Genomic DNA, 115,343 nt, shown 5'->3' with positions numbered 1-115,343 from the left:
CTGGGAGCTTGTTGGACTTGGTTCGTTCTTGCTAATCGGTTTCTATTTCTACAAAGAAAGCGCAAAGGCAGCAGCGAAGAAAGCTTTCGTGATGACTCGTATTGGGGATGTTGGTTTATTTATCGGCTTAATTCTATTGTTCTGGCAGGTTGGCAGCTTTGAATATGATGCCATCTTCCAAGCGGTAGCTGCCGGTCATATTTCACCTACAATGATTACGCTAACAGCAATTTTAATTTTCGTTGGTGCAGTTGGGAAATCAGGTCAGTTCCCACTTCATACATGGCTTCCAGATGCGATGGAAGGTCCGACTCCAGTATCGGCTCTCATCCATGCCGCAACAATGGTAGCTGCCGGTGTTTACTTAGTTGCAACGATGTTCCCGCTTTTTGAAGCGAGCAATGTTGCCATGACAACAGTTGCGGTAGTCGGCGGATTCACGGCGATTTTCGCAGCATCCATCGGTTTAGTACAAACGGATATTAAACGTGTACTTGCGTATTCCACAGTCAGTCAGCTCGGTTATATGATGCTTGCACTTGGCTCTGCTGGATATGTGGCAGGGGTATTCCACCTTACCACACACGCATTTTTCAAAGCACTGCTCTTCCTTGCTGCAGGTAGTGTTATTCACGGCGTAGGTACGCAGAACATTGAAAAAATGGGCGGTTTGTTCAAGAAAATGAAGACAACCGCAGTTCTTTTCTTAATCGGTACTTTATCAATTAGTGGATTTCCATTATTGTCTGGGTTCTTCAGTAAGGATGAAATTCTATCCGCTACTTGGGAGCACGGCAATTACTTCTTATTCTGGCTTGCGGTAATCGCAGCGTTCTTCACAGCATTTTATATGTTCCGCTTATTCTTCCTTGTCTTTACTGGGGAATCACGCGGCGAAGGACATGCACATGAATCACCAAAGGTTATGACCGTTCCAATGATGGTACTTGGCGTATTGGCCGTTGTAGCGGGTTACATTAACACACCTTGGTTCGGTTCATTCTTAGGCGAATGGCTAACAAAGGACGTTTCGTTCAAAGTAGCAGAAGGTCATGGCCCAGTTTGGATTATGATTGTGGCTACACTCGTATCATTAGCTGGTATTGGTCTTGCTTACTTAATTTACGGAAAAAAATCGCTATCAAGAGATTGGCTTGGCGGCAGCAAAACTCCATTGTATGCCCTTGTTAAAAACAAATATTATATCGATGAAATCTACGGCGTAACTATTATTCCGCTCGTAAAGGGAATTGCTTATGTCCTTACATTTATTGAAAAATATATTGTGGAAGGCATTGCCATCCTGTTAGCAAAGATTACGAAAGGAACGGGATCGCTTCTTTCGAAATTACAAAGTGGACAGGTTCAAACATACGGTGCGGTTGCGTTCGTTGGTCTCGCAATTCTACTTGCTATTCTTGTTGCAGTAGGGGGGTATTTACAATGAGTTTCCTTTTATCCATTCTTATTTTCTCCCCGCTTCTCGGTATTTTGGCGCTAAGCGTATCCGATGAAACACGTGCGAAATGGATTGGAATCACAACGACGTTGATTCCGCTCGTTTGCTCGTTCATCCTATACGGTGCTTATGTATCGGGCCAAGGGTTTGAAGGGTTCGCACAAAAAGTGAACTGGATTCAATTCGGAAATTTTCAAGGACAGGGCGATCTGTTCAGAATTAATTATGAACTTGGTGTGGACGGACTTTCCTTCGCACTGTTAATGCTAACATCTGTTCTTGGCGTACTTGCTGCCATCACAGCAGTTAAAATTAAGAACAATGTGAAAAGCTTCTACATCCTCTTCCTCATGTTAGAAATGGGGATGCTTGGTGTGTTTGCTGCTCAAAATCTCTTGCTGTTCTTCTTCTTCTTCGAGCTAACATTGCCAGCAATGTTCTTCCTCGTTGGAAAATGGGGAAAATTTGCAAGCGAACGAGCTGCTTACAGCTATTTGCTTTATAACGGAATCGGCTCAGCGATTATGCTTCTCGTTTTCGTTATCATCTTTGCCCAAACCGGAACATCAAATTTCCAAGAAGCAGCCGCAGCGCTGCAAGCAGGACAAGGTCCGCTTGGAACGATTTCGGAACCACTTAAGATGGGATTGTTCCTTGCATTATTTATCGCACTTGGAATTAAGCTACCGATCTTCCCACTTCATCGCTGGATGGTGAACGTCCATGTTCAAGCACCGCCTGCAGTCGTTATGCTACATGCCGGCGTATTGCTTAAAATTGGGGCGTACGGGATGATTCGTTTCGGACTTGGATTGTTCCCGGCCGAATTTAATAGCATTGCACCCATCATTGCAATTCTTGGTGTAATCAACTTATTATACGGAGCACTTATCGCTCTTGTTCAAAAGGATTTACGAAGCATTCTTGCTTACAGTAGTATTTCCCATATGGGTATCGTACTCATTGGTCTTGCTTCTATGAATATTGCTGGGGTTAAGGGAGCAGTATTCCAAGTCGTATCACATGGTTTAATCGCAGCCTTGCTCTTCTTCTTCGTGGGCTTCCTTGAGGAACGCTACAATACGTCAGACATTACGCATCTTGGCGGACTAGCGAAGCAGGTTCCGCTCTTTAGTGGCTTCTTTCTTGCAATCGGGATGGCATCGCTCGGCTTACCAGGTATGTCTGGTTTCGTCGGTGAATTCCTAGCATTCCTTGGCTTGTTCCAAGCAATGCCAGTCATCGCAGCAGTCGGTACGCTCGGCATTATTTTAACAGCCGTATATATGTTACGTGCGGTTTTATCTATTACATTCGGACAACGTGAGTTAGCACCTGCTAGCGATCTAAAGGGCTATGAGTTCATACCAGTTCTTGTCCTCATGTTCTTTATTATTGCAATCGGTGTTGCTCCACAAATACTCGGCGGACCAGTTGATTCCGCACTACAAATGATTGGGAGGTAGGATAGAGTGGATATGCAAACACTTATGAGCTTAAAGTGGGGCCTTATGATGCCGGAATATATTATTGTTTTGGCCGCCATCCTTCTATCGCTCCTAGATTTATTCGCAAAAGATACGTTTAACCGAAAGAACCTAGCATACGTCGCACTTGGTGCTATTCTTCTTTCTCTCGTTTCTTTAGTTTCTCTGTACGGACAACCAGCTGGCGACATTATAAGCGGTTCGTTCGTACTCGATGGTTTTTCGAAAGCATTTAAAACATTACTTCTTGTCGGATCTGCGCTTATTGTCCTTCTTTCCATGAGCGATACGAAGGAAAAGAGCATTACAGATGAAAGTGAATATTACTACTTATTTTTAACTGCTCTTCTTGGAACGATGTTTATGGCATCAAGTAATGACCTTGTCACATTGTTTGTCGGACTTGAGCTACTTACGCTTTCTTCCTTCATCTTGGTTGCCATTCGCAAAAAGCGTCTTGCTTCCAGTGAAGCTGCTTTAAAATATGTGGTAAACGGCGGAATTTCCACAGCCATCACATTATTCGGTTTCAGTTACTTATATGGTCTTACAGGCACGACGAACATTATGGAAATGCGTTCGGCTCTTTCTCAAGGAATTGGCGGAGATGTGCAATTGCTATTGTCCATTGCCTTCATCCTTACTTTTGTCGGCTTGTCCTTCAAGCTTGCAACTGCACCGTTCCATATGTGGGCGCCGGATGTATATGAAGGGGCAGCAACGCCTGTTACCGCATTTTTAGGAACGATTTCGAAAATCGCTGGATTCATTCTTGTCCTTCGTATTTTCATCTTAATTTTCACAGGAATCCCAGTGAAGGACGGTTCTGTATCGCTATTCATGAGCTTACAGCTTGTCATCATTGTCCTTGCCGCGCTTACGATGGTAATCGGGAATACGGTCGCATTAAAGCAACGTAATGTGAAGCGCTTGTTCGCTTACTCAGGAATTGCGCATGCAGGTTATTTGCTTGTTCCGTTCTTATCCTTATCACCATTTACGTTTGATAGTATGTGGTTCTACATGGTTGCTTACTTGCTTATGAACATTGGTGCATTTGCAATCATTCATGCTTTCATTCGAAATGATGGGCATGAAGATATTAGCATGTTCGCAGGTCTTTACCAACGGTCACCAGCAATTGCTATTAGTATGACGGTCTTCATTCTGTCACTTGCAGGAATTCCAGGAACAGCCGGATTTATCGGGAAGTTAAACATCTTTATTGGCGCATTTACTTCGCAACCAGTTAACTATGTGCTGCCAGCAATCATGATGTTAACGACCGTTATCTCGTATGTATACTATTTCCGCATTTTACAGCTTATGTTCTTCCGTAAGCCTGAACGTGAAACGAAAGTGGAAATTCCATTTAACATTGGATTTGTCATTGTTCTCTGTGTAGTGGGAACCGTACTTCTCGGTGTATTCCCATCGATTGGTTACGACTTTTTCCATGGTATGTTCCCGCTCTCGAAAGATTTCTTTTTCACTGGAGCCAAATAAGAAAAAACGTGGTACAATAAAATACGAATTTAAAAAGTGTAGAGCATGTCACTCTACACTTTTTTGATTGCTTTGAAAGGAGGGAAACAAAACCAGTGGCACAGTTTGGACAACAAGCTCTGATCTCGATCATCTCCCATTTGCTCTTTATTACAATTACATGGTGGGCGCTGCAAGGCATTCATTTTGAGCGGTTGATGAAAAAGGGAAAGGTGCTGCAAACAAAAGTGTTGCTCGTGTTACTGACCATTGCTATCGGAACGAACGTAAGCAACTTTTTCTTGGATTATTTAGGGTACTCAAAAAGTTTGACGTATCTTTTTAAGTAGTTTTGCCTGAGTATATTTCCCCTCACTCCCGTTAAAAATGGAAGTAGAGAGGGGATGAACGAATGCGTAATGTCGCAATGATTTTAGTTATGGTAGGGGTAAGTTTCGTATTGGTTTTTGGCGGCTATACACATACACAAGCCGTTACACCTGTGGAGAAAGTATCTCAGCTACGTGCTGCTATAGAGGCGAACGGTGCAGTTATGCAAAACTGGACGTTGACAGCAAAGAGAGAAGATCATTCTGTTCATGATATACATACATTTCATGTGCTTTTGCAAACACAAGAACATGACCTAGGTGTGACAGATTGGACGTTCGAAAACTCGGCAGAAGGATATAAAGCGACTGCAATAAAAAATTCACCCCAGTACAAAGAAAGAGTGGTTGTAACGTGGGTAAAAGAGAATACTACAAATACAACTTTCATCATTCATGAAATGACTGGAACAACTTGGGACGAATCACTTGCAACGAGTATTACTAAAAATTTTAGTCAAAATTCAACAATTTATACTTGTATTAGAGCCGTTCCGAGTGATAACATGGAAAGTGTTTTGTTAACTAGAGCGAATAACATACTTCAAAGTTTAGATGCAAAGCCGGTAGAGGCTACGCAAGAAAGAGCATTTGTATCAATCTCCGCATATACTGGGAAGTGGAATGACGCTCTTGCAATAGACAAAGAGAAAATTAATGTGCAAGTCGCACTGCGAAATGTAGACAACAAGACGACGATTGTGATTGGCACACCAGTGATTACGTCTGAATATTGAATAGATGTTAAATTTTTTAGGACACGGAGGGGAATACCTTGGAAAAGATCATCGTCCGTGGCGGGAAACAGCTAAACGGTTCCGTGCGCGTAGAAGGCGCAAAGAATGCAGTTCTGCCCATACTCGCTGCAGCCTTATTAGCGAGTGACGGAAAAAATGTTATATTCGATGTACCAGCTCTATCCGATGTATACACCATTAACGAAGTGTTGCGTCATTTAAACGTAGAGGTAGATTTTAAAGATGGCCATGTCGTAATTGATGCATCGAAGGAGCTTCTTATCGAAGCACCATTTGAGTATGTTCGAAAAATGCGTGCATCCGTACAAGTTATGGGACCACTCTTAGCTCGTAACGGTCATGCTAGAATAGCCTTGCCTGGTGGATGTGCGATTGGTTCACGTCCAATTGACCAACATTTAAAAGGCTTCGAAGCCATGGGAGCCAATGTAAAAGTAGGAAACGGATTCGTAGAAGCCCAGGTAGACGGCAAACTACAAGGAGCAAAAATTTACTTAGACTTCCCAAGTGTAGGAGCGACAGAAAACATTATGTCAGCTGCCGTCCTTGCAGAGGGAACGACTATCATAGAAAATGCAGCAAAAGAACCTGAAATTGTAGACCTTGCCAACTTCTTAAACGCAATGGGAGCAAAGGTTCGCGGAGCCGGCACAGGTTCCATTCGAATCGAAGGAGTTACTACATTATATGGAGCGGAGCACCACGTTATTCCTGACCGCATCGAAGCAGGAACATTTATGGTCGCTGCCGCAATCACAGGCGGCAATGTCCTAATCGAAAACGCGCTGCCCGAACATTTGCGCCCGCTTATTGCAAAAATGGAAGAAATGGGAGTAACCATTACTGAAGAAGGCGAAGGCCTTCGCGTAATCGGACCGAAAACCTTAAAAGCAGTAGACGTGAAAACCATGCCGCACCCAGGATTTCCAACAGACATGCAAGCTCAAATGATGGCACTCCTTCTACGATCAGAAGGAACTAGCATGATCACCGAAACGGTATTTGAAAACCGCTTCATGCACGTCGAAGAATTCCGCCGCATGAACGCTAACATCAAAATCGAAGGCCGCGCTGTTATCCTAAACGGACCATGTGACCTACAAGGAGCCGAAGTAGCCGCAACCGACCTACGCGCCGCAGCTGCCCTAACACTAGCCGGCCTAGTAGCAGACGGCCACACCCGTATAACCGAACTCAAACACCTAGACCGTGGGTATGTGAATTTCCACGGGAAGCTCGCAGCACTAGGTGCAGACATCGAACGTGTAAATGAACAAGAAGTAAAACAGGTAACAGACGTTCATGCATAAATAAGAATGGAGAAGCCCCCCGCACAGAAGATGTGTGGGGGGCTTTTTTGTGTTGGGGCGGGGACTTGACTGTCATTGAAGACGGATATGGGATCGGGTAACGGCGGAACCCGCGGATTTAACGGCGGTTTGAGGTAAAATAACGGCGGGAAGCAGAGGTGCAACGGCGACCCCGAGGAAAGAAAGAAGAAAAACAGAACGAGTAATCAAATAAAGGCGGCCCCCACAGATTTAACGGCGGTTTGGAGTAAAATAACGGCGGAAAGCAGAAGAATAACGGCGACCCCCAAGGAAAGAAAGAAGAGAAACAGAACGAGTAATTAAATAAAGGCGGGAATCACGGATTTAACGGCGGTTTGAGGTAAAATAACGGCGGAAAGCGGAAGTTTAACGGCGACCCCCGAGGAAAGAAAGAAGAAAAACAGAACGAGTAAACAAATAAAGGCGGTCCCCACAGATTTAACGGCGGTTTGAGGTAAAATAACGGCGGAAAGCAGAAGGTTAACGGCGACCCCCAAGGAAAGAAAGAAGAAAAACAGAATGAGTAAACAAATAAAGGCGGTCCCCACAAATTTAACGGCGGTTCGGAGTAAAATAACGGCGGAAAGCAGAAGGTTAACGGCGACCCCAAGGAAAGAAAGAAGAAAAACGGAAATAGTAATCGGGTAAAGGCGGAACTCACAGATTTAACGGCGGTTCGAAGTAAAATAACGGCGGAAAGCAGAAGAATAACGGCGACACCCCAAGGAAAGAAGAAAATTAAAATGAGTAATACATGAAAGCGGAGCAGCCTACTAAAAGGCTCCCCCGCATAAGTTAATAGTAGATAGTTAGATAGTTTATTCTAATGGAGTTAATTGGTAGACTCTGTCTTTTTTGTACCCGGTGTATGTTAGCTTCATAGAAGCTAGTAGTCGCTTGGTAACGTAGCTCGATTCCAATCGCAAAAACTCTCTCATTTTCCGATTCGTTATGGTTGTGTCGATAAGAAGTGCGTAGTCTTGAAGAGCTTGGATGTGTGCGTGTTTAGATATGTGTCCACATGAAGGACAGCGCCATGTGCCGTTTTCCCTATTCACAGGTATCACCTGGCATTTCCCACACTGCACTCCTGTTACAATACTAGATTTCGGTATTTTGTAGTATCCGAGGATGTCTACTTTAAGTGGTTCGTGGTTTTGCAATAGGTGATGAGAGAGTTTGGTTAGTTGTTTGGTGGTTAGGATTTCGGTTTGGTATGTTTTTTCAAAGGTTTGGATGTGCATGGGTAGTTTGGCGTTGTGGATGACTTTGCTGTAGATGCGTTTGTTGTTTGGTGTGGTTTCGAGCATGGTTCGTGGGGTGCTGATGACGATTACGGATTCGATTGGGATGGTTGTGTATTTGTTGTGTGTGAGCCATCTTTTGAGGTTTTCACATTGTAAGGTGACTTGTAGGATGGGGTCAGGGAAGGATTCTTGTTTGGTTTCTGTTTTTCGTATGAGTTGGTTGAAGTTTGTATCGAAGAAAAGGGTGCCTGTTATGTTTTTTACTTCAATAATGAGAATAAAATATTTGGAGAGAATGAGAGTGTCGAGTTGGAAGTATCGTTCTCCGTTGTTTAGTCTAAGGTCGTGGAAGATGTGGTATTCTTGGTCGCTTAAGTAGCTGATAAAATAATCGATATCACATTCCCCTTTGTATCCAGCGATTCGTTTTGCTAAATTGTCGGAGATTGCGAGTCTATCGGTGTGGTCCGGTGGGAGTCTTCGGAGTAGGGCTTGGAGTTTCTGTATATGCAGGGGAAGTGTTCGGGGCTTTTTAATCATGATCATCCTCCTTATTTGGTTAGCAACATCTTTCGACATGAAAAGATAGATTTCCTTCTATTTGGAAAAAATTCTTCGTTCTACTTGCTCGTCCATTTCCATAAGTATAAGCATGAAATCTTTTCTTGGAGGATACTGATGAAGGTAACAAAACCTATTTTCGTCATGCTTGCAGGTTTACTTGTTGTAGTAGTTGGGGTGCCGAGTTTGTTGGTGACGCCGTTCCCTGGGAAATTGAAGGAGCCGCAAACGACAGCTCCGGTCACTGCTTCTGCTCAGCCGGCGGAGCCGAGCGCTGTCGAAGTTGCAGTGTTTCGGAGTGAGCAAAATAAGGTGGATCATGTGCCGATTGAGAGTTATGTGGCGGGGGTTGTTGCGGCTGAGATGCCTGCCGATTTTGAAATGGAGGCGTTGAAGTCACAGGCATTAGCGGCACGCACGTTTGTTGTGAAGCGAATGCTTGGCGGACAGCTGCTACCAAACAATGCGAATGTAACGGATACGGTCGATAATCAAGTGTACAAAAATGAAGAGGAATGGAAAAAAGTATGGGGTAAGGATTATGATTGGAAAATGAAGCGGATTAAGGATGCAGTCCAGGCAACGACCGGACAAGTGTTAACGTATAATGGGGATCCGATTACGGCTTCCTTCTTCTCGATGAGTAATGGCTTCACGGAAAATGCCGAAGATTATTGGGGCGGGGCGGCGCCGTATCTTCGGAGCGTTGCTAGCCCGTGGGATCAGAATGCCCCGAAGTTTGTAAGCGAGCAGCGCATCAGTGTTACGGATTTTCAGAGGAAGCTTGGTCTGACTAGCGGTACACTCGGGACCATTGCTGAGCGTACGGCAGGGAATCGCGTGAAGAAGGTTGACTTTCCAGGTAAATCGCTTACAGGGAAAGACATCCGGGAAAAATTAGGTCTGCGTTCCTCTGATTTCACATGGAAGCAGGAGGGCGGGATGATTGTGATTACAACGAAGGGCTTTGGGCATGGCGTCGGCATGAGCCAGTACGGTGCAAATGGCATGGCCAAAGCCGGGAAGACCTACAAGGACATCGTTCAGTATTACTATCAGGGAGTTGCCATTTCAAGTTTGAATGACTTTGAAGGTAAATTGGTTGCGAAGAAATGATACATCCATCCCCCTTTTTTTTTAAAATTGACGTCATTTTAGCCATATGGTAGTATAATTTAGTTAGATGCTACAGTTCTCGTTAGGCGAGGCGTCTGTGTGAACATAGGCCACTGCCCGGAAATGTCGAAAGACGCCAATGGGTAGACCAGGTATTGCCGGATTAAGGCTTTACTTAAGGTGGCTGAGTAAAACTCTACGTTGCACAGTGCTGAAGCTCAACCAGGGGGGATCTGAAGTGAAGTTTTATTTGATTTGTTAAAATATTTTTAATAATACCCCCCTGCATGGTGAGCAGAGGGGTTTTTTGCGCATATACTGATGTGGAACCCCTGAGTAGCATGTACTAAAAAAAGGAGATGAGGAACGAATGCCGGACAGCGGAAGCCAGCCAGGCGATAGTAGTCAGAGGAGGAGCAATTTGTGTTGCGCCTAGCAGATATGCCAATATTATAGTTAGATTGACTTATGTGCTAGGCGCAATACGTCTGGTTCCTCCTAAAAAAGGAGGAGAGCAGAATGAATCGAGTAAAGAATAATGCGGTTTTAGATGATGCACATGTTGGGGATATTCATGGTGCATTTGGTTCTATTTCACAACATGATAAGGAAGCTCGTACAAGCTTTGGTTCTCGTATGAAAACATTGCTTGCTGTAATGGGTCCAGGTTTGATTGTGATGGTTGGAGATAATGATGCCGGTGGTGTTGCTACCTATGCAGAGGCTGGGCAAAACTACGGTACGAGTTTGTTATGGGTATTGCTTCTATTAATACCGGTTTTAATTGTGTGTCAGGAAATGGTTGTGCGGCTAGGACTTGTTACGGGCGTTGGCCATGCACAATTGATTTTTAACCGCTTTGGTAAGTTTTGGGGCTGGTTTTCTGTTGGGGACTTATTTTTAGTTAATTTTTTGACGATTGTGACGGAGTTTATTGGGATTAGTTTGGCAATGGCGCATTTTGGTATCAGTCCAGTGATTAGCGTTCCAGTAGCAGGTGTTTTGCTTGTGATGTTTACGATTTCTGGTAGCTTCCGGAGCTGGGAACGGTTTATGTATTTGTTTATTATTACGAATTTTATTGCGATTCCGCTTGCGTTTATGGCGCATCCAACGATTACACCTATTATGACGGGCTTTTTCCTTCCTCATATTCAAGGTGGTCTAAACGGTGATGTGATGCTTCTCATGATCGGGATTGTGGGTACGACGGTTGCGCCTTGGCAGCTCTTTTTTCAACAGTCCAATGTAATTGATAAACGACTTACGCCGCGCTGGATGAAATATGAACGGACGGATACGATTATCGGGGCATTTGTTGTTGTGATTGGGGCAGCGGCGCTTATTATTACGACGGCGTTTGCGTTCCAGGGAACGAGTTTTGCCGGTTCCTTTACGAATAGCGGTGCTGTGGCAACGGGACTTGCGCATACACTTGGACCAGTTGCTGGCAATATTTTTGCGATTGTGCTTTTGAATGCTTCGATTATTGGGGCTGCAGCTCTTACGTTGTCTACTTCTTATGCGGTTGGCGATGTATTTATGGTAAAGCATTCGCTTCATCGTTCTTGGAAGGATGCAAAGGTGTTTTATTCTATGTATGTGTTCATTATTGCGGCGGCTGCCGGTATTGTTCTTATTCCGAATGCTCCGCTTGGTCTGATTACGATTTTGGTGCAAGCATTAGCGGGTGTGCTTCTTCCAAGTGCGACGGTGTTCCTTGTTATTCTTTGCAATGATAAACATGTGCTTGGTCCTTGGGTGAACAAACGTTGGCAAAATGTAGCGAGTATCATCATTGTCGGTGCGCTCGTTATGCTGTCATTAATTCTAGCAACGACGACGATTTTTCCGAATGTGGATGTACCAATGCTTGTTGAAGTATTAGCAGCAATATTAGTTGGTTCACTCTTGGCTGCGGGTGTCTGGATGTGGAAACAAGATCGTAATCATCCAAAAATAAAAGTGGTTATCGATGAAGAAGAAAAGTTAGAATGGCGGATGGCACCATTAGAAGATTTGCCACCTGTGAAGGCATCTATGGCACGGACAGTTGCTATGGTTATTTTGCGGGCATACTTGATTATTGCAGTTGGGATGTTGGTTGTAAAAGCCTTTCAATTAGCACTTGCTTGAGAGAAGAGGGGATATCCTCTCTTCTTTTTTATTATAGAACATTTGTTCGATTCTTGGCAAACATTATTTTTCTTGCCTTTTTCACTAAATTGCAGTATACCTTCCTATATAGAGATAAACATTATAATCAACTTAAAAAAAGGAGAACAAAGTATGAAGATGTATCAAAAGCTTTTATCGTTCGCGCTTGCATTTACCCTTTTGTTTTTACCGGTTATTGCAGAGGCAAAGGGATTTAGCGGATCAAGTTCTTCAAAGAGTAGTTCATCTGTATCAAGTAGTTCGTCTGTACCAAGCAGTTCGAGCTCTGGAACGTATCATTCTGGCTATAAGGCACCTTCGTCTAGCGTACAATCGAAGTCGCCTTCTAATAATAATTCGGCACCGGCGCCGGCACCGTCGAAAAAATCTAGCTTTTTTAGTCATGCGGCAGCATTTGGTGCAGGTGCTTTTCTAGGAAGTATGTTTCATCCGTTTGGAAATATGGGCATCGGTGGGGCTGCAGGTAGTGGCTTTTCTATACTTGGGTTGGTAGCAGATCTTGCAGTAATTGCTTTGATTGTTTGGCTCGTGCGCCGTATGTTTGCACGACGATAGAAGGGAGAAGAATCTATGAAACTATATTTTGAAGAACAGGATGTAATCGATGCGGTTTGTGTGTATGAGGCATCCCTTCATTCGTATCGTCCCGAGCAAATTGATGTGGATTTGCAGTTTGATCAAGAACGAAAATTTCATGCAAGTGCGCGCCTGCCATACCGTACGGTAGATCTGAATGAGCAGGATTTGATTGATGCGATTGCCGTGTATTTGCGTGACTATCATAATTTTATTCCAGATCGTCTGAGTATTGATTTACAGTTTGAACAAAGTACAGGGGTTTCAGCAAATATTATTGCACAGTAACGAATAGCCTTCCAAATGAATGTTTGGAGGGCTTTGTTTTGGTTTGAAAAGAACGGAGTGAGATAGATGAATTGGATGTTGTATATATTAGCTCTGCTAAGTGGTGTGGTGCTTGCGGTTCAGGCAGCGATCAACGGAGGCCTTGGCAAACGAATTGGTGCGATGGAAGGGGCGTTTGTTTCGTTTTCTGTCGGAACGCTGGCTTTATTTGTGGCCGTTTTAGTTATAGGAAAAGGTACTTTCCCTTCCATTACGGGTATTCCTAAATTTCAGCTTACTGGCGGGCTTCTCGGAGCATGTTACGTGGCAATCTCTGTGATGATTGTGCCTAAACTTGGGGTAGCATCTGCATTAACGGCAGCAATTGTAGGTCAACTGATGATGGGTTCGGTTATTGATCACTTTGCCTTATTTGGGGGTAAACAGATTGCATTTGATATGAAACGTGCACTGGCGCTTGTTTTAATGGGAGTGGGACTGTATTTATTTTATAAAAAATAATAGTTACAATCAAAAAACGCTATATTCCAATATAATATATGGTAAAATATTGTATAGAAGGAGGCGTAGCTATGACCTTGCAGGTTCATTTTCAAGATGAACAACTATTCAGACGGCAGATAGAGTCCTTATTTAACTTACAAAAGGCTAATTTACGGAGTTTCCTCCCTTATGCAGATATTCGCCACGTGGGTAGTACCGCTATTCCAGGAACGCTAACAAAGGGGGATCTTGACATACAGGTGCGGGTAGAAGAGAAGGAATTTCCGCAAGCCAGGAAAATACTGCTAGCCCTCTATGATCGTAATGATGGTAGTCCTGAAACGGAGCATTTTATATCATTTAAAGATGACCGCAATACTGTGCCGCTCGGGATTCAACTAACTGTTAAGAATACAGAGTTTGATATCTTTTGGAAAATAACAGAAGTATTAAGAGAAAATGAGTTACTTAGACGTACCTATAATGAATTAAAGCAGAAGTTTGAAGGAGAGACGATGGAAGAATATCGCCGGGCAAAAGCAGATTTCTTTGAACGCCTTATGCAAACTTCTTTGTATCAAATAAAATAATTTACATCCTTATAGGAGTATCGGTAAATCCGATGCTCTTTTTTGTCGAAAAAATATATTTCCATTTTTGTATAGATTTTCTGAATATTGTTCACAATGGTTGCTGAGGTGATATTCAAATGAGAGATGGAGAAAATAAGCAATCTCGAAAAGTAGTGCGCTTGTTTCAAAAGCGTTGGGTTTTTCCAGTAGTTTATATCGCAAGTGCAGCTGTCATTTTAACTGGGGCTCTTTGGTACCAAATGGCGAATGATAATCAGGATGTGAAGCCGGTTACACCGCTAAGTCAACATGAATCGCCGTCTGTACCGGTAACGAAGGTAGCAGAAACTGTGAAGCTTCCGGTAGCCGATGCGGCTAGTGTTTCAATTAAGAAGAAATTCTATGAAGACAAAGCGCCAGCAGCTGAGCAGGAGCAAGCACTCGTTTTTTATAACAACACATACTCCCCGAACACTGGGATTGATCTTGTGGCAGGTAACGGTGAAAAAATGTTTGACGTAACCGCTGCCGTAAGTGGTACCGTGACAAAGGCGGAAAAAGATGCGCTTCTTGGCTACGTCGTTACTGTTGACAGCGAAAACGGCGTTTCTACCTTCTATCAAAGCTTAAACGATTCAAAGGTAGAAGTGGGACAAAGCATTACGCAAGGACAGGTCATCGGACAAGCAGGACTTAGCGAAATGAACAAGGAACTTGGCTACCACGTTCACTTCGAGATTCGCAAAGACGGGGTTGCTGTCAATCCGGAAAAGTTTTTGGACAAATCATTAGCTGACGTAAAAGTAGAGCAAGCCTCTGCACCAGCAAAGGATGACAAAACGAAAGACCCAGCAACTGACAAGCCGCAAACGGATAACCAAACACCTGGAGATGACAAGCAACCAGGCGATTCAAATCCGGATCAGGGCACAGATTCGAATAACCAAGCTCCTTCTGGCAATCAGTAAGAACGAACCAGCTCTCCTGTGATGGGGGCTGGTTTTTTTGTGAGGAAAGTTCTGCGACGTTTTCGTTCAGATTCCCTCGCCCTCCTCATATAGTTGTAAAGAGGGGGGATTCTATGTCGACAGGCTGGATTGTTACGATTGTAATAATTGTGTTGTTTGTGATCATTGTTTCCTTTCTAGGGGGCTCGAGGTCAGATGATTCGTCTTCTGATGATACGAGAGATCATGATGTGGATTCAGATCACGATAGTAAAGACTAGGACACTTCATGTTCGAGGTGTCTTTTTTGTTGTGCGCCTTTATAATAGATGTAGAGGAAGAGGAGGGACGCGTGTGCCAATATTTGAGCCGGAGGATACGTTATATTTTGGAGATATTTTAAAAATAAAGCATGCATACTTTGAGTATAAAAGTAAAATATATGTCACGCGTTGTATTTGCGCGGTGGAAAGAACGGATAAGCCTGCGAAACGGCCGTGGAATTTTCTTCTGACAATGGGCGGCGCAGCGTGCGTGTTATTTGGCATTCGCTCCTTGTTCGTCCTGCAAGGCATAGATGGTACGTTTTACGTTATGCTTGCCTGGCTCCTACTGGCCGCCGTCCTCTTCATCTGGGCGCACCGCTATAACCAAACAAACATACCCGAATACAGTCTCATTATACATAGGATTACGAAAGAACCCCTCACCATCTCCTTTGCAGATGACGAATTCGAACGAGACGACGCCTTTTTTAAACTGTTAAAAGCGTTGGAACATACGGAAATGATTACGGAGGAAGAAATCAGTTTAACGGCGGAAGCGGAGGAGTTAACAGCGGAAAGAACCGATTAAACGGCGGAAATCCATCATTTAACGGCGGTTGCGATGAAAAGAAAGAAGAAAATCAGAACAAGTAATCAAATAACGGCGGAACCGACAGAAATAGCGGCGGCTCGGACCAATTTAACGGCGGAAACCTACAGTTTAATGGTCCTCACCCCCCTCATGTACCCCCCATACAAATTTAACCCCAAAAAATAAGTCATTTTCTAGACAAATTTCCCATCTCATTAGCATATATCTGGAATAGGGTCCATACAATGGTATAAACCCATCAATGAGAGTGTTTGAGGTGAGAAATCGTGAATTCGTTCATTATAAATCAAAAATCTATGGCTGGTGGTCAGCGCCCGAGTTTACATCCTAGTGGAACACAGCGAGTCTCATTTCACTCTTCTCACATCCAATTCGGGGAGGCGAGTGGTGTGCACGATTACATCAAAGAGAGAACGATCAAGATTGGTAAATATATCGTGGAGACAAGAAAGACGGTTCGCGTGATTGCAAAGGAATTTGGTGTGTCGAAGAGTACGGTTCATAAGGATTTGACGGAGCGTCTTCCTGAGATTAATCCGGATTTAGCAATAGAGGTGAAGGAAATTCTTGATTATCATAAGTCGATTCGTCACCTTAGAGGCGGCGAGGCGACGAAGCAGAAATACCAGAAAGAGGATACGGTTAAGACGGTGAGGCAATAGAAATGACATGTTATGTTTGGTTCCAATTTTCTTTTGTAAAATTTCCACTAGAAATTCTTCCTTATCATATTACGTTTCCTAATGAGTTATGCTAAAATTGTAAATTAGGTGCATAAGAATTCGTTGCTCATTTGAGCTGAATATCGAGGAGGAAAATCTGGGATGTTTTCGAAAGATATTGGAATCGATCTTGGAACAGCTAATGTGCTGATCCATGTTAAAGGTAAAGGTATTGTGTTGAATGAGCCTTCTGTTGTGGCAATTGATCGTAATACAGGTAGAGTGTTAGCAGTTGGGGAAGAAGCAAGACGTATGGTTGGTCGTACGCCTGGTAATATTGTAGCGATTCGTCCGTTAAAAGACGGGGTTATTGCAGATTTTGAAATTACGGAAGCGATGTTAAAGCATTTCATTAACAAGCTGAATGTGAAAGGTTTCATGTCAAAACCACGTATTTTGATTTGCTGCCCGACAAATATTACATCTGTAGAACAGAAGGCCATTCGTGAGGCTGCTGAGAAATCAGGCGGTAAGGTTGTTTACTTAGAAGAAGAGCCGAAGGTAGCTGCAATTGGGGCAGGTATGGATATTTTCCAACCGTACGGTAATATGGTAGTTGATATTGGCGGAGGTACGACGGATATTGCTGTGCTTTCTATGGGCGATATTGTTACCTCCTCCAGCATCAAAATGGCAGGCGATAAGTTTGACATGGAGATTCTTAACTACATTAAACGTAAGTACAAGCTATTGATCGGGGAACGTACGGCAGAAAATATTAAAATCGAAGTTGGTACGGTATTCCCAGGTTCTCGCGACGAACAAATTGAAATTCGCGGACGGGATATGGTAACAGGCTTACCTCGTACGATTTCAGTTGGATCCGAAGAAATTCAAGAAGCACTGAAGGAAGATGCGTCTGTCATTGTACAAGCTGCTAAAGGCGTGCTTGAACGCACACCACCAGAACTTGCTGCAGACATCATCGACCGCGGTGTTATTCTAACAGGCGGCGGAGCATTACTACACGGCATCGACATGCTTCTTGCAGAAGAGCTAAAGGTTCCTGTCCTAATCGCAGAAGACCCAATGCAATGTGTGGCAATCGGAACAGGTGTTATGCTTGATAACATCGACCGTTTACCAAAACGTAGCCTAGTTTAAAAAGGAACATTTTAAGGTTCTTGATGAAGCACAGTGCATACTGTGCTTTTTTTAATTCCATACGCGTATGTTAACCAATAAATAAAAAAATCTTACATTTCTTATAAGAATGAGAAAAACCGAGCATAAATGAGAGAAACCGACAATTACTAACATCTTTACTGGATTTTTGCTATATTTAGCAGTTTTATTTTTTGGAAAAAACACTTATAATTTTATATGAATACGACACATGAGGCAAAATTGCCTTCACTAGTATGACTATGTGAACATTGCAATTGCCTTTCCCCTAACTTGGACATACACTCTGACTTTACCTCCGTGTCTATAGGTAAAATCATCAGCTTTCCGTTATTTGCTTTCGGGAGTTAGAGTGTATGCTTTTTTATGTCTACAGTTCACAAAACTGGCTTACAATGTGATAATGATAGATAGTAAACACATGAAGGAGGATTCCTATGCTAGACGTTCAACAAATTAAAGAAATCATCCCCCATCGTTACCCATTTTTGCTTGTCGATCAAATTCTTGAGATCGAAGAAGGCAAACGCGCAGTCGGTTTGAAAAATGTAACGGTAAATGAACCGTTCTTTCAAGGTCATTTTCCGGACTATCCGGTTATGCCAGGGGTTCTTATCGTCGAAGCACTCGCACAAGTCGGCGCTGCAGCGATGCTTATTAAGGAAGAGAACAAAGGCAAGATCGGTCTCTTCGCAGGAATTGATAACTGCCGCTTCAAGCGTCAAGTAAAGCCAGGTGATCAGCTGCGCTTAGAAGTCGAAATCATTCGCATAAAGGGACCGATTGGAAAAGGAAAAGCTGTTGCGACTGTAAACGGGGAGCTTGCTTGTGAAGCGGAGATCACGTTTGCAATCCGGTAATAAAAGCATCCTAATAGCAGCATAGCAAGTCCAGATATCGTAAAAAGGTATACTTCCGCACTAGGAAGTATACCTTTTTTTAGCATCTCCACTAAAGGCATCCATTTTTCCAATACATCCCATATAATTATATATTTTAATATTTTAATTTTATTGTATGATAGATATAGAAAAATAAATAGAAAGATAGGTGCATTTATGCGTAGTGATAGATGGAAGAAGAAAAAGAAGAAGTGGTTGTATATCCTTTCTGTGCTTGTCCTTGGCGTGGGTTTATTTTTCGGGTGGTTTTATGGGACGACTTCGGGACATGATTTGCGTAAGATGATTGCGGGTTCGATTCTTTCCTCGCAGCATCCGTGGTATGCGAAATTGTTTTTATCTGATGCGGAGATTGCGAAACTGCAGGCGGCTATTTATGCGCCGCCTAGTACGAATTCGAATGCAGCAGAGGCATTTGCGAGTACAGGTAAGTCACAATCCGTAACGGTTGAAACGGTTGAGACTTCAAACTATACGGCAAAGGTGATGAAAGTCACCGATCCAACGACCATTCATTTGGTTAGCAGCCGTCTGTCCAATCAAGGTCAGCCGCTTTCGGATTTAATTAGTGAAAATAAGGCTGTTGCTGGTATTAATGCAGGCGGATTTGAGGATGCAAACGGCACGGGACGCGGCGGTACGGTTATTGGGATTGTCATCGCAGACGGCGTCGTAAAGAGCGAGCCCGGCTTTAACCGCAATTCTCGTTACCTTGTTGGAGGCTTTAAGAAATCCGGTCAATTTATTACAGGCTCCTACTCTATTAATGAATTGCAAGACATGGGCGTGACGCAGGCCATCTCCTTCGGTCCTCAGCTCCTTGTCGACAGCAAAGACGTCGTGACCGATGAAATTGAAAGTGCCTATGGCTGGGCGCCCCGTACGGGTATAGGTCAAGATGCACAGGGAAATGTCTATATGATTGCAACAGACGGACGCTTCTACTGGAATAAGCAGCACCGCGGTGCATCGATGAACGATATGGTGAAAATGTTTAAACAGCTCGGCTGTGTCAATGCGTTTGCGCTTGATGGCGGCGGCTCAACAACGATGATCAATAATGGTGAACTGCAATTAAAACCAGCTACGGACACGGCGGTTGGAATGCGGTACTTGCCGAATGCGTTTGTGGTGATTCCGCATTAATAATTAGGACGATTACATTTGTAAGAAAGTCATAGGAAAATGAAAGGGCCAGCAATGGTCCTTTTTATTATGCGTTTTATCAGAAATAGTAGTCGTTCTTCTTAACTAGTAAGTTTCCTCCCAAAGACTGTTTGAAAATAACATTAAATAGAATTATTAATTTATGTAACTAAATATGAATATTTTTACAATATTTTATTTTTTTACTCCATATTTTTATAAAGGTGTAGACAAATTATTATATTTATAGAACACTATATCTAGTGGTTATATTTAGTGATTTTGGAGGGTCAGATGTGAAGAAAAAATTTGTCGTTACTTTCGTGGGTCTTACAATCCTTTTAGGTGTCTTTTCTAGTTCAAATATTTTTGCAGAAAGCAAAAAAGCATTAGAAGAAATTGTAATGGAACATGATACTAGAATTAATGCTCTTGAGCAAAAGGTTAATGTAAGTCAAGGTGCACTTTCTCCAGAGGTGAAACAAGATCTCGTAAAAGAAGTAGGAAATGCAATAAAAAATGCACCGACAAAACAATGGGATGGACATCAGACGATACAATTAAGTATCGAAAGTTATGATATTCAAGAAGAAAAAGGGAAAGTTACTCTAAAAATTTTTACTTCAGGAAATTATAATTGGACAGAAACAAAAGACTCTTACGGTAATGAAGGTATTGGACGTACTTTTGCTAGAAACTTCATATGGAACTTTGATCCAATTGCCAAAATGTACGGTGTAAATAATTTATATTATGAATTTTATCAAAATGATGTACAAATTAAATCCTTTTCTGCTAACTAAATAAAAAATAGCCATTGCAGTACTTGCCGAATGCATCTGTAGTGATTCCGCATAGTTATCAATGATTAGGGAAGGCCGTTTTCTAAAAACGGTCTTTTTTTTCGTAGTTTTAGAGGATTACCAAAGTTATTTTTATATGTAAGCGGTTTAACAGAATAAATCGAAAAAAATATCTTGTATCTTACAATAATTAACATTAATATAAAGTTATGTAATTAATTTACATAAACTTATTATTTGCGACAGCTAGTTATGGCATAGTTTTCAATTAAATTTTTGTAATATTCTGTCATTTCAACGATACTAATGTAGTAAGTGGGGGTTAATATGGAGGATAATGGGAGTTTAAAGGAATTGTTTCTGATTTTACGCAGACGTATGGTAGTGATATTTGCCATTACGGGATTCATTGCATTAGTAGTAGGGATTGTAAGTTATACCTTTATTACTCCTGTATATGAATCTTCGACGCAGATTCTGGTGAATCAGAAGAAGAAGGACAATAGTGTAGTACAGTTTAATGAGGTACAAACGAATGTGCAGTTAATTAACACGTATAATGTTGTGATTAAGAGTCCTGCGATTTTAAGTAAAGTCAAGGATAAGCTGAATTTAGATATGTCTGTGAAGGCATTAACGAAGAAAATTAGTGTAGCAAGTGAAAAGGAGTCACAGGTTCTTACAGTAACTGTTCAAGATTCCAGTCCAGCGAGAGCTGCAGCTATTGCGAATACGATTGCTGACACGTTTAAAGAGGAAATTGTAAATCTAATGAGTGTGGATAATGTGAATGTTTTATCAACAGCTGAGATTGTAAAGGGACAAGCACCTGTTAAACCGCAACCGTTGTTGAATATCGGAATTGCGATTGTGGCGGGGTTATTTGCATCTATCGGGATCGTTTTATTACTAGATTACCTAGATAATACGATTAAGAAAGAACAGGATGTAGAAAAGTTGTTAGGATTATCGGTTCTTGGGAGTATCGCGCAAATGGAAGAAAAAAAGGTAGTGGATAAAAAACTTGCTGCAAATATGAAAGTGAGGGAGCATACCATTGGTTCTTAAGAAAAAAAATCAACCTCAAATGGTACGACAGTTAATTGCCCATAATGAGCCGAAATCTGCTATTTCAGAACAATATCGAAATGTTCGAACAAATATTGATTTTGCATCCGTCGATAAAGAAATCCGTTCGGTCATTATCACTTCATCTGGACCGTCGGAAGGGAAAACAACAACGACAGCAAATCTTGCTGTTGTGTTTGCGCAGCAAGGAAAGAAAGTACTATTAATGGATGCAGATATGAGAAAGCCCGCGCTTCACTCGATGTTTGATATAGAAAATAGGCTGGGCATCACGGCTGTATTATCAAAGCAAGCAACGTTAAAGGAGTGCGTATATGCTACTAAAATTGAAAACTTGGATTTTATGCCATGTGGTGCGATTCCCCCAAACCCAGCAGAACTGCTTAGTTCGAAAAAAATGGAAGAATTACTGCAAGAAGCCTATGCCATATATGATTTAGTAATTATTGATACACCACCGGTTCTAGCTGTGACAGATGCACAAGTTCTTGCCAATATTGTGGATGGGATCGTAATGGTAGTCCGAAGTGGTCAGACAGAGCGTGAGGCGGCTATAAGGGCAAAAGGATTACTACAAAGTGCGAAAGGAAAGTTGCTTGGTGTCGTGCTCAATGCGAAAAAGCTGAAGGAACAAGATTATTACTATTATTATGGTTCAAAAAAGTAAACGTTGAAGAGGTGATGTATATTGATAGATTTGCATTGTCATATATTACCTGACATGGATGATGGACCTACGACCATGGAACAAAGCATAGCAATGGCTGAAGAGGCTGTAGCTGAGGGGATTCAAACGATTGTTGCAACTCCTCATCATTTAACAATCAATTATAGGAATGAAAAGCCTGCCATTGCTAGGGCAGTACATGAATTGAATGAAGTGTTGAAGCAAAGGGATCTACCATTGTTAGTTGTACCGGGACAAGAGATTCATATTAATGGAGAAATTGCCGAGCAGTACGAGTTAGGTCTAATTCAAACAATAAACGAGACACAGAAATACATCCTACTAGAATTCCCATCCAACCACGTACCACGATATACACCAGCCTTACTATACGATTTGCTTCTTAAAGGCTTAATCCCTATCATCGTCCATCCGGAACGTAATTCAGAAATTGCCGAACATCCGAATATTCTGTACGATCTCGTCTTAAAAGGCGCGCTCGTTCAAGTTACAGCATCTAGTATGACAGGTGGTTTTGGAAAAACAATAAAAAAACTATCCTTACAGTTAATCGAACATAATCTTGTTCATTTTGTTGCATCTGACGCTCATAACAGTACGAATCGTCCATTTAATTTGCGAGAATGCTATGACACGATTGAACATGAACTAGGGATGGACATTGCTGTATTATTTAAAAAAAATGCATATGCCGTTATTGCAGGACATGTTGTTTCAAAGTTTGAGCCTGAAGAAATACGAAATAAAAAGATTTTTGGAATCTTTTAATCGTTAACGATTAAAGGACTTCTGCACTCTTATGTTGTAAAAATATTACTTTATTTTAAATAAATTACATTTAAAAAGGAGTGCTTGTCTATGTGTAAAGTTAAAAAAGCTATTATTCCAGCAGCTGGTCTTGGGACTCGGTTTCTACCTGCAACAAAGGCAATGCCTAAGGAAATGCTGCCGATTGTAGACAAGCCAACGATTCAATACATCGTAGAAGAAGCAATTGAGTCAGGGATTGAAGATATCATTATTGTTACAGGTAAAGGAAAGCGGGCTATTGAAGATCATTTCGATTATTCCATTGAACTGGAGCAAAATCTGCAACAGAAAGGAAAATTTGATCTTCTTGATAAGGTACAAGTTTCATCAAAAATGAATATCCACTATATTCGTCAGAAAGAACCACAAGGGCTTGGACATGCTGTATGGTGTGCGAGAAAATTCATTGGAGATGAACCATTTGCCGTGTTACTTGGTGACGATATTGTACAAGCAGAGACGCCTTGCCTCCGCCAATTGATGGATCAATATGAGCAAACGAGAGCATCTGTTATTGGGGTACAAACCGTTCCTGATAGCGAGACGCATCGCTACGGTATTATAGATCCTCTAATACAGAGCGGTCGCAGGTATCAGGTGAATCAATTTGTAGAAAAACCAGCACCGGGCACTGCACCGTCAAACTTAGCAATCATGGGCCGCTATGTGTTAACACCAGAAATATTTATGTTTTTGGATGAACAACACATCGGAGCTGGAGGGGAAATTCAATTAACAGATGCCATAGGACGTTTAAATGAAATACAACGGGTGTTTGCCTACGATTTCGAGGGGAAACGATTTGATGTGGGGGAGAAGCTAGGTTTTATTCAGACTTCTATTGAATTTGCACTTTTGCATGATGATCTAAGGGATGAGCTACTAGCATTTATGACGGAGAAAGTGTCCGCAGAGAAAATAAGTGTAACGTAAGGAGGGGTTCATTTGGATGTGAGAACAAGCACTGTGGAAAAACCAGAGATACAAGAATATCCGATCCTGATTGAGGGCATAGAAAATCCCAGTACAGTCTACTTACTTTCAAAACGAATGATCGACTTCATAGGTGCATGCATCGGAATTGTTTTACTTTCTCCGCTTTTTCTAGTTATTGCTTTGTTGATTAAATGGGAAGATCTACAGGGACCTGTTTTTTTTAAACAGAAACGTATTGGAAAAAATGGGGAGTTTTTCTATATTTATAAATTTCGCTCCATGATTACCGATGCAGAGAATACGTTAAAAGCAAATAGGGATCTTTATGAAAAATATATTCAAAATAACTATAAGCTAGAGCCGCATGAGGATCCGAGAATTACAAGGATAGGTAGATTTTTGCGGGCAACAAGCTTAGATGAGTTTCCGCAGCTGATTAATGTATTCATGGGAAATATGAGCTTAGTTGGTCCAAGACCCGTTGTTACAGAAGAATTAAGAGAGTACAAGGATCGAATAGACGAATTTCTTTCAGTAAAGCCAGGGGTTACGGGATACTGGCAGGTAAGCGGTAGAAGTAATGTGGGATATCCTGAGCGGGTAGGGATTGAGCTCTATTACGTATACCATCAATCTCTTAAGTTAGATATTTCGATTCTATGTAAAACAGTGCTCATGGTTATTCTGAGACGAGGAGCCTATTAATGTATACTACTATATCAATAAGGAGATCAGCCACGTGGAATTAAAACTAACTGACAAACGGTTACTCATCATTTCACTACTACTTCTCAATATTGGAATGCTATTTGGTCAAAAGATTGAAGGTAGATTAGCCTATTCCAATGTGTTTCAGATTCTATCTATATTGGTATTGATTCCTATCACCATTAAAGTATTTCAGAAAAGAGATTATGTCTTTGTCACGTTAAATATTTGTATGATGGCGATTGGAGCGTTATGGATATCAAATGTGTATGAAACGGAAATTCAAATGGCGCATATTATATTTTTTCTGGTGATGATTATTTATATTAGTACCTTGTTTTCCCTTATCAATAAATACAAGATTCAACAGGCCATCCTTGCTGTTTATAAATACATCACAATCCCAATTTGCTTGTATTTTTGCCTATTTGCCGTAGAGGAATTATTCATACAAAAAAGTGGCTATATATCGCTAGGTTTTGATGATAAATCCCATGCAGCGATCTTATGTGCATTCTTTGCCTTTATGTCCCTTGTATTGTTTACATCATCTATTCGCTTTGTTTTATCCCTTATGTTTATGGTTCTATCATTATTGACTATTTCTCGTTTTTCCCTTATCTTTTTAGCCCTTTACATTCCCGTTTTCCTATATAACTTTGTTACGTCTTCAAAAAAGTTATTAGAGGAGAACAGGAAATCGAAATATGTTACCTTGTACATTCAGTTTCTCCTCTTTCTAGGAACGACTGTATTTGCTTCACTTTTTGTCATACAAAATCAAAGTATGTTTGGCGTGTTTACTAGAGCCGAGGCAGGTGGTGATAACGGCTCGACAACTGGGCATATGCTATTAATCCAATATGGACTACAAATTAAATTTCAGAATCTGATGAATTTAATTTTTGGCATTACTCCTGGCGAATATAGCTTGGTAGCCACTCATGCAGGAATTGATTTATCAAAATTTGCCATGCTGGATCCAACAGGTTATCAAGCGATGCTGTTAGGGCTTATGCCGATGCATTCTAGTCATCTTTCATTTTTTGTGGAATTTCCCCTTCTATTTTTTATTACCTATCTTTTCTTACTCGTCACGATTTTTGTCGGGCTGGTTAAGAAAAAAAGGATAATCGAGCTCTTCTTCTTCGTTGGTTTTGTGATTGCAACGAGTTTCTATAGTAGTCATAATGAGTTGTTTTTCTACAGCATTTTCGTTTATCTGTTAACTATTTCCGCCCTGCCAAGTAAGGCAAATGCCATTCTAAATTTTGAAAGTAAGAAGGGGGTAGCGTGATTCATGTATGATTACTTAATTGTGGGTGCTGGATTGTTTGGGGCTACTTTTGCCTATGAAGCTACGAAACGAGGAAAAACGTGTCTGGTGATCGATAAACGAGATCATATTGGCGGAAATGTATACAACGAACATGTGGCGGGAATCAACGTCCATAAGTACGGAGCGCATATCTTTCATACGAATAGCGAAGAGATATGGAAGTATGTGAATCAGTTCGCCCAGTTTAACCGATATACGAACTCACCGATTGCCAATTATAAGGGAGAGTTATACAATCTGCCGTTTAATATGAATACTTTTCATACATTATGGGGTGTGATTACACCCGAACAAGCAAAGCAGAAGATTGAGGAACAAAAGATGCAGCTGGATATAGAAAAGCCAAAAAACTTGGAAGAGCAGGCCATTTCGTTAGTTGGTGTCGATATTTATGAAAAATTAATTAAGGGCTATACCGAAAAACAATGGGGACGACCTGCGACAGAATTGCCAAGCTTTATTATTAAACGATTGCCTGTGCGTTTTACGTACGATAATAACTACTTTAATGATAAGTATCAAGGTATTCCAATCGGGGGATACAATGTCATTGTTGAAAAAATGCTGGCCGGCTGTGATGTTTCGCTTTCTACTGATTTCTTTGAAAATAAGGAAGAGTTAGAGGCAAGAGCAAATAAGGTCGTGTTTACCGGAATGATTGACCAGTACTTTGCTTACAAGTACGGGGTACTGGAGTATAGAAGTCTGCACTTTGAGAATGAAATGATCCACTCTGATAATTATCAAGGGAATGCGGTTGTGAATTATACGGACCGAGAAACGCCGTATACGCGCATCATTGAGCATAAGCATTTCGAATTTGGAACGCAGCCAGATACGGTGATTACGAAAGAATACCCCACTGAGTGGAATCCCGGGGACGAGCCCTATTATCCAATCAATAATACAGACAATAATCGGCTTTATGAGAAGTACAAAGAGCTTGCTGATAACATGCCTCATGTCATCTTCGGCGGCCGGCTTGGTACGTATAAATACTATGATATGCATCAAATTATAGCCTCCGCGTTAAAAGAGGTAGAAAGGGAGTTTGAGGATGAGCCAAATCAAGCTATTTGTCGCAACGCATAAGAAGTATAGCATGCCGGCGGACGAAGGATATGTACCGATTCATGTGGGGAAGGAAGGAAAAGAAGACCTTGGCTTTCTAGGCGATGATACGGGAGAACATATTTCGGGTAAAAATGCGAATTATTGTGAGTTAACGGCCTTGTACTGGATTTGGAAAAATGCTTCTAGTGATGTCGTGGGACTTTGCCATTATCGAAGATACTTCTCCGAGGTAATAGACCGTCCTACTAAGAAAGAGGACCCATTTTCTCACATTTTGCACACCGATGATGTGAACTTTCTGTTAGAAGCCTATGACGTAATCTTACCGAAGAAGCGAGATTATTATATTGAATCTGTATGGTCCCATTATAAACATGCGCATCATATTCAGGATCTCGCTGCAGCAAAAGGAATATTGATGCGGGACTATCCGGAGTATGTAGATTCCTTTAACAAGGTGATGAATGGGCGAAAGCTACATTTATACAATATGTTTATTATGAAAAAAGAATTGTTTAATGAGTATGCCCAGTGGCTGTTTGCTATTTTGAAAAAGTTAGAAGAAGAGATTCATATCGAGCAGTATTCCCCTTATCAAGCAAGGGTATTTGGTTTTATTTCTGAACGTTTGTTTAATGTATGGATCCATCATCACCAGCTACAAATTAAGATGCTAGGTATCGTTAGCATCGAGAAGGAAAATAAGCTAAAGAAATATATCAGCTTCCTTAGCCGGAAGATAAGGGGAAATTCTATTGAAGCCAATTAGTATTATTATTCCCGTTTATAATTCTGAAAGCTACATTGGCAGGTGCCTAGATCGTATTCTTACCAAGGCAAATTCCGATTTGTTTGAAATCATTGCGATAGATGACGGATCTACGGATCAGACGCCCGTCATTTTGCAAAAGTACGCGGAGGAATATGATTTCGTTACCGTACTTACGCAGCCCAATATGAAGCAATCTGCAGCGCGAAATAACGGATTGCGACATGCGACTGGGACCTATGTCATGTTTATGGACAGTGATGACTATGCAGAGGAAGACATGTTAGCAACTATGCACAATCTAATTGAAAGAGAACAATCCGATTTATGCATTTGCGGAATTAGGAAAGTTTTTCTAAATAGAACGGAGTTAGAAACAAGAAGCTGTTTAATGGATAGTCAGGATTATCTTGCCGATTTTCTTACGAAGCATCAGGAGATGGACGTAGGATTATGGAATAAAGTATTTCTGCGTAGCATCATCGAAGAACATCAGCTGGTATTTGAGAATGGAAATTTCTTTGAAGATACGCTGTTTGTCTTTAAATATTTGTGCCATATCCAAAAGGGTATCTCCTTTATCGAAAAGCCATTGTATAACTTAGTAAAACGAGAAGAAAGTACGACGACTACGTATAATCCGGAGATTGAGTTCTACGCAAGCGCCTTGTATCAGAAGATGAAGGAGTATCTTTCTGAGAATCAGTTGGTGCGATATGAAGATGAATTATCAGTGCTGGAAGTTCGAAATATTATTCATATTATCCATCACAATATAAAGTTTAATAAAAATCACATAACAAAAATCAAGAGTCTTCTTTCAGATATAAACTATAATCTTTTGTTTCGATTACCTACTAAATATAGGATAGCGTTACTCTTGCTAAAATTAAATCCAGTCTTTTATGAAAAAATGTACACGTATAAAAAGAGTACGTAAAATGGCCACGAGATAACAAGTGAGGAGAAGGTGGAATTCATAAAAAGGATTGGAAAGGTATTTGAAAATGGAATCTACAATTAGCTGAATGATCTATGTATGAAAAATTCTCTCTTAATGTATGAATAGATAATAGGTTAAGAGGTTTTGGGGTGTGTGATGTTTAATAAAAAGCTAATTGAAAATATCTTTTCGCTTTTTGTTTTACAAGGATCAAATTATGTTCTTCCCTTGCTTACATTTCCTTTTTTAGTAAGAATGTTAGGGACAGCAAACTTCGGTATTACCGTTTTTACCACTGCTTTCATGCAAATGTTTGCAGTGGTAACGGACTACGGTTTCAACGTTACTGCAACCAAAAAAATTACATTAAACAAGCATAGTATTATGAAAGTAAATCAAATTTATAACAAAGTATTAACGATTAAAGTGCTTCTTACGTTCCTGTCCTTTCTATTGTTACTTGTACTTATAAGCTTTGTTCCAAAGCTAAGAGTAGAAAGCGGGATCTATTTAGTTGGATTTCTAGCTGTCATAGGAAATGCCATATTTCCGTTATGGTTTTTTCAAGGTATGGAAAATATGAGATACATTACTTTACTGAATGTCAGTGCGAAATTTCTGAGTACTATTTTAATTTTTGTATTTATACGAACTCCTAGTAACACAGAGTTGGCAGTACTATTTCAATCTTTTAATTTTCTTTTGCCAGGTCTTATCGCGTTATTATTTATTAGACTGAAATTTGGAGTGAAATTTCGTCCTATTTTCTCTGTACAAGTATTAAAAGAGGAGTTAATAGAAGGTGTTCATGTTTTTATGACAAATGTATGGATTAATGTATATGTGCAAGGGGCAGTTATAATTACGGGTTTTGTGGCAGGAGATAAAGCAGCAGGATTGTACGGCATTGGACAAAAGGTAACAGCGATATGTGCAGGTTTCATGCAGCCTGTTGGTCAAGCCATATACCCGCATATGTGTACCTTGTATGAAAATAACATTGAGTCGTTTCGTAAATTCAAAACAAACATAATCAAAGTAGGTGTCATAGCTTCCGTATCTCTTAGTCTCATATTGCTAATTTTCTCAAAGGATTTCCTATTGATTTTCGCTGGTTATTATACGGAGTATACAAATGATCTCATTAAATTGTTTGCCGTTGCAACATTTTTCATCATGCTTAATTCGTTATTAACAACAATCATATTCGTAATGAATAAATATACTAAGCTACAAAAAGTGTATTTAAGTATAGCGGTTGTGTTTTGTATTGCCTCTATCCCACTAACTTTCTATTACGGTGCTTATGGAATGATATCTAGTATCATTTTTGTTGAAGGTTATGTTTTTATAGCTTGTTTATTATTAGCGCAAAGTCCAAAGGCCAAGCGATTTCGGCTTAAACCTTGAGCGATATCGAGTTGCCATTGTACATTTTATAGGAGGGTTGCGGAATTGATAGATATTAGTGTGATTGTCCCTATTTTCAAAGTAGAAAAATATTTAAAAAGATGTATTGATGGAATGCTAGCACAAACACATGAAAGTTTTGAATTAATTCTTGTAGATGATGGATCCCCTGATCAATGCGGGAAAATTTGTGATTACTATGAAACGATAGATTCTCGCATTAAGGTGATTCACCAGAATAATCAGGGAACGGGTGCCGCCAGGAATAGTGGTTTGGCAGTTGCAACAGGAAAATACGTCTATTTTTGTGATCCGGACGATTATGTTGAGCCCACATTACTAGCGGATAATTTTGCATTAGCTGAAAAATACGAAGCAAATATGGTTATTTTTGCTTACTATGATGAATTGTGTACGAAATCTGATCAAAAATCCATTCCTAGAACCGTTCATACCATTTTTTTGGAAAGGCAATCTGATTTTAGAATTGAATTCGAAAAACTATATAGAAAGAAAATTATGTTTACCTTATGGAATAAGCTTTATAAAAAAGACTTTTTAGACCAGAATCACTGTCGTTTTGGCAACCAAAAGGTTGGACAGGATACGATATTTAATTACATTGTGTATGAAAATTTGGACCGAGTGTACGTTCATGATCAGAAATATTATCATCATGTGATAGATAGAAAAGATTCGGCGACCAATCTTTATAGAGAAAATAGATTTCAAATCAGGTATGAGGAAACATCGAAATTTGAAACTTTGATTAGAAAATGGGGATACGAAGAGAAATGTAGGCAATTAATTGTAAATGATTGGATCGAAACATTATCACATGGGATGAACAATTTATTCTACGAGGGTAGTCCCTTGAATGACTATGAAAAGAAAAGACAAGTAATGCTATTTTTAAATACGCCCAAAATGAAGCATGTACTTAGAGACAGTTCTGTAAAGGATGGGTATGGTCTTTTTATGAAGATAGAATTATTTCTTTTAAAAAATAATCACATTCCATTTGCTTTATATCTTGTTAAGCTTCGGATGTCTGTAAAGAAGTATGCTTTAACATTTTTCAGCTTTTCATCCTAGTTTTACTAAGAACGAGAAGATAGCAAGTTATATTGATAAAAGGAACGCAAAAATGAGGAATACAAATGAAAAAACTATTAAAAAGCCGGTTGGTTGGAAATATTCTTTCTTTACTAGTCTTACAGGGAAGTAATTATCTATTTCCTTTACTAACATTTCCTTATTTAGTACGAACGCTTGGAACAGAGAATTATGGGGTATTGGTGTTTTGCGTGGCAATTATGCAATTTCTAAATATATTTGCAGACTATGGGTTTAATATATCGGGTACGAGAGATATTGCTGTTAACAAGCAGGATAAAGATAAAGTAAATGATATTTATAATGTCATTCTTACAATTAAACTAATCTTTACGCTACTTGTGGGCATTGTATATATTATTGTAATAGAAACTTTACCATTTTTTAACGATCATAAAGTGGCCTATTTACTTAGTTTTCTTATTCTTATTGGTAATAGTCTATTCCCGATTTGGTTATATCAAGGGTTAGAAAGAATGAAATATATGACGTATATGAATATTGTTGTGAAAATATTGGTGACGATTTTCATTTTTGTATTTATAAGAAGTACCGTGGATATAGACTTAGCTGTTTTTCTTCAAACGCTATACTTTATCCTACCTGGAATCATCTCTATTTTCTTTGTGAAGCTGAAATTTCATATCGATTATACATTCATTACCGATATCCGAAAGCTAGCGGGTGAACTCGTAAAGGGAAGACATGTGTTTCTGACAAACCTATGGATAAATTTTTATAATCAGGGTCCACTTGTTCTGGTAGGTTTTTTATCGGGGAATATAGCAGCTGGTCATTTTGGAATCGGGCAGAAGATAATGGGCGCCTTTTACGGATTATCGCAGCCTGTTACGCAAGCTGTCTATCCACATATATGTGAATTGTATGATAGCAAAAAGGAAGAATTTCATCGATTTAAAAAGAAATTTATATGGATCAGCTCCATGCTCTCTTTACTCATTTCTATCTTATTATTTGTTTTTTCTTCTCAGTTGGTAGCATTCGTTGTTGGTAAACCAAGCGATACCGTCACTCGGTTGATTCAGTTGTTTTCTCTTATTGTTTTTTTAGCAATTATGAATACCGTAATGGCCCGAATTATGTACGCGATGAACTTGCAGAATGTGCTAAATAAAAGCTATGTAATGGCTGCATTTGCCTTTGCTTTGTTGTCTGTTCCATTCACCATATGGCTGCAAGAATTCGGCATGGCGCTTGTTGTTATCGTAGCAGAAGGTATCGTGTTTCTATTAAACATTCGAAATCTAAAACGACAAAAAGAAGCAATATAGGGAGGAGAACACGATCATGAGAAGTATTACAGTTGCAGGGACCGGTTATGTGGGTTTAGTTACAGGGGTTTGCTTGGCTGAAGTAGGTCATACCGTCACGTGTGTCGATACGGTGCAGGAAAAAATCAATTTATTAAATCAAGGAATTTCCCCTATTTATGAACCTGGTTTAGACGAACTCATTCTAAAAAACAAAAATGAAGGTCGGCTCCAATTTACAACGGACTACCAAAATGCTTATGCTCATTCCGATGTCATTTTTATTGCGGTTGGTACGCCTGAAAATGAAGATGGATCAGCGAATTTAAACTATATATATGCGGTTGCGAAACAAATTGCAAAGGCTGCCACGCAGGATTGTCTCGTTGTCGTCAAATCAACTGTACCGATTGGTACAAATGAACGCGTGGAACAAATCATGAAGGAAAATGTACGAACTGATATACATATTGAAGTAGCCTCGAACCCAGAATTTTTATCGCAAGGAACGGCTGTGAGAGATACACTGCATGCTTCGCGCATAGTCATTGGTGTTGAGTCCGAACGGGCGAAGGCAACATTAACAGAGATGTATACGCCGTTTCACCAACCAATTCTAGCAATGAACCGCAGAAGTGCAGAAATGGTGAAATATGCGTCCAATGACTTTCTAGCTCTGAAAATATCATTTATCAATGACATTGCGAATCTATGTGAAACAGTAGGGGCGAATATCGAAGATGTCACGAATGGCATGAGCTACGACAATCGTATCGGGGATAAATTCCTACAAGCAGGAGTTGGATACGGTGGTTCATGCTTTCCGAAGGATACGAAGGCGCTCCACTGGCTAGCGGAAGAAGCTGGATACGTCCTGCGTACGGTGAAAGCAGCAATTGAAGTGAATGAAAAGCAGAAATTCAAGCTGATTACAAAAGCAAGGCAGGATTTCCTTACCTTTCAAGGGAAAAAAGTCGCGGTATTAGGACTAACCTTTAAACCAGGAACCGATGATCTCAGAGAGGCCCCTTCTATACCGAATATCCGTTTATTACTCAATGAAGGCGCGTGTGTTCATGCCTATGATCCTGTAGGCGTAGCTAACTTTAAGAAGCTATACCCAACAGAAATCACGTATGAAACTTCTATTGAAAATGCGTTAGATAAAGCCGACATTTGTTTTATCTTTACCGAATGGCCGGAAATAAAAAACATGGATTTGACCTTATTTGAGACGAAAATGAAGACACCATTTATTTATGATGGACGGAATTGCTTTGAATTAGTAGACGTTCAGCAGCAGAATATTGTGTATCAATCGATTGGTCGCAAAGCTATTCATCTATACAAGCAGAAAGTGTATTGAAATCCGTTCTTTCAAGAATAGGTACAAAATAGGCAGGTGTCCCTTTTTGGGATGCCTGCCTGTTTTATGCTTATTTTGTAAAGCATTATCGGATTAAATAGATGTTTGAAAATTGATATTTAATTTATTGTAAAAATATTACATATAAGAGCAAAATAATACAATATTATATATAATTTTCAAATTTAATATCAAAAAATGTAAAATATATATTAAAAGACTTGGAACTGTATTGTAAAAGTTCTTGATAGTTTGTATTATTAACAGGTACAAAGATTTGTTTACTATTGGTTTTAAAAATGGTAAAAAATTCATTTTTATATTAATTTTATGCCACCCAAATAGTGTGAAAATTAATTACAGTCATAGAGTGGTTACTGATTATAAGGGATGTGGATAAGTTCGTCCGAAATATTCCATTTTTATACAAGGAAACACTTTACTTTTTCGGATGAAATAACTATAATAGTATAATATATTTATTTTTAAATTACTGTATTTTTGGAGGGAATTATGGAAGAAACGATCAGTCTAAAAGAACTATTCCAAGTATTACGAAAACGAATGTCCATGATTATTAGTATTACCTTTGCAGCTGCGTTAGTAAGTGCGATTGTTAGTTTCTTCTTCATTACACCAATCTATGAATCTTCCACACAAATTCTCGTGAATCAGAAGAAGCAAGTAAACGGCGTACAATCTAGTGATGTACAAACAAATTTACAGCTTATTAGTACGTATGCTGGAATTATTAAGAGTCCTGCAATTTTAGATAAAGTAAAGAGTAATTTATCGTTAAAGATGAGTACAGAGCAGTTAAATGGAAAAGTAACTGTTGCAAGCCAAAAGGATTCACAAATTATAGCTGTCAAGGTGCAGGATCCAAATCCAAAAGTTGCACGTGACATTGCCAATTCAGTTGCAGATGTGTTTAAACAGGAAGTTCCGAATATTATGAGCGTTGATAATGTAACGGTTTTATCAAAGGCAGAAACAGCAGTTGGGCAAGGTCCAGTAAAGCCTAAGCCAACACTTAATGTTATGATCGCACTTGTTGTTGGCTTTATGATATCTGTGGGGCTAGCTTTCCTACTAGAATACTTAGATAACACTATTAAGAAAGAACAAGATATTGAAACATTTTTGGAATTACCAGTACTAGGGGTAATTGCACAAATGGAAGAAAAGAAGTTAATAGAAAACGTCATACATTCACATACGAAAGCGAGGGAACACACTATTGGCTCTTAAACGATCAAATCCATCAAAAACTATTCGTCGGTTAATTGCCCAAGAAGAACCGAAATCGCCAGTATCTGAGCAATACCGGAACGTACGAACAAATATTCAATTTGCTTCCGTAGATAAGGATCTTCGCTCTTTCCTAGTTACTTCATCTGGTCCGGCCGAAGGAAAAACAACGACAACAGCAAATCTTGCGGTTGTGTTTGCACAGCAAGGTAAGAAGGTACTTTTAATTGATGCCGATTTACGAAAACCTGCCATCCATACGATGTTTCATGTAGATAATATATTTGGATTAACGAGCGTACTATCAAAGCAAGCAAGCTTTGAAAAGTGTGTTCAGCCAACACTCGTTGAGAATTTAGACTTCCTTCCATGCGGTGCAATCCCACCAAACCCAGCGGAATTACTTGGATCTACGAAGATGGAAGCAATGTTGCAAGAAGCTTACCGTCAATATGATTTAGTCATTATTGATACACCGCCTGTTCTTGCTGTAACAGATGCGCAGGTCCTTGCCAATATCGTGGATGGTATTATTATGATCGTTCGTAGCGGTCAAACGGAACAAGAAGCAGCCATAAAAGCAAAAAGTTTATTGGCAAATTCCAAGGGTAAACTGCTAGGCGTTGTTTTAAATGCGAAAAAGCAAAAAGAAAGCGAATATTACTACTACTATGGTGCACAGCAATAAATAAAAGGAGAGAGTCTGCGATGATTGATTTACATTGTCATATCTTACCCGGTCTAGACGATGGCCCGAAAAACGAAGAAGAAAGCCTATTGATGGCAAGGGCCGCAGTCCTGCAAGGGATTCACACAATCGTCGCAACTCCTCATCATCAAACAGTCCATTATATGAATGAAAAGAAAGATATTGTATATGCAGTGGGAGAATTGAATGATCTTCTTAAGCAGAAAGATATTCCCCTTACGATTCTTCCTGGACAAGAGGTTCGTATTTATGGGGATCTGCTGCAGGATTATGATACCGATATCGTTGAAACGTTGAACGAAACTAATAAATATATTCTACTTGAATTCCCTTCAAGCCACGTACCACGATACACCAAAACGTTACTTTACGATATGCAGTTAAAGGGATTAATTCCAGTACTTGCACACCCAGAGCGCAATGCAGAAATAGCCGAACATCCAAGCGTCTTGTACGAATTAATTAGCAAAGGAGCACTGGCACAACTAACTGCATCCAGTCTAACAGGTGACTTCGGAAAATCTATTAAAAAACTTTCCTTACAGCTTATTGAACATAATCTTGTTCACGTTGTCGCATCCGATGCGCATAATGTAACAAATCGTCCTTTTAAACTCAAAGAATCCTATGATGTCATTCAAGATGAGTTTGGTATAGACATGCGTTCATTATTCCAAGAACAAGCGTACTCTATTGTGAACGGACATGCCGTGTTTAAACAAGAACCGCAAGAACTACGCAGAAAAAAACTATTTGGAATATTCTAATTGTCAATTGGTGATGTCTCCTTACCGATATCAATGGAGGCACTCGATCATGCTGTGGGTGGTAGCGCGCCTTAGACGTTTGGCGTCAAGAGTGTGGTGTGGAAGGATGGGTTAAAGGCCTATTTACTATATACATACCGATGAAAGTCCTAGATACAATTTCTCAACATATAAGAAATTGTATCTAGGACTTTTAGTAAATATAAAGAAAGGAGACATACTATTGAGCTATCAAAAACGGTTATCCTTTTTAATCCTACTAGACTCAATTATCGTTCTTACTTCAGTCTATTTAAGCTATTGGTTCATTCATCCAACATCTTTAGAAAACATCCCCAAGAGATTAGTTATTAGTTCGATTACCTTACTATGTAGCCATCATATTTTAGCTTATTACTATAAACTGTATAAAAAGGCTTGGGAATACGCGAGTATTCGGGAACTTCTGAATATATTTAAGTCCGTTAGTTTTGCCATTATCATAACGGCAATTGTACAAGAAATTATTTCCGGAGATGTGTATGTACGAATTTTAGCTATTACATGGATGATTCACATGCTCTTAATAGGTGGATCAAGATTTGCATGGAGAATGTTTCGTGATACATATATTTCAAAAGGTAAGGATAAAAAGAATGTGTTAATCATTGGAGCTGGATCAGCAGGAACAATGGTGGCAAGACAACTTCTTCATCATCAAGTTTCAGAACTGTACCCCGTTGCCTTTGTTGATGATGACGTGCGAAAGCAAAAGCTAGAAATTTTTAATATTCCGGTTGTAGGGACGACGAAAGATATTGAGAAAGTAGTAGATCAATATGACATCGATCAGATTATCATAGCAATTCCGTCATTAAATCGTAAACAAATTAATCACATTTTCGAAGCGTGTTCCAAGACGGAAGCGAGAACGCAGATTGTACCCATGTTAGAGAGTATTTTAGAAGGTAAGGTTTCTGTGAACGAATTTCGGGATGTGCAGGTGGAGGATTTACTCGGAAGAGAACCGGTGAAACTGGATGATGCGAAAATTGCCAGTTCGATTCAAGATCATACCATTTTAGTTACAGGTGCAGGTGGTTCCATTGGATCTGAGATTTGTCGTCAGGTGTTGAAATATAATCCCAATAAGATAGTCTTACTCGGTCACGGAGAAAATAGTATTTATGGAATTGAAATGGAATTACGAGAGCGCTATAAGAATTCGATTGAAATTATAACGGAAATAGCAGATGTGCAAGATCGAGATAAAGTGTTCTCTATTATGAACAAGCATCGTCCTTATATTGTCTATCATGCTGCTGCGCATAAGCATGTACCGTTAATGGAGAGAAGTCCGGAAGAAGCCGTGAAAAATAATGTGATGGGAACAAAGAATGTGGCAGAAGCCGCAGATACGTTTAATGTGAATACCTTTGTTATGATTTCCACAGATAAAGCCGTGAACCCTACGAATGTCATGGGTGCAACAAAACGAATGGCAGAAATGATTGTGCAGCATATGGATGCGGTCAGTCAAACTGGTTTCGTAGCGGTTCGATTTGGTAATGTATTAGGAAGTCGCGGAAGTGTGATTCCGTTATTCAAGAAACAAATTAAAAAGGGTGGTCCATTAACGATCACTCATCCAGATATTACTCGCTATTTCATGACAATACCGGAGGCTTCCAGACTCGTTATGCAGGCAGGAGCGTTAGCAAAGGGTGGAGAAATCTTCGTTCTAGACATGGGAGAACCTGTGAAAATTGTCGATTTAGCTAAAAATTTGATTACACTCTCTGGCTATTCCGTTGATGAAATTGGGATTGAGTTTACTGGTCTTAGACCAGGTGAGAAAATGTATGAGGAATTATTAAATGATAATGAAATTGAGAAAGAACAAATCTTTCCGAAGATTTATGTTGGAAAGGCTGTATTAAGGGATTATCAAGAAATTATAAATTTCCTTGAAGAATTTAAACAAATGAATGGGGAAACGATTCGAGATATCTTACTTGAGTTTGCGAATAATAAGGTATTTATTGAAAAATAATGATTACTATTTTATAAAATCATGAGGATATAAACAATGAATACGAATTTATTAATTATAGGTGCAGGTGGACATGGCAGAGCAGTGAAAGAAATTGCAGAAGCGATGAAAATTTTTGAAAGTATTCGATTTCTTGATGATCAGATAAACTCAGAACTGGTGATTGGAGCATGCACCAATGTTGCCCAGTGGAAAGAATCATACCGTTTTTCCATTCCGGCATTTGGAAATGCTCAACTTCGAATAAAATGGGTAAAAATGCTTGAAGAGATTGGATATACCGTGCCAATGCTAGTTCATCCACTTGCATATGTAAGTCCATCGGCATCTATTGAACTTGGGACAGTGGTTATGCCACATGCAACCATTCATACAAATGTTTTTATTCAGAAAGGTTGCATATGCAGCATCGGATCAATTGTCGATCACGACGCTGTGGTAGAAAGCGGCTGCCACATTGATTGCGGTGCGATTGTGAAATCGTACTGCGTGGTTCCGAAAGGCACAAAGGTTGAAGCAGGAACGATTATAAGTAATCAAAAGATAAGAAACAATGTAGAAACTATCAAATAAAGTGAGTGTGAGCTATGTATCTAAAGGTTAAAAGAATCCTTGATTTCATTATTGCATTAGTTGGGTTCATGGTCTTATCTCCATTCTTTCTTCTTATTATTATTGCAATAAGGATAGATTCGAAGGGCCCGATTCTATTTCGACAAAAGCGTGTTGGACTCCACAAACAGCATTTTTATATTTTAAAATTTCGTACGATGCGTATTGATACGCCTAAGGATACACCGACTCATCTTCTTGAAAATCCAGACCAGTGGATTACAAAGGTAGGAAAGTTTCTTAGAAAAACAAGTCTAGATGAATTTCCGCAAATCTTTAATATTATTAAAGGAGAAATGAGTATCATCGGTCCGCGTCCGGCGCTTTGGAATCAATATGATTTAATCGCAGAACGAGATAAGTATGGTGCTAATGATATTCTACCTGGACTTACTGGTTGGGCACAGATTAATGGTAGGGATGAGCTTCCGATTGAAGTGAAAGCGAAACTAGATGGGGAGTATGTTCAAAGAATGAGCTTGATATTTGATGCAAGGTGCTTCTTTGGAACGATTAAGAGTGTACTGAAAAGCGACGGGGTTGTTGAAGGTGGTACAGGAGTATCGAGAGTTAATAAAGGTGATAATTCAAAGGATTCGGTATCAAATTAATTAGTTTTAACTCTTAATGGATGAGCTTGATGGTTTAAATGACAAATTGAAGAGATATAAAAAGAAAAGTAAATAATAATCTACAGCAGATTAAGGAGGAAATTATGGACATAAAGGTAAGTGTAATAATCCCTACTTATAGGCGAGATAGGACATTGGAAAAAGCTGTTCAATCGGTAATAAATCAATCATATTCAAATATAGAGATTATTGTGGTAGATGATAATGATCCATCTTCTGAATTCGGCTATCAAGTTGAAGTAATGATTACAAAAATGCAAACCATATATACTAATATAGTATATTTAAGAAATTCCTCAAACTTAGGTTCTGCCAAAACTCGAAATATTGGGATTTTTAATGCAACTGGGGAGTATATAACTTTTTTAGATGATGACGATATTTATGAACCAGACAAAATTATTAAACAGTTGACTTTTATGGAAAAAAATTCTTTAGATATGTCTTTTACAGACTTAGTTTTAAAAAACGATTATGAAAAGATAGTAGATGTCAGAAGACGAGATAATTTAAAACATTACGATACAAATACTCTACTTAAATATCACTTAATGTATCATATAACAGGTACGGATACATTTATGTATAAAAACGATTTTCTTAAAGGAATTGGTGGATTTGACTCTATAGATATTGGTGATGAATTTTATTTGATGGTTAAAACCATTAAAAGTAGTGCCAAAATAGGATATTTACCAAGTAGTGAAGTTGTTGCCTATATCCACAATAACAAGGGTGGTCTATCTACAGGTGATAATAAAATAACAGGGGAAAATAATTTATATGAATTCAAGAAAAAGTTTTTTTATAAATTAACATTAAGAGAAAAAATGTTTGTTAGATTTAGGCACCATGCAGTATTAGCTGTGACGGGACTCAGATCCAAAGATTTTTTACTATTATTTAAACATAGTTTTTTAGCTGCGGTAGCCTCACCATTGGATACAGTAATTGAACCAATTGGATTTATTAAAAGAATTATGTCTACTAAACATGAAAACATCAAAAACGGATACTTGGATCTTTGAAATCTCATAAGTTAAAAGAGACTTTGAAATGAAGATGTTAGCGAATATGCTTATGAAGCATGGCACAAGAAATTGACAATATTTCAAATGTTGAAGAGGAGTACGAGGCATATGAACCTACAAGTATTGGTTTCAACAATGCATCAAAAAGATCATAATTTACTTGGAAAAATGAATATACAATCAGATGCTATTATTGTCAACCAATGCGACAAGAATGAATTTGAGGAGTTTAAATTTAAAGGGTGCAACATTAAATTTTTATCATTTGCTGAACGAGGCGTTGGATTAAGTAGAAACAGTGCTTTAATGAGGTCTACAGCAGATATTTGTCTATTTGCAGATGACGATGTTAGGTACGAGGAAGGTTATAAAGAGATAATACTTCAAGCATTTATAGATAACCCTAAAGCTGATATCATCTTGTTTAATGTACCAAGTACTAATCCTGAAAGACCATTGTTTTTAATATCAGATCACAGTCGAGTAAGATGGTATGATTGCTTGAGGTACGGAGCAGTACGTATTGCAGTGAGAACAGAAAGACTGAAACAAGCAAACGTATTTTTCTCCTTATTATTTGGAGGTGGTGCAAAATATAGCAGTGGTGAAGATAGTATATTTATAGCAGAATGTATTCGCAAAGGATTGAAATTATATACAAGCCCTCAAATTATTGGTTATGTTGATCAAATGGATTCTACATGGTTTAAAGGATACACAGATAAGTATTTTATTGATAAAGGTGTTTTTTTTAGTTGTTTATCTAAAAAATGGGCCTACTTATTATGTATACAAGATGCAGTCAGACATAGTAAGATGTACAAAAAAGATAAAACTATAATAGAGGCATGCAGATTAATGTTTAAGGGTATAAGGTTGGTGAGATAAAGGTGAAGAAAGACACTAATTTATTTGAAAACAAAGAGGAACAAAATAAAGGCAATTTGTTAATTATCTTTTTTGCATATTATATCGCTATTTTTATTCCACAGATTTTGCATATACCTACAAGTATAAATACACTTTATAAAGGTGCCATATTATTAATATTTTTAGGGTATTTTTTAATTAGATATATGAGGTTCAAAATAAGTCTTAAGCCGATAATGTTAGCATTAATATTATTTTTAATACAAATTATTAGTTTTTGTTATTCATTGAAGTTTATAGAATACAATAAATATATTAATGATAATATTAATATAATAATTTTACCTTTATACATTATTATATTTTATTCAATTTTACATGATAAAGGTGTAAATAAACATGATTTATGTAAATTTATTAAATACTTTATAGTTTTTATGATAATAGCATGTGTAGTTAATATTATTATGAATATACACAACATTACAAATTTTTTTAGTATTACAACTGGGTACGAATATAACATGGCTTCGTTTTTTGATAATAGAAATACATTTGGAATTTATCTATCGTATGCAATTATTGGGGGTGTCTATGTTCGTGGTTTTGAACAAAAAAAATATATTGATTTTGTTTTAGTATTATTACTTATGAATTTATTACTTACCCTCTCTAGAACAGCAATAATATCAACATGCGTTTTTTTACTTTCATACTATTTGATAATATCAAAAAATATTATATCAAAACTAGTTATTATAATTACTTTGTCTTGTATTGTATATATAGGACTATCTATAGATTCTGTTAGTAACTTTTTATATAACGTATTATTTAGAGTGGAGAGTGGAACTGCTGGGAGAGATGAAGTTTGGCTTTCAGCGTTAAACTTTTATACGGAGAATAATATTTTTTTTGGAACTGGTTATGGAGTAGGGAGTACATATATGGATAATATGACTCTGCACAAGAGTTTTCACAATGGTTATATAAGTACCTTGGTAACAGGCGGAATAGCATTGTCTATTTTTTACTTGTTATTAATAGTCTATACGGTGCGAATAAATCTTAAAATTTTAAAAGTAGATCATGTTATGGGAGCTTATTTTATAGGAATTATGATTTGTTACTTAATTTCGGCATTAACAGAAGAAAATGTTTTATTAACATCAAGTGGACTGAGTTTTCTGATAAGCATCTTTGTATTAATCTTACCAAAGCTTTACTATAATTCACTGAAAAAAAATGGTAGGGAACAGATCCTTAGTCGAAAGGAGCTTTAAATGATACAGATTATTTATGAACTGGAGAATAGGGAGTTCGATAATGCTTTGCTTTTGTCTGCGGAATTAAAACGACGTGGATATGAAGTGGAGATTATTCACAAGGCAACATGTCTTAAAAACCGATCTCAAAAGGGTGTGCTAATTGTACCAAATTGTTATAACTCAGAAAATTATAATTTTTTTCGTTATATGCTTAATAGTAAAAACAATCCTATAATAAATTTGCAATATGAACAGGTTCTTTCTAAAAATTGGGAAAAAATAGGGTATCATAATCCGAAAGGTGAAGCTAAAAATGCAATTACTCTTTGTTGGGGTAACAATTCTTATCAAAGGTTATTGTCCAATGGCTTATCAGAAAATAATTTAAAAGTAACTGGTGCCATACATCTTGATTTTTTAAGTAACTCATTTTCAGAATTTTATTTACAAAAAAATGAAATAGCAAAATCTATGAATTTAGATGTTAGGAAAAAATGGATTTTATATATTTCAAGTTTTACTATGGCTGAAGATAAGGGAGTTGTTGCTGAGAAATTAATGAACTCTTTTGAAGGTGAAAAAGAAATGATCCAAGATTTTGTTGATGTTTCTGTAAAATCTAGGGAAATCACATTAAAATGGATTGAAGAAATATTGTTAGAAGATGAAAATATATGCTTTTTATATAGACTTCATCCAAACGAAATAGAAGATGAAACATTATCTCACTTAGAACAAACATATCCCAAAAGATTTATTTGTGTAAACAAGTATAGTGTTAAACAATGGATTCATGTATCTGATATAGTTTTGACATGGTTTAGCACATCCATTATCGAATGTTTTTATGCTAAAAAACATTGTTATATCCTCCGTCCGTTTAAAATACCATTAGACATGGATTCGGTTGTGTTTACAGATGCAAAAGTTATATCTGATTATACGGAGTTTAGAGAGAGATTAATCCAAAACAACACAGTTTTCTCTAAATTGGCCTTTCCTATAAATAAAAATTTGATAGAAGAGTATTATTCTAATGATGAAAAACATTTAGCCTATATTGAAATTGCAAATATTATCGAAGCAAGTTTGGGCAGCGAAGTAAAAAAAGTATCTAAAAAATACTACATACAAAGATTAAGATTTCTTGTATTTCATTCAGAGGCTTGGAAATCCTATATAGAAAAAATGTATAGCAAGTTATACTCAATTTTTCATATTAAACTTAGTAGGATTTCTCCTTGGAAAAAAAGATATTTGGCTGTGATAGAAAAGAGAGTTGGTAATTGGACTGAAATTAATCAAGAAATAAATAGAAAGAATGATCTGTTAAAAAAAATTGTGCGAAATATCCAAAGTAGTCATCAAGAAAACACATAATAATTTGAAAATCCTAATTTTTTATAGGGTAAGTGAAAGGAATTAAAAAAGCTGTGAGCCCTAATTTTAGTAAAAATATTTCAATAAGCCTTATTAATTTTGCGTTTTCAATTTTTATGACATTATGGTTTACACCTTTTATCATACATCAATTAGGTGTAGAAGCCTATGGTTACACTAATTTAATATTAAACTTGATAAATATAGCTACAGTAATTACCTTGGCTATTACTTCAATGAGTAGTAGGTATTTAACAATTGAACTACAAAGGCAAAGAACTAATGAAGCTAACAAATATTTTAATTCTATATTGTTTAGTTTAGTAGTTTTAAGTTTTTTCTTATTATTTATTTTTACGATTGTTTTGTTTAATTTAGAAAAAGTCATAAATATTTCTGATAATTTCGTTGGTGACGTCAAGATTTTATTTTTTTTAGCATGTATTTCATTCTTGGTTACGCTGATTTCTACGCCTTTTTTAGGGGGGGTTTATTTTCAGAATAAACTTAGTATTACTTATTTGTTTAATATTTTAAACTATGGTTTTAGATATGTATTATGTATAGTTGTTTTTTATTGTTTTAAGCCAATCCTCTGGATACCCAATTTGGCAATACTTATAGTAACCATAATGGCTACTATTTACTACTTGATGACATACAAGAAAATGATGCCAGGTATATCAATTAGTATTTCTAAATTTAATTTATCATATGCATTGACGGTCATTCAATCCGGTATCTGGATTTCTATTAGTAAAGCAGGTTCTGTACTGTTAGGGACACTTAATACTTATTTTGCAAATATTTTTATTGGCCCAGGCATTAGTGGGGTATATGCAGCTGTTTTACAATTACAAACGCTTATAATTGTATTAGTAAATGCAATTGTTCCAAGTTTTATACCAGAAATGTATAAGAAATTTGCTGAAAACAAAATGGATTCGTTAATCTCCTATGTAAAGAAGGCAATACTATTTTTAAGTATTCCATTAGGTGTTGTAGTAGGCGGGGTTCTTGCATATGGTAAAGTGTTTATGGTGTTATGGCTGGGAAAAGGGTTTGGACAATATGAATTTATGTTGGTTTTAGTGATTATATATTTACCGTTAATTCTATCGGCAGAGGTACTTAATCAGTTTAATATTACTATTAATAGAATAAAGGTGCCTGCACTAGTTACGCTTCTATTTGGTGGTATTAATGTATTATTAATCTTTATGCTATTCTACCTGACTGATTGGGGCATTTATTCTATTATAATCGGTCAGTTGATAACATCGACAATACGTGGAATACTTTTTTACCCTATTTATAGTGCGAAAGAAGTAGGGGTGAAAATAAGCACATTCTATCCTGAAATAGCAATTGGTGTAGGAGTATCTATTCTGACAACCATAATTGGGTTATGCTTAAGGTTTTTAATTAATCCAAGTTCATGGATGCAGCTTATATTTAGCTCGTTATTAACATTAGTATTAGTGACTTTAATTATTTTTACTTTTTTTATCAACAAGGACATTAAAAAAACTATAAAAAATAAAGTGTTCAAACTTCACACCTAAACTAGGAACCACACTACAGTCTGTTTTTGAAGTGAAAAAAACATACAAAATTATCTATTACTTGTTATGTGGAAAGTACATAACATCAACGTGACGAGTTATATAGAGAGATCCACTTTAAGTTCATTAACCATGTTATGGAATATTACGGTTTTAATATCAAAATATGTGTTTGGAAAAAGTGAGAGCATATGATTTCTTTATTCAACTTCAATTAAATTTGGTATTATTATAATGAAGATTTTTAGAAGCGTATCTCAAACTATACTTTAGTAATCAAAAATAGATTTCGGTGTCTACAACATCTTGATATGGAGAGGCGGTTGTAGTAGTTTTGTTCGCTGTATAAAAGCTGTAGCAGTTGTCTCTAAGGTGAACTACAGCCGTATAGGCTCCATATCAAGCAGCATTTTAAATAGCATATTTATTGTATAAAACTAATAAATATGTTGCCATTGCATGCGTTAAATGCCAAATATAAAATGGAGGTACATGATGAAAAATAGTAAAATTCTAGTAACAGGTGCAGATGGATTTATTGGTTCGCATTTAACTGAATCATTGATACGTCAAGGGTATGATGTTCGAGCATTCGTTTATTATAACTCTTTTAATTCATGGGGCTGGCTAGATTCTTCGCCTTCTGATATTAAAAAGGGTTTAGATGTATTTTCTGGTGATATCCGAGATCCACATGGAGTACGGGAAGCAATGAAAGGATGCGATACAGTTTTGCATTTGGCGTCACTCATCGCGATTCCATATTCATATCATTCGCCTGATACTTATGTTGACACAAACATAAAAGGTACGCTTAATGTGTTGCAAGCGGCACGTGAATTGGGCGTTTCAAAAGTTGTTCATACCTCAACAAGTGAAGTATATGGGACAGCACTGTATGTACCAATTAATGAAAGCCATCCATTGCAAGGGCAGTCGCCATATTCTGCCTCAAAAATTGGCGCTGATCAACTGGCGTTATCCTTTTACCGGTCATTTGAAACGCCAGTTGCTATTATTCGTCCGTTTAATACATATGGCCCACGACAATCAGCACGTGCGGTAATTCCGACAATTATTACGCAACTTGCTTCTGGAAAAGAAAAAATTAAGCTTGGTGCATTAAGTCCTACAAGAGACTTTAACTATGTACAAGATACAGTGAGAGGCTTTATTTCAATCATGAATAGTGAAAAAGCAATCGGTGAAGTGATTAATATCGGTAGCAATTACGAAATTTCAATTGGTGAAACGGCTGAGGTCATTGCTGAAGTAATGGGTAAAAAAGTCGAAATTGAAACAGATGAAATCCGCCTTCGCCCTGGAAAAAGTGAAGTGGAAAGACTATGGGCTGATAATCAAAAAGCGAAACAATTACTTGGATGGCAACCATCGTTCGGAGGTGTGGAAGGATTTAAACGTGGCATGAAAGAAACAGCCGATTGGTTTTCTAATCCTGCTAATTTAGCACAATACAAGACGGATGTGTATAATATATAAATTGAACAATTATATGAAAATGGCATGGACAATAATATGAATGTATGGGTAATAAGGCCTTGTTAGCATATATTATCTAACCTTTGATGAGAAAGAAGTTGGATATGTGCTATCAGGGTCACACAACTTTTTTATTTATTGATAGAAGTGATAGGGAGGCTATCGATTGATAGTCTTCTATTTACAAGCGGGGAACTTAAAATAATATTCACAGATATACCTAGTGTAGTTTTTGTTAATTGTGATATTGGTTTCTAATGTTACTCTTATTGGGGACACTAAGATAACGGACAACATAGTAATATTTATTGGCAATATTAATAAAAATGAGCTTGTTTCTAAAGTTTATTAGTATCAAGAGAGTCACTAAATTTGATGTTACAATGCAAAGATGTGCCGTAAAAAGGAAAACTTAACTCAAATTTATGGTTTAATAGTTAAAACTTTATGATTTTATAACTTATTAGGGGTGGAACTATGAGTAAATTTATTCCTCTTTCAGTGCCTAATTTAAAGGGCAAAGAGTTAGAGTACGTGACACATGCGGTAGAAACTGAATGGGTATCGACAGGTGGTCCGTATGTAAATGATTTTGAAACAAAAGTAGCTGAATACGTTAAGGCAAAAGGAGCTGTATCCTGTCAGAATGGTACAGCAGGTTTACATACTGCATTAATGCTGTGTGGAGTAACAAAAGAAGATGAGGTTATCGTCCCAACATTGACTTTTATAGCTGCGGTTAACCCGGTCAAATATATAGGAGCTGAGCCGGTATTTATGGACTGCGATGATTCACTTACCTTGGATGCGGACAAGTTGTTGGAGTTCTGCCAAACTGAGTGTAACTTCATTGACGGAAGGCTAATTAATAATAAGACGAAGAAGCACATCAAAGTAGTATTAGTAGTCCATGTATTTGGTAATATGGCTGACATGGAAAAAATCATGTTAGTTGCAGAACAGTATAATCTGAAAGTAGTAGAAGATGCAACAGAAGCAATCGGCACTTACTATACGGAAGGAAAGTATAAAGGTAAGTTCGCAGGGACAATCGGTAAGGTAGGAGTTTATTCCTTCAATGGTAATAAAATCATTACAACCGGTGGTGGAGGTATGATTGTTTCGAATGATGAGGATTTATTAAAAGGAGCTAAGCATCTAACAACCCAAGCTAAGAGTGATGAGCTGTACTATACCCATGATGAGATTGGATATAACTATCGCATGACAAATCTTCAAGCTGCTTTGGGCTTGGCGCAGTTAGAGCAACTTGAAGATTTCATTAAGGTAAAAGAAGAGAATTACAACCTTTATAAAGAAAATATACAGGGAATACCGGGCTTATCAATATTGGATTTCAAAGATGATATAAGAACTAACTACTGGTTTTATGCTTTAATATGTAGTGATGAGTATTTGTTGAACAGAGATGAGATAATAAAATATCTGTCATCAAAAAGCATTCAGTCAAGACCAATCTGGGGCCTGATCAGCGAGCAAAAACCATATTTAGGCTGTCAGTCCTATAAGATTGAAAAAGCAAAGTACTATCTAGAGCGTATTGTGAACATTCCATGCAGCACCAACTTGACCAAAGAAGATGTTTTGCTTGTTGTCGAGTTCTTGAAGAGTCCTCGATAGGAATAACTACTGACAGGAGGTTGTTTTCATGAACATCAAAGATATTTTAATTGATGAAGAAAGTACTATGATAGAAGCAATGGAAGTCCTGGATAAAACATCAAAAAAAGTGTTGTTTGTTGAGGACGAAGGTCAACTTGTAGCAGCAATAACAGATGGGGATATCAGAAGATGGATACTGAAGAAAGGTAACCTTGATGCCAAAGTCAAGAATATTGCAAATTATAATCCTAAATTTGTATATGAGAAGGATAAGGCCATGGCTAGAGAGTATATGAAACAGCAGTTAGTAGAAGCTCTACCTATAGTAGATGAAAATAAAAAAATACTATCAATTAAAATGCTAAATGAAGAAGATATAGAGACTAAGAAAGAATTAAAAATTCCTGTTGTTATCATGGCAGGAGGACTTGGTACTAGGCTCTTTCCATATACAAAGATACTTCCCAAGCCATTAATACCGATAGGAGATATTCCGATTGCAGAGCATATCATCAATAGGTTTCATAGCTACGGCTGCAAGGACTTTTTCTTGATAGTAAATCATAAGAAAAACATGATAAAGGCTTATTTTAATGAGATTGAAAAGGAATATGCGGTCACTTATATAGATGAGGACAAGCCTCTTGGAACTGGAGGAGGACTGAGTCTTCTGAAAGGGGAAATTCACACTACTTTCATACTTTCCAATTGTGATATTCTCATAGAAGAAGACTATGAAAAGATGTATAAGTATCACAAGAAAAAGAATAATTTAATTACCATGATTTGCTCTATTAAGAATATAAAGATACCATACGGTGTAATTGAGATAGATGATTACGGTGATATAGAAAGTATGAAAGAAAAACCAGAGCTGTCCTTCTTTACAAATACAGGTGTCTACATAGTAGAACCAAAGGTAATTGAGGAATTGGAAGACAATAAGGATGTAGGCTTTCCGGATATTATTGAAAGATATAAGAAAGCCGGAGAAAAGGTTGGTGTATATCCAATCAGTGAAAACTCATGGATGGACATGGGTCAGGTTGATGAAATGGAAGAAATGATAAAGAAGTTGAGTTGTGATGAATAGAAAGTTACTTCTGATCGGCGGAGGTGGACACTGTAAATCGGTATTAGATAGCATTTTGAAAGAAAATCTTTACGCAGAGATAGGTATAATTGATAAAAAAGAAAATACAGGGAACTCAATATTTGGTGTATCAGTTATTGGCTGCGATGATGATATGAAAAAGCTTCATCAGCAGGGATTTACTCATGCATTTGTAACACTTGGGAGTATAGGTAATCCAAGAATGCGCATAAAGCTATTTGAGGAAATTGAACGTATTGGATTTGAAATACCTAATATTATTGATACAACAGCAATTATAAGTGAACGAGTAGATTTGGCCAATGGCGTATTTGTTGGAAAAAATGCCGTAATTAATGTAGGGTCGACTATTGGTAAAGGTGCGATTATTAATACTTCATGCACTATAGAACATGAGTGTGTTATAGGTAACTTTGCGCATATTGCACCGGGTTCGGTCTTATGCGGAGAAGTACATATTGGAAATTATACGCATGTTGGTGCAAGGAGTGCAATCAAACAACAGGTGACAATCGGATCTAATACGCTCATAGGTATAGGAAGTGTAGTTCTAAAAAATATTGCTGATAATGTAGTTGCATATGGTATCCCTTGCAAGGAGGTAAAAGCATAATGGGTGTATATATAATTGCAGAAGCGGGTGTCAATCATAATGGCGACCTTGAATTTGCAAAAAAATTGATTGAAAAGGCAAAAGAGGCGGGAGCAGATTGCATTAAATTTCAAACTTTTGTGTCAAAAAATATTGTATCAAAAAATGCATGTAAAGCGGATTATCAAAAACAGCAGACAAGTGTAGACGAGAGCCAATTAGCAATGCTTCGTAAACTAGAGTTGTCATTTAATGATTTTATTGAATTGAAAGAATATTGTAAGGTATGTAGGATTGAGTTCTTATCGACACCTTTTGATTTTGATAGTATTGATTTTTTAAAGAACCTTGATATGGCAATTTGGAAAGTACCCTCTGGTGAAATCACTAATCTTCCTTACCTCATTAAGATAGCCAAAACACATAAACCGATTATAATGTCAACTGGTATGAGTACAATGGATGAGATACAAGCAGCAATGAGTGTATTACAAGATAATGGATGTGGGGAAGTAACTCTTCTTCACTGTACAACTGAGTATCCAGCTCCTTATTCAGATGTAAACTTGAATGCAATGCAGACATTAAGAGAGAAGTTTAATGTTCCAGTTGGATATTCTGACCATACAAAAGGTATAGAGATATCTGTAGCAGCTGTAGCAAAAGGGGCAACAGTAATTGAAAAGCATTTCACATTAGACAGAAATATGGAGGGTCCCGACCATAGGGCTAGTTTAGAGCCACAAGAATTAAAGGCCATGGTTACAGCAATACGCAATGTTGAAGTAGCTCTAGGTGATGGTGTGAAACAGCCTTCACAGTCTGAAATCAAAAATATGGAAATTGCAAGGAAGAGTATTGTAGCTGCTAAGAATATTAGATGCGGTGAAGTATTGACAGAAGATAATTTGACAGTTAAAAGACCTGGTAATGGGATTAGCCCGATGCGATGGTTTGAAGTGCTGGGTCAAACTGCTGTGAGGGATTTCGAAGAAGATGAGTTGATTGAAATATGAAAACTAAAATTTGTATATTAACCGCAACACGAGCAGAATATGGACTTCTAAAACCTGTTATTATAAAGTTAATGAAAGTACCGGAGTTTGATGTGCATGTTGTAGTAACAGGGGCACATTTATCACCGGAGTTTGGGCTAACTTATATGGAAATAGAAAGGGACGGCATTCCCATTGATGAAAAGATTGAAATTCTATTGAGTGGTGATACTCCTACGGCAATTTCAAAATCAATGGGGCTTGCAATGATTGGATTTGCAGATTATTTTTCCCGTAAACAGCCGGATATGTTGGTAGTTCTTGGTGATCGTTATGAAACAGTAGCCGTGTGTTGTGTAGCAATCAATCAAAGAATACCGATTGCACATCTTTATGGTGGAGAAACTACAGAAGGTGCTGTTGATGAAAGTATCCGACATGCTATCACTAAATTAAGCTATTTACATTTTACTAGTACAGAAGAATATCGAAAAAGGGTTATTCAATTAGGAGAACAGCCGGATAGGGTTTTTTGTGTAGGAGCAATAGGCATCGAAAATATTATGCAAGAGAAACTGTTGACTAAAGCTGAACTAGAGAGATCTATTGGTTTTAAATTAGACATCCCCTACGCTATGATAACCTTTCATCCGGTAACACTTGAAGACAATAATTCGGCAGAACAGTTTAAAGAGTTGCTAGATGTATGTAGTAAACATCAAGAAATGAAGTTCTTATTTAGCAAAGCTAATGCTGATGCTCATGGACGTGTTATAAATCAGATGCTTGATACCTATGTAAAAGAGCATGATAACGCAATTGTGTTTGCATCGCTTGGAATGGTTCGATACCTGAGTGCTGTTAAACACAGTGCAATGGTTATGGGAAATTCATCAAGTGGTTTAGTTGAAGCACCAAGTTTTGGAGTCCCTACCATTAATATTGGTGATCGCCAAAAAGGAAGATTACAAGCGGATAGTATCATCAATTGTCAGCCAGTATTTGGTGAAATTGAAGAATCAATATCATTAGCGCTTACAGACGAGTTTAAAAATAAAGCAAGAAATACCTTAAATCCATATGGTGATGGTAATACGTCAGGGAAAATAGTAGGGAAGATAAAAGAGTGTTTACTTGGTGATAAAATCAATCTTAAAAAGAAATTTTATGATATTAAGTGAGGTGAGCTTAGTGAAGAATATTGCAATAATTCCAGCAAGAAGTGGCTCAAAAGGTTTGAAGGATAAAAATATCAAACTACTTAACGGGAAACCTCTAATTGCTTATACAATTGAAGCTGCTAAAGAATCCAAATTGTTTGATGAAATATTTGTGTCTACGGATTCAGAAAATTATGCAGAGATTGCTAGAGAATATGGGGCAAGTGTACCATTCTTGAGAAGTAAAGATCTATCATCAGATACAGCTTCTTCTTGGGATGTTGTAACTGAGGTTTTAAACATATATGAGGAAAAAGGGAAACAATTTGATAGTTTTGCATTGCTTCAGCCTACCTCACCTCGTAGAAAGGCTGAGAATATAATCAAAGCTTATGAATTGCTGCAAGTCAAACGTGCCAATGCTATTGTAGGGGTAACAGAAGCAGAACATTCACCTTTATGGTGTGGAATTCTGCCTGAGGATCAAACACTCGTAGGTTTTTTCAAGAATGAGAAGGCTAATCAGCAAAGGCAGAAACTTGAACCATACTACAGAATTAATGGAGCAATATATGTTGTGAAGACAGATTATTTCCAATCTACAAAAGATATATATGAATGTGAATGTTATGCATACGTGATGAGCAGAGAAACTTCTATTGATATAGATAATGCTCTTGACTTTGCCTTAGCCTCTATTATGGATAAAATTGTAGAGGGTGAGTATTAGCCGGTTGAGACTTCACCTTTATCAAAATTAAATAATTAGTAAGATACCTTTTTGTATTATAATTCCAACGGATAAAGTGGTCAATTATACTAATATAATAGATGTAACGTAACGTAGAGATGATTGTGAAGCCATTCTACTATGTAAGAAACCAATTCACAATGACGTACAATTAATCATAATCCACACAGGTATTACAAGTTATTTCATAATAATGTCTGAGGTTGCAAAACTGGTGCCAAAAATCGGGACCTTGGAAAAAGGTGTAGAAATCTTCGCCTTAGCTGTTAGAGAATCGGCTAAAATTAATTGATTTAGCGAAAAATTTGATTACACTCTTTAATTACTTTATTGATGGCATTGGTATAAAATATACTGGATTATGACTTGAATTAATCTTACCAAAGTACTACGAATGGATATTCGTTATTTTAATCTATTCTACTTGCATGTATATTATTCATAATTTAAATTCATCCTTTCGTTACTTGGCTTACTATTATTATCGCTCTTTTTTATTGTTAGCTTTAAGTATAAAGGTAGATTTTAAAGGTCCAGTGTTATTTAAACAACGAAGAATTGGAAGAAATAAAGTTGGATTTTATATTCTTAAATTTAGAACGATGAAAATTGATACACCAAGTGGTACTCCAACTCATCTTCTTCAGAGTCCAGAAAGTTATATTACAAGAGTGGGAAAATTTTTACGAAAAACTAGCCTTGATAAATTTCCTCAAATTATAAATATTCTGAAAGGGGAAATGAGTATAGTCGGTCCTCGTTCACCGCTTTGGAATCAATAGCGAAGAGATGGGAATTATAGAAACAATGTTATACAAGTGGAGAATAGAAGCTTGAGTAAATGGTGGTTCGACGCCAGTAGATGGAAAAGGTTCTGAACACTGGGGTAATGAAGATAAGTTACTAATTATGATGTGAGTGTACACCATTAATCAGGCGGAATTGGCAGAGTATTGCCGAACAAAAAAGCTTGTGTATCTGTCGGTATTAATTTGGTTCTCACGCTATTTTAGTGAAAAGATATAACAACATGTATTGGACTGCCGAGTACTAACCATACAATAATTAAAGCTAGCGCTCTTTTAGCAACATTCAAACACAGCTAATGAAGTAGAAAGGTTACCAATATGAAGAAAAAAATCATTTTGTGGGTAGTAGGAGTTATGGGTATTGTTGCAATTGGAATTGGGGTGTATGCGTACAACATATATTCGAACGTACAAAAAGCGTTGCATGAAGTGAATCAACAGTTAGATCGGAGTCAGTCCCCAAAGCGAACAGATGAAGTAAGTGTAGCACAAAAGAAACCTATTTCTATCTTACTAGCAGGTTATGATCAACGTCCTGAAGATACAGGACGATCCGATTCGCTTATGCTGATGACGTTAAATCCAACAGCACAATCTATGAAAATAGTTAGTATTCCTCGTGATACATATACAGATATCATTGGAAAAGGAACGAAGGATAAGATTAACCACGCCTTTGCATTTGGTGGGATGAATATGAGTGTGAACACGGTTGAAAACTTCCTCAATGTTCCTGTGGATTATTATATTGCAGTGAATATGGAAGGGTTTCAGGCATTTGTGGATGCCGTTGGTGGTGTAGATGTGAATAATGATTTAGATTTTACTGCTGATGGTACACATTTTGCTAAAGGTAATGTACATTTGGATGGCAAGCAGGCTTTGGCCTATACTCGAATGAGACATGAGGATCCGAACGGTGATTTCGGTCGTCAAATGAGACAGCAGAGTGTTCTACAGGCAGTCATCAAAAAAGGAGCAAGCGTTTCTTCACTTGCAAACTATGGGACAATTCTCACTGCTATACAACGAAATGTGAAAACGAATTTAACACAAGATGATCTGTTCAAAATACAAGAAAACTATAAAAATAGTCGAAATAATGTGGAACAGATTCAATTAAACGGTGAAGGCAAGATAATGAACGGCATTTGGTATTATGTCGTAAGCGATCAAACAAAGGCAGATCTTTCGAAAAAGTTGCGGAATCATTTATCATTACCGGCTCAATAGGAAGGGGCAGGCTACCGTAATCTGTCTTTCATGATGGAAAATTATTGGATAACTAATTGAGTAAAGAAAACAAGACATGTATGTGTTGTTATTTTTAAGTACTCCATAGGGTTATAGATTGAAAGAGAAATGGTACATTAAACCGAATCATTCGATAGCTTGTTGTGTAATTAAAAAATGGATTGTTTGGCCGTTAAAGGCATACCAAAATCGTGTACAGATACTGCTTTATTGGGTGTTAAATAATATTCAGTTTTTTGGATTCTTTTAATTGCCGGGTTCTACATTTTTTAGCTGCCCTAAATACGGAACTATACTAACTCCATAGAATTAAAGTATCATTGAGAGTAGGGGAGGAACATATGCAGAATAAAAACCGGTTAGTTGAGTTAGATTCTTTAAGGGGATTAGCATCATTGACTGTCGTCATGGGACACTTCACAGGTGTATATTCTATTCTATTAACTACACAATATCTAGGATTTAAAAATATAATTGAGTGGTTAAAGTTTACCCCTTTGCATATAGTTTATGCTGGTCATGAGGCTGTGTTGCTATTTTTTATTTTAAGTGGTTTTGTATTAACATTACCATTTTTACATCGTAAGCAACAAAAGTTTATACCATTTATGATAAAGAGGATATTTAGAATTTATACTCCAATTATTGTTATGGTATTAATTGCTGTAATTGCTAAAAAATATTTTTATGACAACCTTGGCTTTAAGGGCTTATCTGATTGGATTAACTTAAAATGGAGTGATCCAATCAGTTTTAAAATGATATTCCAACATGTTACTTTAATCTTTCAACCTGATTTTGAATATGGATTAAATCCCGTTTTATGGTCATTATCTCATGAGGTACGTGTTTATTTTATTTTACCGTTCCTTGTACCATTAATTTTAAAGCTAAATTGGAAAACAAATTTTGTAATATGCGGTGTATTGTTAATTATAGGAGCTTTAATAAACAAAGTAACACACATTTATTTGTTCGGATTTGATATAACTGTAATGTACATTCCAGCGTTTATAATCGGGATAATGCTGGCGAAATATAGAGATATCATTAAAGAATTCTATATCAAACGATTAAATATAAGTTTTAAAATAGCCTTAATATTAGTTGCTGTATTGTTATACACGTATACGTGGTTATTTCCAAACTTAAAGATTCTTCATAATACTATTTTTAATGAGGGTTCAATCATGATTGGGGCAAGTTTATTCATAGTAATTGCTTTAAGTTCAAAAAATGTGTCATCTTTTCTTTCTAAACCTATTTTGGTGTTTTTCGGAAAAATTTCGTATAGTTTGTATTTGTATCATTTTGTGGTATTGTTATCATTTTTATATATTCTTTATAATACAATTTCGACTTGGATGATATTAATAATTGCTTTTTGTGTTTCATTAATTGTTTCATACTTATCTTATAAGTATATAGAAACTCCATCGAATCAATTAGCAAGAAGAATAGTATCAAAATTATCAAAAAAGGGAAGCCAAGTAAGCGTAAAAGATTTAGTTATATAATAACAATAAAACAGAGTCACTATTTGTCAAGATAGTTGTCGTATTTTTCCATTTTTTAATTAACTACCGCGCAATACTTGATAGGGGTAAAAGATTCATCGATCGTTAAACCCAATTGTTTCGCTTCGAGGATTAAGTGTAACCAATCTTCATCAACTTTAGTTTCATCATAATTTATGAGTAATTCTCTTGGTTGTTTCAGCAGAACCCACTTCATTCTATCAAAGTATAAATATAAAAAATAATATAATATACGTATTTTAAACTATTAAACTGAATAAAAATCGAACAAATTAGAGTTGGAATTGTATGTTTAGTTTACATATATATGAATAAATACACTGGCAGATTTTCTTTCCGTCTGCCAGTGCAATAAAATGAGAGGCAGGTATCCTGAAGTATAGGTGGCCTGCCTTTTCTCATCCTCTACAACTTGGGCTGTTCTCCGAATGCCCGCTTCGAATAGTAATCCACAATGCCTAACTCTCCAAAGGTGTCAATAAAATCTTGGCTGCGCTTTGTCTTGGAAAATGAGGGTATCGATATGTTCGCTCAGCCGATAGGTAACCCTTGAGTTCGTTCGACCAAGTGGAGCGAGGCAATCATATTGCCATTTTCTTCGTAGGAGTGTATGAAAATTCCTATATCTTTGTTGTCGTATCGTTAGCAAAGAAGTAATCTGCCTTTTCTAAGACTCCCACATCCCAATCATCGGGCTTTTTAAACGGAACACGTTTTTATTTATTTCATTCAATCCCCTTCCTTAAAATGAACTTCGACACAATTGTGACATAATAACTAAATTTACATAAAATTCAACAAAGGTCGTTCTTTTTCACGATTTTCTGTAAGGAAATTTGTTGTTTTATAGTGGGGACTTTCTTATTTTCATAGTTTTTGTCATTTTCTTGTTTTCTTTCAATCTTAATAAATCAGAATATTATATTTTATAAATGTAAAAGAAATAAGCGAGTTATAGCAGTATTTAAAATCTACATACTAAATTTTAAATGATAGACTAGCATATAAATAATAAATGACCGTATCTTAACAAGCGGGTATTTGATGATCATCAATTTAAATTATTTCGGCACAACGTTCGAGTTCTTATTTTCATCTATTTCATTCGTACTATTTTGTAGCTTATATTTTTTGTTCGCAATAGATTGAATTAACATTTTTTCTATGTGTTCTAATTTTTCAAAGGATTGAACATCTTGTGTAATATATCGAACTGTTTTTTTAATTGTTTTTGGAAGATTGTCGAATGATTTCATATTATTCACTCCTTTAGATAAATTATACTATATATGACATATGATCGAATAGATTCTTTAATTATTGTTTTATGTTTGTTTGTGGCAATTAATAAATGGGTCTTACGCACTTCTGGTAATACTTTAGAAATAGAAGCAAGCCGGCTAAGCGTAATTATCTCGTAAATCTAGTACAGAAGAAACCAATTTCCATTTTAATTGCTGGGTATGATCAGTGCCAAGGGGATTTTGGTCGTTGAAGTTGTTTATGCTGATGACATTAAGTCCTAGTATGCATTCGATGAAGCTTCTTATCATACCCGTGATACCTATATGGAAATAGTTGGCGAGGGAACGACAGATCAGATTAACCATGTGTATACTGTTGGTGGGATGGATATGAGTGTGAAGATGGTGGAAAACTTGCTCAATGTTCCAGCGGATTATAAAAGAATAAATGGTGAAAGAAATATGATGAATAGTGTTTGGTACTATATTGTATCTGATCAAACAGGAGAGAATCGAAAAGGTTGCTGGATTATTTAGCGATATCTACGTAATAAATAGGATATGGAGGACAATGTTATTAATAGCAGAAACAGATGAAGTCTCTCCTCTTTTTTATATATCGAACGCTACGATAATGGAATCGTGAGGACCTTCTAATCTTAGAGGTTATTTTTTGAAAGGAGGTTCTGCTTGTTTTTATTTGTATTTTTTCGGAAAAATGTTCGGATTTCATCGATTGTTAAGCCCAATTGTTTAGCTTCGAGGATTAAGTGTAACCACTCTTCATCAACTTTGGTTTCAGCATAATTTATGAGTAATTCTTTCGGTTGTTTCAACAGAGCTCACTCCAATCCGCAAAAGTATAAATATAGAATATTTTAATGTATGTATATTAAACTATTAAACTGAATAAAACCTGAACAAATTAGAGTTAGAAGTGTATGTTTAGTTTACATATATGTGAATACATACACTGGCAGATTTTTTTCTGTCTGCCAGTGTAATAAAATGAGTGGCAGGCATCCTAAAATATAGGCGGCCTGCCTGTTCTTATCCTTTACAACTTGGGCATTTCTCCGAATGCCCACTTCGAATAGTAATCTACAATGCTTAACTCTGCAAAGGTGTCAATAAAATGTTGGCGCTGCTTTTTGTCCGGGAAAATGAGGGTATCGATATGCACGCTCAGCCGATAGGTAACTCTTGCAGTTTGTTCGATCAAGTGGAGCGAGGCAATCATATTGTCATTTTCTTCATAGGAGCGTATGACAATTCCTATGTCTTCATTTTCATTAGCAAAGAAGAAATCTGCCCTTTCTAAGACTCTGACAGCCCAATCATCTGGCTTTTGAAATGGAAGCACTTTTTTATTCATTTCATTCAATCCCCTTTCGTGTTTAAATTTCAACGAAATTGTAACATGGTAACTTTATTTACAAAAAATTCAAAAAAAAAAAAAAATGAACGTACTTTTTCGCGATTTTCTGTGAGGGAATTTGTTGTTTTTCAGATGGGATTTTCTTATTTTCATAGTTTTTGTCATTTTCTAGTTTTCTTTCAATAGGAATGGTGTTATATGTCTGTGCTTTCTACTCTTTTTGTATGAGGAAAACCCTACTTGAGAATACATGATTAGTAGTGTATGGTGAAGATATTGGTATTATTTTTACATAATCTTTTTCATGTTCGGTTGGTATATGCGTTTTAATAATGGAAGGAGACGAGGGTATGATTTTAGTAGTAGGCGGTGCCGGATATATTGGCAGTCATACAGTTAAAGAGTTGTTAGATCAAGGTCATGAAGTAGTCGTATTTGATAATCTCTCCACAGGTCACAGAGAAAGCGTGGATGAAAGAGCGATTTTTGAACAAGGGGATTTAAGCAAGCAAGCGGATTTGGATCGTGTGTTTTCGACATATTCGATAGATGCTGTGATGCATTTTGCTGCGTTTAGTCTTGTCGGAGAGTCTGTAAAGAGTCCATTAAAGTATTACAAGAATAATGTAGCGGCTACGCTCTTGTTGCTTGAGAATATGATGAAGTACAAGGTGATGAACTTTATTTTCTCATCAACTGCTGCGACATATGGCATTCCTGAAACAGATTTGATTACGGAGTCGACGAATACAAATCCAATTAATCCGTACGGCCGCTCGAAGCTGATGATTGAGCAAATGGTGAAGGATTTTCATGATGCGTACGGTCTTCATTATGTTATTCTTCGCTACTTCAATGCGGCGGGTGCACATGTGTCAGCTGAAATCGGCGAAGATCACAGCCCGGAAACGCATTTGATTCCGCTCGTGCTCCAGCATTTGCTTGGCAAACGTGAAACGATTGCGATTTTCGGAACGGATTATGATACGCCGGATGGCACATGCATCCGCGATTATATTCATATTACTGATCTTGCCGAAGCACATATTTTAGCGGTGAAGAGCTTGCTGGACGGAACAAAAGAGGGCGAAACGTATAACCTTGGGAACGGAAAGGGCTTTTCCGTGAAGGAGATTATTGAAACGTGTGAACGCGTGACAGAACGAAAGGCTAAAGTCGTGCTTGCAGATCGACGCGCCGGAGATCCTGCGCAGCTTGTGGCATCGTCGGATAAAATACGCAGGGAACTTGGCTGGGAAGCGAAGTTTTCTCTAGAGGCGATTATTAAGACGGCTTGGAACTGGCATAGCGGGCATTTGGATGGGTATGGGAAGTAACGGATTGGGATAACGATGGAATAAAAAATAGGCTCTTCTTACCTTGATAGAATTCAAGGTGGGAAGATCCTATTTTTTTAGGATGTTAGTTCGATTCTACATTTACACTTTTTCTTTTCCACAATATGCGTGTGTCAAGATAATAGGTGATGGCACCGACTACGACAAGTATGCCAGAGTAAGTAAGGATGACATTCCATATACTACTTCCTCCGCGGCCCTCTCTGCTATGTCCTCTTGGACCATCAAATTGTCCGTTTGCTGGGGCTGGGGGTTGGAAATTCCCCGCTGCATCGCCTCCTGGTGGTGGTCCTTGAAAGGAAACGGGTGGTTTTTCTCCGGTTGGCGCATTGGTACCAACTGCTTGATTGATCGAACTAATTCCAAAGAGTATACCAGCTACGAGTACGATGGTAACGCCCCCTCTTACAATCAGTTTTCTTCCTTTTATTTTCAGCATTTTTTCCCATACATCCGCAATCCATTTGGCGTGAAGGCCAAGGTGAATCCCGACGATTGCAATAGTAAACTTAGCGGCGAGATCGTGTATCTCGCGAACGGCATGTCCATTTGAAACCCCTAGATTCGGAAATAAATATTTGGAAATCAGAATCCCTGTAACAATAATCGTAGCCATTGAAATGAGCAATACTAGATTTAATAAATAGCTAAAGCGCGTTCTAGAAGGGAGCTTCTTGTCCATCATTTTGACCGTTACATTCCGGATCCAGCGGTTATTTAGTAATAGATGTACGAGGAAGGCGGCCCCAATCGCTACGCCTGCGATTTCGTGAAATGCAATTCCCCCAAGTACCCTTGGATTCATGAGTAGGATAAAGGTAAGCGCCATGAGTATATCGAGTGATAGTCTCACATAGTTTAGTTTCTTCAAACAAATCCCTCCGTCTTGTTTCTTGATAGTTGTAGTATGAGGGATTTGTCTTAAGTAATCCTTAAGTTTTAGGAGGAGGTAGGTACTATTTTGTTAGATATATTGGATGATGTATTGGCTTTTATCTAGATAGCTGTATCCCATATTTATTTAATTTTGAATAAAGTGTGGTACGCGAGACTCCTAGCTTCTTTGCTACTTTACTCATATTTCCATTCGTTTCTTTTAAATATAATATAATCAAATCTTTCTCAGAATTTACAACGTCCACAATTGTTTTTTGTTTTGTCGTATCTTCATTTGTTTCAAGAATAGATAGCGGAAGGTATTCGATGTCTATGACGGATTGTAGCTGAGAAATGTAGTACATTCGTTCTACAATATTTTCTAGTTCTCTTATATTGCCGGGCCAGTAATATCGCGTCATTGCTTCTAGTGTAGGGGTAGAAAAGTACTTTCTTGTATTATTCTTTATATTTAGTGCTTCTAAAAAATGCTGCGACAATATTTCAATATCTAGCTTTCTTTCACGTAAAGGTAAGAGATTCATCTGAAATACATTTAATCGGTAATAGAGATCACTCCGGAATTGTCCTGTATACGCGATTTCTTCCATCATATTTTTACTTGTCCCTGCAATAATTCTTACATCAATGGGTAGAGATTGATGATCGCCTACACGCGTTATTTTTCTCTCTTGCATGAACTGAAGGAGTAATGCCTGTGCTTCAATTGGCATGTCTCCAATTTCATTAAAATAGATGGTTCCTCCTTTTGCGGATTCAAATAGACCTGGATATTCTTTGTTTGTATGTACATCGATGTACCCAAATAATTCTGTTCGAATGGTATCCATGGATATTGCTCCGCAGTTAATCGTAACAAAGGGTTTCTCCCTTCTATTGCTTTCATTGTGAATCGCATTCGCAAATAAGTCTTTTCCTGCACCATATTCTCCTATAATCAAGATATTTGAATCTGCTTTCGCAAATGTTTTTGCGAGATTGACTGTCTGTAAAAATCCTTCATCCATTCCAACTATATGATTGAAGGTAATGTTACTTTTTTTCACTTCTTGGTTTTCTTGAAACCCTACTTTTGAATGGTTTATATAAATATGATAATAATCATCTAGACGTTCCGAGCGAATTTCAAATATGCTATCTTGAATTCTTCTCCGTAAGAATGACCCCATTGGTTGATTTACAATATTCGTTAGAGTACTAATAATAGTCTTCATTTCAGGTAACTGTGATTCTAATACATATTTAGCAGAGTCATTTGAAAAGATAACCCTTTTGTTATGAACAATAAGAAAACCTTCTGAATGTTGATTTGTTACTTGTTTTAATAACTCTCGATAAAGCTTGCGTTTCCTTTTCTCCGAATCTAGTAGAATAAACTTCTGTAGTAGTATATTGATCAATTGAACAACATGCTGAAATGCATCCTCTGTATGTTTTTCTTTCTCTATGATGGCAATCATACCTAGGACTCCGATGAGTCTTTTTCCTTGAAAGATTGGGATACCAGCAGTGATGGTCCCTTCCATTAGAGGTAATTCATGACGACCTCCATAAACAATTTGAATTTGTTTTTTTATTAAAGCATTTCCAAACCCATTTTCTCCTTTTTGTTTTGTTGTCCATTGCTGACCGATGGCCAGTATCTGATCTAGTCGTTCCTCATTCATTATTGTATTGGTTGAAAATAATTCAATAATGATCCCATCTGCATCTATAAGAATTAGGGGGTAAGAAGTATGGTGGGAAAATTCACTGAAAAAGCTAATGTATGTATGCCATTTATTTTTTCTGGCATTTAATTCTTTTGTGCAAATAGATGAACCCGTATGGGGAGTATCTTGCTTGGTAGATTTCATTAGAGAGTGATAGTTTTCATCAAAATTAGATAAGAAGGGGATTGGAATGATTGGTTTTGCGGATTCTACTAATATTTCAAAGTTTCCGCTACTAGACACGCGTGCAATACGAGAATATTGCCATAAATGATGATTACTTTTATCAAATCTTACTAAACCTTGTGGAGCTTGGAAACTCGTATTATAGAGTGCTTCCCGAAGGATTGGGGTCTCGAATTGCTCTATTTTACGGAGTGCAGCAGCTAGTAAGTGTATGCTATTATATGAATTTTCCATAACGGAACTAATTACCTCTGATCCGTAAAGGTTGTAATATTCTCTGACAAATGCCTTATTTTCTATCGTGTCAACCGTCTTAAAGTATGGAAAGGAGGAATAGTGATTTTCTGCATATTTACTTCCCATTTCATGTATCTCCGTCTCTGCAGTAATAGGACTACAAATCGGCTGCTTTAATCCCAATTTATAATATTGCCCGTAGAAATGAATCACACTATCCCCAATAAGAGTAGAAAATATAACATTTGGATTTAGTTTTTTTATATCTGCAATATAATGTTGAAAATCCTTTGTACCAATCGGTGCATAAGATTCCCCTACAATGTTTCCTCCATTATTTTTAATTAGTTTATGAACATGTTTGTTCGTTTCACTTGGGAAAATATAATCTGATCCGATTAAGTAGAAAGAAGATCCGAGATTGGAAATAATCCAAGGAACAAAGAATTGTAGTTGCTGATTTGGAAGAGCGCCGGTATAGAAAATATGATCAGATTGTTCGCCGCCCTCGTATAAAGTGGGATAGATAAGAAGAATATTGTGTTTTTCTAATATAGGAATTAGTGCAATTCTACATGCAGATGTATAGGTTCCTACAAGAATGATGACTTGATCTTCCGTAATTAATTTTTCGGCTTTTCTTTTCGCTAGGTAAGGATCGGATTGTATATCCTCGATAATTGGCTCAATCATCATCCCTTTCACTCCGCCCCGTTCGTTGATTTGTTTCATTGCAAGTAGCGCTGCTTGATATTGTCCTATTTCTGTAACCGCAGTACTTCCTGTCAAAGAAAACAAAAGCCCAACTTTAATAGATGATGATGGCATAATCTTTTACCCACCTTCCATTGAGGTTAAATGATGTGTACACATGTGAACACTTTAGAACAATTTGTTGCCTTTATATTAACACATTGTCCACCTATATTTTGTTATTTGTAAGATTTTCTTACATATTGTAGTACATGTAATGACAGTGCCAGTATGCTTTACATGTACCAAGTACATGAACAAGGAGGGTAGGTAAAAGTAGTGCCTGTAGTGGATAAAATTCATGGAGAGGTAAACGAATTCTATGTATTAAATTAAACAAGAAGAATAGGTGGTGTCGGTCAATATGCAACAAGCTACTGTAACGAAAAAAACAAAAAGAACCTTTAATTCTTGGGTTAAGAACCCTGTGTTAGAAGATTATGCACTCCGTTATGCTCCTAAATCCTTTCGGACATGGAGCGAATTCGCTGTAGCGAGTTCAGCGATTGGTGGCCTTGCATTTCTTGCCGATTTTGCTATTGGAGGATCACTTGCCATTTCCTACGGATTTTCTAGTTCGTTCTGGGGGATTCTTGTAGCTGGATTAATCATTTTCCTTACGGGTATTCCAATTGCTTACTACTCATCAAAATATAATATCGATATGGACCTCCTAACACGCGGCGCTGGTTTTGGTTATCTCGGTTCAACGTTAACATCTCTTGTTTATGCCTCGTTTACCTTCATTTATTATTCGTTAGAAGGTGCGATTATGGCACAAGCCATAAAACTTTACTTTGGCATCCCCCTTGGTATTGGCTATCTGATTGGAGCTTTAATTATCATTCCAATGGTTATGTTCGGAATGACATTCCTTTCACGCATGCAAGTATGGACCCAACCGATTTGGTTAATTTTAATGGTTGCTCCCATTATCGGGATTGTTATAAAAGATCCAACATCAATATCGACTTGGACCAACTTTGTTGGTAAATCGACTACGGGAGCAGGATTTAATCCGTTATTCTTCGCAATGTCTACAGGGGTTGTCTTATCTCTCATTACCCAAATTGGTGAACAAGCAGATTATTTACGCTTTATGCCGGATCAAACGAAACAAAATCGTCGTAAATGGTTATGGGCAGTTATGCTGGCTGGTCCAGGCTGGATTATTTTCGGTTCCTTCAAACAATTAAGCGGCGCATTTCTTGTTTCTTATATTGCACCAGCTGTAGGGTTGGACGTTGCAGGTGAACCGATTCAAATGTTTACACAAGCATTTGGGCAGTTTATTCCGGGGACGTTTATTGTTCTCTCTGTCGCTACTTTCTTTGTTTTGTTATCGCAAATTAAAATCAATGTTACAAACGCCTACTCTGGCTCCTTATCTTGGTCTAATTTCTTTTCTAGATTGCTTCATGTTCACCCAGGTCGTGTCGTTTGGCTTTTCTTCCAAGTTGGAATTGCGATTGCGTTAATGGAAGGCGGCGTATTCGGTTTTCTGAATAGCATATTAGGATTCTATTCCAATATTGCGGTGGCATGGATTGGTGCGATTGTATCCGATCTCGTTATCAATAAAAGTCTTCTAAAGATTAGCCCATCGTATATTGAGTTTAAGCGGGCTCATCTTTACAATTTTAATCCAGTTGGTTTTGGATCGATGATCATCGCTTCTATCGTATCGATTGTGGCCTACTTCGGAGCATTTGGGGTATATTTACAAGCTTATTCACCTTTTCTTTCCCTTGCTTTAGCTTTTGTACTTGCACCTATTATTGCGATTGCAACAAAAGGTAAGTATTACATTGCAAGAGAAAATCCAATTGTTGAAACGGAATTCAAAGCACATGTCGCGCAAGGTCAAATTCATGTTCACGCCGGAGACGAATTAACTTGTTCTTCCTGCTCGTACGATTATGAACACGAGGACATGACGTACTGCCCTTATCACGGTGACATGATTTGTTCCTTATGCTGTAGCTTAGAGAAAGATTGTCATGATATGTGTAAACAAGAAAAGGCTTAATATACAACTACCTACAAGGTTTACTTCTTGTAGGTAGATAGTTAAATAGACTTTGGTTATTCCCCGTTTAACGGGATAACATACACATATTTAAATAAGAGGAGGAATTTATAATGGGAAGTATTGGAAGTATGACGAAGCCAGAGGAAGGGTTTTTAACGGCAATGATTCAATATCCAGTGCCTGTTGTAGAATCAAGAGAGGATATTGATCTACAAATTGCCCAAATTGTAAAGACTCTTCATGCAACAAAGGCAGGGTATCCAGGGGTTGAATTAATTGTATTCCCTGAATACAGTACGCAAGGTTTAAATACAAAAAAGTGGACCACTGATGAATTTTTATGTTCCGTTCCTGGTCCTGAAACGGATACCTTCGCAAAAGCCTGTCAAGAAGCGGAAGTATATGGTGTCTTTTCTATTATGGAAAAGGACCCTGAGGGCGGGGCACCTTATAATACAGCGATTATTATGAATCCACAAGGTGAGATTATTTTAAAATATCGGAAACTTAATCCTTGGGTTCCGGTTGAACCATGGCAAGCTGGAAATCTTGGTTTACCAGTATGTGAGGGACCGGGCGGAAGTATTCTTTCGGTTTGTATTTGTCATGATGGGATGTTTCCTGAAATTGCAAGAGAAGCAGCCTATAAAGGCGCCAATGTTTTGATTCGGATTTCTGGTTATAGCACACAGGTGAATGATCAGTGGATTCTTACAAATCGTTCCAACGCTTGGCACAATTTAATGTACACGATGTCTGTTAATCTAGCAGGATATGATGGTGTATTCTACTACTTTGGTGCAGGCCAAGTTTGTAACTTTGATGGTACCACAATTGTACAAGGCCACCGTAATCCATTTGAAATCGTTACGGCTGAGATTTATCCGAAGCTAGCGGATCAAGCACGGAAATCATGGGGGCTTGAAAATAACATTTATAATCTTGGAACACGCGGATATGTCGCAACGCCGGGCGGGGTAAAGGAGAATCCATATACCTTTATTCGAGATTTGGCGGCCAATCAGTATAAGCTTCCGTGGGAAGATGAAATCAAGATTAAAGATGGATCGATTTATGGATATCCGGTTGAGGATAAGGTGAAGGCTTGATGGGGTGAATGGTGAGTGTAGTAGGTGTGGCGAATCGTGTCGATATTTGTAGAATGATAATAAATCAGGGATTTCGATAATAAACTGCGCTGTTTCGATAATAAAGGGGTCCGTTTCGATAATAAAAGGGTCATTTTCGAGAATAAATAGTCTGAAACCTAGGAAAATGACCTACGTTCTGTAAAAGTTACTTCCGAAAAGAGGGGTTCTCCCCTTTTCGGAAGCAAATATTATCACTTAATTTGGAAAGGAGCACCATTTCGATGAGACAAGGAGATATTTCAAGCAGTAATGATACAGTAGGGGTAGCGGTCGTTAATTATAAGATGCCGCGCCTGCATACGAAACAAGAGGTAATCGAAAATGCGAAGCAAATTGCAGACATGATTGTAGGGATGAAACAAGGACTTCCTGGTATGGATTTAGTCGTATTTCCTGAATACAGTACAATGGGAATAATGTATGATTCAGACGAAATGTATGCAACAGCAGCAACTATACCGGGAGAAGAAACAGCTATTTTCGGAGAAGCATGTAGAAAGGCGAACACTTGGGGTGTGTTTTCTATAACGGGTGAACGCCATGAAGAGCATCCAAATAAAGCTCCTTACAATACGATTGTTCTCATGAATAACAAAGGGGAAATTGTTCAAAAATATCGAAAAATCATACCGTGGACACCAATTGAAGGGTGGTATCCGGGAGATACAACCTATTTAACGGAAGGGCCAAAGGGGATTAAAATTAGTTTAATTATTTGTGATGATGGGAACTATCCAGAAATTTGGAGAGATTGCGCAATGAAGGGAGCAGAGTTGATTGTTCGCCCGCAAGGATACATGTATCCAGCGAAAGAGCAGCAAATTATGATGGCGAAAGCCATGGCTTGGGCGAACAATACGTATGTTGCGGTGGCAAATGCAACAGGATTTGACGGCGTATACTCTTACTTTGGTCATTCTGCAATAGTTGGTTTCGATGGACACACATTAGGAGAATGCAGCACAGAAGAGTATGGAATTCAATATGCTGAATTGTCTGTATCCCAAATTCGTGATTTTCGTAAACATGCACAATCACAGAATCATTTATTTAAATTATTGCATCGTGGCTATACAGGGATCATTAATTCTGGAGATGGCGACCGCGGGGTAGCGACATGTCCATTTGATTTCTATCGTACATGGGTAATGGATGCAGAAAAAGCACGAGATAACGTAGAGAAAATTACAAGATCAACGATTGGTACCGCTGAATGTCCTATTGAAGGTATACCGAATGAAGGGAGTCTGAAAGAGATAGGGATATAAGAATCTATTGTAATTGGATATAAGATGGATGGAATTACGATAAATGATGCTGTGGAAGGAAAATGAAACGATTGTTTCAGAAGTTCGTGGAAATCCCAGTAGTAGAAATGAGCCGAATTGATGAAGGGAAAAGGGAGGTATCCTCTAACGGGATACCTCCCTTCTTTTGCGTTGCATTTCGATTATGCAATTTTTTTCTATCTCATTCAGTATCAATTCTACCTTCTGCAATGTAAATAAATTTAATATAGTTATATAATGTTTTGAGGTTGAAATGGCTTGTTTATTCGTTATAAAGTATTTATAATAGGGAATATATTACTTTAAAGTTATTTACTATTTTAGTTTGCATATTTGTATATATTAAACAAAGATGTCCAATATAAGAAAGGCAACAAACTAGATTCTAGTATTGTTCTTAATAAGAAACTTTAATTTCGCAATATTATAATAATATGATAATAAGGGGAGCGGTGAACGTGCCATATGTACAGTTGAAAGAAATTTGGACGCCTTTAACATTTTTCGGTATCCACTTGTATCGAAATCCTGAAGAAAATAATTATTATTATAGAGTTGGAAGTCATAGAATTCGAAAGTTTAAAGGTAAGGAATATTAATTATAAAATAGGGCAGGGATCCTTTGCTACGATACCTGCCATTGTCATGTATATTAATTCAAAAAATACTGCGATACAATTTGCTTTAATGCTGTCTCATCCATGATTAATGAGCTTTTCCAATAGGCTTATTCATTTGTAAATCCACGCTCTTGTTGCTTGAGAATATGATGAAGTATAAAGTAATGAATTTTATCTTCTCATCCACTGCTGCGACATATGGCATTCCGGATACGGATTTGATTACGGAGTCGACGAATACGAATCCAATTAATCCATATGGCCGCTCTAAGCTGATGATTGAACAAATGGTGAAGGATTTCCATGATGCCGATGGATTACACTATGTCATTCTTCGTTACTTTAATGCAGCAGGCGCTCATGTGTCAGTTGAGATTGGCGAAGATCATAGTCCGGAAACGCATTTGATTCCGCTTGTGCTCCAGCATTTGCTTGGCAAGCGCGAGTCGATTGCAATTTTTGGAACGGATTACGATACGCCAGACGGTACATGCATCCGTGATTACATCCACATTACCGATCTTGCCGAGGCACATATTCTTGGAGTGAAGAGTTTATTAGATGGATTCAAAGAGGGCGAAACGTATAATCTTGGGAACGGAAAGGGATTTTCCGTGAAGGAGATTTTTGAAACGTGTGAGCGCGTGACAGAACGAAAGGCCAATGTCGTGCTTGCGGATCGCCGCGCCGGAGATCCTGCGCAGCTTGTCGCATCATCGGATAAAATTCGTGAGGAACTTGGCTGGAAAGCGAAATTTTCGCTTGAAGCAATTATTAAAACGGCTTGGAACTGGCATGTTGCACATCCGAATGGGTATAGCAGTAAATAATAATTTTGAATCAGCAGGCATCCGCTTATGGGACGCCTGTTGTATGTTTCCTTGTATTAGTGGTCAAATCTATTAAATCGCTGTTTCTCACTAAAATTCCACTTTAAAAATAAATCAATAGTACTGATATCTTCAAATGTCAGAATAAAATGGGAACATTCCTTTTTGTTAAAGAAAACAAAGGAGTCAATTGAATCTTCTATCGTGTATGTTGTATCTTCACGCTTTACTAGTGTATTTTTCTAGGAGTGTTTTATAGGTGCAGGCATTGGAATAGTTGTATTTGTAGATATAGGTGTAATTGTACGAGCATGTGCAAGGACAGTGATTATATAAGCTTTGGAATTGGTATTATTGTCTTAAAGGTAGTTGTTTCTTATCTTTCTTTACATTTTCTTGGAAAAATGTTCGAATTTCATGGATTGTTAAACCCATTTGTTTAGCTTCGAGGATTAGGTTTGCCCACTCCTCATCAATCTTGGCTTCCACATGATTTATGAGTGCTTCTTTCTGTTGCTTCAACAGGATCCCCTCCATTCTATCCCACATTTCTCTAAGCCATATGTTTAGGATTTTTAATCATACAAAAATGTAAAAACGGAAAATAATATTAAATAATAAATTTATTGTAAACTGATGTTCTGAACAAAACCTGAACAAATAAGAGGAGGACATGATATTAGTGTTAGTATATATGGGGAAATGAATACACTGACAGATTTTCTTTTTCGTCTGTCAGCGTAAAGAAGGGATTCTTTTATTAACAGTGTATTACTAAAGCTTCCTCCTAAAAATAAATCATTGGTGGTAGTTAAATTGTAATCGCAAATCTCAAAAAAGGTTTAGATAATGGATATCCTCTACTTATGAGACACACTATTTCCATAATTTTCTAGTATACAATCTTTAGTTAAGCTTCTGCGTCTACATTCTTTCTTCTTTTCCACAAAACGCGTGTGTCAAGAAAGTAGGTGATGAAACCGACAATGACGAGTATGCCAGAGTATGTAAGGATGACATTCCATATACTACTTCCCCCGCGACGCTCACTGCCATGTCCTCTTGGACCGTCAAATTGTCCGTTTGCTGGAGGTTGGAAGTTGCCCGCTGCATCGCCTCCTGGCGGCGGACCTTGGAAGGAAACAGGTGCTTTTCCTCCGGTTGATGTATTGGTACCAACTGCTTGATTGATCGAACTAATTCCAAAGAGTATACCAGCTACGAGTACGATGGTAACGACCCCTCTTACAATCAGTTTTCTTCTTTTAATTTTCAGCATTTTTTCCCATACATCCACAATCCATTTGGCGTGAAGGCCAAGGTGAATCCCGACGATTGCAATAGTAAACTTAGAAGCGAGATCGTGTATCTCGCGCACGGCATGTCCATTTGAAACACCTAGATTCGGGAATAAATATTTGGAAATTAGAATGCCGGTTACAATGATTGTAGCCATCGAAATGAGCAATAATAGATTTAATAAATAGCTAAAGCGCGTTCTAGCAGGAAGCTTCTTATCCATTATTTTGACCGTTACATTCCGGATTCAGCGGTTATTCAGTAGCAGATGCACGAGGAAGGCGGTCCCAATCGCTACGCCTGCGATTTCGTGAAATGCAATTCCCCCAAGCACTCTTAGATTCATGAGCAGGATAAAGGTGAGTGCCATGAGTATATCCAATGATAGTCGCACATAGTTTAGTTTCTTCAAGTAAATCCCTCTGTTTTGCTTCTTGATAGTTGTATTATGTTAGATTTTTCTTAAGTAATCCTTAAGTTTTATCGGGATTTGTATGGATGAGTATGTTTCAATACGTCTATGTTTGTAGCTTTTATGATCATACTTGTTGTCTTTTTTGATGTTAGAAAAACTAACGTTTGATATTGGCGATAAATGAAAACAAGGCTGTCGTCCTGGTTTGAGGTTAGAATTATGTGCTATTTATCTGGCTTTTCAGGGACAAGATATTGCAAAAAAATTCTTTGTAATAAAATGTAACATATGATACTCTGTAAACAGGCTAAATATTCTAAATTTAGCAAAAATAACAAAGAGGTGATAACTTTGCTAACACCGAGTGTTGGGTATTTGATCTTATTCATTTTTGGAGTGTTATTTACAGGCGTTACGGTTTTCGTTCATCGGATGGATTTGAAACGGAATGGAACTGAAATGACAGCTGAGAGATTTAATACAGCAGGAAGAAACGTTGGAGTGGGGCTAGCAAGTTCATCCATCGTTGCTGCTTGGACATGGGCTGCTACCATTATGATGTCCTCCTCTACCGGATATCAGTATGGAATTAGTGGGCCTTTTTGGTATGCTGCAGGTGCTTGTATCCAAATCTTATTATTTGCGATTCTTGCTCTTCATTTAAAACAAAAAGCGCCGAAAGCTCATACTTTTTTGGAATTTATTGCACAACGCTTTGATAAGAAAAATCATAAGCTCATGTTAGTATTTGCTCTTATGACTAATGTCATCGTGACATCGATGATTATTCTTGGGGGAGCGATTACGTTACATCAATTAACAGGAATGAACTTATATGTAGCAGCGTTCCTGATCCCTGTTACCTTTACGATTTATACGATGGTTGGTGGATTGAAAGCATCCTTTATAGCGGATTATTTGCACACTGTAATTTTATTTATTGTTCTCGCTATTTTTGGAATTGCTGTGTATTCGAAGTTTGGGATTACAAACATTTATGAGGGGTTAAGCCATTTGCCAGAGAACAAACAAATGTTAACAATGGCATCGATTCCTGGCTTGATGTTTGGAATTATCAATATTGTTGGAAACTTTGGAACTGTTTTTGTCGATCAGGCCTACTGGCAACGGGCGATTGCGAGTACGAATAAGGCTGCTTCGAAAGCTTATATTTTCGGAGGTCTAGCTTGGTTTTCGATTCCTTTTGCAGTCGCTACGATTCTTGGTGTTAGTGCGGCAGGGCTTGGAATTTCTGTACCGTCTCCTGATTCTGTGGCGCCGATTATGGCAAATCATGTACTAGGTGCACCGGGTTCCATTCTATTCTTGACGATGTTATTCATGGCCGTAACGTCTGCGGGTTCGGCTGAACTGACCGCAGTAACAAATATTATTGTAACGGATATCTATCGTCATTCGATTAATGCAAATGCAAGCAGTCGTAAATTATTAAGTGTTTCTCGCTGGATTACGCTCGGTTTTGGGCTTGCGATGGGCGTCTTTTCGATCTTACTATTCTATGTAGGAGTTAGTCTTGGCTTTGTTTACATGGCAATGGGTATTTTCGTAAGTAGTGCTGTTATCCCTGTAGCGCTCGGCCTTACTTGGAAACGCATAACCAATGCAGGCGCATTTTATGGCACACTTTTTGGTATGATTGGTGGTATAGCAGTTTGGGTAGGTTCTGCTTATTTGTTAACCGGTCATGTAACAATTGAGTCTTTAGGTCAACTCAATCCGATGCTATTTGGAAATCTAGCAGTCTTTGCAATTAGCGGCGTGATCTCCATTGGTCACAGTCTTCTTTCTTCGAAGGAATTTGATTTTGAATCGTTGCAAGGTAAATTTAAGAGCTTTGATGATACCGTCGCTCCTGTGAAAAAGGAGGCGCTAAACTAATGAAGGATCCTGAATTAGTAAAAAACGAAAAGTTCTACACACGCTGGGCGATTGGTTTAACGCTCGTACTTATTGTTATATGGCCAGGCATTATGTTTTCAACAGGGTATGTGTACAGTCTATCGTTTTTCAAAGGCTGGATTATGGTGGCATTTGGATGGCTCATACTAGCAGCACTGTTTATTATCATTCAGCCGTTAGTAGAGTTGTATAAGGAATATAAAAAATAAGTGTGTAATGGATTTTTTTCGTATAGGAAAATAGAGAGAAGGCAGGCATCCTTTGACGGGATGCCTGCCTTCTTCTGTGTTGGTTTCATTCTATTGCAAGTATTCTATTCTCATAAATTATTTTTTCTCAATCTCGTAATACGCATTGCTATCCCAAATAAGACGAAAACCACACCGACAGACATCCAATTATAAATACCTGTTGAGGTATCTGGTAATTGATTTTCCCTTGAGACTACTTGTAGTTGATCATTTTGACTCGGTTGAATCGCTGCACGTTCTACTGTGATGGTATACGTTTTCGTGGTGCCATCTTGAGCAGTTACTTCAACGGTAATTGTATTTTTCCCTACTGTTAAGTCAATGACCCCGCTTGCTTCTCCGCTTGCTACAGTGACTCCATTTACAGTCACCTTTGCAGTTGGATCGGCGAGGGCAAGAGTAATTTTCGTAGATGTTACGTCGTTTCCGACTTTCATAGTATAGCTAGTTGTATCTTTATCAAAGGTAAAGGTTCCGTTACTAGGTGTTAAGTTTGTTAAATCCGCATTGGAAGAAGCTGCCCGTTCTACTGTGATGGTATATGTTTTCGTGGTGCCATCTTGAGCAGTAACTACGGTGGTAATGGTGTTTGTGCCTACTTCTAAGTTAATAGCTCCGCTTGCTTCTCCGCTTGCTACAGCGACTCCATTTACGGTCACACTTGCAGTTGGATCGGCGAGGGCAGGAGTAATTTTCGTAGATGTTACGTCATTTCCGACTTTCATAGTATAGCTAGTTGTATCTTTATCAAAGGTAAAGGTTCCGTTACTAGGTGTTAAGTTTGTTAAATCCGCATTGGAGGAAGCTGCCCGTTCCACTGTGATGGTATACGTTTTCGTGGTGCCATCTTGAGCAGTAACTACGGTGGTAATGGTGTTTGTGCCTACTTCTAAGTTAATAGCTCCGCTTGCTTCTCCGCTTGCGACAGCGACTCCATTTACGGTCACACTTGCAGTTGCATCTGCAACGACTGGTGTGACTTTGGTGGTTGTTACGTCGTTCCCAACTGTTACTTCATAGCTTGTTCTATCTTTATTAAAGGCAATGTCTCCTGCAGTCGTTGTGAAGCTAGATAGAAATGCATTGGAGGACGTTGCGCGCTCAATGGTTAGCGTGTACGCTTTTTTCGTACCATCTTGGGCAGTCACTTCAACGGTAATCGTATTCGTCCCTACGTTTAAGTTGATGGGCTTGCTGGCAGCGCCGCTCGCAACCGCGTCACCATTGACGGTAACCGTTGCAGTAGAATCGGCAACGACTGGTGTGACCTGGACCGATGATACATCGTTTCCAACCGATGCCGTGTAGCTTGTTGTATCTTTGTCAAAAGCAGGTGATAATGTACCGCTAGTTATCCCTATATCTGTTAAGTTTGCATTATTACTAGACAAAAGGCCCTGATCGTTAAACACAGAAATCCGACTATTATACCATTCAGAAACATAAATCGTTGAGTTGTGGAAGGCTAATTGTAAAGGTCCTGAGAACTGACCATCTCCATTCCCTGTACTGCCCCACATCGTGATAAAGGTTCCATCTGCATTAAACACTTGAATTCGGTTATTACTATAATCTCCTACATATACATGATCAGCAGTGTCAATGGTTAGACCATAAGGTTCACTGAATTGACCCTCAGCTAATCCTTGCGTTCCCCACGACGTAATAAAGGTTCCATCTGTACTGAATTTTTGAATTCGGTTATTTGCCGTATCACTCACATAGATATTCCCTTTGGAATCTACCACTACCCCAGAAGGAATGTTAAATTCTCCGTTTCCTGAACCAGATACTCCCCATTTTGCTAGAAAGACCCCATCCGAATTAAACTTTTGAATTCTATTATTTGCAGAGTCTCCTACATATATATTATTTTCTGCATCAATGGCAAGTCCCATTGGCCATGATAACTGACCATCTGCACTCCCAGAACCGCCCCATGGTTGTCCAACTATAGTATCTGACGAATCAAGTTTACGAATCGTATCACTAGTAGCTTCAGATACATATATATTATCAGCTTTATCAATTACCAAACCATAAGGTCTATGAAACCCAGTAATTTCTTTTACGAAATTTCCATTTTGATCAAATTTTACGATTCGGTTGTTCCCTGCATCAGATACATATAAATATCCTGCAGAGTTTACCGCTACGCCGTATGGGTAATTCAATTGACCATTTCCAATAAAAGTTTCAAATGTTGGTTGACTACCTGCAGCCTTTACTTCTTTTACTACAGGATTCCAAGGTGTAATGCTAAAAACAAGTAAGCAGATACTGAGTAATACTAAACTTAGCTTCGATCTTATTGCCCTAACTGATGAATTTTCCATAGTATGGTTAATCCCCCCTTGGTAATCTTACTTTTATTACACTAAATTTATTATATATTACGGTTTTTAAAGATATATTGATAAATTGTGCCAAATTTCGGTATATTTCGACAAGTTATGTTGGGAACTTTGGGATCTTAGTATGAATTCATTTTTTTACAATCTAAATTGAATATAGTTTTATAATATTTTGCGTTTGGAAGGACTTGTCTGTTCGTAATAAAGAAATTATAATAGGGAATATATTACTTTTAAGTAATTTCATATTTGGGTTAATTAATTTATAAGCCGAGCACGTACAATATAAGAAAGGCAACAAACCAGTTTCTAGTATGGTGGTGTTCTTAATTAGAAACGTTAAGTTCGTAATATTGTAATAATACGAAAATAAGAGGAGCGGTGAATGTGCCATATGTACAGTTGAAAGAGATTTGGACGCCTTTAAAATTCTTCGGTTTTCGTTTGTATCGAAATCCTGAAGAATATGGTTATTATTATAGACTTGGAAGTCGTAAAGTTCGGAGATTGAAATGAAAGGAAGTTTCATTCTTTCGAAATGATGGGTAGGTATCCGCTGGATGCCTGCCTATTTTTTATGATATAAGGATCTCTTTAAGGGACTTTTTCAGCTAACCCCTTCCAAGCACCTATCCAATATAAAAAGCATGTCATTTCATATTCAAAAAAAGAAGATGCAAGGAAAGGGACAAACCATCGTGCCAGCTCCGCAGAAAAAAATTTGTAAACTTTTTTCCCACTTTTGTTCATTTGCTTTTATCTCCTATATGACGGCGAAAAATAGGGGGATATACATATGGCAGTGTATCGATTGGTGCGGGTGAATTATTGGCAGGATGATTTTGTGCTGAAGTTAAAGTCGGAGGAGCGTTTCTTCTATATTTACTTGCTGACGTGTTCGAAGACGACGCAGTGCGGGATTTTTCCGTTGCCAAAAGGAGTGGCGGAGCTGGAGACGGGGTTTGGAAAACGAAAAATTGAGAAGCTGCTGAAGCGGTTTGTGGAATACGGGAAGGTTCTGTATGACGAGGAGACGCAGGAGGTTTTTCTTGTAAACTGGGTTCGGTATAATCCGATTACGAATACGAATGTCGAGAAGTGTGTGTTGCGGGAGCTAAAGGATGTGAAGAATGCAGCGTTTGTGGCGCTGTTTCTAGAGAAATGCCATGAGCAGGATTTACACATTCCGCTTTTAGAAAAGCAGTACGGGGAGCCTGCTAGTGAGGAAACTCCAGATCAAGTCGGAGAGGAGCATTCAAAGGAAGGCAGAGGAGAAGGGGAGGTGTTCGCTTTCTATGAGCAAAACTTCGCCCCGCTTTCTCCGTATAAGGCGCAGGAATTAGCAAGCTGGATCGATGACTTGTCCGAGGAGCTTGTCCTGAAGGCATTACATATTGCACATGACAAAAATAAATGTACGCTTGCCTACGTAAAGGGGATTTTGCGTGCTTGGCACCGAAAAGGCTATCGGCATCTCGATCAGGTGAGGGAGGAGCAGAGGGCGTTTGAGAAGAAATCAGCTGAGAAAAACGAGACCGATTCTAGTCATGACTTGGAAGAAACCGAAAAGCTGCTTACCCAAATGAAGGAGTAGGAGAACGATGCTGCGACGGAAGAGGAATTGAAGGCATTCTTTAAGGAGCAGCAATGGCCATGATTCAAAATATTGAGGCGGAACAGGCGGTTCTAGGTTCTTTGATTATGGAAGGGGAATTGATGAAGGAATGTCAGCTCAAGGTGAGCCAGTTTTCGGCTACCGTTCATCGCACGCTTTTTGATGCTATGAAATCAATAACGGAGGACGGAGAACAGCTTGATCTGGCGATGCTTGTGCAGCGGCTAAATTCGGGCTTTTTAGAGGAAATCGGCGGCATTTCGTTTCTCGTTTCGCTCGTGGAAAGTGTGCCGACGACGGTGAATTTTTCGCATTATGAGGATATGGTGAAAAGTTCGTGGAAGATGCGTATAGCAGCGAAAATGGGACTTCGTCTGCATGAACAGCTACACGTGCAGAAAAATGAGACGCTTATTTCTTCAGCGATTGAAAAGCTTCTGCAAATAGACGAGGATGAAGCGGAGGAGGAAGAGAATCTTCCGGATCAAATTGCTGCGATGTATCGAAGTCTGCAGGAAAAGGATGGCGAATTAAACGGCGTTGATACGGGATTTTCCGAGCTAAACGGTATAACAGGCGGTCTTTCGCAAGGGGACTTTGTCGTGATCGGGGCACGTCCGTCGATGGGGAAAACCGCCTTTGCCCTCGCGCTTGCTGTCCAGGCGGCAAAGGAGGCGGCCGTTAGCATCTTCTCATTGGAAATGAGTAAGCAGCAATTGCTAAAGCGAATGCTGACTGCCATGGGAGATGTAGCAAGTTCAAAGCTGCGTCATCCGAAAAAGAGGTTTACGATGCAGGATTGGAAAAACGCAACAGACGTCTGTGCGCAGCTTTCCGAGCTGCCGCTTACGATCTATGATCACGGGGTCGTCACACCGCAAATCATCTCTGCACATGCTCGTAAGCTCCGGCGAAAATATCCAGACAAGCCGCTTCTTCTATTCATTGATTATCTGCAACTTTTAACAGGTGATACGAGAAATCCAGCCAATCGCTTTCAGGAAATGAGTGAGGTGTCCCGTAAGCTCAAGCAAATCGCCCGTGATCAAAACGTCTGCATTGTCGCCCTCTCCCAGCTCTCACGCGGCGTTGATGCACGTAACGATAAGCGCCCGATTTTATCCGACTTGCGGGAAACAGGGCAGATTGAACAGGACGCCGATGTCATTCTGCTCATGTACCGTGAGGAGTATTATGACAAGGATACGAATAAGAAAGATGTGACGGAAATCAATGTCGCTAAGCACCGGAACGGACCGATTGGGAAGGTGAATTTGCGGTTTTTGAAGGAGTATGGGCGGTTTGAGGAATACGGCCGTGAAAACGGATAAAATGGTGGATATTGTGATTTTATGTAGGAAAAAGGTCGAATTTGTAGATATTCCTTGCGTAGCAGAGAAAAAATGCATACAATATATGTAAATGTTGGAAGTTTGATAGAGACCATTCACTTCGAAAGGTTGTTTATATGAAGAAAAAAATCATACTATGGATCGTTGCAATCGTAGGGATTATGGTTGTGGGAGTGGGCGTGTATGCATGGAGTCTATACTCGAATGTATCAAAAACTCTCCATTCGATGAATCAGCCACTTGACCGAAAAGGTTCACCGATGCGGCCGGCGGAGGTTTCGGCATCGCAGGTGAAGCCGATTTCCATTTTAATCGCTGGCTATGACCAGCGTCCAGAAGATACAGGACGTTCCGATTCCCTTATGCTTATGACGTTAAATCCGGGCACGCAATCGATGAAGCTGGTAAGTATTCCGCGAGATACGTATACAGATATTGTAGGCAAGGGGATACAGGATAAGATTAATCATGCGTATGCCTTTGGCGGCGTTACGATGATGGTAAATACCGTGGAAAACTTTTTGAATGTTCCGGTAGATTACTATATTGCAGTCAATATGGAAGGATTTAAAGATTTGGTTGATTCGGTAGGCGGCGTAGATGTTGTGAATGATATGGCATTTTCCGTTGGTACATTTCAGTTTAATACAGGGTTGATCCATTTAAACGGTGAAGCGGCCTTAGCCTATACAAGAATGAGAAAGGAAGATCCGCGCGGTGATTTCGGCCGGCAAATGCGCCATCGGCAGGTGATGGAGGCAGTAATTACGAAAGGGGCCACGGCCAAGTCACTGGCTAATTTCGGGACGATTTTGCCTGTCATTCAAAAAGCGGTAAAGACAAATCTTACACAGGACGAAATGATCAAGATTCAGCAAAATTATAGTGCATGCCGCAATCAAGTGGAGGATATTCAAATTAGCGGAGAAGGTAAGATGATGAACTCCATTTGGTACTATATCGTACCGGATACTGTGCGCACGCAGCTGTCACAGAAGCTACGCACTCACTTAGAAATTTGAATGTTTTGGAAATAGAAACATGTTATATAGTGACAAATCTAGATACTGTACTATAATTATTCTATAGAACACAAATGGCATAATACGATAAAGGTGAGGTCTATGATACTAGTAATTGGCGGAGCTGGATATGTGGGAAGTCACACGATTAAAGCATTGCTTATGCAAGGACATCGTGTAGTTGTATTAGATAATCTGTCTACTGGCCATCATGTGAGTCTAGATAAGCGTGTTGTATTTGAACGGGGCGATGTTGGGAACCCGCGTGATTTAGATCGTGTGTTTTCTCGGTATAGCGTGGATGCAGTTGTCCATCTTGGCTTTAGTCATCCGAAGGAAAGCGAGGCGCTGAACTCCAAACGACATTATATGAAGCGTACGAATCATTGTAATATGCTACTGCGGAAGATGCAGGAATATGACATTATGAAGCTTGTCATTTCTTCCACTACAGATGTGTATAGAGCGTACTACAATGAATCCATCACAGAAGCAGCGCAGCTCTCTAACCAACTTCCTCATATGCGAGCACTTCAACTCATCGAAGAACGGCTAGAAGACATGCATCAGCGTATTGGCTTTCAATATGCGGTTCTTCGCTATCATAACGCCGTCGGTTCCTTTGAAAATGGGGAATTAGGCGAAGACCACCACCATGAGGCTCATTTAATACCAAAGCTATTTAAGCATATATTAGAACAAAAGGACGAACGGCTCGTTCTAGGAAGTGAATATGTGTATAGTCATGAATATTTGCATATTATGGACGTCGTACAGGCTCATGTTCTTAGTATAGAACGGATGTTAGATGATCGTCACCACGTGCACGGCGTATACAATCTTGGCACCGGTCAGCCGACTTCCATCCGTGATATCCTTACACTCACGAAACAAATTTCAGGGCAGCAGCTAGATGTTCTCTATTACGTTCAACCAGCAAGACTTACTGTTTCCTATGAAAAAATACAAAACGAACTCGGCTGGCAGCCACTCTATTCCTTAGAAGAAGCAATGAATTCTGCATGGCAATGGCATATGCGAAATCCGCAGGGATATTTGCCAAGGGAAGAACTTGCATTATCGAAGTTATTGAAAATGTAATAGATAAGAAGAGGGTATCCAGGAGGATGCCCTTTTTTTCATTGGGAGAGAGTGTATGCTTTTAGTGTAATGGTCCGTAATATTATATGGTAAAATTAATATTATATAATATTATGGGAGGCTAATATGTCCAAACATTCCATTTTTTCCATATCAGTACTTGTCGTTTGCGTCGTAGTTATTATCTTTGGTAAACAATATTGGGATAATAAAATATATGCAACAGCCGCGCAGTCTGAAAAATCGAACCAAGATGATCAGGTGCAAAAACAAAATGACCAGGTGCAACAAGATAAAGAAAGTTTAGTAGCTAAAACATGGTTGGGGAAAATGAACCCGAAGGTTGCTTTCGTAGGAAGCGGCGGGGCAGCTGGAACAGGGGCAAGCTCGTTTGAACAGTCCTGGGCAGGAAAGCTTGAACAGGCGTTCCGCCAAACCAATCCAGATGTACAGGTGAAGAATGTAGCAAAGAATGGATTTACAACGAGTGATGTGAAGGATAAGGGAGAACTGCAGGAGGTTATTTCCTTTAAGCCAGATGTTATTATTTTTGAACTTAGTTCGATTGATGATTATGCTGCTTCATTTAATGTTACGAAATCTCAGCAAACCATCCAATCTCTTGTCGGTACCTTTAAACAAATGAATCCGGATGTACGGATTGTATTCATGCCGTCCAATGAAGAAATAGCCTTGGATACCAAGAAAAGAAATGGCTTGACGTATAGTGAATATGTATCAGCAATCGGAAATTATATTCAGTCAAACGGCTGGGACTATATGGATTATTGGAGTGCATTCGAGCAAAAACGGAAGGCAGCCAATCTGAAAATAAGCAATACGTTAACCGATGGCATCCATCCGAATGATAAAGGAAACGAGCTGATTTTTGCTTCTATTCAGGATTATTTTGTGAAGAAGTAAACTTTAGGTTGGCCACTGGAACGTAAACTGTTTCAGTGGCTTTATTTATGGGGAGGATTAGTGACCATGGAAGAGGGACATGAGGGATGGCGGTAACATAAGAGTGAGGATTGAGCCCGTGAACGGAGAAAGAATGAGGTGACGGTAAGAAAAGAGGTTGAATTGAGCCCGAGGAAGAGAAAAAGGAGTGTTAACGGTAACAAAAGGGTGAAGATTGTGCCCGCAACCAAGAAAAAAGGAAGCTGGCGGTAACAAAAGCCCCTCCTTCATATTTGCAAAGTCCATTTTCTAAAACCGAACAGAAAAAATCCCCACATATTCCTTAATCGCCCTAAACGCCAAACTATCGGTGCTAGGCGAGAATTGATTCCCATACAAAATAAGCTTCTGATTCACTAGATAGTCGGCCGGATACGGTTCTACAGATACATTAACTTTCTCGAAATTCCGTACAGCCCGCTCCATTTGGAGTGCAGATGCGACTAGAACTGGTTTTTTCAAGCCATGCTGCTCTAATAAAACCTTCGTAAATTCTGCATTTTGCTTCGTATTGACGCTTTTATTCTCCGCTATGATTTTATCCGCTGGTACGCCCAATTCCATGAGCTGTCGTTTTGCAATGTCGGCCTCTACACCGGAATCAGAGAAGACATGCCCACCCGAAATCAGTATAGGAAGACCTGTTTTTTCATATAAACGATAGGAAGTAAGTAACCGATTGGCGCCGCTGCCTGAAAGTTGACCCAATCCATTCGTATCTGGGGTATCTGATGTTGCACCAGCTCCTAGCATGACAATGACGTCTCCATTTATGGTAGTAGGCGGTTGGTACCGACTCTCGAGTGACTGTGCTAGAAGAATTCCGGTCACGGGTATGGTTAGTACATACAAAAGAAGGGCGAGAAGGGCTGTAACCTTGGCAATCATGCGATCTCGTTTATACGTCCAAATGCTAAGCAGAATGAGTAAGGTGATAAATAATCCGGGTGGTAGGAAAAAGCCGTATATAAATTTGATAACGTAGACCAAGCGTGACACCTCGTTTAATAGAATACTTGTGTGGTTCGGGATACTACTACTCTTTTTACTACTTTACTCATATTACCATTTATTTCTTTCAAATATAAAATACTTTTTCGAATATTTAATTACATGAAATCAAAAAAATGTTAAAAAATATTCATTTTTACATATTTACTTCTTTATAGTATTCGTTTTTTCCAATATAATAGTAAATAATGGAATAATATAGAATACATCAAAATACATGGGGAGAGGAATTTATGGAGGAGAATACAGAGCAGATACGGGTAAATCATGAAATGACAAGTTTTGATGAGGAATGGGTAAACCTAGTTTTTGAAGCGAAACAAATGGGTTTGACCATTCGTGAAATATATACATTTCTACAGAGTGCTGCAGAGAAAGGGCAAGCGTGAAAATAATATTTACAATTTTAGTTAATACCAAAGGCAGCTTTTTCTACGGAGAAAAAGCTGCCTTTTTTGTACAAGAATCTATATGTTTCGTGAAACGTTCAATTTATAACGTATAGATAGATTATATAATTTTATCTCTTTTCCTTCCCCCATGAGCCCGAAATACGTCTATAGTATCCTCAACAAAACCTTCTTAGTGGAGTTCATTTGGGGTTACGTTACTGTGGGGTTAATCTCGTACGATGATTCCTAATCAAACGTTTGATTAAAGACAGTGTAGCATGATTTTGCATTGGTATAGGTAGCATTTTAATAGGATTTGTCATATAGTTATACAACTGAAACTAGTATTATTTGCTCCATTCGAATTATAATGGATGATACTGGAGGGGAAACATCTTGAATATTATACCAAAGCGAACTGATACATATAAAAGTCAAAAGAAGAAGAAACAAACGAAGCTTGTCCTAGTTATCATATGGGGCTTGTTTTTAAGTATGAATATATTTGCAGAAAACCTGGAATCGCTACTTAGTTTTACAAGCCTTGATTTTCGTTGGAACTCGCATCCGAATTATGGGTCCTTTTTTAATTTATTTGATATCACGCAAATTCATTCGTATTGGTTTTTGGTGAAAGCGGGCCATTTTATTGGGTTCGGAATTATGAATTTGTTGCTGTACAACTTATTAGGAAGTCATAAAAAGGCGATTACACTGACGATTGGATTTGCAGTTGGATCGGAAGTGCTGCAGTTATATTTTGGTAGGGACGGTCGTTTGTATGATGTGGTGATTGATTCCTTGGGGGTTATGGCGGATTATTATGTGTTGGCAAAGAAATAATGAAGTGCTGTAATGAATGAGAATGGGTAGAATAGACGTATAGAAAATCCCCCACATCTATGTTAGATGTGGGGGATTCATTTATTTTTCTAGTAAAGCTATTTGTAACTGTTCCCGCTCACTCTTTCGTAAGCTTTGGAAAACAAGTGTATACGAATGATCGATATAGCTTTGAATCTCCTCATCTGAAATACTTCCATCTATCGTAACCGTATTCCAATGCTTTTTATTTAAATGATACCCTGGTTTGACTGCTTCGTAAGTGTCGCGCAGCACATCGCTTCGAATGGGGTCACATTTTAGGCTGATCGAAGGAATCTCATTTTTTTCTGATAACAGAGCAAACATTTTATTTGCTACCTTCATGACATGCGTATCCGGACCAAATGGGAAATCCTCGAACGCGCCCTTCTGCTGCAGGCAATAGTGACGGAGTAATTGGAAATTCATCAAACGGCCTCCTTTTTAAACAGTATAGGATTAGTATACAGAAAATAAGCAGGGAGAAGAGGGAAATAACGGCGGGAATCAACAAATTATCGGCGGAGCACCCAAGTTTAACGGCGGAAATTCCGGATTTAACGGCGCGCTCCCGGAAATGAGAGGAGAAGGAGGAAAGAGAGAAGAGAATAACGGCGGGAATCAACAAATTAACGGCGGAATTCCCGGATTTAACGGCGCGCTCCCGGAAATGAGAGGAGAAGGAGGAAAGAGAGAAGAGAATAACGGCGTAAACCAACAAATAATCGGCGGAACACCCAAGTTTAACGGCGAAAATCCAGGATTTAACGGCGCGCCCCCGGAAATGAGAGGAGAAGGAGGAAAGTGAGGAGAGAATAACGGCGGTGCCAATCAAATAATCAGCGGTGAACCCAAGTTTAACGGCGAAAATTCCGGATTTAACGGCGCACCCCCGTCCCGGCCTCTGATAAATCTAACCTATTTTTGCTTAATTCTGTAAATTCACAATCTGTTCGGTTTAAAGTAGTGTATAAATATAGTAAACTAAGATGTACGGATATGTATGTTAGGGATGATATGGATGCAGGGTAGTTTTTTAGAGGTTGTTGTACTTTCGCTTCTGCTTGTAACGTTGGGGTGGATGAGTTTTTGGCGTAATGGACGTTCCATTCATGGGCCGTTACGTTTTTTTTATATAACAATTTTTATACTAATCTCTATGCTTGCTGCGTTGCAGTTTGCTAGGTGGTATACGTTTCGAGAGAGTGTTGATTTTCTCCTATTTGTCTTGATACTGGCTTCGTTGATTGTTCTCTCCTTTAGATGGAGAGAGAACGTCTCTTGGAGCGAGGAGATGAATAAGATAGATGAGCGTTATCAACAGTTAATCGAAAATACCCCGAGTCCCATTTTCATTGAGGTGGATGGAAAGATTACCTTTGTGAATGCTGCGGGAATCAGGCTGCTTGGGGCAAATAACAATTATGATATTATTGGAAAACGTGTAGACTCTTTTCTTAAACGTAGTGATAAACAAGGAGAGTCTTATTCCGATGGAGATAGAACGTGGCGCTTTTCCGAAGAGTTGGTATATAAAAGAAACGGATGTGCGATTGTTGAATTGTTTGTAAGAGATATTGTGTATCAAGGCGTTCCTGGTGTGAAATATGTGATGAACGATATTTCCGAGGAGCGGGAGACGGAGCAGAAGCTGGAGGCTTTTTTCACAAATGCAGCGGATCCAATGTTTATTATGGATTTGAATCAAAATATTGTGCAGATGAATCCTGCTTTTGGAAATTTTCTTGGACATGAGGAGAAGGAATTAAAAGGACAACCTGCTTACATCTGGTTCGATGTAGAGAAGTCTGCTGCTGAGGATATTTTCAATCAGATTGTAACGGGTTCGGTTATGCGCGGGATGGATACGAGTGTGAAGAGAGATGATGGATCGGTTGTGCCGGTAAGCGTCACGCTTTCACCGATCCGGAACCGGGATAATCAAGTTACGATGGTTTCGGTTGTAATACGAGATATGACGGTGCAGAAGAAATATGAGCTGGCTTTACAGGAAAGTGAAAATCGTCACCGAATTATCGCCGAGCATTCTAGCGATTATACGATAATGATTACACCATCTTTGGTTACTACATATGTTTCCCCGTCGATTACAGGCGTATTGGGTTATACGCCGATGGAATCGATGTCCATGTCGTTCTTTTCCTTGATTCATTCGGAGGATCTTTCTTTAGTGCGAGAGAAAATGGATGATGTCTTGCTTAAAAGGGAGTCGGTTCTTCTTGAATATCGAATTCTTAGTAAGCAACAAATATGGGTATGGCTCGAAGTTCGAATCATTCCGGCAGTAGATGAACAGCAAAATTTAGATTACATTATTATATTATCGAAGGATATTCGGGAACGTAAATCGTATGAGGAACATTTGAAAAGTATGGCATTTATTGACGGATTAACCGGGATTGCGAATCGTCGTTCCTTTTCGCATCAGATCCAGCGTTATCTAAAGAGTGAAACAACATTTGCCCTTTTCTATTTGGATTTTGATCATTTTAAATGGATTAATGATACATTTTCCCATGAATATGGCGATCTGTTTTTGAAAGAGGTTGCCCAACGGTTGCAAATGGTCACTCGCAATAATGATTTTGCTGCACGTCTTGGCGGAGATGAATTCGCGTTACTTCTTCCTAATTTGCGGGTGGAAGAAGTAGAAGTGATTGCGAAGCGAATTGTACTTGCCTTTCAAGGTCCGATTATATTTCAAGATAATTCGATTGTTTCTACCGTTTCGCTTGGAATATCTATGTTCCCGTGTGATGGAATGACAGAAGATGAACTTCTGCGCCATGCCGATTCTGCCTTGTATTATGTGAAAGCGAAGTCCGGTAATAATTATCACTTCTATAATCACAGTGATAAGATCAATCGAAGAAAGAAACTGGGTATGGATTTGCCCATGGCTATAGAAAACCGGGAATTTATGCTTGTATATCAGCCACAATTAGATTTATATGATGGCTCGATTTTAGGTATGGAAGCCTATATGCGTTGGCAGCATCCTGAATATGGTCTCATTACTTGGCTTGAACTAACGTCTCTTGCAGAAGAAGAAGGGCTTATAGCAGATACAACGCTTTGGATGTTACAAGAAGCGATGCAAAAAATTCATTCGTGGAATGATACCTTTCACTTAAAAATGAAACTAGCTGTACGGTTGTCCCCTCAGTTACTTAATAGTAGCTTGTTTACCGAGAAAGTAATACAACTGTTGCAGGATATGCAGTTTGCGGCAGGTCAACTTATCGTTGAAGTGACAGAGGAAGCTTTAATTAATAGCCCAGATATGGGAATGGCATTTTTAACTGCCATGAAACGCTGCGGTGTTATGGTAGCTCTTGAAAACTTTGGAACGGATTTTTGCTCTCTTTGTAATATGGTACAATTACCAATTCAGTTACTGAAATATAATAAGAGTTATATTTATAATATTAAACGGAACCTAGCGAATAAGAAGCTTCTCGATTCTGTTGCTGATCTAGGAAATAGCTTAGGAATTTCTGTCTTGGCTGAAGGAGTGGAAGAGCAGGAGCAATGTTCTTTTCTTACGCGAATAAACGGTGAGAATGTGCGAGGATTCTACTATAGTAATCCATTGTCCCCTTGTGAGGTAGAAAAATGGATGAAGCAGCATTTGCATGAAAAAGAATTGGTCTAATAAAAAGGAAGCCCATCAATGTGAAGATGGGCTTCTTTTCTTCTATACTTATGCTAGTTGTGCTATAAATGCTTTTGCCACGCTTATGGTTGATTGCGGATTTTGGCCGGTAATTAGCTTTCCGTCAACTTCGACGTGATCAGACCAGTTTGGCTCGGCGACGAAGGAACCGCCTAGCTCACGGAGCTTGGATTCGAGTAAAAACGGCATATATTTATCAAGAGTTGTGGCAACTTCCTCTTCATTTGTGAAGGCAGTCATTCGTTTGCCTTTGACAAGAGGTTGTCCGTTTGCGAGCACGCCGCCTACTAAGGCTGCTGGGCCGTGACATACAGCTGCGATGATTTTATCTTGATTTGCAAAATCAGTTAGTAGTTTGTGAATATGTTCGTTTTCTGGGAAGTCAAACATTGTACCGTGACCACCTGGAAAGAAAATGCCGATGAATTCATCTGCACCCTTTATATTAGAAAGAGGAAGGGTGTTAGTTAGTAATGTGCCAGCTTTTTGATCTTCTTCGGGAACGTCCCCTTGTAAGCTGCGTGGATCAATTTGGGATTCGCCGCCTTTTGGGCTTGCAACAGTTACGTCATATCCATTTTTCGTAAATTCTAAATATGCTTCGGAAAATTCTGTTAACCATATACCAGCTAGTTCACCGTTCTTCATTGTATAACCATTTGTAACGACCATCAGGATTTTGTTGCTCATAGAATAGTCCTCCTTTGTACTTGTATGTACAACTGTTATTGTAAGGAATATTTTTCTAAATCTCAAATTATGTGTTTGGGCTTGTTGTAATAAAGTAAAATTAGAGCAAAGGTGTATGAACATGAGGCGAGGGAACGGTTATTGTGTTGCTTTCTTTTCTTATTATAGGTGTTGGTGCTTCGTTTCAACAAAAGTTTGTGCGGGCAGAGCGATGTATAAGAGGCCACTGTATCAAGTTGATTGCACACTTTTTCCAGTGTAATCGGCTTAATTCTACAAAAAATGTCTGAACAAATGAGGAAATGAGTGAATTTGATGAGAGGAACATTTGTCTTATTAATGAAATAGCATATTTACGTGTGAGATCTCGGTTCAATCCACAACGACGCATTGATTTAATCTTAAAATCCTGAGTTTAATCACGAAAAGACTCTATTTAATCACGAAATCCTGAATTTAATCTCGAAACTATCACATTTAATCTCGAAAACGTTATATTCGTGAAAAAACGACAAATTTCGCCAGGCTTTCTGCCACGTCCTCCGACTCGCCACCCCCCCAAAGCAAAAACCCCCCGCAATCCCTGCGGGGGGCAAATCGATAAGATGTAGGTTTTATTTTAATTTATCATATACATCATTTTTATTTACCATAGACACGAAGCCTTTTGATTGGCTAAAAGATTGAGATGCTGTGTTAGGAGCAACTGTAAATACTTTTAGCGTACTCTTTTGGCTTTGGAAGTACTTAATCCAGTTTTGGCTCCATGCATCCTTTGCAATTACTTTACTGTTAAAGTCTTCCCATAGTACTGCATCGATGTATGGTAACGATGTAGTTTTTATTGTGTCAAAGCCCCAGTTTTGCATAAGAAGTAAGCTTGGATATTTGGCTTTCATTTCTTTTAATAATGCAACATAGCCGCCGCGAATCTTTGTTTGGTCGATTGGTTTGTCATAGAAATAATCATCAATGTCACCAACTGTGTCTAAGAAGACACCATCTAATCCTTTTTGAGCGACTTGTTCATTTACTTTTGTTAATATAACGCTTCTGTAATGAGCGTTCGTGATATCCATAATATATGTATTCCACTGAGGGATCTGCATTTTACTACCATTATAATAGTAGTAATCAGAATCAGTAACTTTAGCTTTATTTTGAGCTTCTAGTTCCATAACGCTCACATAGCCAAGTACCTTTGTTCCAGATTTTTTTAACTGTGTTATTTGATCCTTTGTAAATGCGTATGGTTCAATGACAACTGTGCTATAGGTGGAGAGCTTTTGAATTGCTTTTGCATTTGCTGCTCCGTAATAGATCGTAAAATTCTTTGTTTTTAATAGAGGGTTGCCGCTGCTAGCGCATGCAGCAACGCTTGGTATGATAAATAATGCGAACAATGCCAGGAATGAAACAAAACGTTTAATAGCCATATTATATTCTCCTCCACTACGATTTTTCTCTTAAATAGAAAATTACGGCAGCACAGCCATCTTAGCTTCTCGCCTTAGATCTGTTGCTTTGCGTCCTTACTTTTCAGTAAGTTTGCTATTAAGAGGTCTTGCACGTTTATGGTTTTATTATACTAGTGCTGGGACAAGATTCAACCAGATATATGTGAAAACTTAGTTAACTTGCAGGGCTTTGTAGCCATTTTTATTATGAGATTGCCAGTTCCATGAGTCTTTGCACATGTCTTCTAATGTGCGTGTAGTTTGCCACCCAAGTACGCGGTTGGCTTTAGAAGGGTCCGCAACGCAGATTGCAATATCCCCGGGACGGCGGTTTGTAATGCGGTATGGAATTGGTTTTCCACAAATTTTTTCGAAGGCTTGTACCATTTCGAGTACGCTGTAGCCAGTTCCCGTTCCAAGATTAAAGGCTTCCGTTCCTGTATGCTCACGAATGTAATCCAATGCCTTCACATGACCGATAGATAGATCGACAACGTGGATGTAGTCGCGTACGCCTGTGCCATCCTTTGTTGGATAGTCATTGCCAAAGACGCTGAGCTCCTTTAATTTACCGACCGCTATTTGCGTAACATACGGCATGAGATTGTTTGGAAGGCCGTTTGGATCTTCGCCGATTCGACCGCTTTCGTGCGCTCCGAACGGGTTGAAATAGCGGAGAAGGGCGATGCTCCAGCTTGGATCGGATACTGCTAAATCCTGAAGAATTTGTTCAATCATTAGCTTCGTTTGTCCGTACGGATTGGTTGCAGATAGCGGAAAGTCCTCTGTAATCGGAGACGTTTCGGGAACGCCATATACCGTTGCAGATGAGCTAAATACGAGTTGTTTTACGTTATATTTGTTCATGACATCACATAGAATGAGAGTGCTTGTTATATTGTTATAGTAGTAAGAGAGAGGCTTGCTTACGGATTCTCCGACCGCTTTGAAGCCGGCAAAGTGAATGACGGCGTCGATTTGATTTTCACGGAAAATGGTGTCCACCGCTTCTCGGTTCAGCAAATCTTCTTCGTAGAAGGGGAAGGATTTTCCTGTAATTTCTTGCACGCGGGTAATAGCTTCTACCGAACTATTGGATAAGTTATCGATGACGACAATCTCATATTGGTTGTTTAGTAGCTCTACACAAGTATGACTTCCTATGTATCCTGCTCCGCCTGTTACTAAGATTGCCATAAAAATCTCCTCCAGTAGTCCTAATTTAGTTTATTTAATCGATTTGCAAGATTCGTAAAGAATACGCGGCGTTTCGTTTGTACATTTGACTGGCAAAATGTGTGGTAATCGATATCCTGAACGTAGTTAAATAGTCTTGCAAAGGCATATAAGAACGCGATACCAGAACCGGCGACAAAGCCAATCCCATATCCATTATAGCCTAATGGAAGCAAAAGGATAGAGAAAATTAAATTTCCAAAGAAAAAAATGGCAGACGTTCGATAGGCTCCTTTGCGATCTTCAAAGTAGAGCATCAAAAGGGTCAAAACGAGAACCATTCCGTTTGAAAAGGCGCCGAGTGTCGTTAGTTGAAAGATCGAGAACGTTCGTAACGAAAGGCTTGCCTGTGACAAATAAATCCACACACTAAATACGACGAGTATGGATACGATGCCTTGGTTTCGCAGCAGGCGGTATACCTCTTGGCGTAGTACGAGATTCATGGAATCCTTTAATGCTAGAATTTGTTTTAGCGTCCCGCCACTATTGACGGCTCCGTAATATTTTTTATACCGTTCATAGAATCTTGTTTCGACCGATACGACGAAGATGACGTACGTCGGAAGAATCGTTAAATAGGCCCAGAATACTGCTGTATCATAAATAGGGTGATACAGAAAGCTCCCCGCTACTACCTCGCGTCCTTCCCCGAACCAAATGGTGAAATTGCATACCCAAATGCCGATATTGTATAGAAGGCCGGACCAAAACAATTCCGGAAAGCGATCGATATACGACAGAAATGTATACGGCGTTTTGACTTTTCCCGTCGGAAACATCCGCAGCATGACAACGCTAAGCCAGAGTAAAGTAACAAACATTCCAATCGCAAAGCTAGTAAGTAGCAAAAAGGCATAGCCATGTAGAAAGGAAACGGTAAGATGGGAAAAGGAAAGCCAAAGGACGCCCGCAATAAATACGAGAGACCCGCTTAGGAATGCATAGGCAATCGATTGATAATCCTTTGCTGCTGTTAAATAAATCGACTGAATCCAAATAATATTTAACGAGAAAAAGAGAAACAAGAGCATGAATTTATAATAGAGCACAAGCGGTGTAGAAAGGGCGAATATGAGCCAGATAATAAAGGCGAGCACGGATACAATGCGAATCATCCCAATGAAGGAGGGATAGATGTCGTCTACTTTTTGTTCATACAGAAGATCGGCTACGTATCTCGTCACGATGAGCTGCAGTCCCCCGTATACGATAAGGGAAAAAATAAAGCAGTATGACAGCGAGATGCTAAAGAGTTTTTGCTCCTCTGTCGGAATAGTGTGAAACAGGCTAAGTAAATACCGCGTTCCGGTGATGGTTAAGATTAAAATGAGCCAAGGACCAGCGGTAACAAAGAGTGAAAATCCATAGGCTTTCACGCGCGAGGAAAAATAGTCCTCTTGAAAGAGCTTTTGCAAGCGAAATCCTATTCCTGCCATGTTTGTCCCCCCCTTTTGTTGTATAGCTTGCGGTAGTTATCGATAACATCGACGAGTTGATATTGCTTTTCGATTCGTCTTCTGCCATTGTCTCCAAACTCTTGAATGCTTTCTGGATGATGATAGTACCATTCCATATAGGATGCGACCTGTTCCGGAGAAACAGGTGGTACGATAAAGCCGCACTGACCTTCCTTATCGCCTTCCATTCCAAATACGAGCTCCTTGCACGAGCCGACATCGGTGGCAATCCACGGAATTCCTGCGGCCATTCCTTCTAGCATTGCAAGAGGCTGACCCTCCGATACGCTCGTTAAAACGAGGATATCTGTTTTTGTTAAATATTCTTTAATATCGACGCGTCCCGTCATAATAACCTTGTCCTCCAATTGAAGTTGCTTGATGAGGTCACGGCATTCCTGCGCATATTCCGGCTCTTCAGCATCTGGACCCATGAGGTAAAAGATAAATGGAATCTTATGGTCGGAAACGAGCTTTGCCGCATAAATCATCGTCTTCAAGTCTTTAATCGGGACGACGCGAATAATCGCGGAAATTACAATTGTATCGGTAAAAACTTTAGGCTTTCTAAGCTCTGCATAGTCTTCGATGTTCACCCCGTTTGGAACGATGTGCAGCTTATGTACCGGAGCACCAAGCTCTTTTTGATAAAGACTGTTTCGTTCAAATAAGGTGATAATATCACTTGCCTGCTCGTATGCCTGCCGAGATAAATGATGGAAGAAATCGATCCAGCGATTTTTGTATTCAATAGGAATCCAGCTCGATTGCAGAATTTCCTCCTCCCGCTCGCGGGTGTAAATGCCGTGCTCGGTTAAGAGGTACGGAATATGAAGCTTATGACTAATCGCCGCTGCAAGCAGTCCGCCATAGCCGGTGGAAACGGCGTGTACGAGATCTAATTCAGGTAGCTTAATTTGTAAGATGCGGATAATCGGTGTAAACATCGAGCGCCACATCCAGAAATAATCGAGGAAGGAGCCGCTGCTTTCTTCATAAAAGTAACTTTCCTTCACAATCTGATAAAATGCTGGGCTTTCAAAGAAGGCATCTAGTGTTCCAATCTTGTTCGGGTTCGCAATAAGTTCAAGCGCCTGTGAATCTGCAGATTGGAACGTAAACCACTTTTGTAAAATGAGCACTTCTTCTTGTGTAAGCGATGGCTTGATCCGCTTTTCAGCCTCCTCGGAGAGTAGCGGGATGACGACGATTTCCGCTACATTATCCGGAATCGTATATTGATAGGTCTGGCCGGAGCTAATAGACGGAACAATCGCGAAAATGGTAAATTCATGTTCGGAAAATTGGGTCATGATCATTTGCACCCAGCTCGCCACGCCGCCGCTCACGTAAGGATAGCTTCCTTCAACAACAAGTCCAATTTTCATAGGTTATGCTCCTTTCACGACAAGCGTAGCTTCAGGCTTTGATAGTTTTACGCTGTACAGCTGATCTTGTAGTTTGGTAACAGAGCCAAAGGGAAAGGTTCCTGTATCTAGCTTCTTACCGTCCTCCAAGCGGATTACGACCGAAGAGGTGGCAGGCATTCCTTTGTATGCAAGATGAATGGCCGCATCCTCGTATGTTACAAGTACATCCCCTTTTTGATAGGCAGTTAGCGCTTCGGTCGCTTCGCTTTGTTTCATTGGCTGTATTTGTGGGTACCAGTTATGAACGTTTTGCACCATTTGGCGATACGAGCTGAATAATTCTGTCCAAGGTAGACCATGTGAGCGGTCGGTATCTAACACATCATCTGGATGGATGAAATGAGATACGATGCCGAAGTTTGCTGCCACATCGGCTAATGTAAAGTAATCCTCAGGCGTTATTTCATATCCACTCGTAATACGCGGGAAATTATAGAGACCGGGATGATCGGCATCCGGTCCAAATTCCTGGATGTAGCCGCCTTTTTTCTCATCTCCAATATACAAGGAAGAAATAGTTTTTAAATTTGGTGCGGCCGCAAATAGGGCATCTACCCCTGTTTTGTTTAAAGTATTGGATGGTGGAACGTACGTTTGTAATGTCTCGTTTGGAAAATAGTTATGCACGAGTTTCTGCAGCTGTGTAATGGAAGTTTGCATATTCTGTTTATTGTCCCATGGTTTATAACCAAGCTCGGGATCCTCAGGCTCGCCAGCGACAACGAGCGGCTGATGATTGTAGCCGTGTAGACCAATTTCCCCGCCTTTAGCAAGTAGTTCTCTCCCAAAGAGGAGATACGTATTTTTATCTGCATCGACGAACGATGTCAGCGGGGGCTTCACATTGTCTTCATACGTTTCAATGGCAACGCCGGTAAACTTAACTCCGAATTCATCGCTTAGACTTTTCATGTTTTTCCACCAGTTGTCTTTGTAGAAGGCTGTCGTCGATATGGATTCCTTTACGATATTCTTTGGCAGCTCGCCATCAGGAATAGGGGCCGGAAAATCATCGATGTACATCATCTGTGCGCCGAGCTGGGCAGAGGTGAATGCCGGAAATACGGTTCCGAGCGATTGGACAAATAAGCCTCTACCTAATTTGTCATTTAGTGCAGAGGTATTCCAGTACAGCACCTTTCCGTTTCCGAACGGATGGGTCCAAAGAATCGGAGTCTTCGAGGCGGTAGCCCAGGTTGTCGTTGTTTCTGGATCAATAAAGTAGTCAATCGAGCTATGCGTAAATAGCTCTGACGTATCAGAAATATCCGGATAGCCCGGAAATAGCTTCTTTTTGAATGTAAAGCCAGTTACTTCGGTAAAACCGTGTGAATCGATAATACCGAGCATCGGATACCAGGACGGATCGGTATCCATACGGTTTGCCATAATCAGTCTTCCGCCGCCCTCAACAAACTTTTGGATGTCATCCTTAGGCAGGTCAGAAGGGGTTTCACCAGCAAGGATGAGTCCTGTATACGGAGAAGGCTGGAGATTCTTAATTTCCTCGGCGGAAATCGTTTTGTAATGCACATGCGCATAGTCCATCGCTTTCTTAATGTTGGAGGAAACCAAGTCTCCGAGATGGTCATTCGTTTCTACAAGGACAAGATTGGTGGACTGTCCTTGCGGCGGCGTCTTCGAATCAAGTAGCTGCAGCCCGCTAGAGCTTGGTTTATGTACGGAAATCGTTCGGTACAAGGCATCCGAGCGGTATAGCGTAATAAGAAGCACGAAAACGCATAATAAGCCTCCCGCAATCAACATGACGACATTAGTGCTCTTGTTCAAGTATGGTTCCTCCTATCTGCTCTGCGAAAAGCTGGTATTGGTAGGGCAGGTTATTAATCATATTCCGCTTCGTTAATGTTTCGATAATATGAAACAGCTTCGTCCAGCTTTTTTGATCATAATAGATTTCGAGTAGACCAATATAGCCATAGCTTTCCTCGGGATGCATGTCCATTGTGTGGAAAAATTGCTCCTCTGCCTCATAATATTTTCCGCTAATCATAAGCAGCTTCCCATATACATACATAAAGGTAGGTACATTTTCAAATAAATCCATAAAACGATCAAAAATCGGTGTACATTCATCGAGCAATTCTGCGATTTGCCGCGGAGAAAGGAGCTCACTTTCCAAATACCGCAGATAAAGAGATGCCAATTGAAACGCAACGTCCTGCTGCGAGGTATCCTGGTTAAACTGTCCTTGTAAATAATCGATTTGCTTTCGGTAGCGGTCATGTAAGATATTGATCGTTGTAGCGGCGTAGTGAACGGTTTCCGGGTCCTTTTGAAGCAGGGCAGCTTTGAGTAGGTTTCCCTCTTTGGAAACAGGGGAAGCCCCGACCTGCACGATGAGCTGCTTTTGGATATCGGCGTGCTCAAGTTGCATCCCCGTAGAAAAAGAAGTAAGATCCATATCTTGCTTCGCTGCTACATAAATATCTTCATAGTTTTGTACATGAAAGGATATATAATCGGAGTATTCATGAAGCCAGCTGCTATTCATTTGTTTCGGGCGTAGAAGTAAGAGAATAAGAGAGGCGAGCAGCCCGATAATCGGAAAGACGAGGGATAGAAGCCAGCCGTAGTCGAGAATTCCCTCTTTTTCCTTCATAATCCCTTTGTTCAAAAAGAGAAATAATTTTGTGACAAGGAAACAATAGATAACATAAAGTACAATCCAAATCATTCCCTCACCGCCAGTTCATCGTCAATCGCTCTAGCCACACGTTCCTTAACCTTTGGCAAATACTGCTCCTCCGTTCCCGGTAAAAGTACCATGATGACTTGCGTATTGGCGTTGTAACCAACAATATCAATGTCGCGCAGTTGCTTGCGTAATACGCTATTTACCGTAACTAACTGATGCCGCGGAATTTGCAGTTCAAAGTAGGAATATGGATATTCCAATTCCTCATACCGCTCTTTCTCTATTTCAAGCAAATGCTCAAATTCTGCTAGATAGTAAATATTCGTTCCAGGGAAGACGCGGTTCGATTGATCAGCAAGCCATAGCTCTTCTGCATAGTCAAGACGGTCCCCGAGAAGACGAAGATACCAAGTGAAGAGCTCGAATTGCTGCGAGGTAACCTTCGTAAAATCGATTTCATCTAAAAAAACAAGATATTGTATCTTTTCTTGTACCACAACGGGTCCAATTAATGTAGGGGCATACTTCGTATCAGATTTCGAGCGGTATAAAGGTTTATTTTCAGCTAGCACCTGTTTAATGACTGGAGTCGCAGTATCGGTAAAAATGGACTGCAGAAAGGTTGTATTTCCCCGCTCGGAACAAAGCTTCATTCGCAGCGATTTTTTATCGTCATCAACCGTATAGATGGCGATTTTTTGTGTGCCGAAATATTCTTTTAGTACATTCATCGCTTCATTCATGACAACCTCTGGATGGGTATGATTGAGAACCTTGAACATCGTAAACATCGTAGCCATATGATTGTTTGATTCGAGCACACGCGCCTTTAACGTGATTCTCGTTTCGTTCAGTTGTTGAATCGTGTGCTTAAACTGCTCATTTTCTTTTTGCAATTCATCATTCACCATATGTACATCCTCATAGCGTTCCTTTTGTGATGTACTAGTTAGTCCGATAACAGTACCAATCAACAACAAAAATGCCCATTGAAACCATTGTGATGCGGAAAAGAAGTAGAGGAGAAGATCGTCCCCACGGACTTTTCCGATGAGCAGACTATACAAAAATAATTCAACAAACGTAAAAAAAGCGATGTAAATCCCATACTGCACCGAAAATATTGCCATAATAAATAGAAGAGCAAAATATTCATAGGCCTGTGAGGGGAAATGGAAAAATACTGAAAGGGTAAATAGCAACAATATACTTAAAGTAGGTTCTATTAATTTGCGAACTAGATTTGTTTGACGATAATACATACATGCCTCCCCCTAACGTATGATGTGAAAATATGGTATTTTTTATTTTACCTGAATTACTCATAGCTTCTCCATTTTGTGATAAGTAAAGATTATCATCCATTCATGAACAAAATCTGAACACTACATTATTTATAAAATGGTAATTTTTATTATATTCGTAAACTTTTTACTTATAAGGAGTAAAGGTTTGGAAAAGACTATCCAACCTAATTATAAGGAGTTTTTTCGTATGTTTACAGATTTGAATCACCGAAAATACCTAAATAAAAAATATTAATTTCATTGTGATGACTTGACAAATAAAATTTATGTTATTGTATTGTAACTGTTACAGAAAAGTGAGTTCTTCAGAAATTGGAAATGATCTCTTATGCGCGAAAAGTCATAAATCGAATTAATTTTACAAATTCCGTACGTTTCCATTAGAAATTTACTTTCTTTTTGTTATACTGTTGTATGTGCAGGAATCGTATATGATAAATATGCTGAAAAAGTAGAGTTCGTATGTAACAAGAACGTTTGACAACGTTTCTTATTAATAGTAAAACAAGAACAGACAACTTCCACGTTAGGAGGAAAACGTCATCGATAATAATTCATTCAAGCGATTAGATTTTTCATTAATATTCATTGTTATTGCATTTTGCGTGCTTAGTATTATTTTCATCCATAGTAGTCAGCAGACTGGTCAATATGGAAATCAAGACTTTGCGATGAAGCAAGGGATTAACTATATTGTGGGCTTTATCTTAATGTTTGCCGTAGCACGTTTCGATTCGGATCAAATTTTAAAATTAGCTTGGCCACTCTATGGTATCGGGTTTGCCTCTATTCTATTATTAAAAGTTATGCCTAATAGCATAGCACCAACGATACTCGGAGCAAAGCGGTGGTTTAGCATTCCGTTAATCGGATCGATTCAGCCATCTGAATTTTTCAAAATTTCACTGCTTATTGTAGTTGCAAGCATTGCTATTAAGCATAATGAAATGTATTTCGAGCATACCGTTCAATCGGATTTATTGCTTATTGGCAAGATTGTACTCGTATCTTTGCCACCATCTATTTTCGTGTATATGCAGCCAGATACGGGGATGGTGTTCTTGTATCTTGGTGGGATTGTCAGCATCATCTTGCTTTCAGGTGTGAAGGCGAAATTGATGGCTTGGCTAACCGCCGTCCCGCTTGCTCTTGGCGGTTCGCTCATATTCATTTATTTGCAATATCCATATATTATTTTTCAAAAACTTATCCCGCTCTTAAAGCCGCATCAACAGGAACGGATTCTTGGCTGGCTAGCACCGTCACAATTCAGTGACCAAGGTTATCAAACGAGCCAAAGCTTACTAGCGGTTGGTAGTGGGGAGTTAATAGGCAAAGGAATCGGTAACGGAACTGTTTATATTCCGGAAAAACATACGGACTTTATCTTTGCGACTGTCGCAGAGGAAGGCGGATTCATCATCGCAAGCATCGTCATCTGTCTTTTCCTACTGCTTATTTACCGAATTATTTCCATCGCTCACAGCGCAGATACACCATTTGGCGCATACATCTGCGCTGGTTCAGCGGTCATGCTATCTTTGCAAATCTTCCAAAACATTGGCATGATTGTAGGTCTTATGCCAGTAAAAGGAATCTCCCTTCCGTTCTTAACATACGGAGGAAGCTCCTTATTTTCAAACATGATTTTAATTGGCATCTTCCTGTCGATACGGAAAAGCTACAGGAAATATATGTTCTCGGTTGACTAGAAAAAACGCCCTCGTATTATAGAGGACACTGAAAAGGGTATCACTCTCTTACATAAATAGAGAAGGATACCTTATTTCTTTTTCTAGCCAATGATGATAGACTCCTATACTCATAGATACTAGACAAGGTGTTTTGGTGACCGCTTTGAGAGAAAAAGAAGGTATGCGGTCTTCAAAGAGCTGCTTTAGTGACTGCTTTGAGAGAAAAGGAAGGTAGGCGGTAATCAAAGTCTTGTTTTGGTTACCGTATTGAGAGAAAAAGAAGGTAGCTGGTCTTCAAAGAGCTGTTTTAGTGACTGCTTTGAGAGAAAAAGAAAGTAGCCGGTCCTCAAAGCGCATCAAAGTAATCGTCTCTATAAAATGAGGGCGTATTTCTTTGTAAATATAGTAGATTCTTCTTTTTTCTCACGGATAATTCTTCCGTTTTTTAACAGAAAAACAAATAATCAAGAATTGCTTTTTACCTTCTTTCTGATAGACTGATGCTACAGACAACCACTATATAAAGGAGGAGTGTTTATGGCTGAAATTACTACTAAAGATTTGATGCGAGCGATATTGGACATGCACGACACGTTGAAGGATGTCCAGCAAGAGGTAAAAGAGTTGAGGCAAGAGGTAAAAGAGTTGAGACAAGAGGTAAATGAGTTGAGGCAAGAGCTGAAAGCTTAATCACTCTTTTTTATATAAAAAAACCTCGCAAGAGAAGCGAGGTTCCTACATAAGTTATCTACGCAATACTGCTTACCATTTTTATAAATTCTACGTCGGATAGAACCGTGATGCCATTTCGGCGAAGTAATGCTGCGGTTACACCTTCTCCTGCTTTTCTGATGTCAGTAAAACTGCCATCATGGATCATACTACTACCACAAGAAGGACTATTTTCTTTCAAAACGACACAAGCGGCTTGTTCGCGTTTGGCTACCTCTAATGCTTTTTGTGCTCCTATTATATAGCGGTTCGTTACGTCTTCACCCGATTTTGTAAGGACTGTGGCAACTCCATCTAGTACATCCGAACCAGACCCACCCACGATTTCTGCAGGCTCGCGCGGAGTAGAGAAACCACTTAGCATTTCAGGACAGACGAGAACTGCTTTTTTCTCTCTTACTAGATTTTCTATTTTGGAAACGAGATGGTGCGAACCATTATATCGACAGGCAATGCCTGCTAAACATGAACTCACGACAATCATTCTATGCATCTCCTACTATATAAGACTTGTCCTCTATTATAAAACAGATTGGGTTGTTGTGGCACAGAGATATTTTTTACAACAGTAAACCGTTTACAAGTGACAAAAAGGCGATTTGTGTTCATAAAAAATACATAAATATGACAAAAATAATACAAATATATAAAAATAGGAAACATATTGTAGTTTGATGGTATATTTTGTATAATTTGGGTGAGTATAAAATTTTTTGAAAAAGGGGATTCGAAGATGCAGACAGAGATGGTCCAAGCTCCGAGGAGAAAGCGCAAATGGATTATAATCGGAGTCACCTTACTCATCGTTCTTGTTGTAGCGATTAATATCGTAGTGGCGCAGGTGAAAAAGGGAAGCGTGCAAGCCGATTTGAAATTTGCAACCGCGACGGAACGAAGTATGAACAATATGAAACTAATTTCTGGTCGCATCATTCCAGGAAACATTGAAACGATCTATGTAGATGCAACAAAAGGGAAAGTAAAGGATACTTTTATAAAGGAAGGCGACGAGGTCAAAAAGGACCAGAAGCTCTTTTCCTACGATAGTCCAGAACTTGCTCTGCAAATTAAGCAGGCTGACCTTGATAACCAGATGAAGACTATGCGCTCGAAGCAAGCGTCAGATAAAATTGATTCGTTGAATCAGGATATCCAAAAGGCCAAGGATGCGAATGCGCCGTCCACCGTAATTCAGCCGCTAGAAGCACAAGTAGCAGATTTGGAGTCACAAATGAAAACGATCGATCTTGAAAAGCAAAAGAATGATCTGCAGCAGCAGGAATTGCAGAAAAAACAAGATGATTTAATTGTATATAGCAAAAACAACGGCATTGTGCAAAAGCTTGACCCGGATGCTTCGCAAGGGTCCGCGCAGCTTCAGCCTAAGGCGTTTATTCAAATTGCCTCTAAAGATCCATTCCAAATTCAAGGAACGTTAACGGAACTGCAAAAGTCGCAAATCCAGAAGGGACAAGCGATAACGATAACAGCGAAGGCGGTAGCGAATAAAACGTGGAAGGGCAAAATTATCGAAGTGAGCGAATATCCAACAACAGCAGATAGTGGACAATTGAGTACAACCGATACCACCCAGTCGCAAACTATATCGTATTATACCTATAAGGCTTCCCTTGAATCGCAAGACGGATTATCACCTGGCTATCACGTATCGATGCAAGTGAATATTTCGTCCCAAAAACTACTTTCAGTTCCGCGAAGCAGTATTGTAGAGGAAAATAATGAATCTTATGTATTTGTAAACGAAAACGGAAAGCTGAAAAAAACAAAGGTTACGACCGGTCTTAGTGATGGGGAATGGATGGAAGTTTCTCAAGGAGTAAAAGAAGGAGATAAGGTAGCAGAAAGTCCTTCATCCAAGCTGCAAGACGGAATGGATGTGAAGGCAAATTGATTAGCCTCAAGCACATTAATAAGACCTATAAGCAAGGAACTTTGGAAGTGCCGGTTTTGCATGATATTAATATCGACATTAACAGCGGCGAATTCGTGAGTATTATGGGGCCGTCTGGATCAGGAAAATCTACACTTATGAACATTATCGGCTGCCTTGATCGCAGAGCGGAAGGGGAATACATATTAAATGATGTAAATGTGTTAACAGCTGATGACACAGAACTTGCACTGATTCGCAACCGCTTTATCGGTTTCGTATTTCAACATTTTCATTTGTTACCGCGCTTAACAGCAGTTGAAAATGTCGAACTTACGCTTATTTACGGAGGCGTCAGTAAGAAGGAGCGACGTGAGCTAGCGCTGGAGGCGCTAGCTAAAGTTGGTCTTGCTGATCGCGTTAACTATTTGCCGAACCAGCTTTCTGGTGGACAAAAGCAGCGCGTGGCAATTGCGAGAAGTATTGCAAATCAGCCAAGCTTTATATTAGCGGACGAGCCGACCGGGGCACTTGATACAAAATCAGGTGCACAGGTCATGGATATTTTTACGCAGTTAAATAAGGAAGGAACGACCATCATCATGGTTACACACGAAGATGAGGTTGCCGCCTACTCCAAGCGCCGCATCATGCTACGCGATGGGAAAATTACGCAGGATCGGAGCGAATACAATGAGCTTACTCGATAGTATCAAAATAGCCCTGTCATCTATTCTAGCCCATAAGCTCCGCTCCGCTCTTACTATGCTTGGCATCATCATTGGCGTTGGTAGCATCATTACCGTAGTCGCAATTGGGCAAGGCGGCGAAGCGGCATTAAAGTCCCAAATTGCTGGTGGAGGAAATAATACGATTCAGCTCAATTTTAAGCCGGACACTGAGGATATTTTTGCGAATCCATTGGAGAAGCAGCCGACGTTCACGCAGGAGGATTTACTTCAGCTGAGCAAAATTCCAGAGGTCGCTTCGGTCATTACCGAAAACTCCTCCTTTGACCCAATTGAAGTCAATGATAAAAAAGTAAACGTGCAAATTTCAGGTATTACGAATGCTTATTTTACGGTGAACAAGCTCACTTTAGTGAAGGGCAGAATGTTAACTAGCAGCGATTTTTCACAAGCAAACAATGTCGTTGTGATTAACCAAAAGGCGTCTGATGATTTATATCAGAAGGAAAATCCAATTGGGAAAATTATGGAAATAAAAGGACAAACGTTTCAAATTGCCGGGGTTTATAAAACCGGCGATGATTTGTTTGGCCTCGGTCTTCCGCAAGCCATTATTCCGTTATCTATCTGGCCAGTTGTCTACGGAACCGACAATATTCAATCGGTAACGATCCAAGCAAAGGATGCATCGCAAATTGAAACGGCCGGAAAGAAAGCAGCGGACACCTTAAATGATCGCAAATCTAGTGATATAAAAGGAAAATATGAGGTGTTAAATCTCGTTGAAATTCAAAAGGGCATCTCAAAAGTAACCGGAATTATGACCGCTATTATTAGCGGAATCGCCGGTATTTCCCTTCTGGTAGGGGGGATTGGTGTTATGAATATTATGCTCGTATCGGTTACGGAGCGTACACGTGAAATCGGCATACGTAAGGCACTCGGTGCAACGAGAGGAAAAATTTTACTTCAGTTTTTAATAGAATCCATGATGCTCACCATGCTCGGCGGTGTGATTGGTATTGGACTTGGCGTAGGCGGAGCCTATATCGTATCAAGCTTTGCAAAATGGCCACCGCTTGTTTCCTGGCAAGTTGTTCTTGGCGGTGTACTCTTTAGCATGACGATCGGTATCGTCTTCGGCTTGATTCCAGCTAACAAAGCCGCAAAGCTCGACCCAATCGAAGCCTTGCGTTATGAATAGATAGGAAAAAATGAAGGAGCGTGCAAAATGGAACCTAACGTACCTATGGAAGAAGTAGTGCAAAAGCCATCTCTACTTGGAATGATCACATCACCGAGCGAACAATTTGAACGCATGAAGGGCAAAGTGAAAATCGCAGTTCCAATGATTGTACTTATCCTTTCGTCAGCCTTACTACTCGGCATTATTGCCTACTTCCAAACAAAAACGCCAGAATTTACGCAAAAGGTAACACCTGAAATAGCAGGCTATACTAGTATATTCGTAATCGTCGCAGCTGTTGTAGGCGGTATTATATCGATGCTCGTTTCCTATTTTGTAGGAGCCGCTGTCTATAAAATCATTGCCATGATCACAGGCAGCGACATTACCTACACAAAAATTTTAGCAATCACTGTATACGCAAGCGTAATCGGACTTATAGGAACACTTATTAACGTTCTGCTCATGCTTGTGATTGGCGGAACAGAAGTTTCGTACACAAGCTTAGCCCCGCTGTTCGAAAAGGGAACCGTTTTATACGCGCTAGGGAGTTCATTAAACATATTTACCATCTGGCAATACGCCATCATCGCCCTAGGATTCCAAGTAGCAGGCGAAATTCAAAAAAACAAAGCAATCACAATCGTCGTCACCCTTTTTGTATTAACTACGCTACTATCAGTTGGCATTGTATCACTTGGCTCATTAATAAGCTCAGCCATACCAAAGTAAAAATAGGCAACGGGAAACCCTCCAGCAAACGCTGGAGGGTTTTTCTTATGGGGTTTTTTTGGTGGATGGGGGATTGGATCGTATAAAGAAGAAATCGGCTTCAATTGGTCTCCAAATCCTACGAAAGAGGAGTTACCCAGTTTGAATATGCATACCAATCAAATTTTTCCGTTAAAAAATAAAATTGTAGTTTAAACGAGTGAATACTAATTGGAATTTTACATTTTACTTAGTTAAAATAGGATATTTCTAAATAGATTAAGAGATTTTCATCCATGAGAACTTTCCTTTTCTTCGGTATGGTGAAGGTACCGCGGAATAGAAGAGAAAAGGCGCGTCTTTTTTGGAAAGGGCGTTGGATGAAGCCACGTTCGTTTGAGGAAGCTGTGTTGTTATATGATCGTTTAATTAAGGGGCAAATTAAAAAATTGTATTTGTCTTACGATTTTGATGAGTTTTATCAATGTGGATTAATTGGATTGTGGAAGGCGTATACAAAGTTTGATGAGAAAAAGGGGAGCTTTGCGGCTTATGCTTTGTATACGGTACGGGGATATTTGCTCGTGCAGCTAAAGAGAGAAAGGCGCTATGTCGAGAATCACATGACTTGGGACCCGATTCTTAGCGAAATGGGAAGTGAGGAAATAAGCGAGACATTCACGCAGTATATGAACCTATTAAATAAAAAGGAACGGTACGTTATGGAGGAAAAATTGGGGCAAGCACGAAAGTTAACCGAAATCGCCCGAGACATGCACCTAACCTATGATCAAGTCCGCTACGTATACGCCCGTGCACTCGAAAAGTTACGTAAGGAGTACTTTAGAGAATGAGAATAACGGTGGGAAGCCGCGATAGAGAAGAAAAAGAAGGAGCAGGAACAAATAAAGGCGGAAAAGCCCTGTTTAACGGCGGCCCTGAAGGAAATAAAGGCGGAATTTCGGAATTTAACGGCGACCCGCCAGAATAGAGAGAAGAAAAAGAAGGAGCGGGAACAAATAAAGGCGGAATCCCCCCGTTTAACGGCGGCCCCGAAGGAAATAACGGCGAAACTTTCGAATGTAACGGCGGACCCGCCAGAATAGAGAGAAGAAAAAGAAGGAGTAGGAACAAATAAAGGCGGAATCCTCCCGTTTAACGGCGGCCTCGAAGGAAATAACGGCGGAACTTTCGAATGTAACGGCGACCCGCCAGAATAGAGAGAAGAAAAGAAGGAGCAGGAACAAATAAAGGCGGAATCCCCCCGTTTAACGGCGGTCCCAAAGGAAATAACGGCGGAACTTCCGCATGTAACGGCGGCCCCGCCAGCCGTACCAGAGTTAGAACCGGAGAGGACCAAAAGAAGAGAACGCCTACGACCAATATGAGTCGTAGGCGTTCTTCTATTAACGAAAATAAGGTAAGGGGTTGACCCCATTTGTTTTGTTTATATTCCACGGTCCTGTATGTAATTCAAAATGTAGGTGCTGACCGGTGGCGTCTCCGGTGCTTCCCATGTATCCGAGTAGTTGACCTTCGTAGACGGTGTCTCCTTCGTTTACGTAGCGGTTTCTCATGTGAGCGTATACGGTTGTGTACATTTGTCCGTTTATGGAATGGGTAAGAAAGACGACGTTTCCATAGCTGGTTGAGTAATAAGATCTGTTTACGGTTCCTGCTGCGGATGCATGTATTTGGACTGTTCCGGGCGTTGCAATATCAATGCCGTGGTGGAATCCGCCTGCTCTTGGTCCGTACCCACTTGTGATGGCTCCAGTGGTAGGAAAGCGAAAAATTGGTGATGGGGCAGCCTTGGCCGTGCTCCCAATAGGGGCTAGATAGGTTTTGCTGACATAACCGGTTTGATTGTTATAGGTTATTTTGCACCATCCATTGTTTTCAGATTCGACTTGAATGGTATCATCTTGCTGTAAACGGCCTAATATTGAGAAAGTAGTTCCTTCACCGCTTCGAACACGGAGTATATCTGCCGTTACCTGGTAGTTCGTATTGGATACTGTAATATATCGTTTGTTTACGTAGGCAGTTTGGTTGTTGTAGGAAATGGCGTACCAATTTCCGTTTTCTCCGGTTATCGTTACGTTACTTTGTCTTTGTAGTACATCCAAAATGGTGAAATTGGTGCTAGGACCTGTTCTTACATTTAGAAAGTCTACATTTACAGATCCATTAGTGTTACCACTAGCATGAACTTCCTCTGTAATGACAGGTAAACTTGCTAGTGCAATTGTAGAAGCTAAAATTGTTCGTGTGTCCAAAAACGTTCCCCCTAGTGTGAAAATTGCTAGTTTGATTGCTAGTATGTTAGTTAGTAGTAGCATAAAGCTAGTCAAATATATAACAAGATTGTATGAAAATACAAAAAAAGTGACTCGATGGATTGAGCCACTTCTCTACGTTTATGCCCTTCCTACTATTTTAAAATGATTTAAAATGTGGGCAGCTTTAAAGATCTGTTGTCTTGTTTTATAGATGCTTTCGTTCAGAAGGAGTTCATCGTTGTTATGGAATTGCAGGAGTGTTTGCTTGCCTTGACGTTTCATATCTTTTATATGTGCGTAGAAGTACCAGATGCAGTCCCACTTTTGTGAGGAACTAGAAGGGATGGCACATATGCCTTGCTCAAAACAGATGGGGACGGGAATATTATGCTTAAATGAAAGAAGTGTTTTGATTGCTTCCCGCTTTCCTTGAAAGCTAGTCCCTGTACGAAGACAAGCTTCATTTAGTAATTCCGTGCACGTTAAGGTGGAATAGAATATCCCACTTGTATCCCAAATCTTTGTTTTGTAATGGGAATGTGCGAAATGCTGCAACGCCATTGTATTTCCGGTAATGAAATGCTGGTTCACACTTCGTCCTCCTTTTAGCTTGGTTAATACCATTTTAAATGGGAAATATTCACTGTATATTAAAGGGATATGAATTTATTGGATATATTTGTAAATCTTTGTTTGAAAAGTAATATTTTATATAAAATTTGACGATTTTATGACAATAAATTAGTTGTATTTCCTAAATATTCTAGTATAATTAAAATATATTTAAATTCTATTATTTTACTATTTGGTTCTTTAAAAAGAACAGATGAGGATAAAGTTTTAACAGTATAAAAAAACCATAGTTTCAAGAATTGATTACTTTTGTATATTATTTCAAACATTGCTATTATAAATATGTAACGAAGGGAGAGGAGTGAATATGGTGAATGATAAGAAAAAACAAATGCTGTTTAATGTTATTGCAGCTGTAATTGTGGTTGCTGCAGTGATTGCTATTGTATTAGGAAACACGTATTTTAAACAAAAAGTACATTCAGATACAGTTAATGCTGCTCCTAGTTCAGTTCAGACACAATTGGTAATGTAAAGTAGGAAGTATTGCATGCTATGACATTATGAAATAGGTAGAAAAGTTGCAATGCCACTGAAGGATACGCTTGTTTTTGGTGATTTTGTAAGTAATGAGTAAACGACATTTTTTGCAGAATCCATTGACTCATGTGATATTCTTTCCTACCATAAAGATAATAGACTATGGGGGTGGATTTCTGGGTGAAGGATTTTCTACAAAAGAATGGGAAGATTGCTTTTTTTCTGATGCTTATTCGCATATATCTAGGTATTACTTGGATGCTACAGGGATCAGGAAAGATATCTAGTAAAACGTTTGATGCAACTGTATTTTTGAAGGGTGCCGTAGAGAAAGCGAAACTTACGGGTATGGATGCTGCGGTGCAAAATTGGTGGGCTTTTTTTGTAAAAACGTTCTTTTTACCGAACGTTGACGTGATTAACTACCTCGTTCCGGTTTCGGAATTATTTGTTGGGATTGCTTTAATCAGTGGCACGTTTACACGCCGTGCTTTGTATATTGCCCTTACTTTTAATTTTATGTATTTATTATCTGGATCTCTTATGATCAATCCACAAATGATTTTATTCTCTCTGTTTCTATTAAAAACCCGAGAGAATGCTGGTAGAATCGGCATCGACGGTTGGATTATTGGGAACGTCAAAAGAAGAATTCATAATTCCAATTCGATGTAAGCAGTTGCGCGTGGGCAGCTGCTTGTTTTATTTTTGGGGCTTCTTTCATATGTTTATTTTATAGGAAACATAGGAAGGGGTAGCTTATGATACGCAAATTGTTGTTCATCGCTTTGTTTCTAGCGGTTGTCTTTTATTTCGGAAGTAGCAATCCAACGCAAGAGAAATATGTTGCATGGGCTTCCCAGCAATTTGTGCAAAATAGCTCCTTTCATCAGTCGCTTGAAAAAACGGCTACAGAGGATCCAAGCAGTGTATGGGGCGAGCTGGCAAAGATGGGCAAGCAGCTCACGGAAAAGGTTGTACAACCGCAGATTGGTCATTTGCTTGCTATGTACACGACAAGAACGGATTATGCACTCTGGTCTGTATTCACTACTGAATACACCATTGCTGGAAAAACGTATACGTACGTCACACTCGGAATCGCGAATCAGTTCTTTCTGTTGTCTGCGCCGAAATGAAAAAAAGGAGCTGCCGAGGCAGCTCCTTTTCTATTAGGCTAGAATATTGACATCGTTAACCGTGCGTTCGATTAGACGTGCACCTTTCTTACGGGCATTCGTGCCAAGGTGGCGGAATACATCAGATGTTAAAATGGTATCCATTACTGCATTTACTTTTACCTTATCAACAGGCGTGGTTGGTTGATCGACTGTGAATGTTACGACTTTCCCGTCTTCTTTTAAAAATTGCAGTTCGAGAACGATCATGCGATTTCACCTCCTTTTCGTAGCTAAATCTCTTTTTACAGCTGGATTACATCTGCTGTACTAATTGTTTGTACGCCATCAAGTGGAAAACCTTGAAGTGATGCTAACGCCGTTGCAACTGTAAGCACCTTATCTGCCGGAGCGTCAACCTTCACGAACCGATACACCTTGTTCTTCATGATTGCCTTTCCGCTTGTGCTCGTTCCCGCATTTAATACTAAACGTACACTCGTATCTGAAACCGCTGCTTGTGCTGCCATTTGTATCACCTCCCTTCACTTAATAAATAAAGGGGAGGGAGGAAAAAGTGGGGAAGAAGAAGTAAAATTATTCGAATTATTCAAATTTTTATGCTATGATACATTCAAAATAAACCTATATGAAAAGAGGGTATACAATGAGTGTGAATCTTGTTCAAGAGTTATCTGCAGAAGTGAAGGAAAATCGTAAGTCTGTCAATGAGGTAAGTCCGCTGTTTTTAAATCGATGGTCCCCGCGTTCCTTTGCAGATCGTCCGGTTTCGGATGCTGATGTAAGCCGTGTGCTAGAGGCGGCGCACTGGGCAGCTTCTTCTTTTAATGATCAGCCGTGGCGATTTATCGTGGCAAAGTCAGAGGAAGACTTGAAGACGTTCCGTGAATTTTTAAATCCATTTAACTTGGCATGGGCTGACAAGGCTCCGGTGCTTTTGCTAATTGCATCTGATACGCTTCGTGAAAATGGCGATCCGAATCGTGCACATGCCTTTGATGCAGGGGCTGCCTGGGCAAATCTTGCGCTGCAAGCAACTATTCTTGGACTCAGCACCCACGCTATCGGCGGATTTGACCGGGAGCAAGCGCGTACAGCAACGAATTTGCCAGAATCGTACGAAGTTCATGCCGTCATTGCGATCGGATACCGCGGCGACAAAGAAGCCCTCGATGAACGACTACAAGAAAGAGAAGAGCCGAACACGAGAAAACCGCTAGAAGATGTTGTGTTTTACGGGAAAGTGGAGAAATAAGAAATAAGAGGTAGAAAGGAGCCTTCGCTTGTAACAAGCGGGGGCTTTTTTGCGGGCGAAGACGTGAGGATTGGAGACCGACTGAATATAGAGGGAAAGCTGAAACAGATATGATCCGAACGCCGGGGTTCGACTGAAAAAAGAGTAATCCCAAAACAGGTATGATCCGAACTACCAAATATATGATCCAAAACCAAAGGAATATGATCGGAAATCGTGAGGATATGATCCAAACGATGAAGGCCGACGACTACTGCTACCACCCAACTCTAACCAAAAAAAGAGCGCTGCCCCGCAGCACTCTTCCTAAACATCAACCTACCCCAAGCAAGTCCTTCAACTCATCTGTTGTAAGTTCGGTTATCCAGTTATCACTTGTGATAATTGCATCATTCAGCGATTGTTTTTTTTCTAGCATTTCGTCAATTTTTTCTTCCAAGGTTCCGCTTGATATGAGTTTGTGCACGTGTACGAATCGTTTTTGGCCGATTCGGTATGCGCGGTCGGTTGCTTGGTTTTCGACGGCTGGGTTCCACCAACGGTCATAGTGGATGACGTGGTTGGCGGCGGTTAGGTTGAGGCCGGTGCCGCCAGCTTTTAACGATAATATAAAGGTGCTATATTCTCCGCTTTGGAAGCCGTTGATCATTTTGTCGCGGTCGGCTTTGCGGATGCTTCCGTTTAGGAATAGCACCGGTTTTCCGGTTTTAGCTTCTAGTAGCTGCTTTAACATATTTCCCATGCGGATGTACTGGGTAAAGATGAGGCAGCTTTCACCCTGTTCATGGATGGTGTCAATTAGCTCCAACAGTTTTTGCATTTTCATGGAGCGCTCGATTAAGTGCTTAGGTTGCTCTTCTTTTAAGTACAAAGCTGGATGATTACAGATTTGCTTTAGTTTGTTTAGCATGAGTAAAATAAAGCCGCGCCGTTCGATGCCGGATAGATGTTTTACATTTGTTAAAGTATCCTGCACCATTTGCTCATAAAGTGCTGCTTGCTCGGTAGTGAGTGCGCAGTATTCTTTTTGTTCTTGTTTGTCAGGCAGATTGAGTGCGACATCTGGGTCCTGCTTCGTTCGGCGAAGAAGGAACGGGGAGATGAGGCGCTTTAGCTGCTGAATTTTTGCTTCGTCGCGGTCTTTTTCAATCGGTGCGACGAAACGACTTTGAAATGTAGATAGGCTGCCGAGATAGCCGCGATTTAAAAAGTCGAAAATGGCCCATAGCTCAGAAAGACGGTTTTCCATTGGTGTTCCGGTTAAGGCAACCTTGTGCCATGCATCCAATTTACGAACTGCCCGCGATTGCTTCGTTTGTGAGTTCTTTATGTTTTGGGCTTCGTCGATGATTACACTGCTCCATTTGTAAGAAGAAAGCTCTTCGCTATCTAAATTAGCAAGGGCATAGGACGTTAGGATGACGTCTTGACCGGTAAGTGATGGGAGAAAGTGTTCCCCGCGATCTCGGTTTGCGCCGTAATATAGACCGATGGATAAATCGGGTGCAAATCGTTCGAATTCTTTCTGCCAGTTGCCAAGTACAGATGTCGGCGCAATGACGAGTGCAGGTCCTTTTGCTAAGCCATGCTCTTTAATGTAGAGCAGGTAAGCGATGGTTGTTAATGTTTTTCCAAGTCCCATATCATCGGCGAGAAGTGCGCCAAAGCCAAGGTCACGTAGATAGAGAAGCCATTCGATGCCGACATGCTGATAAGGACGCAGTTCTGCATGTAAATTTTCAGGAATGCTACGAGATGGAATGTTTCCAACCTCTGTTAGGCGGGAGAGAACATTTTCATAATAGGCATCTAGTTCGATTTCAATTTCAGAAAACGGATTTTCGTCCTCATTGACTTGCTGCGACTCCGTACCGCGCAGGAGTTCTTGCTGCAGCAAATCTTTCATCTCTAAGCCGCGTCGCTCTGCTTTATTCATGAGCTTCTTCATTCGTTCGATAAATTCTGGATCGAGCTTAATCCACTGCCCATTTATATTGAGTAGATGGCGGTTTTGCTGCATAAGGGAACGAAATTCATCTTCAGAAAATTCGGCACCCTCTGTAGAAATACGCCAGTCGAATTCGACAATTGTATTCATGCCGAAGAAGGATTCCCCGTTACTTTTACTGTCTGCTTTTACTTTGGCGCGAAGAGAAAACTTCGTTGCTTTTAGCTGCTGCCACCAAGAAGGAAGGAGAATGTCGACCCCTGCAGCTAACAGCTCATTACTTGCTTCAGTAAGAAATTTCCACGCCTCGGATTCATATAATTCATGCCGAAGATCTCCTTCTTCGATAAGCCACGGCACAAGTTTTTCCCATCCATTGTACGTTTGGATAATGTTATCATAGTAGTTCTTCCACCGTTTTGGTAATGAGGCTTCGTCCGTGAAGACATACGTTTTTTGCCCGCGCTTTGGCTGCAGGATTGTCTCTAGCTTCCATAATTCGAATTCTTCCTGCGGTTCTAGTAGACGAAGTCCGATTGTGAAAGGTAAGTCATCTTCTAAATAACCGATTTTCGTTAGCCAATCTGCTTCATTTACCGCGATTGTAAGCAGCTTCTTTGCAAAGTATGGATGCTCAAATAAGCGTGCTGCCCGTTCCCATTCCTCATTTTGCGGTTCTTCGGATTGTAACGTTTCATTGATTGCTTGGGAAAAAAGAAGGGATAGCATAGGCTCAAGCTTTCCGGCTTGATGGGATGTCCAGGCTACTTCGTCGTTCCATCTGTCCATATCCGGGATAAAGCTGCTTTCTGTAAAATCGGTCCATAGCACTTGTGCTTGCTCATGGATGCGAGTAAGTTCTGGATCATAGGTAATTAGGGAAAAGGAGTTATGCGGCATTGTCGCGACGAACTCGAGCGCTTGCTTAGACGTAAGGAAAAACCCGTTTTTTCGGTCGTGATGGATTTCCTTTACGAATGTACCGAAGAAGGTTGTTGAATGCCATGTGAATGCATCATGCTGCCATATATAGGGTTCGATGATTTTCTTGTTGTCATTTTCTCCCCATAGGAACCAACCCTCAGGTAGTTGCTC

The 115,343-nt window shown here is 39.1% G+C and carries 106 protein-coding genes, 4 pseudogenes and 2 riboswitches (2 of these 112 only partly in view); of the genes and pseudogenes, 84 read left to right on the top strand and 26 right to left on the bottom strand.

All coding sequences use genetic code 11. The features are described 5' to 3' along the window. From nuoL to murA, 6 genes are all read left to right on the top strand, one after another. On the top strand, nucleotides 1-1,447 hold the 3' portion of the coding sequence (gene nuoL, locus ACAN53_RS13515) for an NADH-quinone oxidoreductase subunit L (RefSeq protein WP_379970639.1). Its footprint begins 416 nt before the window's first position; the window shows 1,447 of its 1,863 coding nt (coding positions 417-1,863); its start codon lies beyond the left edge, outside the window; the stop codon is at nucleotides 1,445-1,447. Next, complete coding sequence (locus ACAN53_RS13510) at nucleotides 1,444-2,925, top strand: NADH-quinone oxidoreductase subunit M (protein WP_379970638.1); 1,482 nt, start codon at nucleotides 1,444-1,446, stop codon at nucleotides 2,923-2,925. Before nuoL ends, ACAN53_RS13510 begins: the two co-directional genes overlap by 4 nt. Nucleotides 2,926-2,937: 12 nt before the next feature. Further along, on the top strand, nucleotides 2,938-4,452 hold the full coding sequence (gene nuoN, locus ACAN53_RS13505; protein WP_379970868.1) for an NADH-quinone oxidoreductase subunit NuoN: 1,515 nt from the start codon (nucleotides 2,938-2,940) through the stop codon (nucleotides 4,450-4,452). A gap of 95 nt (nucleotides 4,453-4,547) precedes the next feature. Continuing rightward, nucleotides 4,548-4,781, top strand: a complete 234-nt coding sequence (locus ACAN53_RS13500; protein ID WP_379970637.1) for a DUF1146 family protein — start codon at nucleotides 4,548-4,550, stop codon at nucleotides 4,779-4,781. A 62-nt stretch (nucleotides 4,782-4,843) separates the two neighbouring features. Next, nucleotides 4,844-5,557, top strand: coding sequence for a YwmB family TATA-box binding protein (locus tag ACAN53_RS13495; RefSeq protein ID WP_379970636.1), 714 nt, complete (start codon nucleotides 4,844-4,846; stop codon nucleotides 5,555-5,557). A gap of 38 nt (nucleotides 5,558-5,595) precedes the next feature. Beyond that, nucleotides 5,596-6,888, top strand: coding sequence for a UDP-N-acetylglucosamine 1-carboxyvinyltransferase (murA, locus tag ACAN53_RS13490; protein ID WP_379970635.1), 1,293 nt, complete (start codon nucleotides 5,596-5,598; stop codon nucleotides 6,886-6,888). An 839-nt stretch (nucleotides 6,889-7,727) separates the two neighbouring features. Here murA and ACAN53_RS13485 read toward each other — a convergent pair. Beyond that, nucleotides 7,728-8,696, bottom strand: a complete 969-nt coding sequence (locus tag ACAN53_RS13485; protein WP_379970634.1) for a nuclease-related domain-containing protein — start codon at nucleotides 8,694-8,696, stop codon at nucleotides 7,728-7,730. Nucleotides 8,697-8,834: 138 nt separating this feature from the next. Here ACAN53_RS13485 and spoIID point away from each other — a divergent pair, with 138 nt between their 5' ends. The 49 genes and pseudogenes from spoIID (at nucleotide 8,835) to ACAN53_RS13240 (ending at nucleotide 57,405) form a co-directional block, all read left to right on the top strand. Further along, nucleotides 8,835-9,833, top strand: coding sequence for a stage II sporulation protein D (gene spoIID / locus ACAN53_RS13480; protein WP_379970867.1), 999 nt, complete (start codon nucleotides 8,835-8,837; stop codon nucleotides 9,831-9,833). 71 nt (nucleotides 9,834-9,904) lie between these two features. Next, a riboswitch (M-box (ykoK) riboswitch) is annotated at nucleotides 9,905-10,070 on the top strand. 282 nt (nucleotides 10,071-10,352) lie between these two features. Further along, nucleotides 10,353-11,969: an Nramp family divalent metal transporter gene (locus ACAN53_RS13475; protein ID WP_379970633.1), complete on the top strand. Its 1,617-nt coding sequence runs from the start codon at nucleotides 10,353-10,355 to the stop codon at nucleotides 11,967-11,969. Nucleotides 11,970-12,122: 153 nt separating this feature from the next. Continuing rightward, nucleotides 12,123-12,566, top strand: coding sequence for a hypothetical protein (locus tag ACAN53_RS13470; protein ID WP_379970632.1), 444 nt, complete (start codon nucleotides 12,123-12,125; stop codon nucleotides 12,564-12,566). 15 nt (nucleotides 12,567-12,581) lie between these two features. Next, nucleotides 12,582-12,875 (top strand): DUF2653 family protein, encoded by a 294-nt coding sequence (locus ACAN53_RS13465; RefSeq protein ID WP_379970631.1) that lies wholly within the window; start codon nucleotides 12,582-12,584, stop codon nucleotides 12,873-12,875. Nucleotides 12,876-12,941: 66 nt separating this feature from the next. Next, nucleotides 12,942-13,376, top strand: coding sequence for a DMT family transporter (locus tag ACAN53_RS13460; RefSeq protein ID WP_379970630.1), 435 nt, complete (start codon nucleotides 12,942-12,944; stop codon nucleotides 13,374-13,376). 71 nt (nucleotides 13,377-13,447) lie between these two features. Then, complete coding sequence (locus tag ACAN53_RS13455; RefSeq protein WP_379970628.1) at nucleotides 13,448-13,948, top strand: GrpB family protein; 501 nt, start codon at nucleotides 13,448-13,450, stop codon at nucleotides 13,946-13,948. 119 nt (nucleotides 13,949-14,067) lie between these two features. Next, nucleotides 14,068-14,898, top strand: coding sequence for a peptidoglycan DD-metalloendopeptidase family protein (locus ACAN53_RS13450; RefSeq protein WP_379970627.1), 831 nt, complete (start codon nucleotides 14,068-14,070; stop codon nucleotides 14,896-14,898). A gap of 113 nt (nucleotides 14,899-15,011) precedes the next feature. Then, nucleotides 15,012-15,158, top strand: a complete 147-nt coding sequence (locus ACAN53_RS13445; RefSeq protein WP_379970626.1) for a hypothetical protein — start codon at nucleotides 15,012-15,014, stop codon at nucleotides 15,156-15,158. A gap of 73 nt (nucleotides 15,159-15,231) precedes the next feature. After that, a complete protein-coding gene (locus tag ACAN53_RS13440) occupies nucleotides 15,232-15,732 on the top strand; it encodes a hypothetical protein (protein ID WP_379970625.1) in 501 nt (166 codons plus the stop codon). 413 nt (nucleotides 15,733-16,145) lie between these two features. Continuing rightward, nucleotides 16,146-16,418 (top strand): sporulation transcriptional regulator SpoIIID, encoded by a 273-nt coding sequence (gene spoIIID / locus ACAN53_RS13435; RefSeq protein ID WP_379970866.1) that lies wholly within the window; start codon nucleotides 16,146-16,148, stop codon nucleotides 16,416-16,418. Between the two features lie 162 nt (nucleotides 16,419-16,580). Beyond that, entirely contained in the window at nucleotides 16,581-17,582 is a 1,002-nt protein-coding gene (gene mreB, locus ACAN53_RS13430; protein ID WP_379970624.1) for a rod shape-determining protein, read from the top strand. Nucleotides 17,583-18,040: 458 nt separating this feature from the next. Beyond that, complete coding sequence (fabZ, locus tag ACAN53_RS13425; RefSeq protein WP_379970623.1) at nucleotides 18,041-18,463, top strand: 3-hydroxyacyl-ACP dehydratase FabZ; 423 nt, start codon at nucleotides 18,041-18,043, stop codon at nucleotides 18,461-18,463. Nucleotides 18,464-18,661: 198 nt separating this feature from the next. After that, complete coding sequence (locus tag ACAN53_RS13420) at nucleotides 18,662-19,651, top strand: phosphodiester glycosidase family protein (RefSeq protein ID WP_379970622.1); 990 nt, start codon at nucleotides 18,662-18,664, stop codon at nucleotides 19,649-19,651. Nucleotides 19,652-19,947: 296 nt separating this feature from the next. Next, nucleotides 19,948-20,454, top strand: a complete 507-nt coding sequence (locus ACAN53_RS13415) for a hypothetical protein (protein ID WP_379970621.1) — start codon at nucleotides 19,948-19,950, stop codon at nucleotides 20,452-20,454. A 327-nt stretch (nucleotides 20,455-20,781) separates the two neighbouring features. Continuing rightward, complete coding sequence (locus ACAN53_RS13410; RefSeq protein ID WP_379970619.1) at nucleotides 20,782-21,522, top strand: YveK family protein; 741 nt, start codon at nucleotides 20,782-20,784, stop codon at nucleotides 21,520-21,522. A 19-nt stretch (nucleotides 21,523-21,541) separates the two neighbouring features. Further along, nucleotides 21,542-22,210 (top strand): CpsD/CapB family tyrosine-protein kinase, encoded by a 669-nt coding sequence (locus ACAN53_RS13405; RefSeq protein ID WP_379970865.1) that lies wholly within the window; start codon nucleotides 21,542-21,544, stop codon nucleotides 22,208-22,210. 21 nt (nucleotides 22,211-22,231) lie between these two features. Continuing rightward, nucleotides 22,232-22,999, top strand: coding sequence for a tyrosine-protein phosphatase (locus ACAN53_RS13400; RefSeq protein WP_379970618.1), 768 nt, complete (start codon nucleotides 22,232-22,234; stop codon nucleotides 22,997-22,999). A 90-nt stretch (nucleotides 23,000-23,089) separates the two neighbouring features. Further along, nucleotides 23,090-23,974: a UTP--glucose-1-phosphate uridylyltransferase GalU gene (gene galU / locus ACAN53_RS13395; RefSeq protein WP_379970617.1), complete on the top strand. Its 885-nt coding sequence runs from the start codon at nucleotides 23,090-23,092 to the stop codon at nucleotides 23,972-23,974. 117 nt (nucleotides 23,975-24,091) lie between these two features. Further along, on the top strand, nucleotides 24,092-24,682 hold the full coding sequence (locus ACAN53_RS13390; protein ID WP_379970864.1) for a sugar transferase: 591 nt from the start codon (nucleotides 24,092-24,094) through the stop codon (nucleotides 24,680-24,682). A 34-nt stretch (nucleotides 24,683-24,716) separates the two neighbouring features. Continuing rightward, on the top strand, nucleotides 24,717-25,982 hold the full coding sequence (locus tag ACAN53_RS13385) for a hypothetical protein (protein WP_379970616.1): 1,266 nt from the start codon (nucleotides 24,717-24,719) through the stop codon (nucleotides 25,980-25,982). A gap of 3 nt (nucleotides 25,983-25,985) precedes the next feature. Beyond that, nucleotides 25,986-27,116 carry a UDP-galactopyranose mutase gene (glf, locus tag ACAN53_RS13380; protein WP_379970615.1) on the top strand — a complete coding sequence of 377 codons (1,131 nt, stop codon included), beginning with the start codon at nucleotides 25,986-25,988 and terminating at the stop codon, nucleotides 27,114-27,116. Beyond that, on the top strand, nucleotides 27,082-27,867 hold the full coding sequence (locus ACAN53_RS13375; protein WP_379970614.1) for a DUF4422 domain-containing protein: 786 nt from the start codon (nucleotides 27,082-27,084) through the stop codon (nucleotides 27,865-27,867). Before glf ends, ACAN53_RS13375 begins: the two co-directional genes overlap by 35 nt. Next, nucleotides 27,854-28,807 (top strand): glycosyltransferase family 2 protein, encoded by a 954-nt coding sequence (locus ACAN53_RS13370; protein ID WP_379970613.1) that lies wholly within the window; start codon nucleotides 27,854-27,856, stop codon nucleotides 28,805-28,807. Before ACAN53_RS13375 ends, ACAN53_RS13370 begins: the two co-directional genes overlap by 14 nt. Before the next feature lie 159 nt (nucleotides 28,808-28,966). Further along, the gene (locus tag ACAN53_RS13365; RefSeq protein ID WP_379970612.1) at nucleotides 28,967-30,220 is read left to right on the top strand and encodes an oligosaccharide flippase family protein; all 1,254 of its coding nucleotides are present in this window, start codon (nucleotides 28,967-28,969) and stop codon (nucleotides 30,218-30,220) included. Nucleotides 30,221-30,265: 45 nt separating this feature from the next. Further along, the gene (locus ACAN53_RS13360) at nucleotides 30,266-31,315 is read left to right on the top strand and encodes a glycosyltransferase family 2 protein (protein ID WP_379970611.1); all 1,050 of its coding nucleotides are present in this window, start codon (nucleotides 30,266-30,268) and stop codon (nucleotides 31,313-31,315) included. 65 nt (nucleotides 31,316-31,380) lie between these two features. Then, on the top strand, nucleotides 31,381-32,628 hold the full coding sequence (locus ACAN53_RS13355; RefSeq protein WP_379970610.1) for an oligosaccharide flippase family protein: 1,248 nt from the start codon (nucleotides 31,381-31,383) through the stop codon (nucleotides 32,626-32,628). 16 nt (nucleotides 32,629-32,644) lie between these two features. Then, nucleotides 32,645-33,973, top strand: a complete 1,329-nt coding sequence (locus ACAN53_RS13350) for a UDP-glucose dehydrogenase family protein (protein WP_379970609.1) — start codon at nucleotides 32,645-32,647, stop codon at nucleotides 33,971-33,973. 513 nt (nucleotides 33,974-34,486) lie between these two features. Continuing rightward, a complete protein-coding gene (locus ACAN53_RS13345) occupies nucleotides 34,487-35,224 on the top strand; it encodes a YveK family protein (RefSeq protein ID WP_379970608.1) in 738 nt (245 codons plus the stop codon). Beyond that, on the top strand, nucleotides 35,214-35,912 hold the full coding sequence (locus ACAN53_RS13340; protein WP_379970607.1) for a CpsD/CapB family tyrosine-protein kinase: 699 nt from the start codon (nucleotides 35,214-35,216) through the stop codon (nucleotides 35,910-35,912). The genes ACAN53_RS13345 and ACAN53_RS13340 overlap by 11 nt, the downstream gene beginning before the upstream one ends. Nucleotides 35,913-35,932: 20 nt before the next feature. Then, entirely contained in the window at nucleotides 35,933-36,700 is a 768-nt protein-coding gene (locus tag ACAN53_RS13335; protein WP_379970606.1) for a tyrosine-protein phosphatase, read from the top strand. A gap of 223 nt (nucleotides 36,701-36,923) precedes the next feature. Further along, nucleotides 36,924-38,732 (top strand): polysaccharide biosynthesis protein, encoded by a 1,809-nt coding sequence (locus tag ACAN53_RS13330; protein ID WP_379970605.1) that lies wholly within the window; start codon nucleotides 36,924-36,926, stop codon nucleotides 38,730-38,732. 36 nt (nucleotides 38,733-38,768) lie between these two features. After that, nucleotides 38,769-39,305, top strand: a complete 537-nt coding sequence (locus tag ACAN53_RS13325; RefSeq protein WP_379970604.1) for a PglD-related sugar-binding protein — start codon at nucleotides 38,769-38,771, stop codon at nucleotides 39,303-39,305. Between the two features lie 14 nt (nucleotides 39,306-39,319). After that, nucleotides 39,320-39,955, top strand: a complete 636-nt coding sequence (locus ACAN53_RS13320) for a sugar transferase (protein ID WP_379970603.1) — start codon at nucleotides 39,320-39,322, stop codon at nucleotides 39,953-39,955. Between the two features lie 104 nt (nucleotides 39,956-40,059). Continuing rightward, on the top strand, nucleotides 40,060-41,004 hold the full coding sequence (locus ACAN53_RS13315; RefSeq protein WP_379970602.1) for a glycosyltransferase family 2 protein: 945 nt from the start codon (nucleotides 40,060-40,062) through the stop codon (nucleotides 41,002-41,004). A gap of 111 nt (nucleotides 41,005-41,115) precedes the next feature. Beyond that, nucleotides 41,116-41,895 (top strand): glycosyltransferase family A protein, encoded by a 780-nt coding sequence (locus ACAN53_RS13310; protein ID WP_379970601.1) that lies wholly within the window; start codon nucleotides 41,116-41,118, stop codon nucleotides 41,893-41,895. A 2-nt stretch (nucleotides 41,896-41,897) separates the two neighbouring features. Continuing rightward, a complete protein-coding gene (locus tag ACAN53_RS13305) occupies nucleotides 41,898-43,160 on the top strand; it encodes an O-antigen ligase family protein (protein ID WP_379970600.1) in 1,263 nt (420 codons plus the stop codon). Continuing rightward, nucleotides 43,161-44,525 (top strand): surface carbohydrate biosynthesis protein, encoded by a 1,365-nt coding sequence (locus tag ACAN53_RS13300; protein WP_379970598.1) that lies wholly within the window; start codon nucleotides 43,161-43,163, stop codon nucleotides 44,523-44,525. Nucleotides 44,526-44,557: 32 nt separating this feature from the next. After that, a complete protein-coding gene (locus tag ACAN53_RS13295) occupies nucleotides 44,558-46,090 on the top strand; it encodes an oligosaccharide flippase family protein (protein ID WP_379970597.1) in 1,533 nt (510 codons plus the stop codon). 495 nt (nucleotides 46,091-46,585) lie between these two features. Next, nucleotides 46,586-47,590: an NAD-dependent 4,6-dehydratase LegB gene (locus ACAN53_RS13290; RefSeq protein WP_379970596.1), complete on the top strand. Its 1,005-nt coding sequence runs from the start codon at nucleotides 46,586-46,588 to the stop codon at nucleotides 47,588-47,590. A gap of 477 nt (nucleotides 47,591-48,067) precedes the next feature. Then, nucleotides 48,068-49,231 carry a LegC family aminotransferase gene (locus ACAN53_RS13285; protein ID WP_379970595.1) on the top strand — a complete coding sequence of 388 codons (1,164 nt, stop codon included), beginning with the start codon at nucleotides 48,068-48,070 and terminating at the stop codon, nucleotides 49,229-49,231. 28 nt (nucleotides 49,232-49,259) lie between these two features. Then, the gene (locus tag ACAN53_RS13280; protein WP_379970594.1) at nucleotides 49,260-50,306 is read left to right on the top strand and encodes a sugar phosphate nucleotidyltransferase; all 1,047 of its coding nucleotides are present in this window, start codon (nucleotides 49,260-49,262) and stop codon (nucleotides 50,304-50,306) included. Further along, entirely contained in the window at nucleotides 50,299-50,940 is a 642-nt protein-coding gene (locus ACAN53_RS13275) for an acetyltransferase (RefSeq protein WP_379970593.1), read from the top strand. Before ACAN53_RS13280 ends, ACAN53_RS13275 begins: the two co-directional genes overlap by 8 nt. Beyond that, a complete protein-coding gene (neuB, locus tag ACAN53_RS13270) occupies nucleotides 50,940-51,935 on the top strand; it encodes an N-acetylneuraminate synthase (protein WP_379970592.1) in 996 nt (331 codons plus the stop codon). The genes ACAN53_RS13275 and neuB overlap by 1 nt, the downstream gene beginning before the upstream one ends. Next, nucleotides 51,932-53,095, top strand: a complete 1,164-nt coding sequence (gene neuC / locus ACAN53_RS13265; RefSeq protein WP_379970591.1) for a UDP-N-acetylglucosamine 2-epimerase — start codon at nucleotides 51,932-51,934, stop codon at nucleotides 53,093-53,095. The genes neuB and neuC overlap by 4 nt, the downstream gene beginning before the upstream one ends. A gap of 10 nt (nucleotides 53,096-53,105) precedes the next feature. Next, nucleotides 53,106-53,804: an acylneuraminate cytidylyltransferase family protein gene (locus ACAN53_RS13260; RefSeq protein WP_379970590.1), complete on the top strand. Its 699-nt coding sequence runs from the start codon at nucleotides 53,106-53,108 to the stop codon at nucleotides 53,802-53,804. A 133-nt stretch (nucleotides 53,805-53,937) separates the two neighbouring features. Beyond that, the gene (locus tag ACAN53_RS13255) at nucleotides 53,938-54,117 is read left to right on the top strand and encodes a polysaccharide biosynthesis protein (RefSeq protein ID WP_379970863.1); all 180 of its coding nucleotides are present in this window, start codon (nucleotides 53,938-53,940) and stop codon (nucleotides 54,115-54,117) included. 162 nt (nucleotides 54,118-54,279) lie between these two features. Then, nucleotides 54,280-54,604: pseudogene (locus ACAN53_RS13250) on the top strand (sugar transferase); the annotation flags it as partial. A gap of 348 nt (nucleotides 54,605-54,952) precedes the next feature. Beyond that, complete coding sequence (gene tagU, locus ACAN53_RS13245; RefSeq protein ID WP_379970589.1) at nucleotides 54,953-55,867, top strand: polyisoprenyl-teichoic acid--peptidoglycan teichoic acid transferase TagU; 915 nt, start codon at nucleotides 54,953-54,955, stop codon at nucleotides 55,865-55,867. A 362-nt stretch (nucleotides 55,868-56,229) separates the two neighbouring features. After that, on the top strand, nucleotides 56,230-57,405 hold the full coding sequence (locus ACAN53_RS13240; RefSeq protein ID WP_379970588.1) for an acyltransferase family protein: 1,176 nt from the start codon (nucleotides 56,230-56,232) through the stop codon (nucleotides 57,403-57,405). Between the two features lie 1,082 nt (nucleotides 57,406-58,487). On the opposite strand, the gene ACAN53_RS13235 is transcribed toward ACAN53_RS13240, so the two are convergent. Further along, nucleotides 58,488-58,682 (bottom strand): LytR family transcriptional regulator, encoded by a 195-nt coding sequence (locus ACAN53_RS13235; protein ID WP_379970587.1) that lies wholly within the window; start codon nucleotides 58,680-58,682, stop codon nucleotides 58,488-58,490. 309 nt (nucleotides 58,683-58,991) lie between these two features. Between ACAN53_RS13235 and ACAN53_RS13230 the strand changes: the two are divergent. Beyond that, nucleotides 58,992-59,207 (top strand): annotated as a pseudogene (locus ACAN53_RS13230) (hypothetical protein); the annotation flags it as partial. A 122-nt stretch (nucleotides 59,208-59,329) separates the two neighbouring features. Here the strand turns inward: ACAN53_RS13230 and ACAN53_RS13225 are convergent. Continuing rightward, nucleotides 59,330-59,506 (bottom strand): anti-repressor SinI family protein, encoded by a 177-nt coding sequence (locus tag ACAN53_RS13225; RefSeq protein WP_379970586.1) that lies wholly within the window; start codon nucleotides 59,504-59,506, stop codon nucleotides 59,330-59,332. Between the two features lie 221 nt (nucleotides 59,507-59,727). Continuing rightward, complete coding sequence (locus ACAN53_RS13220; protein ID WP_379970585.1) at nucleotides 59,728-60,045, bottom strand: hypothetical protein; 318 nt, start codon at nucleotides 60,043-60,045, stop codon at nucleotides 59,728-59,730. Nucleotides 60,046-60,398: 353 nt separating this feature from the next. On the opposite strand from ACAN53_RS13220, the gene galE (ACAN53_RS13215) reads away from it, so the two are divergent. Beyond that, nucleotides 60,399-61,385: a UDP-glucose 4-epimerase GalE gene (gene galE, locus ACAN53_RS13215; protein ID WP_379970584.1), complete on the top strand. Its 987-nt coding sequence runs from the start codon at nucleotides 60,399-60,401 to the stop codon at nucleotides 61,383-61,385. 85 nt (nucleotides 61,386-61,470) lie between these two features. Here galE (ACAN53_RS13215) and ACAN53_RS13210 read toward each other — a convergent pair whose 3' ends face one another. Both ACAN53_RS13210 and ACAN53_RS13205 read right to left on the bottom strand, forming a co-directional pair. After that, on the bottom strand, nucleotides 61,471-62,277 hold the full coding sequence (locus ACAN53_RS13210) for a DUF4405 domain-containing protein (protein ID WP_379970583.1): 807 nt from the start codon (nucleotides 62,275-62,277) through the stop codon (nucleotides 61,471-61,473). Nucleotides 62,278-62,398: 121 nt separating this feature from the next. Next, the gene (locus ACAN53_RS13205; RefSeq protein ID WP_379970582.1) at nucleotides 62,399-65,266 is read right to left on the bottom strand and encodes a transporter substrate-binding protein; all 2,868 of its coding nucleotides are present in this window, start codon (nucleotides 65,264-65,266) and stop codon (nucleotides 62,399-62,401) included. Nucleotides 65,267-65,555: 289 nt separating this feature from the next. Here ACAN53_RS13205 and ACAN53_RS13200 point away from each other — a divergent pair, with 289 nt between their 5' ends. From ACAN53_RS13200 to galE (ACAN53_RS13185), 4 genes and pseudogenes are all read left to right on the top strand, one after another. Continuing rightward, complete coding sequence (locus ACAN53_RS13200) at nucleotides 65,556-67,220, top strand: purine-cytosine permease family protein (RefSeq protein ID WP_379970581.1); 1,665 nt, start codon at nucleotides 65,556-65,558, stop codon at nucleotides 67,218-67,220. 113 nt (nucleotides 67,221-67,333) lie between these two features. Beyond that, the gene (locus ACAN53_RS13195) at nucleotides 67,334-68,332 is read left to right on the top strand and encodes a formamidase (protein WP_379970580.1); all 999 of its coding nucleotides are present in this window, start codon (nucleotides 67,334-67,336) and stop codon (nucleotides 68,330-68,332) included. A 263-nt stretch (nucleotides 68,333-68,595) separates the two neighbouring features. Then, nucleotides 68,596-69,642 (top strand): aliphatic amidase, encoded by a 1,047-nt coding sequence (locus ACAN53_RS13190; RefSeq protein WP_379970579.1) that lies wholly within the window; start codon nucleotides 68,596-68,598, stop codon nucleotides 69,640-69,642. 763 nt (nucleotides 69,643-70,405) lie between these two features. Continuing rightward, nucleotides 70,406-71,113: pseudogene (gene galE, locus ACAN53_RS13185) on the top strand (UDP-glucose 4-epimerase GalE); the annotation flags it as partial. Nucleotides 71,114-71,464: 351 nt separating this feature from the next. Here galE (ACAN53_RS13185) and ACAN53_RS13180 read toward each other — a convergent pair. Both ACAN53_RS13180 and ACAN53_RS13175 read right to left on the bottom strand, forming a co-directional pair. Continuing rightward, nucleotides 71,465-71,635, bottom strand: coding sequence for an anti-repressor SinI family protein (locus ACAN53_RS13180; RefSeq protein ID WP_379970578.1), 171 nt, complete (start codon nucleotides 71,633-71,635; stop codon nucleotides 71,465-71,467). 388 nt (nucleotides 71,636-72,023) lie between these two features. Then, nucleotides 72,024-72,635, bottom strand: coding sequence for a DUF4405 domain-containing protein (locus ACAN53_RS13175; RefSeq protein ID WP_379970577.1), 612 nt, complete (start codon nucleotides 72,633-72,635; stop codon nucleotides 72,024-72,026). A 543-nt stretch (nucleotides 72,636-73,178) separates the two neighbouring features. Between ACAN53_RS13175 and ACAN53_RS13170 the strand changes: the two genes are divergently transcribed. Further along, complete coding sequence (locus ACAN53_RS13170) at nucleotides 73,179-74,726, top strand: sodium:solute symporter family protein (protein WP_379970576.1); 1,548 nt, start codon at nucleotides 73,179-73,181, stop codon at nucleotides 74,724-74,726. Further along, complete coding sequence (locus tag ACAN53_RS13165) at nucleotides 74,726-74,956, top strand: hypothetical protein (RefSeq protein ID WP_379970575.1); 231 nt, start codon at nucleotides 74,726-74,728, stop codon at nucleotides 74,954-74,956. The genes ACAN53_RS13170 and ACAN53_RS13165 overlap by 1 nt, the downstream gene beginning before the upstream one ends. A 110-nt stretch (nucleotides 74,957-75,066) precedes the next feature. Here ACAN53_RS13165 and ACAN53_RS13160 read toward each other — a convergent pair whose 3' ends face one another. Beyond that, nucleotides 75,067-77,334 carry a cadherin-like beta sandwich domain-containing protein gene (locus tag ACAN53_RS13160; protein ID WP_379970574.1) on the bottom strand — a complete coding sequence of 756 codons (2,268 nt, stop codon included), beginning with the start codon at nucleotides 77,332-77,334 and terminating at the stop codon, nucleotides 75,067-75,069. A gap of 612 nt (nucleotides 77,335-77,946) precedes the next feature. Next, entirely contained in the window at nucleotides 77,947-78,102 is a 156-nt protein-coding gene (locus tag ACAN53_RS13155; protein WP_379970573.1) for a hypothetical protein, read from the bottom strand. Nucleotides 78,103-78,148: 46 nt separating this feature from the next. Between ACAN53_RS13155 and ACAN53_RS13150 the strand changes: the two are divergent. From ACAN53_RS13150 to ACAN53_RS13130, 5 genes and pseudogenes are all read left to right on the top strand, one after another. Beyond that, nucleotides 78,149-78,943: pseudogene (locus ACAN53_RS13150) on the top strand (DnaD domain-containing protein); the annotation flags it as partial. A 62-nt stretch (nucleotides 78,944-79,005) separates the two neighbouring features. Continuing rightward, nucleotides 79,006-80,298, top strand: a complete 1,293-nt coding sequence (gene dnaB, locus ACAN53_RS13145; RefSeq protein ID WP_379970862.1) for a replicative DNA helicase — start codon at nucleotides 79,006-79,008, stop codon at nucleotides 80,296-80,298. A gap of 137 nt (nucleotides 80,299-80,435) precedes the next feature. Then, nucleotides 80,436-81,341, top strand: a complete 906-nt coding sequence (gene tagU / locus ACAN53_RS13140) for a polyisoprenyl-teichoic acid--peptidoglycan teichoic acid transferase TagU (protein WP_379970571.1) — start codon at nucleotides 80,436-80,438, stop codon at nucleotides 81,339-81,341. A 102-nt stretch (nucleotides 81,342-81,443) separates the two neighbouring features. After that, entirely contained in the window at nucleotides 81,444-82,442 is a 999-nt protein-coding gene (locus ACAN53_RS13135; protein WP_379970570.1) for an NAD-dependent epimerase/dehydratase family protein, read from the top strand. Between the two features lie 126 nt (nucleotides 82,443-82,568). Further along, nucleotides 82,569-83,366 carry an SGNH/GDSL hydrolase family protein gene (locus ACAN53_RS13130; RefSeq protein ID WP_379970569.1) on the top strand — a complete coding sequence of 266 codons (798 nt, stop codon included), beginning with the start codon at nucleotides 82,569-82,571 and terminating at the stop codon, nucleotides 83,364-83,366. 288 nt (nucleotides 83,367-83,654) lie between these two features. Here the strand turns inward: ACAN53_RS13130 and ACAN53_RS13125 are convergent, their stop codons facing one another. Further along, complete coding sequence (locus ACAN53_RS13125; RefSeq protein WP_379970568.1) at nucleotides 83,655-84,395, bottom strand: YdcF family protein; 741 nt, start codon at nucleotides 84,393-84,395, stop codon at nucleotides 83,655-83,657. A 254-nt stretch (nucleotides 84,396-84,649) separates the two neighbouring features. Here ACAN53_RS13125 and ACAN53_RS13120 point away from each other — a divergent pair, with 254 nt between their 5' ends. Beyond that, the gene (locus tag ACAN53_RS13120; RefSeq protein ID WP_379970567.1) at nucleotides 84,650-84,805 is read left to right on the top strand and encodes an anti-repressor SinI family protein; all 156 of its coding nucleotides are present in this window, start codon (nucleotides 84,650-84,652) and stop codon (nucleotides 84,803-84,805) included. A 399-nt stretch (nucleotides 84,806-85,204) separates the two neighbouring features. After that, nucleotides 85,205-85,651, top strand: coding sequence for a VanZ family protein (locus ACAN53_RS13115; protein ID WP_379970566.1), 447 nt, complete (start codon nucleotides 85,205-85,207; stop codon nucleotides 85,649-85,651). Nucleotides 85,652-85,732: 81 nt separating this feature from the next. On the opposite strand, the gene ACAN53_RS13110 is transcribed toward ACAN53_RS13115, so the two are convergent. Then, a complete protein-coding gene (locus tag ACAN53_RS13110) occupies nucleotides 85,733-86,101 on the bottom strand; it encodes an MmcQ/YjbR family DNA-binding protein (protein ID WP_379970565.1) in 369 nt (122 codons plus the stop codon). Nucleotides 86,102-86,249: 148 nt separating this feature from the next. Between ACAN53_RS13110 and ACAN53_RS13105 the strand changes: the two genes are divergently transcribed. Both ACAN53_RS13105 and ACAN53_RS13100 read left to right on the top strand, forming a co-directional pair. Then, nucleotides 86,250-86,480, top strand: coding sequence for a hypothetical protein (locus ACAN53_RS13105; protein WP_379970564.1), 231 nt, complete (start codon nucleotides 86,250-86,252; stop codon nucleotides 86,478-86,480). Between the two features lie 213 nt (nucleotides 86,481-86,693). Next, complete coding sequence (locus tag ACAN53_RS13100) at nucleotides 86,694-89,348, top strand: sensor domain-containing protein (protein WP_379970563.1); 2,655 nt, start codon at nucleotides 86,694-86,696, stop codon at nucleotides 89,346-89,348. Nucleotides 89,349-89,396: 48 nt separating this feature from the next. Here the strand turns inward: ACAN53_RS13100 and ACAN53_RS13095 are convergent, their stop codons facing one another. The 8 genes from ACAN53_RS13095 to ACAN53_RS13060 all read right to left on the bottom strand — a co-directional run bounded on the left by ACAN53_RS13095 (nucleotide 89,397) and on the right by ACAN53_RS13060 (nucleotide 99,563). Beyond that, nucleotides 89,397-90,059: a type 1 glutamine amidotransferase domain-containing protein gene (locus ACAN53_RS13095; protein WP_379970562.1), complete on the bottom strand. Its 663-nt coding sequence runs from the start codon at nucleotides 90,057-90,059 to the stop codon at nucleotides 89,397-89,399. 614 nt (nucleotides 90,060-90,673) lie between these two features. Beyond that, complete coding sequence (locus tag ACAN53_RS13090) at nucleotides 90,674-91,495, bottom strand: endo alpha-1,4 polygalactosaminidase (protein WP_379970561.1); 822 nt, start codon at nucleotides 91,493-91,495, stop codon at nucleotides 90,674-90,676. A gap of 43 nt (nucleotides 91,496-91,538) precedes the next feature. Then, nucleotides 91,539-91,622, bottom strand: a riboswitch (cyclic di-GMP riboswitch). A 65-nt stretch (nucleotides 91,623-91,687) separates the two neighbouring features. Beyond that, nucleotides 91,688-92,713, bottom strand: a complete 1,026-nt coding sequence (gene galE / locus ACAN53_RS13085) for a UDP-glucose 4-epimerase GalE (RefSeq protein WP_379970560.1) — start codon at nucleotides 92,711-92,713, stop codon at nucleotides 91,688-91,690. A 20-nt stretch (nucleotides 92,714-92,733) separates the two neighbouring features. Next, complete coding sequence (gene pelG, locus ACAN53_RS13080) at nucleotides 92,734-94,191, bottom strand: exopolysaccharide Pel transporter PelG (RefSeq protein WP_379970559.1); 1,458 nt, start codon at nucleotides 94,189-94,191, stop codon at nucleotides 92,734-92,736. Continuing rightward, nucleotides 94,179-95,600: a GT4 family glycosyltransferase PelF gene (gene pelF, locus ACAN53_RS13075; RefSeq protein WP_379970558.1), complete on the bottom strand. Its 1,422-nt coding sequence runs from the start codon at nucleotides 95,598-95,600 to the stop codon at nucleotides 94,179-94,181. The genes pelG and pelF overlap by 13 nt, the downstream gene beginning before the upstream one ends. A 3-nt stretch (nucleotides 95,601-95,603) precedes the next feature. After that, nucleotides 95,604-97,433, bottom strand: a complete 1,830-nt coding sequence (locus ACAN53_RS13070; RefSeq protein ID WP_379970557.1) for a DUF2194 domain-containing protein — start codon at nucleotides 97,431-97,433, stop codon at nucleotides 95,604-95,606. Beyond that, on the bottom strand, nucleotides 97,417-98,340 hold the full coding sequence (locus tag ACAN53_RS13065) for a tetratricopeptide repeat protein (RefSeq protein ID WP_379970556.1): 924 nt from the start codon (nucleotides 98,338-98,340) through the stop codon (nucleotides 97,417-97,419). The genes ACAN53_RS13070 and ACAN53_RS13065 overlap by 17 nt, the downstream gene beginning before the upstream one ends. Continuing rightward, entirely contained in the window at nucleotides 98,337-99,563 is a 1,227-nt protein-coding gene (locus ACAN53_RS13060) for a nucleoside-diphosphate sugar epimerase (protein ID WP_379970555.1), read from the bottom strand. The genes ACAN53_RS13065 and ACAN53_RS13060 overlap by 4 nt, the downstream gene beginning before the upstream one ends. A 587-nt stretch (nucleotides 99,564-100,150) precedes the next feature. Here ACAN53_RS13060 and ACAN53_RS13055 point away from each other — a divergent pair. Both ACAN53_RS13055 and ACAN53_RS13050 read left to right on the top strand, forming a co-directional pair. Next, a complete protein-coding gene (locus ACAN53_RS13055; protein ID WP_379970861.1) occupies nucleotides 100,151-101,320 on the top strand; it encodes an FtsW/RodA/SpoVE family cell cycle protein in 1,170 nt (389 codons plus the stop codon). 519 nt (nucleotides 101,321-101,839) lie between these two features. Then, a complete protein-coding gene (locus ACAN53_RS13050; RefSeq protein WP_379970554.1) occupies nucleotides 101,840-101,992 on the top strand; it encodes a hypothetical protein in 153 nt (50 codons plus the stop codon). Between the two features lie 58 nt (nucleotides 101,993-102,050). Here ACAN53_RS13050 and ACAN53_RS13045 read toward each other — a convergent pair whose 3' ends face one another. Then, complete coding sequence (locus ACAN53_RS13045; protein WP_379970553.1) at nucleotides 102,051-102,518, bottom strand: 2-thiouracil desulfurase family protein; 468 nt, start codon at nucleotides 102,516-102,518, stop codon at nucleotides 102,051-102,053. Between the two features lie 249 nt (nucleotides 102,519-102,767). On the opposite strand from ACAN53_RS13045, the gene ACAN53_RS13040 reads away from it, so the two are divergent. The 6 genes from ACAN53_RS13040 (at nucleotide 102,768) to ACAN53_RS13015 (ending at nucleotide 107,502) form a co-directional block, all read left to right on the top strand. Continuing rightward, nucleotides 102,768-103,946 carry an efflux RND transporter periplasmic adaptor subunit gene (locus ACAN53_RS13040; RefSeq protein WP_379970552.1) on the top strand — a complete coding sequence of 393 codons (1,179 nt, stop codon included), beginning with the start codon at nucleotides 102,768-102,770 and terminating at the stop codon, nucleotides 103,944-103,946. After that, nucleotides 103,943-104,635, top strand: coding sequence for an ABC transporter ATP-binding protein (locus ACAN53_RS13035; protein ID WP_379970551.1), 693 nt, complete (start codon nucleotides 103,943-103,945; stop codon nucleotides 104,633-104,635). The genes ACAN53_RS13040 and ACAN53_RS13035 overlap by 4 nt, the downstream gene beginning before the upstream one ends. Beyond that, nucleotides 104,619-105,818 carry an ABC transporter permease gene (locus ACAN53_RS13030; protein WP_379970550.1) on the top strand — a complete coding sequence of 400 codons (1,200 nt, stop codon included), beginning with the start codon at nucleotides 104,619-104,621 and terminating at the stop codon, nucleotides 105,816-105,818. Before ACAN53_RS13035 ends, ACAN53_RS13030 begins: the two co-directional genes overlap by 17 nt. Before the next feature lie 27 nt (nucleotides 105,819-105,845). Continuing rightward, on the top strand, nucleotides 105,846-106,532 hold the full coding sequence (gene yknW, locus ACAN53_RS13025; protein ID WP_379970549.1) for a YknW family membrane protein: 687 nt from the start codon (nucleotides 105,846-105,848) through the stop codon (nucleotides 106,530-106,532). A gap of 275 nt (nucleotides 106,533-106,807) precedes the next feature. Continuing rightward, nucleotides 106,808-107,365 (top strand): sigma-70 family RNA polymerase sigma factor, encoded by a 558-nt coding sequence (locus ACAN53_RS13020; RefSeq protein ID WP_379970548.1) that lies wholly within the window; start codon nucleotides 106,808-106,810, stop codon nucleotides 107,363-107,365. Continuing rightward, a complete protein-coding gene (locus ACAN53_RS13015; protein ID WP_379970547.1) occupies nucleotides 107,362-107,502 on the top strand; it encodes a hypothetical protein in 141 nt (46 codons plus the stop codon). The genes ACAN53_RS13020 and ACAN53_RS13015 overlap by 4 nt, the downstream gene beginning before the upstream one ends. A gap of 415 nt (nucleotides 107,503-107,917) precedes the next feature. On the opposite strand, the gene ACAN53_RS13010 is transcribed toward ACAN53_RS13015, so the two are convergent. Both ACAN53_RS13010 and ACAN53_RS13005 read right to left on the bottom strand, forming a co-directional pair. Then, nucleotides 107,918-108,790, bottom strand: a complete 873-nt coding sequence (locus tag ACAN53_RS13010; protein WP_379970546.1) for an SH3 domain-containing protein — start codon at nucleotides 108,788-108,790, stop codon at nucleotides 107,918-107,920. A gap of 141 nt (nucleotides 108,791-108,931) precedes the next feature. Next, nucleotides 108,932-109,384 carry a competence protein ComK gene (locus ACAN53_RS13005; protein WP_379970545.1) on the bottom strand — a complete coding sequence of 151 codons (453 nt, stop codon included), beginning with the start codon at nucleotides 109,382-109,384 and terminating at the stop codon, nucleotides 108,932-108,934. A 349-nt stretch (nucleotides 109,385-109,733) separates the two neighbouring features. Here ACAN53_RS13005 and ACAN53_RS13000 point away from each other — a divergent pair, with 349 nt between their 5' ends. The 3 genes from ACAN53_RS13000 to ACAN53_RS12990 all read left to right on the top strand — a co-directional run bounded on the left by ACAN53_RS13000 (nucleotide 109,734) and on the right by ACAN53_RS12990 (nucleotide 111,045). Next, complete coding sequence (locus tag ACAN53_RS13000) at nucleotides 109,734-109,901, top strand: hypothetical protein (protein ID WP_379970543.1); 168 nt, start codon at nucleotides 109,734-109,736, stop codon at nucleotides 109,899-109,901. A gap of 185 nt (nucleotides 109,902-110,086) precedes the next feature. Next, entirely contained in the window at nucleotides 110,087-110,581 is a 495-nt protein-coding gene (locus tag ACAN53_RS12995; RefSeq protein WP_379970542.1) for a DoxX family membrane protein, read from the top strand. Between the two features lie 86 nt (nucleotides 110,582-110,667). After that, nucleotides 110,668-111,045 (top strand): DUF4359 domain-containing protein, encoded by a 378-nt coding sequence (locus ACAN53_RS12990; protein ID WP_379970541.1) that lies wholly within the window; start codon nucleotides 110,668-110,670, stop codon nucleotides 111,043-111,045. 33 nt (nucleotides 111,046-111,078) lie between these two features. On the opposite strand, the gene ACAN53_RS12985 is transcribed toward ACAN53_RS12990, so the two are convergent. Together ACAN53_RS12985 and ACAN53_RS12980 are read right to left on the bottom strand one after the other, a co-directional pair. Then, nucleotides 111,079-111,294, bottom strand: a complete 216-nt coding sequence (locus tag ACAN53_RS12985; protein ID WP_379970540.1) for a DUF2922 domain-containing protein — start codon at nucleotides 111,292-111,294, stop codon at nucleotides 111,079-111,081. A 35-nt stretch (nucleotides 111,295-111,329) separates the two neighbouring features. Beyond that, the gene (locus tag ACAN53_RS12980) at nucleotides 111,330-111,554 is read right to left on the bottom strand and encodes a DUF1659 domain-containing protein (RefSeq protein WP_379970539.1); all 225 of its coding nucleotides are present in this window, start codon (nucleotides 111,552-111,554) and stop codon (nucleotides 111,330-111,332) included. A gap of 137 nt (nucleotides 111,555-111,691) precedes the next feature. Between ACAN53_RS12980 and ACAN53_RS12975 the strand changes: the two genes are divergently transcribed. Then, nucleotides 111,692-112,300 carry a nitroreductase family protein gene (locus ACAN53_RS12975; protein WP_379970538.1) on the top strand — a complete coding sequence of 203 codons (609 nt, stop codon included), beginning with the start codon at nucleotides 111,692-111,694 and terminating at the stop codon, nucleotides 112,298-112,300. A 313-nt stretch (nucleotides 112,301-112,613) separates the two neighbouring features. Here ACAN53_RS12975 and ACAN53_RS12970 read toward each other — a convergent pair whose 3' ends face one another. After that, nucleotides 112,614-115,343 carry the 3' portion of a DEAD/DEAH box helicase gene (locus tag ACAN53_RS12970; RefSeq protein WP_379970537.1) on the bottom strand. Its footprint extends 30 nt past the window's final position, so 2,730 of the gene's 2,760 nt are visible here — the last part of the coding sequence; its start codon lies beyond the right edge, outside the window; its stop codon occupies nucleotides 112,614-112,616.

It is taken from the genome of Ectobacillus soli (genome assembly GCF_042610425.1).
In the GTDB taxonomy this organism is placed as follows: Bacteria; Bacillota; Bacilli; order Bacillales; family Bacillaceae_G; genus Ectobacillus.
This window is presented reverse-complemented; position numbering and strand designations above follow the sequence as displayed.

Coding starts and splice junctions, on each gene's coding strand:
- ACAN53_RS13445 (WP_379970626.1), top strand. CDS start 15,012: ATGTCGACAGGCTGGATTGTTACGATTGTAATAATTGTGTTGTTTGTG.
- ACAN53_RS13495 (WP_379970636.1), top strand. CDS start 4,844: ATGCGTAATGTCGCAATGATTTTAGTTATGGTAGGGGTAAGTTTCGTA.
- pelF (WP_379970558.1), bottom strand. CDS start 95,600: ATGAAAATTGGACTTGTTGTTGAAGGAAGCTATCCTTACGTGAGCGGC.
- ACAN53_RS13455 (WP_379970628.1), top strand. CDS start 13,448: ATGACCTTGCAGGTTCATTTTCAAGATGAACAACTATTCAGACGGCAG.
- ACAN53_RS13090 (WP_379970561.1), bottom strand. CDS start 91,495: ATGGCTATTAAACGTTTTGTTTCATTCCTGGCATTGTTCGCATTATTT.
- fabZ (WP_379970623.1), top strand. CDS start 18,041: ATGCTAGACGTTCAACAAATTAAAGAAATCATCCCCCATCGTTACCCA.
- ACAN53_RS13135 (WP_379970570.1), top strand. CDS start 81,444: ATGATACTAGTAATTGGCGGAGCTGGATATGTGGGAAGTCACACGATT.
- pelG (WP_379970559.1), bottom strand. CDS start 94,191: ATGGCAGGAATAGGATTTCGCTTGCAAAAGCTCTTTCAAGAGGACTAT.
- ACAN53_RS13195 (WP_379970580.1), top strand. CDS start 67,334: ATGGGAAGTATTGGAAGTATGACGAAGCCAGAGGAAGGGTTTTTAACG.
- ACAN53_RS13420 (WP_379970622.1), top strand. CDS start 18,662: ATGCGTAGTGATAGATGGAAGAAGAAAAAGAAGAAGTGGTTGTATATC.
- glf (WP_379970615.1), top strand. CDS start 25,986: ATGTATGATTACTTAATTGTGGGTGCTGGATTGTTTGGGGCTACTTTT.
- ACAN53_RS13320 (WP_379970603.1), top strand. CDS start 39,320: ATGTATCTAAAGGTTAAAAGAATCCTTGATTTCATTATTGCATTAGTT.
- galE (WP_379970584.1), top strand. CDS start 60,399: ATGATTTTAGTAGTAGGCGGTGCCGGATATATTGGCAGTCATACAGTT.
- ACAN53_RS13280 (WP_379970594.1), top strand. CDS start 49,260: ATGAACATCAAAGATATTTTAATTGATGAAGAAAGTACTATGATAGAA.
- ACAN53_RS13040 (WP_379970552.1), top strand. CDS start 102,768: ATGCAGACAGAGATGGTCCAAGCTCCGAGGAGAAAGCGCAAATGGATT.
- ACAN53_RS13310 (WP_379970601.1), top strand. CDS start 41,116: ATGAACCTACAAGTATTGGTTTCAACAATGCATCAAAAAGATCATAAT.
- ACAN53_RS13300 (WP_379970598.1), top strand. CDS start 43,161: ATGATACAGATTATTTATGAACTGGAGAATAGGGAGTTCGATAATGCT.
- ACAN53_RS13405 (WP_379970865.1), top strand. CDS start 21,542: ATGGTACGACAGTTAATTGCCCATAATGAGCCGAAATCTGCTATTTCA.
- tagU (WP_379970571.1), top strand. CDS start 80,436: ATGAAGAAAAAAATCATACTATGGATCGTTGCAATCGTAGGGATTATG.
- ACAN53_RS13000 (WP_379970543.1), top strand. CDS start 109,734: ATGGTGAATGATAAGAAAAAACAAATGCTGTTTAATGTTATTGCAGCT.
- ACAN53_RS13470 (WP_379970632.1), top strand. CDS start 12,123: ATGAAGATGTATCAAAAGCTTTTATCGTTCGCGCTTGCATTTACCCTT.
- ACAN53_RS13190 (WP_379970579.1), top strand. CDS start 68,596: ATGAGACAAGGAGATATTTCAAGCAGTAATGATACAGTAGGGGTAGCG.
- ACAN53_RS13410 (WP_379970619.1), top strand. CDS start 20,782: ATGGAGGATAATGGGAGTTTAAAGGAATTGTTTCTGATTTTACGCAGA.
- ACAN53_RS13065 (WP_379970556.1), bottom strand. CDS start 98,340: ATGATTTGGATTGTACTTTATGTTATCTATTGTTTCCTTGTCACAAAA.
- ACAN53_RS13220 (WP_379970585.1), bottom strand. CDS start 60,045: ATGAATAAAAAAGTGCTTCCATTTCAAAAGCCAGATGATTGGGCTGTC.
- ACAN53_RS13200 (WP_379970581.1), top strand. CDS start 65,556: ATGCAACAAGCTACTGTAACGAAAAAAACAAAAAGAACCTTTAATTCT.
- ACAN53_RS13335 (WP_379970606.1), top strand. CDS start 35,933: ATGATTGATTTACATTGTCATATCTTACCCGGTCTAGACGATGGCCCG.
- spoIID (WP_379970867.1), top strand. CDS start 8,835: ATGAAGGTAACAAAACCTATTTTCGTCATGCTTGCAGGTTTACTTGTT.
- neuB (WP_379970592.1), top strand. CDS start 50,940: ATGGGTGTATATATAATTGCAGAAGCGGGTGTCAATCATAATGGCGAC.
- ACAN53_RS13110 (WP_379970565.1), bottom strand. CDS start 86,101: ATGAATTTCCAATTACTCCGTCACTATTGCCTGCAGCAGAAGGGCGCG.
- ACAN53_RS13510 (WP_379970638.1), top strand. CDS start 1,444: ATGAGTTTCCTTTTATCCATTCTTATTTTCTCCCCGCTTCTCGGTATT.
- nuoN (WP_379970868.1), top strand. CDS start 2,938: ATGCAAACACTTATGAGCTTAAAGTGGGGCCTTATGATGCCGGAATAT.
- ACAN53_RS13475 (WP_379970633.1), top strand. CDS start 10,353: ATGAATCGAGTAAAGAATAATGCGGTTTTAGATGATGCACATGTTGGG.
- ACAN53_RS13355 (WP_379970610.1), top strand. CDS start 31,381: ATGAAAAAACTATTAAAAAGCCGGTTGGTTGGAAATATTCTTTCTTTA.
- ACAN53_RS13375 (WP_379970614.1), top strand. CDS start 27,082: ATGAGCCAAATCAAGCTATTTGTCGCAACGCATAAGAAGTATAGCATG.
- galE (WP_379970560.1), bottom strand. CDS start 92,713: ATGGCAATCTTAGTAACAGGCGGAGCAGGATACATAGGAAGTCATACT.
- ACAN53_RS13325 (WP_379970604.1), top strand. CDS start 38,769: ATGAATACGAATTTATTAATTATAGGTGCAGGTGGACATGGCAGAGCA.
- dnaB (WP_379970862.1), top strand. CDS start 79,006: ATGATTCAAAATATTGAGGCGGAACAGGCGGTTCTAGGTTCTTTGATT.
- ACAN53_RS13390 (WP_379970864.1), top strand. CDS start 24,092: ATGATCGACTTCATAGGTGCATGCATCGGAATTGTTTTACTTTCTCCG.
- ACAN53_RS13465 (WP_379970631.1), top strand. CDS start 12,582: ATGAAACTATATTTTGAAGAACAGGATGTAATCGATGCGGTTTGTGTG.
- ACAN53_RS13275 (WP_379970593.1), top strand. CDS start 50,299: ATGAATAGAAAGTTACTTCTGATCGGCGGAGGTGGACACTGTAAATCG.
- ACAN53_RS13045 (WP_379970553.1), bottom strand. CDS start 102,518: ATGATTGTCGTGAGTTCATGTTTAGCAGGCATTGCCTGTCGATATAAT.
- yknW (WP_379970549.1), top strand. CDS start 105,846: ATGGAACCTAACGTACCTATGGAAGAAGTAGTGCAAAAGCCATCTCTA.
- ACAN53_RS13100 (WP_379970563.1), top strand. CDS start 86,694: ATGCAGGGTAGTTTTTTAGAGGTTGTTGTACTTTCGCTTCTGCTTGTA.
- ACAN53_RS13020 (WP_379970548.1), top strand. CDS start 106,808: ATGAGAACTTTCCTTTTCTTCGGTATGGTGAAGGTACCGCGGAATAGA.
- ACAN53_RS12975 (WP_379970538.1), top strand. CDS start 111,692: ATGAGTGTGAATCTTGTTCAAGAGTTATCTGCAGAAGTGAAGGAAAAT.
- mreB (WP_379970624.1), top strand. CDS start 16,581: ATGTTTTCGAAAGATATTGGAATCGATCTTGGAACAGCTAATGTGCTG.
- ACAN53_RS12990 (WP_379970541.1), top strand. CDS start 110,668: ATGATACGCAAATTGTTGTTCATCGCTTTGTTTCTAGCGGTTGTCTTT.
- ACAN53_RS13120 (WP_379970567.1), top strand. CDS start 84,650: ATGGAGGAGAATACAGAGCAGATACGGGTAAATCATGAAATGACAAGT.
- ACAN53_RS13015 (WP_379970547.1), top strand. CDS start 107,362: ATGAGAATAACGGTGGGAAGCCGCGATAGAGAAGAAAAAGAAGGAGCA.
- ACAN53_RS13155 (WP_379970573.1), bottom strand. CDS start 78,102: ATGAACAAAAGTGGGAAAAAAGTTTACAAATTTTTTTCTGCGGAGCTG.
- ACAN53_RS12980 (WP_379970539.1), bottom strand. CDS start 111,554: ATGGCAGCACAAGCAGCGGTTTCAGATACGAGTGTACGTTTAGTATTA.
- ACAN53_RS13240 (WP_379970588.1), top strand. CDS start 56,230: ATGCAGAATAAAAACCGGTTAGTTGAGTTAGATTCTTTAAGGGGATTA.
- ACAN53_RS13450 (WP_379970627.1), top strand. CDS start 14,068: ATGAGAGATGGAGAAAATAAGCAATCTCGAAAAGTAGTGCGCTTGTTT.
- ACAN53_RS13350 (WP_379970609.1), top strand. CDS start 32,645: ATGAGAAGTATTACAGTTGCAGGGACCGGTTATGTGGGTTTAGTTACA.
- ACAN53_RS13095 (WP_379970562.1), bottom strand. CDS start 90,059: ATGAGCAACAAAATCCTGATGGTCGTTACAAATGGTTATACAATGAAG.
- ACAN53_RS13315 (WP_379970602.1), top strand. CDS start 40,060: ATGGACATAAAGGTAAGTGTAATAATCCCTACTTATAGGCGAGATAGG.
- ACAN53_RS13030 (WP_379970550.1), top strand. CDS start 104,619: ATGAGCTTACTCGATAGTATCAAAATAGCCCTGTCATCTATTCTAGCC.
- ACAN53_RS13285 (WP_379970595.1), top strand. CDS start 48,068: ATGAGTAAATTTATTCCTCTTTCAGTGCCTAATTTAAAGGGCAAAGAG.
- neuC (WP_379970591.1), top strand. CDS start 51,932: ATGAAAACTAAAATTTGTATATTAACCGCAACACGAGCAGAATATGGA.
- galU (WP_379970617.1), top strand. CDS start 23,090: ATGTGTAAAGTTAAAAAAGCTATTATTCCAGCAGCTGGTCTTGGGACT.
- ACAN53_RS13290 (WP_379970596.1), top strand. CDS start 46,586: ATGAAAAATAGTAAAATTCTAGTAACAGGTGCAGATGGATTTATTGGT.
- ACAN53_RS13130 (WP_379970569.1), top strand. CDS start 82,569: ATGTCCAAACATTCCATTTTTTCCATATCAGTACTTGTCGTTTGCGTC.
- ACAN53_RS13485 (WP_379970634.1), bottom strand. CDS start 8,696: ATGATTAAAAAGCCCCGAACACTTCCCCTGCATATACAGAAACTCCAA.
- tagU (WP_379970589.1), top strand. CDS start 54,953: ATGAAGAAAAAAATCATTTTGTGGGTAGTAGGAGTTATGGGTATTGTT.
- ACAN53_RS13050 (WP_379970554.1), top strand. CDS start 101,840: ATGGCTGAAATTACTACTAAAGATTTGATGCGAGCGATATTGGACATG.
- ACAN53_RS13105 (WP_379970564.1), top strand. CDS start 86,250: ATGAGAGGAGAAGGAGGAAAGAGAGAAGAGAATAACGGCGGGAATCAA.
- ACAN53_RS13175 (WP_379970577.1), bottom strand. CDS start 72,635: ATGGATAAGAAGCTTCCTGCTAGAACGCGCTTTAGCTATTTATTAAAT.
- ACAN53_RS13345 (WP_379970608.1), top strand. CDS start 34,487: ATGGAAGAAACGATCAGTCTAAAAGAACTATTCCAAGTATTACGAAAA.
- ACAN53_RS12985 (WP_379970540.1), bottom strand. CDS start 111,294: ATGATCGTTCTCGAACTGCAATTTTTAAAAGAAGACGGGAAAGTCGTA.
- ACAN53_RS13060 (WP_379970555.1), bottom strand. CDS start 99,563: ATGTATTATCGTCAAACAAATCTAGTTCGCAAATTAATAGAACCTACT.
- ACAN53_RS13205 (WP_379970582.1), bottom strand. CDS start 65,266: ATGCCATCATCATCTATTAAAGTTGGGCTTTTGTTTTCTTTGACAGGA.
- ACAN53_RS13165 (WP_379970575.1), top strand. CDS start 74,726: ATGAAGGATCCTGAATTAGTAAAAAACGAAAAGTTCTACACACGCTGG.
- ACAN53_RS13235 (WP_379970587.1), bottom strand. CDS start 58,682: ATGAAATCATTCGACAATCTTCCAAAAACAATTAAAAAAACAGTTCGA.
- ACAN53_RS13460 (WP_379970630.1), top strand. CDS start 12,942: ATGAATTGGATGTTGTATATATTAGCTCTGCTAAGTGGTGTGGTGCTT.
- ACAN53_RS13365 (WP_379970612.1), top strand. CDS start 28,967: ATGTTTAATAAAAAGCTAATTGAAAATATCTTTTCGCTTTTTGTTTTA.
- ACAN53_RS13160 (WP_379970574.1), bottom strand. CDS start 77,334: ATGGAAAATTCATCAGTTAGGGCAATAAGATCGAAGCTAAGTTTAGTA.